Origin of the sequence: Vibrio zhanjiangensis (assembly GCF_030161235.1) — a bacterium.
GTDB lineage: Bacteria > Pseudomonadota > Gammaproteobacteria > Enterobacterales > Vibrionaceae > Vibrio > Vibrio zhanjiangensis.
In genome coordinates this window covers 1-82,292 of sequence record NZ_BSPW01000061.1, presented here as the reverse complement: position 1 = coordinate 82,292, position 82,292 = coordinate 1, and the positions used below count along the sequence as shown (strand labels likewise).

Sequence of the window (82,292 nt, the reverse complement as noted above, 5' to 3'; positions counted from 1 at the left end):
TTCATTGATAAATCTTTTGGATTATCATCAACGAGTGCCCACACAGATTGATAGGTTTATATTGTTAAAGAGCAGTGCTTTGAAATCTTTAACTCTCAAAGCGGAGGTGAATTCTAGCGATATAATTTAAAGAGTCAAACACTTTTTAAAATTAATTTTTGCTGCCAATTTCACCTCGCTGATACAGACTAAAGCTCTATGCTTTATTCCCCATCAGTGGACGCGAATTATAGGTATCGAACGCAGTTATGCAAGCATTTATTATAAATAATCTACCCAATAGAGACTGTTCGATGAATTTGTAGTCAACACAATCAAAAAGAGGGCTACGCCCCCTTAATCATATATTCAGTCGTCAGTCTCAGACACTATATAAATGAATATGCATCTGCAAACATTCGCTCAGTTTTTGCACCTTTGTTTTGAGTAAACTGCTCCCGAGCAGATCCTGCCATCTCAAAACGACCTGCTATATAAATGTCATAGTTATCTAGTGATTCAAAGTCTTCATTAATGGCCGCAAGAACATTACCTACTTTTCCTTGCCAGTTTGAGTCGGCTTGCTCTATAACAGGAACAAACTTAACATTTGCATACTTGGCAGCGATATCGTTCATTTCTGTTATCGCGTATAGTTGGCATTCATCACGCCCCCCCCAATAAAGATAAATATTATTGGCCTTATTTTGCGCAATGCAGTGATCCAAAATTGAACGCACATAGCTAAAGCCAGTTCCTCCTGCAATCAAAAGCAGTGGCCGCTCGCTATCTTCTCTTATCCAAGCATCACCGTGTGGAGCTTCGATACTAATCTCCAAACCGTTTTCAAGAGCTTTTTTCAGCTCATCAACCACTTCTATAGCATAAGCATTGTGCTCAGCCGCACCTATATGAAGCTCCAATTCACCTTGATGACGACAAGGACTGCTTGCTATAGAAAAAGGACGTTTATCTTTTTCTCCCATCACTACAGTTAAATATTGTCCCGCCTTAAACTTTACAGGCGCTTCAGGATGTAAAAGGATTCGATAGGTATTACAAGCTAAAGGCTCAATAGACTTTACTTTGCATTGGATAGTCATAGTACTCCTTTAGCCCACTTGACTAAGTAGGCTCTATATTACTTTGCGCATAACTCTGGCCTTATACGCTATTTGTTATTTTTAGTTATATAATAGCTCGCGCACGCGATTTCTTAACTGATTGTCTATTGTACTCAAAGCCGACGTTGATAAATTCATCACAAACCGAGCTTACTCCACTTCGCATCAACTTGAGCAACCAAACTCGGATCCTTCTTAATCGGCACCCCCCAATCTCGTGTCACTTCACCCGCAAATTTCTTCGTTGCGTCCAAAGCTAATTTGGAACTCTGTCCATTTTTTGCTTCAACCTGAAAAGTATCACGAGATGGGTCCATCCTAGTTGTTATGGCCCATATAATGTCGTTCCAATCGTGTACATTGACATCCTCATCACAAAGGACAACAAACTTGGCATTGGTATGCTGTATTAAAAACGCCCACACACCATCTAGCACTAATCTCGACTGCATTGCCTGAGTCTTCACCATAGAAAGAATCACAAAGCGACTGACTCCCTCAGATTCATGTACTGCTATATCCACTATTTCAGGGCAGGATTGGTACAATTTCTCGAGTTTATCTTTCGAAATAGCTTCTTTATGTACAGGCAATGATTCAAGAGTGTTACTCTTTTCAGCCTCCCACTTAACCGTGGCGTCCAGACCCATTTTGGAGCCAAGACCCACAATAGGAGAAGCAAAATCAAGAGAATCTATCGGGGTATTATCTATCATCAAAGTATCAGCGACAGGATCCATATGCTTGCACATTGCTATCACTATGTCATCCCAACAGCGGGCATTGACGTTTTCATCACAGACTAATACAAACTTTGTGTACATAAATTGACGAAGAAAAGACCAAACCCCCATCATTACGCGCTTCGCATGCCCTGGGTATTGTTTTTTTATCGTCACGACAGCCATGCGATAGGAACATCCTTCTGGCGGCAAATAAAAATCAATGATTTCTGGAAATTGCTTTTGCAGTATCGGCACAAAAACCTCATTGAGTGCCACACCTAATACTGCTGGTTCATCTGGTGGTCGACCTGTGTATGTACTGTGGTATATGGGGTCATTACGCATGGTAATATGAGTAACAGTAAAAACGTGGTGCCTTTCTTTTTCATTATAGTAACCTGTATGATCACCATACGGCCCCTCATCCGCATATTCATCGGGATCAATGTAGCCTTCAAGTACAATCTCAGCACTAGCAGGCACCTCTAGATCATTACTGATAGACTTGACCACTTCTGTTTTACTTCCGCGCAGTAAACCAGCGAATGCGTACTCTGACAAAGTATCAGGGATAGGCGTAACCGCACCAAGTATGGTGGCAGGATCAGCACCAAATGCGACAGAAACCGGAAATGGCTTTCCTGGGTTTAACTCCATCCAATCTTGTAGGTCGAGCGCTCCCCCTCGATGGGCAAGCCAGCGCATAATTACTTTATTCTTACTAAGCTTTTGTTGACGGTAAATGCCTAAGTTTTGGCGTTTTTTAAAGGGCCCTTGAGTAATGGTTAGCCCCCAAGTCAACAAAGGCGCCACGTCATCAGGCCAACAACTCATTACAGGTATCTTATCAAGATCAACGTCATCACCTTGCAAGATAACTTGCTGACATGCAGCTTTTCGTAGCCTTTTTACTGGCATATTAAGCACCTGTCGAAAAACAGGAAGCTTTTGCAATGCATCTTTAAAACCTTTAGGCGGCTCAGGCTCTTTCAGGTAAGACAACAACTTGCCCACCTCACGCAAATCCATAACATCCTTGCGACCCATGCCTATTGCCACCCTTTCAGCTGTGCCAAAAAGATTTGTCAGTACAGGGATGTCGTACCCAATTGGGTTCTCAAACAATAAAGCAGGCCCTCCCGCACGTAACGTGCGATCACTGATCTCTGTCATCTCATAACGCGGGTCAACAGGCTCAGAAATGCGTTTCAGCTTTCCTTCTCGTTCAAGGTAAACAATAAAATCGCGTAAATCCCTAAAAATCATAGATCTGCTATAGATTGATTAAATTGAGGGCAGTATAACAAAAAGAGAGATTTGACGATCCCTCTTTTTAATAAGGTTAATACTATTGTGATAGGGCATTCAAAATTGCGTGACTACGCACTTGCGGATTATCGTTGGCAAGCTCTTTGAGCCAAGGTGTATAACCTTGGCTAGCAAGCTCAGTAGCAACCATAGATGCTTCATCATGCAACGTCATTCTATCAATTAGAAACGCTTTGATTTCTTCTGTCATAGGTTTGATACGAGCCAATTCTTTAATGGCTTGCTCTTTAAGGCTGGGGTTATATGAGGCATTTATTATCTGAGCAATAGCGAATTCATTACCCACTTCTGCTAATCGACGTATTTCAGATTGGCTGTGATAATCTGCTCTCATCAACCAAAGCAATTTATAGATTTCCACGTTTCTACTGGCTTGTGCTAAACCAACCATAATTTGTGAAGAAGGAAGCCAACTGGTAATGGTTTCATCCGTTAACTGAGAGACAAGACCCTCGATAGCCTTTGACGATAAGCCGTTAAGTTCACGTATAAATAAAGCTTCTTTAGCCTGAATTTGATACTCATCACCTGACAACCAATTCTTGAGGTCAAGCTCTCCACGCTCTGCCTGAAGGACAAACTCTAAAGCCAAAGTGTCTTGCTGCCAGCGCTTAATTATTCGGCTCGCAATGGCTGGGTAGTTGAATGCTGGAACGGAAAATTCGTATCCTTCCCCCCTTTCCAACACTTGGTAGACGGGAGCCATATTTTTTTGCCGCTCGATAAATCGTACCACCTGCGGTGTCAAAGGAATATTGTTGGCTTCTATCTTTTTCAGTAACAAATATCTAGCGACCTCTTGCTGAGGAAGTGCCATTCTTTCAAGTGCAAAACTAAGTGAATCAGCATTACCTTGGACCACCGAGCGCTGCAGCTCTGCAACTTTTTGATGAATCTGTGGATTATCAATTAGCCGCTCAACCTCTCTAGGTTGCATTTCCGTGGCATACGCACTAGGGACACCAATGAATAAAGATGCACACAGGAGAACCGACGACAACATTCCTTGTTGCATGTTAACCTCCTTATAACATTCGTTTCATTGTGCGACTTATCAAACGATAATGCAAACAAAAACGCCACCGACAATGTCGATGGCGTTCAGAGTCACAAATTGTTATTGACGCCGCATTGCGTCAAAAAATTCATCATTGGTTTTGGTCATCGCAAGTTTATCAATCAAGAACTCCATTGCGTCGATTTCGCCCATAGGATGAACGATCTTACGCAGAATCCACATTTTTTGAAGTTCATCTGTCTTAGTAAGAAGCTCTTCACGACGAGTACCACTGCGGTTAAAGTCAATCGCTGGGAATACTCGCTTCTCCGCAATCTTACGATTTAGGTGCAGCTCCATATTACCCGTACCTTTAAACTCTTCGTATATTACTTCATCCATCTTAGAACCAGTATCGACAAGAGCAGTGGCGATAATAGTTAAACTACCACCTTCTTCAACATTACGAGCAGCACCAAAGAAACGCTTAGGACGGTGCAGTGCATTGGCATCGACACCACCAGTTAGTACTTTACCTGATGAAGGAACAACCGTGTTGTAGGCTCGTGCCAAACGGGTAATCGAATCCAGCAAGATAACAACGTCTTTCTTATGTTCAACAAGGCGCTTCGCTTTCTCAATTACCATTTCTGCCACTTGAACATGGCGTGATGCTGGCTCATCAAAGGTAGAAGCAATTACTTCACCTTTCACTAGACGCTGCATTTCAGTCACTTCTTCCGGACGCTCATCAATCAGAAGTACCATGAGTTCACATTCAGGGTGATTGTATGCAATGCTTTGTGCAATATTTTGCAGTAACATCGTTTTACCCGCTTTTGGCGGAGCGACGATCAATCCACGTTGACCTTTACCAATCGGGGAAGCCAGATCTAAAACACGCGCTGTAATATCTTCTGTAGAGCCATTACCGCGCTCCATCACCATACGCTCGTTAGCGTGCAATGGTGTTAAGTTTTCAAACAGAATCTTGTTCCGTGCATTATCTGGTTTGTCATCATTAACCGTGTTGACTTTTAATAGAGCAAAGTATCGTTCACCATCCTTTGGTGGACGAATCTTACCAGCAATTGAGTCACCCGTTCGTAGGTTAAAGCGACGGATTTGGCTGGGGGAAACATAAATGTCATCAGGGCCCGCTAAGTAAGAGCTATCTGCGCTACGTAAAAAGCCAAAGCCGTCTTGAAGTATTTCCAGAACCCCGTCGCCAAATATGTCTTCACCGCTTTTGGCGTGTGCTTTTAGGATGGCGAAGATGATGTCTTGTTTTCTCAAACGAGCTAGGTTTTCAAGGCCCAAGCTTTCGCCCAGTTTAACAAGATCAGACACTGGCCTGTTCTTCAGTTCTGTTAGATTCATGGTGGTGGATACTTGTTTAGTCAAAATAGGATCTGTTATTTAGTTAAGATGAATTCGGTCACAGGATCGACCAAGAAGAGAAACTTGTTTATTTAACGTGCGATAATCTAGCACTAAATATTAGCCTAGTCTAGATTTTGTTGATATTCAAAACCGTGCATCGATAAAAATGCACGGTCTCATCGCAGGAACGACTTATAGATTGGCGTCCAAAAACTCTTTAAGTTGCGTTTTGGACAGAGCACCCACTTTTGTCGCTGCTACTCCGCCATCTTTAAACAGTAACAAGGTCGGAATACCGCGGATACCATATTTGGGTGGAGTCCCTGCATTTTGGTCGATATTCAGTTTACCGATAGTGAGTTTGCCTTCGTACTCATCTGCGATTTCGTCCAAAATAGGGGCGATCATTTTACAAGGACCACACCATTCTGCCCAAAAATCAACAAGAACTGGGCCTGCAGCATTGATTACATCGTTTTCAAAACCGTCATCAGTTAGCTGCAAAATCTTATCACTCATCTTACACTCCAATGTGTTTTTTCGGACTGGTTGGATGATAACCAGTATTTAGATGCCCTATTGGAATGTATTTACCTTCGTATTGCAAGCTTAAGCTGATATTCTATAGCTATGAAAAAGACACATATCACAGAGCAAAAGTTCGCCGATTTGGGCTTACACCCCAAAATCATTGAAGGTTTGGATAAAAAAGGGTTCGAATTTTGTACCCCGATTCAAGCTTTGGCGTTGCCGGTACTGCTCACCGGCCAAGACATCGCAGGTCAGGCACAAACTGGGACAGGGAAAACTCTGGCCTTTCTGACGGCTACTTTCAACCATCTCCTCAACACGCCAGAACACGAAGGGAGAAAAGCAACGCAACCTCGTGCCATCATCATGGCGCCGACCCGTGAGCTTGCTATCCAAATATATAATGATGCTGAAACTTTAATTGAAAGCACTGGTATCAAAGCCGCATTAGCCTATGGTGGTGAAAGCTACGATAAACAGCTATCAAAGCTTGAACAAGGTGTCGACGTACTTATTGGTACCACAGGGCGAATTATCGACTTTTACAAGCAGCGTGTATTTAACCTAAAAAGTATTCAGGCCGTCGTGCTAGATGAAGCCGATCGCATGTTTGACCTTGGTTTTATTAAAGACATCCGCTTCCTTTTCCGTGGTATGCCAGAACCGAAAGAACGTCTAAATATGCTGTTTTCAGCCACTTTGTCTTATCGAGTGCAAGAGCTGGCCTTCGAGCATATGCATAATCCGGAGCATCTCGCAGCAGAACCAGAACAAAAAACTGGTCATCGTATCCAAGAAGAACTTTTCTACCCATCAAATGAAGATAAAATGTCTCTTCTGCAAACCTTGATCGAAGAAGAATGGCCTGAACGCGCCATCGTGTTTGCCAACACCAAACACAAATGCGAGTCCATCTGGGGACATCTTGCAGCAGACCAACACAGAGTTGGACTTTTAACTGGGGACGTACCTCAGAAAAAACGTGAAAGAATTCTTGAGCAATTCACTCGTGGTGAGGTTGACTTACTTGTCGCAACCGACGTAGCCGCTAGAGGACTACACATTCCACAAGTAACACACGTATTCAATTATGATTTGCCAGACGACTGTGAAGATTACGTTCACCGAATTGGCCGTACTGGCCGAGCGGGAGCAAGCGGTCATTCAATTAGCTTTGCTTGTGAAGAGTACGCCATCAATCTTCCTGCTATTGAAGAGTATATAGAGCATACCATTCCTGTATCTGAATATGACTCATCCGCCTTGATCCAAGATCTGCCTGAACCATTGCGCATGCGTTCTAGTCGACCACAACAACGTCGCACTAACACTGGAGGTTCACGCTCGAATAACCGTCGTTCAAACAACCGCTCTCGTCAGCGTCAAAATAGAGATTCATAGGACTGTCTATGACACAAGAAGCTTCATCCCCACTTTATGCTGCCATTGACCTTGGATCCAACAGTTTTCATATGCTAATTGTGCGCCATATAAGTGGTAGCGTACAAACCATGGCGAAAATTAAACGGAAAGTTCGTTTAGCCGCGGGATTAGACGAAAACAACTGCTTGAGCCATGAGGCAATGCAACGGGGATGGGACTGCTTGAGCCTGTTTGCAGAGCGTCTTCAGGATATTCAAAAACAGAATATTCGCATTGTGGGAACCGCGACACTCAGAACGGCAACCAATGCTGATACCTTTCTCAGTCAAGCTAAGAAAATACTAGGTTATGAGATAGAGGTCATTGATGGCGAGGAAGAAGCCGCCACTATATACAAGGGCGTTGCGCACACTTCAGGTGGTTGCGGACGTCGCCTAGTCGTCGATATCGGCGGCGCGAGCACAGAGCTGATTATTGGCCAAGGATTTGATGCCAAGGTACTCAACAGTTTAAAAATGGGCTGTGTTACTTGGCTTGAGAATCACTTTAAAGACCGCCAGCTCTCTGCTGATAACTTTGCAAATGCGATAGCCGCAGCTAAAGAAAGATTAAGGCCGATTCTAACCCAGTACACAAGTATTGGCTGGGATGTCTGCGTCGGAGCATCGGGAACCGTGCAGGCGTTACAAGAAATTATGCTGGCACAAGGCATGGATGAAGTCATCACTCACGCCAAACTGAAACGCCTACAAAAACAGGCTATGCTCACTGACCATCTGGAAGAACTTGAAATTGAAGGACTGACGTTAGAACGCGCTCTAGTATTTCCAAGCGGCCTATCTATCCTGATTGCCATCTTTGAGCTTCTCAATATTGACTCAATGACGTTATCTGGCGGGGCTCTGCGCGAGGGTCTTGTGTACGAAATGGTGGACGAGCTAAAACAAGACAATATTCAAGCTCGCACCATAGCCAGCTTGCAGAGTCGCTATCAATTAGACAAGGCTTACGGCGAACAGGTAGCCAATTTGGCGGTCAAGTTGTTAGGTCAATGTGAAGAAAATTGGATATCCGAAACGCAAGGCATCGCGATATTAGAGGCCGCGGCAAAATTACATGAAATTGGTCTCACGATTGACTTCAAAACAGGAGGGGAGCACAGCGCTTACCTATTACAAAACTTGGACTTGCCTGGCTATACTCGCGCACAAAAGCAGCTTCTTAGTGAAGTGCTACGCCGCTACCGCGAGCATCTCACTTCTCTGCCTGTGCAGCACGCTGTCTCTGATGTTAGCGCACAGCGTATCCTACGTTTACTCAGAATCTCTGTGATACTCTCACATAGACGCAGCCCTGATTTAGAGCCAAACATCCTCTTAAAATCAAACGCAGACAAGCTCATTATAAACTTGTCATCTCAATGGCTTAAGGCCAATCCTCTTACCGCTGCGGAACTGGAAATGGAAGTCAATCGGCAAAGCGACCTTAATTGGCCATTAGTCATCACAACACATTAAACTAAAAGGGCCCTGTCAATATTGACTGGGCCCTTTTTAATTATGGATGTCTTAGTTAACACCTAACACGCGAAAATCCGGGTTAACTGCGGTGATTTTTTTGACGAGATAGTTGAGTAACACACCATACATGGGGACAAATAGGCCTAAACTAATGATCAGCTTAAAGCCATAATCAACCAACGCAATTTCTCCCCAGTGCTCTGCCATAAACGGATCGGGACTTTGGTAAAAGGCAATCGAGAAAAAGGCCAGCGTATCCAGTGCATTGCCCACTAAAGTGGAACAAGTTGGCGCTATCCACCAGTGCTTCATCTGGCGTAGACGATTGAATACATGTACATCCAATATTTGACCAAGTAAATAAGCCATAAAACTGGCAATCGCGATGCGCGCGACAAACAGGTTAAATTCACCTAAATGAGCAAAACCTTGAAACTGCCCTTCAAAAAAGACAACCGATAGCCCGTAAGAAACCGCAAGGGCAGGCAACATTACCCAAAAGATGATTCTTCGCGCTAGCTGAGGACCAAAAATACGTACCGTAAGATCGGTGGCCAGAAAGATAAATGGGAAAGTAAATGCTCCCCACGTCGTGTGAAGACCAAAGAGAGTAAATGGCAGCTGTACCAGATAATTGCTCGAAGCAATAATCACCAAATGGAACAAAACCAATAGAAGAAGCGCTTTGCGCTGTTGAGCGGGAGAAAAACGACTCATAAGATACCTTTTTAATTTGGTTTGGGGGTGAGGGAACCCAAATTGAGTCCAATATTGTTGGACTTCTACCAATAATGTTAATCATCAAAACGACAAATATCTCATCGAATACTTTAGTTACTGATATAGCCTTAGCCATGGTTATATCTATAGATATTCAACTTGATAATTATCGCGGCGGGTGATTATACATTAACCACCTCTCTCTGCAATAGACACTCCAAGGTTTATCAGTTCTGATTAAAAGCCACAGCGAAATAAGTTGGCAAGATAGTCAAGCTCCTCTCTGCTGCTTTTTACATTCAACGCTTCCAACCATACGCTCTCACTATAATGTTCAGACTTCAGCAACATCTGGCACCCTTCAAAATCAATTAACCAAGAGTGGATGTCCGCATCCCATTGCTTTTCAACTACAGTTGCAGAAAGTTGCTGTAACAAATGCTCTGCCATTTGAGGAAAACTATCAAAATCAAAATATGGTGTTTGAACAACGAGGATGCCCAGCTGAGGCTGATATTCCCGCAACCCAAATACCTTCTTTACTTTATCCATGGAAAGACACATGCTCCTGAATCAAATCCAAAAATGGATCGGCGTATTTTTCTAGCTTACGCTGGCCAACCCCATTAACTGCTAACATCTCGCCATAAGACGTCGGCAACATTTCTGCCATATCAATTAATGTGGCATCACTAAACACGACATAAGGAGGCAATCCATCTTCATCAGCAATTGACTTACGCAATTTGCGCAACTTGGCAAATAATTTTTTATCGTAATTCTTACTGGTTAGCTTTTCTGATTTCGCCGTTCTTGCCGCTGTATCAAGCCTTGGAACCGCCAAATCCAATGTCATCTCACCCCGCAGCAGCGGACGAGCCTCCTCTGTTAATTGCAAGGTTGAATTACGGGTGATGTTTTGAGACAACAAGCCCTTGTGGATTAGCTGACGAAATATACTAACCCAATAGTCATGGCTGTTTTCACGACCGATACCATAGGTTGAAAGCTTGTCATGCCCATTTTCGCGAATACGACTATTTTGCATACCACGTAATACTTCAACAACATAGCCAATACCAAAACTCTGGTTGACACGATAAACACAAGAAATGGCTTTGCGTGCTTGTTCCGTCGCATCAAAATGCTTAGGTGGGTCAAGGCAAATATCGCAGTTACCGCAGCGCTTATCACTATACTCACCGAAATAGTTGAGCAGTACTTGACGCCGACATGTCTGCGCCTCGGCAAACGCACTCATCGCATTTAATTTATGATTTTCTACTTGTTTTTGCGGCCCATCATCTTTTTCATCCAGCATTCTTCGCAACCAACTCATGTCCGCAGGGTCGTAAAGCATCATGGCTTCAGCTGGTAAGCCATCTCGCCCAGCACGGCCAGTTTCTTGGTAATAAGATTCAATATTGCGCGGAATATCAAAGTGAACAACAAAACGCACATTGGGCTTATTGATACCCATACCAAACGCTACAGTAGCGACCACTATCTGGATATCATCACGCTGAAAAGCTTCTTGGACATAAGCGCGCTCATCGGTATCCAAGCCAGCATGATAGCTGGCCGCACGAATATGGTTATTGCACAATTTCTCCGTCACCATTTCGACTTTCTTGCGACTACCACAATAAATAATGCCACAGTGGTTTTTTTGCTCGGCGACAAAACGAATGATCTGTGAAATTGGCTTGTGTTTCTCCACCAAGGTATAGCGAATGTTAGGCCTATCAAAACTACCTAAATAGACATGAGGTTCTTGAAGCTGCAATCTATGAGTAATGTCATTTCTCGTCGCTTCATCAGCGGTAGCAGTAAGTGCCATAAAAGGCACTGCGGGAAATTGTTTTTTTAGCTGCCCTAGACAAGCGTACTCTGGTCTAAAGTCATGACCCCATTGAGAAATGCAGTGAGCCTCATCAACCGCGATCATGGCTAATGAAAGTGATTCAAGTCGCTCAACAAAATCGCGCATTAGTACTCGTTCTGGCGAGACATAAACTAACGTTAACTGGCCAGATTGCATGCGACTATAAACACGACTCAGATCTTCTCGAGTCATTGCAGAGTGAATGCATTCCGCAGCTACCCCATTGGCTTTCAATTGATCAACCTGATCTTTCATCAGAGAAATCAACGGTGAAATAACGAGCGTTACCCCCCCTCTTACCAACGCTGGTATCTGATAGCAAAGTGACTTACCACCACCTGTGGGCATAATGACAATGCAATCATGACCCGCACCAACAGCATCAATGACTTCCCTTTGGCCGTGACGAAATGATTTATAACCAAACACATTTTCTAGCACAGTTTCAGGTGTGATGGTCAAATCAGGTTGTTGATCGAACAATGTCGCAGTCATGGAGGTCTCAGCCGAAAAACGTGGGGAAATGCAAAGCGCACATTGTAGTAGTGTTCGAATATGAATAAAACTTCAATTTGCAGCGAAATCAACTTATATGCAAAACGGAGCTAGGTGATAAGTGATGCTATTGCGTATACTGCAACCTTACTTCAATTAAATTGTGCAGTTAGACTATCAATGACAACGGAACACCAATCAAAGCAAGGCATGCTGCTCGCGATCAGCGCCTACACAATGTGGGGTATAGCACCCATCTATTTTAAAGCCATTAATCAAGTTTCACCGCTAGAAATAGTTGGTCATCGCATCATTTGGTCGTTCCTGCTTCTTAGTATACTGCTACATATAGGTCGTCGCTGGCGCAATGTAAGAGACGTCACTCGCTCAAAAAATAAGATGTTATGTTTGTTTTCTACCTCTTTTTTAGTGGGAATAAATTGGCTAATTTTCATCTGGGCGATTAACAACAATCATATGCTAGATGCAAGCCTAGGCTATTACATCAATCCATTGTTCAACGTCGTGCTTGGGATGTTATTTTTGGGCGAACGACTGCGTAAACTGCAATGGTTCGCTGTGATATTAGCGTCGATTGGAGTTGTAATACAGCTGCTTGCTTTTGGCTCAATCCCAATAGTGGCAATCGCACTCGCGGCTACATTTGGAGTATACGGGTTACTACGTAAAAAAGTCAGTCTTGATGCTCAAACCGGCTTATTTATTGAAACATTGATCATGCTCCCAGCTGCAGCCATCTATCTTCTATGGATCGCAGACTCACCAACTGCTAATTTATCGCACAACACCCTAAATTTAAATCTGTTACTTATTTCGGCAGGGATAGTCACCACTCTCCCCCTACTGTGTTTTACGGGAGCCGCGACGCGCCTGAAACTCTCCACATTAGGTTTTATCCAATACATTGGTCCAAGTCTGATGTTTTTACTGGCTGTCTTGGTTTATGGTGAAGATTTTAGTCAAGATAAGGCCATTACTTTTGCCTTTATATGGAGTGCTTTGGTCATTTTTAGTTATGACGGGCTTAAAACCCAAAAACGCTCTGGAAAAACAAAATGTTAGTATGGTATGTACTCCATGCATAATATAAATGCTGGAGTACAATCATCTCTCAACCCTGCTGGCATACGCTTACAAATCTCTAATGACTGATCTTTATTTACAAGACAAATGATTAAACTATGTATATTATCGATTAAATTTTAGACAAAGCATTGCTATGGACAAGGTCAATTACCTCACCACACAAGATAAACAAATCGGCCTGATCCATGCGAACTACCAAAAGTTCGCTTTCCGCAGGCACTATCACCTCGACTTTCATATTGGCTTGGTAACTAACGGCCAACAAAAGTTCTTTTACCAAGGTGTAAATCATACCATTGGGCAAGGACAAATCGTGATAATGCCTCCAGATGAGCTACACGATGGAAGTTCCATCCATAGTGAGGGCTATCAAGTACGAGTTTTCTCCATCGATCCCAAATGGTTTAGTGAGCTTGCTGATCTAAAGTGTGAAAGCGATCAGGTTCAATTCAGCCGATTGATTATTTCAAACCCGGCTCTCTTCCAACATATGGTTAGAGTCCATCAAGCCTTGGGAACAAACAACCTTAGTCAGCTAGCAAAAGATTGTCTGCCCTATGAGGGGTTTGAACTCTTGTTTCGTCACTATGGCGCCATACAGCAAAAAAATACCGTACCACTAGGAAATCAATCCATCTCAACACTAAAAGACTATTTAATGGCCAATTTAGACCAACCCGTGAAACTTGAAGAGTTATCCCAACTCTGCCATCTTAGTCCGACTCAATTTCAGCGCCATTTTAAGGCAAAAATAGGCTTAACTCCCTACGCTTGGTTAAGTCGCTTAAGACTAGAGCATGGCTTGAGACTACTCAAAAGCGGAATATGTGGCACTGAAGTCGCCCACCAAATTGGCTTTTATGATCAAGCACATTTTAGTAAAGCCTTTAAAGCGACATACGGTATTTCCCCCTCTAAGCTGCAGTGTTAATAATTTACAATCTTGGTGATGTTCAGTAGGGCAAAATAGGCTCAAACATGATTTATCGATGAGTATCTCAATGAACGAACTACCGATTCTAATCACGCTTGCTAGCGTACACTTTGTTGCCTTAATGAGTCCGGGGCCCGATGTTGCTCTGGTGGTCCAAAATGCAGCACGCTATGGACGACAAACTGGGCTCTATATTGCCTTAGGCCTTTCTGCCGGTATTTTATTGCACTCGATTTTAAGCTTGACTGGTATGAGCTATCTCGTGCATCAGCATCCCAACTTATTCTCGACGTTGCAGTTAGTCGGTGGTAGCTACCTAACATATCTAGGCTACTGCGCGCTCAAAGGATGCTGGCAAGCAAAAAATGGGACTGGATCTGAGCCTAATCAGGAAAACAATGTCTTGCTGAACAACAAGCGCCAAGCTTTCTCTCGAGGATTATCAACCAATATCCTTAATCCTAAAGCTCTGGTTTTCTTTATAAGTCTTATGTCAAGCTTAGTGCCAGCAGATATGTCTCTGATTGGTAAAGGTATCGCTTTGATCATGCTGTGGGGATTGTCTTTGGTATGGTTTTCGCTGCTTGCTTGGGTGCTCTCAACTCAGCGCATGCAAAGCAAGGTGCAAGCAATGGCATTTTATATTGATGGCTTGTGTGGCGTAATATTTTCCATAGTAGGCACTAGTATTCTTTGGCAATCCATAGGTGGTTTATTGTTAAATGTATAAAAAAATTGATTCGACATTACATTTTTATAACAAAGTCTTAGACTATCCGCTCTTCCACTGCCACTCTGTCCTCGCATGTTTAACAAGGAGTACAAGATGCAGTGGAAACACCCTTCTCTAGCAACATTCCTACTATTTACCTCTATTGCAGCGCACGCTAATCAGGCAGCAGACTCTGTTGCTCCAGAGCAAAGTAGCGGTTTGGAAAAAAAACAGTTGGTCAAAGCCAAAGACTGGATGGTAACTGCTGCAAACCCTCTTGCTACGCAAGCGGGTGCTGACATTCTCAAACAAGGTGGTAACGCCATCGATGCAATGATCACCACTCAGCTGATGTTGGGGCTGGTCGAACCGCAATCTTCCGGAATAGGTGGTGGTGCATTTCTCGTTTACTGGGATGCGAAGAATAACAAACTGACCACTTACGATGGCAGAGAAACGGCGCCTCTGGCAGCCACACCACAGCTCTTTCAGGATGAAAATGGCCAGCCTATGCAATTCTACGATGCCGTCGTAGGTGGTCGCTCGGTAGGCACACCTGGTGTTGTCAAGTTAATGTGGGAAACCCACCAAAAATACGGAAAGCTGGAATGGAAGCAATTGTTTAAGCCCGTTATAACGCTCGCCTTGGAGGGATTTGTAATTAGCCCTAGGCTTGCCACTTTAATTGCCAAAGATGGTGAACGATTGTCTCGTTTTCCTGAGACAAGAGCGTATTTTTTTAATCCTGACGGCTCGCCTAAAAAACAAGGAACCGTGCTAAAAAACCCAGCTTATGCAGCAACACTTACCGCCATTGCCGAACACGGAGCAGATGCCTTCTATAAAGGAAAAATCGCTGCCGATATTGTAAATACCGTCAGATCAGCACAAGGTAACCCTGGCGTCCTCGCTCAAGAGGACTTTGATATATACAAGGTAAAACAGCGCCAACCAATTTGTTCTGCGTACCAAAACTATGATATTTGCGGAATGGGTCCTCCAGCCTCTGGAGCACTCACGGTCAACCAAATACTCACCATCACAGAGTCGTTCAATCTGAAGGCTTGGGGTCCAAATAGTGCCAAATCATGGCAAGTTATTGCTGACGCCTCACTGTTAGCTTTTGCCGACCGAGGCATGTATATGGCCGATGAGGACTTTGTTCCCATGCCAACTCAAGGCTTAATCAATGCAGATTATCTAAAGCAGCGAGCCAAGCTCATTACACCGGGAAAAGCATTAGCAAACGCGTCTGCGGGTTCGCCACCATGGGACTATGCTCGCCAGCAAAATCCCGATGAATCAATCGAGTTACCCTCAACAAGCCATTTTAATATTGTTGATAAACAAGGGAATGTTGTCTCTATGACCGCATCTGTTGAGAACGCATTTGGCTCACGTCTTATGACCAACGGCTTTATTCTCAACAACGAACTCACGGATTTTTCGTTCAATACTCACAGCAGTGGCAATCCCATTGCGAATCGACTTGAGCCGGGTAAGCGGCCTCGTTCTTCAATGGCACCGACGATAATCCTGAAGGATGATAAACCCTATATGGCTATCGGCTCTCCCGGCGGAAGTCGCATTATAGGTTATGTAGCACAAGCGATCATTGCCCACACTCAGTGGGGGATGGACATTCAGCAAGCCATTGACCTGCCTCATATAATGAATCGTTTTGGTCCCCTTGATATTGAGCAAGGCACCTCAGCCGAACAGTTCAAACCAGAGCTAGAAAAAATGGGCTTTGAGGTAAATGTTGGAGATTTAAATTCAGGCCTTCATGCCATTTTAATTAATGATCAACAACTAGAAGGAGCGGCAGATCCTAGACGTGAAGGGGTAGCCATCGGCCAGTAGTAACTATTTGCCCGCCATTTTGTGCGATATTTCTTACAAAATGGTGCGCCAATACCTCTTTCTTAATGAGATCATTAAAATTAGAGTAATATAACTAGATGATTTAAATCAATTTGTATTATTCTTGAGCACTTAGTTTTAAATGCGAATAAACCAGAGAACCTTGAGGAATATTCTTGGCATCGTAATATGAACCTTGTCGGAAGGATGCTGACACGGAACAGGAAACACCAAGGAATTGGTAATCTTCAGGATGAAGATTCGGCGGCTTAGATAAGTCGTCGGCAAGGAAAGCAAATAGGACATTGAACGGACTCATAATAGTAACTAGGATGGTTACTACTAGGGAAAGGAAATGGATACCGCTTAAGGACTAGGCGACGTGAGCTAACTAGGATAGTTAGCGGACTAGGATAGGGTCGAGGACACCGCTAGGATGGCGATGAATGGACTGAGCTGAAGGACATCAGCATACTATCAAGGACTTGATGCATGGAGCACCTTTAGTAGCCGGATTGCTGCGAGTAAGACTATAACCCCGACGGGCGCAAGCCCTCGGGGTTTTTCTTTCTATAATTGCTCTAACTTAGCGTACGCTGTTACCAACCACTTGATACCTTCACCATTGAAGGCCACCTGCACCCTTCCTTGATGACCACTCCCTTCAAAATTAATAATGGTTCCTTCGCCAAACTTGGGGTGTTTAACGCGCGAGCCTAAATTAAAGCCCGTTTCGTTGAAGGTGTCTTTGACAACCTTAGGGCTAAATCGACCGGAGCTTGCAGGACGGCTCACTTGTGCCTTCATTCGCACTTCATCTAAACAGCTCTCTGGCAACTCACGGATAAAACGCGATGGTTTATGGTATTTATCTTGACCATACAAACGACGCATTTCAGCATAAGTGATATAGAGTTTTTCCTTAGCACGCGTCATACCCACATAGCAAAGCCGCCTTTCTTCTTCGAGACGACCCGCTTCTTCCGCTGACATCAGGCTTGGAAACATGCCTTCTTCGACGCCAACCATAAACACCAGTGGAAACTCTAGCCCTTTGGCACTGTGTAAAGTCATCAGTTGCACCGCATCTTCAAACTCATCCGCTTGCCCTTCCCCCGCTTCCAAAGCTGCATGGGTCAAAAATGCCATAAGTAGCGTCATTTCATCCGCTTCCTCAGGTTTTTCGAATTGGCGGGTCGCTGTCACTAGTTCTTCTAAGTTTTCAATACGAGCTTTAGACTTCTCCCCTTTCTCCTGCTCATACATAGCATACAAGCCAGAGTATTTAATGACATGATCGGTTTGAGCATGCAAAGGCAATTCATGGGTGTCATCTTCCAATGCATTTATCAGTTCAACAAAGCGCCCTAGTGCAGAGGCCGCCCTTCCAGCCAGCACTTTCTCTTCTAGCAAAGCAACACTCGCATCCCACATGGTGCAACCACGATCTCTTGCCGCTAAACGTAAAGTCTCTAGTGTTTTATCACCTAAGCCTCGTGTTGGCGTGTTAACCACTCTTTCAAATGCAGCATCATCATTTCGATTGGAAATCAGTCGCAAATAACTCAATGCATCTTTGATTTCCTGACGCTCGAAAAATCGCATTCCACCATAAATACGATAAGGTAAACCCGCTTGAATCAATGCCTCTTCCAATACTCGTGATTGGGCATTATTGCGATACAGTAAAGCGGCATCGTCAAGCGCCCCGCCTTTCTCTTGCCAATCTTTGATTTTATTGACCACAAAACGGGCTTCATCCAACTCGTTGTAGGCCGAGTACACCGAAATAGGCTCCCCAGCCAAACCTTCCGTCCACAATTCCTTGCCCATTCGCTCGGTATTATTGGCAATCAAGGCATTTGATGCCTCAAGAATTGTCTTGGTCGAGCGATAGTTTTGCTCTAAGCGTATCGTATTAACGTTTGGAAATTCATGAGTGAATTTTTCAATATTTTCGATTTTTGCACCGCGCCACCCATAGATAGATTGGTCATCGTCACCAACAATCATCACATTAGATTCAGGCCCAGCCATCATTCTTAGCCAAGCATATTGGATATTATTGGTGTCTTGAAATTCATCGACCAAAATATGCTTAAAACGGGCTTGGTAATGTTCTCGGATATGTTTTTTGTTACGCAGCAGCTCATGCGCTCTGAGCAAAATTTCAGCAAAATCGACGAGTCCGGCCCGATCACAGGCTTCTTGATAGGTACTATAAAGCTGAAGATACGTTTGCGTCACAGGATCGCGGTACGCATCGATATGTTTAGGGCGTAGTCCCTCATCTTTTTTACCGTTTATCCACCATGCAACTTGCCTTGCTGGCCACTGTTTCTCATCAAGGTTCTGCGCTTTAATCAGACGGCGCAATAAGCGCTGTTGATCGTCACTGTCCATGATTTGAAAATCTTCTGGTAACTCAGCATCAAGATAATGGGCCCGTAAGATTCGATGACAAATACCATGAAAAGTGCCATTCCACATTCCCGAAGCATTACCCATCGTCAGGTCTTCAATCCGACCACGCATTTCAGCGGCTGCTTTGTTGGTAAAAGTGACCGACATAATTGAAAAAGGCGAAGCTTGTTCAACCGACATTAACCAAGCAATACGATGTACCAAAACACGAGTTTTACCACTTCCTGCTCCGGCAAGAACCAGTAAGTTTTCAAGTGGGGCAGCAACAGCTTCACGCTGCTTATCGTTAAGGCCGTCGAGGAGTAAAGAAGGATCCATTGGAATTTAGTCACTGGTTATCTATACATGAAAAACGATTATAACCTAAACGCTATCCAGAGTTGAAAATATTAACCACAAAAACGCTCCAAACTCCTTTACAGCAGCAATAACCCAATAGCAAAAGACAGCTTCAAGTTAGGAGACACGCTTTGCCAAAGCTCAGCGATAAGTATGAGAAACGATATACAGTGAAGATGGCTTAAAATAATCGCGCCCTCATATGAGGGCGCGATTACTCGGTACCATTAACTTATGCTTGAATACCTGAATGGCGTAGCAAGGCATCAATTTGTGGCTCTCTGCCTCTAAAGCGCTTAAAGAGCTCCATAGGTTCTTCACTCCCTCCCATTTCAAGAATATTATTGAGGAAGCTCTTACCCGTTTCGATATTAAATATCCCTTCTTCCTCAAAGCGAGAAAAAGCATCTGATGAAAGCACTTCTGCCCACAAATAACTGTAATAGCCCGCACTGTAGCCACCAGCAAATACATGACTAAAGCTGTGTGAGAAGCGATTCCACTCCAAACTCGGTAAAACAGCGACCTTGGCTTTTACCTCGGCCAATGTTTCTAGTACTTTGGGGCCTATCTCAGGATCAAATTGGGTATGAAGCGTAAAATCAAACAGGCCAAACTCTAGCTGGCGCAAAATAAACATCGCGGACTGGAAGTTCTTTGCCGCGAGCATCTTATCGAGCATCTCTTTAGGTAGAGGCTCGCCAGTTTTGTAGTGGCCTGAGATAAACGCCAACGCTTCTTGCTCCCAACACCAGTTTTCTAAAAACTGACTAGGGAGCTCTACCGCATCCCAAGGCACACCATTTATCCCAGACACAGCGCCAGTTTCTACTTGGGTGAGCATATGATGGATACCATGACCAAATTCATGGAACAGTGTCACTACTTCATTATGGGTAAAAAGCGCAGGGTTATCACCAATCGGGCGACTGAAATTACACGTCAAATAGGCCACTGGAGATTGTCGCTCTCCCTTAGCATTGATGCGGCACACACGACATTCGTCCATCCATGCGCCACCACGTTTATGCTCACGAGCATACAGATCAAGATAAAAACTGCCGCGCAGATTGTCGCTGGCATCGAAGATATCGAAAAAGCGCACCGACTCATGCCATGTGTCTACCCCTTCGCGCTCTACAACCTTCATCCCAAACACACGATTTAAGACCTCAAACAAGCCGCTAACTGCCCTGTGTTCGGGAAAATATGGCCGAAGTTCTTCATCAGAAATTTGGAATAAGTGCTGCTTTTGCTTTTCGCTATAATACGCAATATCCCACAGTTCAAGCTCTTCTACACCATATTCGCTTTTAGCAAACTGACGTAACGCCTCTACTTCTCGCTCACCCTGAGGCTTTGCCTTGTTGGCAAGATCGTTCAGAAAGCCCAACACTTGAGCTGGATTTTCCGCCATTTTTGTTGCCAACGATTTTTCACTAAAGGTGTTAAAGCCCAGCATACGTGCAATTTCATAGCGAAGTTTTAGCTGCTCATTGATTATCTCAGTGTTATCCCACTCACCTGCATTTGGGCCTCTATCCGAAGCACGCGTCACATACGCTTCGTATATCTCCTTGCGCAGCGCCTGATTGTCACAATAGGTCATCACTGGCAAGTAAGAAGGCATATCGAGAGTTAATAGGTAACCATCCAAATCCTTAGCTTGTGCCGCCGCTTTCGCCGCCGCAAGCGCCGACTCTGGCATACCAACAAGAGCTTGCTCATCCACTATGTGTTTCGTCCAACCCATGGTGGCATCAAGCACATTATTCGAAAACTTAGACCCTAACTCAGACATGCGTTTACTGATCTCACCATAGCGATGTTGCTCATCGGCAGGCAAACCAATACCTGACAACTCAAAGTCACGTAAAGCGTTCGTCACCGTTTTCTTCTGCGCTTGAGTGAGGGCAGAAAATTCATCACTTGCTTTAATCGCTTTGTACGCCTCAAACAAACCTTTATGTTGACCAACCCAAGTCCCGTATTCCGACAAAAGAGGTAAGCAGCTTTCGTAAGCTTCACGCAGCTCATCACTGTTCACCACCGAATTCATATGACTCACTGGTGACCAAATACGACTCAAGCGATCATCAACTTCTTCAATTGGGGCAACAATATTTTCCCAAGTAGGGTGGCTGTTGCCTGCCAGTACTTGCTCGATTTTTGCCCGGCAATCTGCGATTGCCTGTTCGACTGCGGGTTTAACATGCTCTGGCTTGATCTGAGAGAAAGGTGGCAAATCCGTAAAACTGAGAAGAGGATTAGACATAAGTATTCCTTTTATTGGCAAAAGCGAACTGACGGTTCTGTCTTGCTAAGTTCTGATTGAGTCTAAAATAGTAAATATAGGTAGGTTCAGCAATTTTCAATAGTGACGTATACTAGCAAGACTAAAATATCCCAAGCCTTTACCCACTAGAGAGTGTTATTTTGCTAAGTTACCGCCACAGTTTTCACGCGGGCAATCATGCCGATGTCCTAAAACATATCGTTCAAAGCTTGATTCTCAATGCCCTCAAACAAAAAGATAAACCTTTTGTTTATCACGATACTCATTCTGGTGTGGGGCGCTATGACCTAAACCACGAATGGGCGGAAAAAACGGGTGAATACAAACATGGTATCGCTCGAATTTGGCAACAAACAGATATGCCACAAGAGCTACAAAGCTACCTAGATGCCATCAAGGTTCTCAACAAAAACGGAAATTTACGTTATTACCCCGGCTCTCCGCGGGTGGCTCGTGCGCATCTTAGAGCACAAGATCGTATGGTGTTAACCGAACTGCACCCAAGTGATTACCCACTTCTTGAACAAGAATTTCATCGTGACCGTCAGGTAAGCCTGTACAAAGAAGATGGTTTTAAACGACTAAAGGCAAGCCTGCCACCTCAAGAGCGCCGAGGCCTAGTCCTTATCGACCCGCCGTATGAGTTGGCGAAAGAATATCGCGACGTTGTTCAAGCGATTCATCAAAGCTATAAACGCTGGGCAACAGGCATCTATGCCATCTGGTATCCAGTCGTCAATCGCTGCGATATTGACGACATGATAGATGCGCTGCAAGGCCTAGAGATTCGTAAGATATTACAAATTGAACTGGGCGTGGCCGCTGACAATAATCAGCATGGCATGACAGCATCTGGAATGATAGTGATCAACCCACCTTGGAAATTAGAGAGCCAAATGCAGGCCATCCTACCGTTTCTTCAGCAGTCGATTGCTCCTGCCACTGGTCATCACACAATAAATTGGATTGTTCCTGAGTAACATTGGACAAGACATCTGGCTGCCACTAGCATGGCAGAAGAAAATTTAAGCTGGATAGATTGAGTTCGTCCAATCTATCCTCCATATCACAAATAATAAAGAAATGCGGGGCTAAGTGGAATCAAAGGCTTCACTGAGCATATCAACTCGCAATAATTGGAGAAATAAATGGCGACTCATTTTGATTATATCTGTATCGGCGGTGGGAGTGGTGGCATTGCATCAGCAAACCGTGCTGCTATGTATGGCGCTAACGTTGCGTTGATTGAAGCTCAAGATCTCGGCGGTACATGTGTAAATGTTGGTTGTGTACCCAAAAAAGTGATGTGGCATGGTGCTCAAGTCGCGGAAGCCATGAACCTCTATGCTGAAGATTATGGCTTTGACGTCGATGTCAAAGGCTTTAACTGGAGTAAACTCGTTGAAAGCCGCCAAGCCTACATTGGCCGAATTCACGAGTCTTACGATCGCGTGCTAGGTAACAACAAAGTCAATGTTATTAAAGGTTTTGCCAAGTTTGTTGATGCAAAAACCGTAGAAGTCAATGGTGAACACTACACAGCGGATCATATCCTTATTGCTGTCGGCGGCCGCCCAACTATTCCAAACATCCCAGGAGCAGAGCACGGTATCGACTCTAACGGCTTCTTCGAGCTAAACCAACAACCTAAGCGCGTTGCGGTTATTGGCGCTGGCTATATCGCGGTTGAAATCGCGGGCGTATTACATGCTCTTGGCACTGAAACTCACCTTTTCTGCCGCAAAGAGTCACCGCTGCGCAGCTTTGATCCCATGATCGTAGAAACTCTAGTCGAGGTCATGCAAGCTGAAGGACCGACGCTACATACTCATTCTGTGCCTAAAGAAGTGGTTAAGGAAGCGGATGGTAGCCTAACCTTGCACCTAGAAAATGGCAATACACACAATGTTGATACTCTGATTTGGGCAATTGGCCGTCATCCCGCCACCGATGCGATTAACCTTGCAGCCACCGGAGTTGAAACCAATCAAGCAGGTTACATTAAGGTCGATGAATATCAGCAAACCAATGTAGCAGGTATCTATTGTGTCGGCGATATTATGGAAGGCGGCATAGAGCTTACCCCTGTTGCGGTTAAGGCCGGCAGACAGCTTTCTGAGCGCCTATTTAACAACAAGCCTAATGCCAAAATGGATTACGACTTAGTCCCTACCGTGGTATTTAGCCACCCACCGATTGGTACCATAGGCCTTACCACTCAAGAAGCGCAGCAGAAATACGGCAAAGACAATATTAAGGTGTACACATCAGGCTTTACCGCCATGTACACCGCCGTCACTAAACATCGTCAACCATGCAAAATGAAGCTCATTTGTGCTGGCGATGATGAAAAAGTGGTGGGCTTACATGGCATCGGTTATACGGTTGATGAAATGATTCAAGGCTTTGGCGTCGCGATGAAAATGGGTGCGACCAAAGCAGACTTTGATTCCGTTGTCGCCATCCACCCAACCGGCTCAGAAGAATTTGTTACCATGAGGTAGTCAAAGAGAGTAATGGCGTCTCATTGATACAAAACAAGGCCAGATCAATCTGGCCTTTCTATTGCTTTAACCCTAGGCGTGTTTTCCAAGCTTCTCGGCTTAACCCATACACAGCATGGTCAAGGATACGACCATTGACATTTTCTGCTCTGGTTAAGACACCTTCTAGTGTAAACCCGAGTCGTGAGCACACATTCCGACTTGGCTGGTTGTCGGTCGCCGCTGAGATTTGGATTTTTTGCACGTCATAATCGTGAAACGCAAGCTCAATCATTCTAGACACTGACTTGGTGACTAAGCCCCTTCCTTGATAGTCTTGGCTTAACCAATAACCTATCTCTACCTTAGCAAGATCTTTATCTATGGAATTAAAGCTGATATTACCGACCAGCTTGCCTTGATAAAACATGGCACATACTAGAGACTTTCCATCAGCATAATCATGTAAGGAACGCTTGATAAAGTTTAGGAAAAACGCTTCGTTTTCAGCATGGATAGGCCAAGATAACCATTGGCTTAAATACTCTCTCTGCTTCGAAACAATATCTAGGTAGCAAGCAGCAAAATTCGCTTCAACTAATGCCAGCTCTAGACCCTGTTCAACTTGTAATGTAAACATATTTTTCCCTCGTATGTATCGAGACATTATAAACCACGATAATCTGAGCTCTTGATAACAACAAAAAACGGAAGGCATAAACACCTTCCGCTCTAAATAGGATATCGAGTGTCGTTTTACTGACAGCTTGAAGGTCCTACCTTAGCCCAAACACCCGCTTGGCCTGGCAAATCACCTTTTGTCCACCATTTGGCTTCCCAGCGAGAATCACCATGGTTAACTTGGTCACCACCATCATACGCTATATTGGCATCCCAAGGTAATTCTACCTCACTCAGCAGGGCCCATGCTTCATTCGATGGTGAAGGCTCACTACCTTGCACCCACCACTTAGCTTTGTATACCAATCCAAGATGAGAAACAGGATTGCTAGCGTCAGTATATACAGTACCTGAGTTATAGGCAGGGTACTGCGAAGCATTAGGATCGGTCGCTGAGCAGCTACCTTCACCACCACCACTGTTTACATCAACAACAAGCATGGTAGTTGAAGCCGAAACCTCATTTTGTCCACCGTCAATAACCTTCAGCGTTGCGGTTAGACTTTTGTTATGTTCAACCTCAGGGGCAGTAAACTCAATTGAACGTCCGTCTAACGCTGTCGTAAATTCTACATCATTCGACAAGCTCCACTCTAGGTTGAACTCTTGATCATCGCTATCAGTAATGGTTGCATTAACTCTAACATTAGCCTGCCCCTCATTAACCTCTTGCGGAGCGTTTAATGTCACTACTGGCGGCTGGTTACCTGACTGAACTTTAGCAATGATGTTTACGCTATCTTTGGCCGTTGCACCTTCTGCATCAGCCACTGTCAATTCAAGTGTAAAGACAGTGTCTTTTGATATTGCAGGTACCGTTACCAATGTATTGACTGCATTCGGTGAAGCAATATATAGACCAGTACCAGTACTGTCGCTTTGACGCCATTGGTAACTAACAATTTCGTGGTCATCGCTTGAAGCATTGGCAGACAACTGTACTTGTGCAGGTTCTGTCGCATCAACCGTTTGATCAGCGCCAGCATTAGCTGTTGGTGGCAAATTACCTCCTAAGTCATCGTATACCTCAACACCAAACTTATCTTCCACACATTTGGTGTAATCTCCTGCAATAAATGAAGAATATGGACCTTGGTAAGCCACCAGCTGACATTTATATACACGACCATCTGACGTGTTTGCATCCCAGCCCCAATCTTGTTCCCAGTAGATATTAAGCGCACCAGCACCAGAAGCATCAAACTGCTTCATACCTTTACAACCAAGCACTTCATCAGGTGCAATTTCAACATCAAGATAATTTGCAAACTCGTGATAGTAGTTGATACGATTTTGCGACTGAGCATGCTCTGCGGAACCACCGCACTCCACACCACCATTAATAATTTGCGTAGTTACGCCAAAACCAGGTACCAAACCATTCGCTCGGTCTTTGTCATTTGGTTGCCAAGTACCATCGATAACGTGCAACATACTTGGTTTCGGTGGTTGAGGATATAAGTAGAAAAATACTGCGCTAGCAAGGTTTAACCAAGTATCAGCCACTAGCTCAGGTTCATTTAGCAGTTTTTCAACGTTACCATAAATTGATTGAGAGAATGGACCATAGTTGTAGTTGTAACTTAGCTGCTTAGAACCTCGCCCAAAGTAGCTCTTAAAAGTACCGTCAGGATTAGTTCCACAGGGATAAGCTTGCCCTTGCCAGATAGTCGTATCACACACGCCATAAGCACCTGAAGTTTGCTCTGACATCCCCATCTCTCTCACATAAACTAAGCCTTGTCTCCACTCAGGGATCTCGCTGTGGGAGTTATGCCCACCCGTTTCTTGGGTAAAGTGAGCGAACATAGTGGCCAGTGTCTTACGACAAATCGCATCTGAATTACGGCCGTCAGTATATGTGCCACACAATGCTGGATACTTTCCTGCTGCTTTTAGAAAATTCAGATAAGTGTAGGCTGAATCGCGTTCAGCAAATAAATAATTCCAATCTTGTTCCGATAGTATTGCTTCAATACGCTTAACATTTTCAGGGTTACTGGTACGGTTTGGTAAAATGGCTTCCACAACTTCATTATCACGAGTTTGGATCGAATCCATGACCAATTGGTACGACTCTGGTTGTTGAGCAATAATTTCTTGTTCATCTGCAAGCACTTGACTCAAAGGCAATTGCGTCAGAGCTTCTCCATCTGCCGCATGGAGGGGGGAAGACATTAGGTATAATACTGGAACGACGCCAGTCTTTAGAATTGCGCTGAAATTCAACGCTATGTTTGATTTTCTAATCACTTGAGACAAAACGTAATCCTCATATAACTCTTTGTTTTTATACAAATTAAATAAAAATCATTTTTTATATATATCATTCAAAAAGTTAACGCCTACATGAATGCACGATGTTAATTTATGAAGATAAATAAGTTTGGAAAAAATATTTATCTTCCCCCATCAATAAAAAGAGGTGAACGAGATACTATTTATTTAATGTCACATTCAATGAGATGAGAAGTGATAAAATTCTATTTAATAAATTTTTGAAAAAAATAGGTAACTTCAAAAATTCGGTAAGGATAATTCAGATTTTCACAAATTTTCATGTTATATAAAATGAAATATCTCATTAACTTAAATTAGATATTCACAGTGAAAATGATTTGAATAGATAACATTCTCATAAATATAAAAATCCAAGCTCTCATAATACCAACGCCTTTTATGACTTATCTTACGACTCAGTAACGCTTTTAGCAGGTCTATGCGGTGAACTTATCCAACCTTCTTTGCAATAGGCAACTATTACTGTGGACAACTTAATTTGCAGCTATTGACTAAAATTAAGTCTAAACAAAAAAGTTAATTTATCTGTCTAAACTCCTGATAACGCGATACAAAAACCTTTACTTTTCTTCAATGGTCAGCTCTAGAAGAAGTCTGGATTATTTCACCTAAGTTATTACTCCGAAAAAAATTTCTTAAACCATTCAATATCATTAACTTAAATATTAATATTGCCAAGATGGATACATAATTCATATATTTTATTGAGTTCGGCACAGAACCCCAGTCCACACCTTGCACTAAAGCGCTACACATAGTTACAAATTTGTCATATTGATAACTTCAACTACGATCTTGTATGAAACAAGACACAACTATAACTAGACAATGTCAGGAGCCTACATGAATAGCCACATTCACTTTTATGAGCCTAGTGATGCCTACGGGTTTCTCTCCAATTTTTTTTATGCGCCGATTCGCATCCACGGCGAGTTATGGAAAACTAGCGAACATTATTATCAAGCTCAAAAGTTTACTGATAGTGAGATCATCAAAAAAATACAGCATTGCGACTCACCGGACGTTGCTTTCTCTTTGAGTCGCCAATACAGCCAAAACGTTAGAGAAGATTGGCAAAAGGTTCGTCTCGATATTATGCGCTTTGTTGTTGAAGAAAAGTTTAAGCAAAACCCTTCTTTAGCCTTCCAGCTCATTGAAACGGGCGACGTGGAGATTACCGAACACTCACATAAAGATAACTTTTGGGGAGATGGCGGTAACGGCCAAGGAGAAAATCAACTTGGCAAAATTCTCATGGCCATTAGAGAAAAGTTAACACGCTCAGAGCCATACAATCTTATTCAGTTTGTCGATAAAGCGAAGCTACCAACAAGGTGGGGAACCTTTGAAATGTATGGTTTTATCGAACATGAAACAGGAAAAGAGCACCTTGCTCTGGTCTATGGTGATATCAGTTCTGTCGGTGCACCATTAGTTCGTCTTCATTCTGAGTGCTTAACTGGTGACGCACTTTTTAGCACTCGCTGTGATTGTGGTTTCCAACTCAGCAGAGCGTTACAAAATATTGTCCACGAGGGCGCTGGGGTGCTGCTCTATTTACGCCAAGAAGGTCGCGGAATCGGCTTATTGAACAAAATCAGAGCGTACCATCTACAAGACGAAGGGGCTGATACCGTTGAGGCAAATGAACGTCTCGGCTTTGCGGCAGATATGCGGGATTATCGCTTTTGCCGCGGTATACTTGCTTATCTTGGCATCGATAAAGTGCGACTAATGACGAATAACCCTCAAAAAGTCAAAGCACTAGAGCAAGCTCACATCCAGATTCAACAGCGCGTTGCGCTTCAAGAAGGATGCAATACCGACAATCAGTTTTACTTGCAGACTAAGGCTGACAAACTTGGTCACCTATTCGACCAACAGTTTATAAAACAATAATCATCAAAAACGGGAATAACTGGCGTTATTCCCGTTAAATTAATTCTCTACATCCTTAGAACGCCAATGGCATCGACATAGTAACTATATGTATTTTTTGATGATTTCTTCTATCTTGCCTTGCTTTTTCAGTACTTTTAAGCGCTGATTAATATAGTCTTGAATCTCTTTATCCATATTGGGCGACATAGCAAGGTATACCGAATAATCAGGTATCACATCACTAAATGTATGTTGACCATAAAGCTGTTTGTCGAGATTAAGTTGATTTTGGTTGTAAGTGATCCTCGACCCCATCTCAACAAACACCATTTCACCTGGATGACGATCAACCACCCTAAAGGCTGACTGATAATTCTTAACTCTCATCTCTTGCACTTTACCACTGGCAAAATAAGGTTGGAGTTCAGGGTAATCAAAACTCATAAGTAACACGACTACTTTGCCATTCAAATCTGACGCATTGGTATAATCGATGGGCTTTTTACTGCTAAACAATAGATTGTGCCTGACCGTATAAATAGGCTCATCGGATAAGTTTTCCGACTGAACTTTCCCCCAATTCGGGCTACCATATGTGATCCAATTACCCTTATCTTGAGAAGACAGAATGGATATCATCCGGTTGAAAGGATAGGTATGATAATTGAGTTTGTGCTCACTATCTTTGAACACTTCTTTAACGATGTCCGTCACTATGCCAGAATGGTCAGTCCCTTTGGTTTCAATCTGAAATGGTCTGGCTTGGTCTGCAATCACATAATAATCAACCTTGTTTGCGTTAGCCAAAGATGTGTTCAGCATCAAGAATGCAGCTGATAATAGGTGGCGTTTCCAGTTCATTTTCGATCCCCATTTTATTATTGAATAATTGAAACTATATTTACATTAGCGAACATTATATAAGAGTGTAGTTGCACATTTTGAATAAAGAACGTCGATACCTAAGTATTAGTAAACAACTCGTGTACGCCGTCGCTTTTTTTAGCGTATTACTTGCTTTGGCAGGCACGGGTTATAACCTATATCAACAGCTGCAGAGGGATATTGATAACCTGCACCAGACACTCGACAACCTCAAAACCAGCCAACTCGCCAGTATTCGAACTAGCCTATGGGTAGAAGATCGATCTCTACTTAACGCTCAGCTAGAAGGGTTAATCAACTTACCTAAAGTAGATTACGTCCATCTTTATAGTGGTAGTGAGTCGATCATAGAGAAAGGTCAAAAATCGCATGACGCTATCACGGTCACATGGCTCTTAGACTACGAGATCGGCGATAAGAGCTACTCGCTGGGCCGACTCGTTATCCAATCCGACTTAACCCCCATTTATAGTGATCTATGGGTGCAATTTTTCCATATTTTTGCTGCTGAGGTGGTTCGTATTGTCTTGCTCTTGGTCGCACTGCTCAGTTTTATATGGGTGGTTATCGTCAAACCTATCAGTATGATAACAGAAGCGATAGCAAGTGTAAAAAAAGATCATGCGCTTCAGAGTGTTAGGCTTTATCCACGCATGTTCAAAGATGAAATTTCCCGTTTAGCTGACAACTTTAATGAGTCGAGTGCTCGACTGGATGCTTATCATGAAGAACTAAAAAGTGCCAAAGAAGACGCCGAAACCGCGAATCGTCGTAAAAGTGAATTCTTGGCTAATATGAGTCATGAAATACGCACACCAATGAACGGCATTATTGGCATCGCCACGCTAATGGAAGATCTTGACCTGAATGACTCTCAGTTGAAATACCTAAGAATGATTCAGCAATCGTCTGAGGATATGCTAACCATTATTAATGACATTCTCGATATTTCAAAAATCGAAGCAGGAAGACTGGAACTTGAGAGCATACCTTTTGATATCCATCAATTGATCAGTGACCTTCATCGAATCAATGAAGTGAAAGCCAGCAGTAAGAATCTGCAATTGATGATGGAGATAGAGCCCAATGTACCCAATACCCTTATTGGAGATCCCGTCCACGTAAAACAAGTTATTAGTAATCTAGTGACTAACGCGATTAAATTCACTCAGGTGGGATTTGTCAGAATACACGTCAGCTATCAATCCTCCTGTTTAAAAATTGCGGTCAGCGACACTGGTATTGGTATCGATTCTGAGAAGCTGGACATTATTTTTGATAAATTCCATCAAGCCGATGGCAGCACGACCCGCGAATATGGTGGTACCGGTCTTGGACTCGCCATTTCTAAAGAGCTAACCGAACTTATGGGTGGTAAGATTCAAGTTTCTAGTGAGGTTGGATTGGGGAGTCGTTTCTCGGTAGAGCTGCCTCTCGCTTGTCAAACCAATAGTCTTAAAGTTGTCGCCTCACAAAGCGAGTCAGATAAACAATCCAAATTGCGTGTATTAGCAAAATCCAACGATAACGAAAAGCCAAAAACCAACACCTCAAACGCCCAAGCTCTCGTCGTTGAAGACAACTCGGTCAACCAAGTTGTTATGACACAAATTCTTAAACGCCTAAACCTCACCTGTGATGTGGCTGAAAATGGCCAAATCGCACTAGAGCTGTTTAAGAAGCATGATTACCAAATCGTATTTATGGACTGCCATATGCCAGTAATGGACGGACTCACCGCCACCAAACATATTCGGCAACTCTCCAATTGGGGGAGAGAGGTACCAATCATTGCGGTCACGGCCAACGTGCTTGAAGAAGACAAACAACTGTGTTTTGATGCGGGAATGAACGACTTTATCTCAAAGCCTGTCCATATCGAGATTGTAGAAAAGATATTGCGTGAACATATGCCAGCCACTCAAGATAATCAGCTAGATATCACCAGCTAAATACAAAAGTCTGCGAATTCATCCGCAGACTTTGATAGGGTTTGTAAAGTTAGGTTAATCTAGACTTACTGAACCTTAACCAAGCCATATTCATTGGTATCTGTGTCATCGTCCGAACCATAAAACATCCCGCCCGTTGTTCCATAAGCCGTGATCCCCTCAATTTTGTGGTTAGGGAAAGAGTGGACTGCTTCAACATCAATATTACCCGTCAGGTATTGCATAAATGCATCGCTTTCTAAATAGAATGTGTCAGTACTTTTGTACATTGTCGCCCGCGGACTATCTGGGCTCTCATCTGGGTCAAAGGAAGCAACGCCATATAAATAGTGTTCTGTAGTACTATAAAATAGTTCGGATATATTACGGTTTGTGCCCCACTCTACTGGTGCCTGTATATTGCCCACAGGTTTTAAATCTAATACCTGAGTGGTACCTGAAGTAATATCAGCCATTGGCTGTATTTTGTCCCAATATAAGTCACCCGACTCTCTATCCCCTAACAAAATATTATAGCTGCCATCATTACTATCAGATGGTGCACACGCTAAACCCTCAAAATTTATACCATTGTATATTGAAGGGTCATTGCTCAACTGATAGGTTGCAGCCCATAATAACCCTGCATACAGACTACCTTGAGTTGGGTCGCGTGCGATAAGAAATAAGCGACCATATTGGTAGGTATCCGCGTCTTCATCGTGGTAATAACTACTTTCAGCGGCTAGATAATAAGTATCGTCTATCTGACAGATAGCCTCTAAATCGTTACCTCTCGGCTCCGAATCTGGCCAGTCAATGATACTTTGATCAAGCGGTACAACAGTGGCAGAATCACCATGACGCTCAACAACACCAAATCTTGGTTTTGGAGTCTGATCGCCATAGTTTTTCCAGTCAAACACCGCCAAAGTGCTGTAGTCATACTGCTCGCCACTTTCTGCTGCATCTCCCGCAGCAAGACCACTTATTGGCATCTCAACTTGGGACGAAAACTCAAGTGAAGATTTGTCATCATCACTGCACCCAGAGATTCCCGAGACTAAAGCTCCCATCACAGCGAGCAATAATAGATTCTTTTTATACTTATCGTTTCTCATTGGTTATCCGTTCCTTATTACTTAAATGAAATGACTTAATGACATGCCATTTCTCAGGCAGGTAAAATCAAACGAGAAATTAATAAGTTAATGGAAAAAAAAGAAACGAATCACAAAGAAATACGCGGAAAAAATCTAAACTCATAAACACAATAAATTGATATCTACAAATAAAATGCCACACATATCCAACAAGATTAAACATCACATCCTCAGCGGCCAAGGACAAGAGAAATGCGACAACAATGTTTGATGACGTTAACAGAAAAATAAGGAAAAGACAGCGCAGCTAAAAGCCAATTAAGGTAATTTTTCCCTGAGCCATATCTTCAAACTGACAGGAAAAATCCACCCTTTTATCTTGCTCTTTACTGTACAAAGCTTGGAGCTTTTCAAAAGCAGAAGGAATAAAACTGACACTTTTAAGACGTAAGCTTTTACGCGAAGAACTATCGAGAAAAGCAAGTGAAGACTTATCGAGGACTTTATGGCAGGTGTCCAAAATACCTTTGCTAACCAACTTGCTATGAATTGCTTGTTGCAAATCACTTTTGCTGATTTTTGAGTTGGCACGGGACAAAATACAAATCGCGTAGATATCTAAAATGGCGACAGCTCTGGTTCTTTGTGTATCACCATCTTCATACATAGCAAGCAAACATGGGATTTTACTTTCATCAAAGGATTGCATACGAATATTGCTGAGCTTGAGGCGATCGCCTATTTCGCGCTTCATAAGCTTCTCAAGCTGAGCTAACTTAGGTAATGCCAACTCCTTTTGCACATCAATTATACCATCAAGTGTGCGCTCACTTTCCTCTGCCCCTTGGACTAGAGGCAAAAGCTTGCGGTGCAAATCTTTGTCGACAAAGGGCTTTGATAACACAAAACTTGCACCTGCCGACTTGGCTTGATTTATCTGCAGTTGATCATCAACTGTAGTGATCATGCCCATTTTTGTGCCCAGATCGAGTTTTTTAATTTCTTGAATGAGAGTAAGGCCTGTCATATCAGGCATATACCAGTCTGTCAGGACAATCTCTGGCTGCCATTCTTTAACTCTATTGAGCGCTCCGACTGCACTGTCTTCTTTTTTAATGGATAAGCGACGATAGCCAAACTTTTCCAATGCGCGCCGGACTATCTCTAACGTTGCTTTACTGTCATCGACAATCAGAATTTTCACAAACCGTCATCTACTCTCTCTGGGTGATTGTATTAAATTATAGGCACAATTTCTGATGACAACTAAACTTACACCCTATAGAGATTGCAAAACATAGAATGAGTTCATGGATTTAGCCGCACTTCTAACGACACCTTTACTAACAACTGAAAGTTTATTCGCTCTTGCAATCGATGTTGGGTTACTCGTACTACTGGTATGGTTCGTCATTTTATTGCTCATGATTAGAGAGTTTCGGCATTTCGCTCGTGAGGTTGTCCATGGCCCACAATCGGATTCTAATCCTACCATCGACACTCAAACTTACCAGCTATGCCAAGAGTCCGTTGAAAATGCCCTCAGTTATACCACTGAAAACAATGACACGCTCAATGATCTCATCATTATCCAGAAAGCGCTAGAGGCTCAAGTATCACAAATAAGGGCGGCAGGTGGCCATACCCTCACTTCTGATGAACAAGCGTCCATTGATGATTTGAATCAGCAGCTATCAAAGTCCCACCAGCTTATTCGAAAACTCAAAGGGGATCTTGATAGGAGCATGGAAGGACTAAGAAAAGCTAAGAATAAACTAGCCAAACAATCAGATACTGTTGATAGCCTACGACAAGAAAAAGAGCAGCTCGAAAAGCAATTTGAACAACTCGAGAAGGAATATATGCAAATCAGTGAATCTGGCGGCTTTAATAAAATGGAAAAAGAGTATCACCAAGAGCGTCAACAACTGCTCAATATCATTGAGAACTACAAGAAGAAAATCAGTGAACAATCTGACAGTGGTGCTGGCGCATCCAGCGAAGAACTAGAAGCTATCCAGCAGCAATTACACCACGTCACAAAAGAAAAAGAGTTTGTTGAAAATAAATATCTCGACTTACTCAAAGAATCAGAAAAAAAAGCCAAGGCAGAAGGGAAAGAAGGCCAGTAGCTTGTCCCTGAGTTTTCCTACTTTACACACATCACATTGAGTAGTGAGGAGCCCTTAAGCGATTTCACTTTTCCTGTGTAGAAAAGTCCTGTTTTTTCTTCACCCCAATAGGGTAAATGCACCGGCCATTTATCTTTCATCATTACGTTAGCGTTGAGCAAAGACTGCCATTCATTATTACTCGCAAGCCGCATACCCATTTGCTCACAAGTTTGATAAGCCATATCATAACTCATCCGATTCCAAGGCAGCTCGTGCTCCATATAAAACTGATCGTTACTATATAGTGAATAAGGCACTGTATATTCAACACCGTTAATCACTATTTTGTGACGAATCGATACACCAGCTGTCAATTCCTCCGTTGCGGCTAATTTAGTCGTAGATTTAGAACCCGCTTTCGACTCTGATGTTTGCCGTTGATCAGATGGTGCCGCAGCAGCTTGCATAGCGCCTTTTCCTTTTGAGCCATCATTTATAATCTGACGCACAAAAGCTTCTTCATATTTTGGCAGTTGCTTTACGTTCGCAAGATCTTGTTTAACCTTAGAAAAATCTTTGTATGGTCCAATGAGGCATCGATACACATTACCTTCTGGCTTAGCCCAAACATCAGAATCAATCTTTGGATAAATTTCCTTAGCTTCATTTAAGGTCAGTGGTGCACTAAAGACACCGCACTGAATCCAAAATTGCGATACGTTTGAATCAGGTCGCTTTTTACCCCACATTCCCACACCAATCGGACAATCACTTTCCAGCAAAGGGAGAACGTCTTTTGATGCTTGAGTCGCGTCACATAGAAACGTCTCTGCAGACGCCCTTTCTACAGACAAAAACTGACCCAAAATCACTAGGCTCATAAGTGTCACCAAAGAAGGTTTGGATTTTACAGCTATTCTCATATCCACATTCCAACCTCAAATTTGTTATCCCATTACTTGGTTTATTATGGATGACTTATCATTATCTAAACTGTAATGCAAAAAAAGAGCCGTAACTTGCTACGACTCCTAGTTTAGTGAGATTTATATAATCAAATCTTAGGCTTAGATCACCCTTTGTAGATTTTAGGATTGAATACATCTCGAAGCCAGTCACCAAGCAAATTGATAACCAGAACAAGAGTAACCAGTACCACGCCAGGAAACGCAGTAATCCACCAGGCACCTGAAAAGATATAGTGAAAGCCAATGCTGATTAGGGCACCTAACGATGGTTGATCGACAGGCAGACCTAGTCCAAGGAAAGACAAAGCCGCTTCTGACATAATCGCGTTTGCCACCTGTACTGTCGAGATAACCAGAATCGGTGATAAACAGTTAGGCAGAATGTGACGAAACATAATACGTGGCGCCTTAAAACCCATCACTTTCGCCGCTTCGACGTATTCTTTTTTCTTCTCAGCCAATACAGATGCTCGAATAGTCCGAGCATATTGAGGCCATTCCGCTACACCAATAATGACCACCAACATAATCACCGCATATTGACTAAAAAAGTCACTACCAAAACTCGCTTTAAAGATAGCGGATACGATGATGGCAACCATCATAGTCGAAAATGACAATTGAATATCGGCAAAACGCATTAATACGCTATCAACACGACCACCAAAATATCCCGCAGAAAGGCCAATTATAATTCCCAGAATCAGCTGTAAACCCACCGCCAAAAAACCAATGGTTAACGATAGACGTGAACCGTACAAAATTGTCGATAGAATATCACGTCCTTGCTCGTCGGTTCCCAGAACAAAGCGTTCATCACCCTCCTCCATCCAAGAAGGAGGTAACTCTGAATCCATGATGTCAATCGATGCTAAATCATACGGATTGGTCGGTGATAATATCGGTGCAGCTAGCGCCATAACCAACATTAACATAAACACGGTAAAGCTTGTCATTGCCACTTTATCGCGCTTGAAATGATACAAGAAATCCGATTGTTTAAAGCGCTCCCATCGAGAAGGAGCAGTTGTAGTTTGGCTCATGATTATGCCCCCTTTCCAGTTAAGTCCACGGTTGGATTGATAATGCCATACAGCAAATCGACGATGGTATTGGTCACGACAAATATGAGCCCAACAAAAATTACATAAGCCGTAATAAGTGGCGTATCAACACGGTTGATGGCTTCGAGGAAAAGGAAACCCGTACCAGGCCACTGAAAGACGGTTTCAGTCAAAATCGTGTAGGCAACCATGGTACCTATCTGTACACCACCGACAGTCAAAACCGGCAATAGGGTATTTTTTAAGGCGTGCTGGTAATATATCTTGTTAAGCGCTAACCCTTTTGCCTTAGCAAATTTAATGTACTCAGAGCTCAGTACTTCAAGCATTTCAGAGCGCACTAAACGGATAAAAAGTGGCAGCATAATCGAGGCAAGCGATATACATGGCAACACAAGGTGCGCCAGTCCATCAAGGGTAAAATAACCGGATTCCCAGCCAAGAAGATTGACGGTTTCCCCTCGGCCAAAGGAAGGCAACCAACCAAGCTCAATCGAGAAAACATACATCAGCATAATTGCGGTTAAAAACACGGGGATTGAGATACCCACACTACTAAAAGCCATGACTATCTTAGTGAGTAGACTTTTGGGATGAATCGCTGAATAAACCCCCAGAGGGATTGAACACGCAATAATAATCAGCGTGGCACCAAACACCAACTCAAGCGTTGCGACTAACTTATCCAAAATGACTTCAACGGCAGGACGCTTAAAGAAGTAGGATGTGCCTAAATCACCATGAAGCGCAGCGCCAACAAAGCGAGTGTATTTTGTTATGAAAGGATCGTTGAGGCCTAGCTCATCGCGCAGAGCCTGACGCTCTGCTTCAGAAACAGACTGTCCAACAAGCTCACGCAATGGATCGCCAAGATTATCCTGAATGGCAAATGCCACCAAACTGATCACAAACATCACTATCAGTGCCTGAAACAGGCGCTTGACCAGAAACGAAAACATTCCCTGCCCCTTTTACTTTCCGTATATTTCAGTCTGCAATCCAATTGAGTACTGCACATTGAATATTGAAAAAGGTGCTAACCTGACTGAAATAAAGGCAGCACCTTAAACAACCAAGTACTTAATCAGATAAGCACTTGGTAAACCCTTATTTGACGACTAGGTCGCCAAAGTAAGGCTGATCCATACCATTGACAATTGGACCAATTTTAACATTGCTTTTCGCCGCCCAAGATGGGTCTTCCCAATGCAGGGGAACAAAAGCAGCCTCATCATAAAGTGTGGCTTCGACTTGCTTAAGCATTTCACCACGTTTGTTTAGATCAGTTTCAACATTTGATTGGTTGATTAGCTTATCCACTTCGGTATTGCTATAGTGGCCGCAGTTGTATTGTCCTTTACCCGTTTCACTATAGCGGGTCATTGCTAAGAACTCTGTAAAGTTACCTGAATCTTCAGTATCAGGATGCCAACCAATCATCATCATATCCGCAGCGCATTTATCGAATTCAGGCCAATACTGCGCTTTTGGCATGGTTTTTAGATCAACCTTAATGCCAATTTTTGACAACATTGCCGCTGCAGCTTGTGCAATTTTCGCATCGTTTACATAACGGTTATTCGGCGCCATCATCGTCAGAGAGAAGCCTTTTTCATAACCAGCTTCTTTCATCAGGGCTTTCGCCTTCTTCAAATCATAACGAGGCTTTAGGCTGTCATTATAGCCAGCATAACCAACTGGACTTTGCTGAGCAGCTGGAGTCCCCGCCCCTTTCATGATTTTTTTCACTATGCCTTCGTTATTAATGGCGTAAACAATTGCTTGGCGAACTCGCACATCTTTAAGTGCTGGATTGCTGTTTTGGTTCATCTGAAAGGTGATAACACGTGTACCAGGCATGGTGTATAGATCGACACCATCAGCATCTTCAATACGCTTATAGTCATTCGGAGCAACAGGGGCAATCATATCAACGTCACCAGACAGGAGAGCTGCAACTCGCGTCGCATCTTCCTTTATCGGCACTAGGGTGAGCTTATCAACATTACCTTTTGAGTCTTTATCCCAATAATCATCAAAACGCTCAAATTGCACTTTCACACCTTGCTCACGCGAGGTAATGATAAATGGACCAGTACCCGATGCATGAGTGGAAGCATAGGAATTACCATGCTTGACCATCTCAGCTTTGTCCTTGCCATCTTCTGTTTTACCCGTATAAAACTTACTGTCCATTGGGAAAATATAGGTCGCGACATTTTCAATCAGAGGATAAGTACCGTCGGTTTTAATCTCAACGGTATAATCATCAATCTTATTTAAGGCCACGAGAGGGGCGAAAATACCTTTAAAGTCAGCGGACTCTTTCAAACGCTCAAACGTCCAAACCACGTCGTCGGCCGTAAATGCATTGCCAGAATGGAACTTAACTCCTTCTCGTAGATGAAAACGCATGGTTTCATTATCCACTCGCTCCCACGAGGTCGCCAAACGAGGTTCGAACTTCATATCTTGTGTAAAGCGCACCAATGGGTCAAAGACCATATGAGACATTTGCAAGGTACCACCTGATAGCTGTTCATGGGGATCAAGTGAGACAGGATCAGAGGCATAACCAACCGTAATATCGGCTGCTGCTGCACCAAAGCTCAAGCCAGCTGCCATAATAGCCATGGCTAATTTGCTTTTAATGGTTTTCATTGCACAACTCCTTATGCGGGAATCATCCCTATTAATGTATATTGTCTGTTTAACTAAGTTCTGTCTTTATCTGAGGCGTATGCCTTCTATATCGCTTCTCTTAATCCGGTAAATTCCGGCATTAAGGAAATAAGTTGCTTACTGTATTCATGCTGCGGCGAGTTAAATAACTGCTCTGTCGGCGCCACCTCAAGTAAGGTGCCCATTTGCATCACCCCAACCCGATCGCACATCTGACGAATAACTGGCAAATCATGACTAATAAACAACATGGTCAAGTCGAGTTCATCTTGAAGATCTTTAAGTAGATTCAGTATCTGCGCCTGCACAGACACATCGAGCGCTGAGGTTGGCTCATCACAAATCAGCAACCGAGGACGAGTCGCTAAAGCTCGGGCAATGGATATGCGCTGACGTTGTCCACCGGAGAATTCATGGGGATATTTAACCCCTGCCATCTTGCCTAGTCCAACGTGGTCAAGCAAGTCATAGACAATCTGTCTAGTCTGATTTTCATTGTCTGTTAACTGATGAAAACGAATAGGTTCTGCGATAATGTCGAAAATCTTCATTCGCGGGTTCATCGACGTATAAGGATTTTGGAACACCATCTGCATTTGCCGGCGTATAGGACGGCGTTCTTTCTCTGATTTCAGCGCAGTTAAATCAATACCTTCAAAGGTGACCTTGCCAGAATTGGGTTGATACAAACCCGCAATCACTCGGGCAATGGTCGATTTTCCAGAACCAGACTCACCAACTAGGCCAAACGTCTCGCCTTCAAAAACATCAAAACTGACATTATTTGATGCTTGTACGTATTCGCGGCGACTTTCAAAGAGAGAATCTTTGGTCACGAAACGCAAATTAACGCTTTCTACTTTCAGTAATGAGCCAGTATAGGCTCGATGATCTTGGCTCTGACCAAGCCAATGATTCTTAATATCGAGCGGTTCCATTTCTTGTGCTTGTTCAATGTAGCTAACCAGAGGAAAACGCTCGAGTTTGACATCCGAACGAGGAACAGCCGAAATCAGACTGCGGGTATACGAGTGATCAGGGTCGCCTAAAACCTTTTTGGTTTCACCAAATTCAACGAGGTCGCCACGGTACATTACTGCAACCCTATCCGTCACATTTGATACTACGCCCATATCATGGGTGACCAACATGCAACCAACGTTGTTCTTAATGCACAACTCTCGGATAAGGTTGAGGATCTGATCTTGTATCGATACATCCAAGGCTGTTGTCGGCTCGTCAGCAATAATTAAATCCGGCTCACCAGCCAGAGCGATTGCAATCACAACACGCTGACGCATCCCTCCAGAAAATTGGTGTGGGTACTGCTTGAGGCGATTTTCTGGCTGTGGTATCCCCACTTGCTGCATCAAGGACAAAGCTCTTTGATATGCTTCATCCTCGGAAACATTCATATTGGCATGAATGGTCTCTGTTAGCTGCTGCTCAACAGTAAAAAGTGGGTTTAAAGAAGTCATAGGATCTTGAAAAATAAATCCTATTTTAGATCCCCTAACTTGTCGCATCTCTTCTGCTGACAAACCAGATATCAAAGTCCCATCTAAATACACGTCACCACTGGCAATACGCCCTGGAGGGCTCAGCAGATCGATAACAGCATTACCAACCGTTGATTTTCCTGCACCAGATTCACCAACAACACCAACAATCTCCCCTCGTTCAATATTGAACGACAAAGACTTAACAGCTGCGTGTACACCATGGCGCGATGGGTACTCAATACGAAGGTTCTTAACTTCTAAAAGTGACATTACCAGACCTCTAATGCTCCGGCAGCTTCCTGCCCTGTCTGTAAGTGAATCCATTCTCGTCAGTCAGATAATATCGCCCCAGAAACAGGCTGGTATACTGTACTGACAATTTACAAGCTCATCAATTTGGCAAAAAATTCACAGAAAAGCAACAAACAAACCATCAAAACTTCTAATTAACGCCAATATTACTTAAATCATAGAAACATATATGCAACATAGTGATATGTTTGATGTATCAAAAGTGGAAAAAACATTGAATATAAAACCACCAATGATGCACATTAATGGAGTCAAAAAGCATAAGTTAGTTGCGGAGAAATACACGCATCATTGCACTGAATACCCGAGAGTAAAGGATGAAAGCGACTACGGCTAATCGGATAGGACATTGAAATAAATAAGATGAAGCAATATAAACGGCGACAAAATTGCTGAGTAGATAGAAAAGAAAAAGCCTGCTTAAAAGCAGGCTTTCTTATGTGGTCGGTGAAGAGGGATTCGAACCCCCGACCCTCTGGTCCCAAACCAGATGCGCTACCAAGCTGCGCTATTCACCGAAAATCGTTAGTGAGAAAATGTTTTGTTTTTCTCTTATCTCAGCTTGTGATTAATTTGCTGAGAAATTAATGGGGTGGCTAACGAGACTTGAACTCGCGACAACCGGAATCACAATCCGGGGCTCTACCAACTGAGCTATAGCCACCACAGTATTTTTTACATTTACCGCTCATATCGAGCCATAAACAAGATAGTGGTCGGTGAAGAGGGATTCGAACCCCCGACCCTCTGGTCCCAAACCAGATGCGCTACCAAGCTGCGCTATTCACCGAGAATGGGGTGGCTAACGAGACTTGAACTCGCGACAACCGGAATCACAATCCGGGGCTCTACCAACTGAGCTATAGCCACCACAATATATTTTACCGATAATGCCCCTCCGGGAAATGGCGCGCCCGAAAGGATTCGAACCTTCGACCTTTGGCTCCGGAGGCCAACGCTCTATCCAGCTGAGCTACGGGCGCATGCCCTATCGGCGGAGTGGAATAATACGTATATCACACAATGCCGTCTAGTACTTTTTAAAGTTTTTTTATCGTTTGATGTCTTTTTGGGCAATTAAAGTGTGATAAACCCCTATTTCCGATTATATAACCATATAGATGCATGTCTCTTGCTGTTTATTGCAACGGGTTATCAGGATATAATCACCTAATATTTGCATTGATTTCTCAGCAAAATGCTGCAAATCAAACCACACTCTAATAATCTAATAAATAGGTAAGCACGAACTTACCATTAGGAATGTAAAGTGAGTTAAATGGATATGTCTCGAAAAATCTTAACCGCTATGGTTGCTGCTATTACTTTCTCAAGCGCCTCTTTTGCAGCAAAGATCAGCCAAGAAGACTACGACGCGATAGCTGAGCGCATAAAGCCGGTTGGTGATGTCTACCTTGCTGGTGCAGAACCAGTGAAAGCCGAACCAACTGGACCACGCGATGGTGCAAGTGTCTATGGTACCTTTTGTATTGCTTGTCATTCATCTGGTGTCAGTGGTGCGCCAAAAACTGGCAATGCGAGTGACTGGGCGCCTCGTATCGCTCAAGGTAAGGATGTACTTAAAAATCATGCCATCAATGGTTTCAATGCCATGCCCGCGAGAGGCACCTGTATGGATTGCTCGGATGATGAAATTGTTGCTGCTATAGAGCACATGATCAAAGGTCTGTAATAATAAACAAAGCAGGTTAAGAGCTTGGTGTTAGACTAAGCTCTTAAGTCATTGTTAACCAGACGATTTGTTGTTAAACATAGCTCGGATATTGGCAATATGTGCCTGCCCTTTGGCCATCCTCTCTTCCTGGGTTTGGGGCTTTTTATTGACTTCCCATTCCACATCATCAAAAGGAAGTTCATCAAGAAATCGACTCTGGGTAGGCTTAATTATCTCTCCGAACTGCCTGCGTTCTTTGCACATGGTAAATGTCAATTCTCTCTGAGCACGAGTAATTCCAACGTACATCAAGCGACGCTCTTCCTCTATGTTATCTTCATCGATACTGGTTTGGTGAGGCAAGATTCCTTCTTCAGCGCCAACGAGATACACATAGGGAAACTCAAGGCCTTTTGAGGCATGCAATGTCATCAACTGTACTGCATTAGTATCTTCATTCTCTTCACCACGCTCCATCATGTCACGTAATGTCAAACGTTGAACGACTTCTTTGAGATTTTTCTCTTCCTGATCGTAGTTGTCACCTTCAAGATCAGAGACTATCCATGAATACAAATCCGATACATTTTTCATTCTCATCTCCGCCGCTTTTGCACTTGCAGAGGTTTCATATAGCCAGTCTTCATAATTGATATCACGCACCAACGAACGAACAGCGTCGACCTTATCCCCTCGCTCAGCTTGGTCAGCAATTTTAACTAGCCAGTGAGTAAATCTACGCAAATGTTCCAGCCCGCGCCCCGACAAATGCTGTTCAAGCCCGATTTCAAAACTTGCCTCGAATAAACTTTTTCCTCGCATATTGGCATAGCTACCCAGCTTTTCTAATGTCACTGGACCTATCTCTCGTCTCGGCGTGTTCACTATGCGTAAAAAGGCGTTATCATCATCTGGATTTACCAATACCCGCAGATACGCCATGATATCTTTTATTTCAGCGCGAGCAAAAAAGGAAGTCCCTCCAGAGAGGGTATAAGGGACTCGATTTTGCATTAGGGACTTTTCAATCAATCTTGATTGGTGATTACCTCGATACAGAATCGCATAATCTCGATATTCTGTTCGGTTCAAAAACTTATGTGCAATAAGTTCTCCGGTAACTCGCTCAGCTTCATGATCTTCGTCTTTGGCCAGCAGCACTTTAAGCTTTTCACCATCTGGGATTTCTGAGAACAAGGATTTCTCATACACGTGTGGATTATTGGCAATCAATATATTCGCTGCGCGTAAAATACGGCTGGTAGAGCGATAGTTTTGTTCGAGTTTTATCAATCGAAGCTTAGGGTAATCTTGGCCAAGCAAAACCAGATTTTGTGGTTTTGCGCCACGCCATGAATAAATTGACTGGTCGTCATCACCAACGACAGTCAATCGACCTCGCTCACCAACGATCAACTTAACCAACTCATACTGACTGGTATTGGTGTCCTGATATTCATCAACGAGCAGGTAACGAATGCGGTTTTGCCATCGCTGGCGAACTTCTGGGTAACGTCTAAACAGTAAAACAGGCAGTAAAATAAGATCATCAAAGTCTAGAGCGTTATAAGCCTTCATCTGCTTTTGATACAGAGAAAAGCAGTGGGCAAACACTTGTAGTTGCTCACCTTGAGCACTTGCTATTGCTTGCTCAGGAGTCAATATGTCATTTTTCCAATTTGAAATCGTACTGAGCAGCTGACGTAGCAGGTCTTTATCACCATCTAACTGTTTTTCTGTCAATTCTTTTAGCAGCGCCAGCTGATCTTGGTCATCAAACAAGGAAAAACCCGATTTAAGCCCCAGCGCTTTATATTCACGCTTGATGATATTTAGGCCCAAAGTGTGAAACGTTGAAACCATTAACCCTTTAGATTCATTCTTACCAAGTGTTTGTCCAACTCGCTCTTTCATTTCTCGAGCAGCCTTGTTGGTAAAGGTGACCGCCGCAATATTACGTGCTTTGTACCCGCACTGTTTGACGAGATAAGCAATCTTATTGGTAATGACTCGCGTTTTACCCGAGCCTGCCCCAGCAAGGACTAAGCATGGGCCGGAAACATATTTCACAGCTTCATCTTGATTGGTGTTTAGTTTCATGACCTTCTCAGGGATACAAATCAAAGGCCATATCATAATAGTGCAATAACAAGATTGCCATGGTTAGACCATACTAGTGAGTAGCTAAATCTTTATCAAAAATGTTCACTGGATGTTTTTTCATAATTTATAACAAAGTTTGTTGCATATCTGGTGGTATCTTAAGCTATAATGAATGAACGTTCATTCACCAACGATATGTAAATGTCTGGATCTAGTTCTATGGTAGATAAAAGACAACAAATCATAGACGCCGCCGAGGACCTGATCGCAGAGTCTGGTTTTCAAGGCTTCTCGATGCATAAATTGGCCAAGGAAGCTGGCGTTGCAGCAGGAACGATTTACCGCTATTTCTCAGACAAGGAAGATCTACTACTGCAAGTGAGATTAGCGGTTATACAACGTAATGCCGAAGCTGTTCAGCGTAATGTAGATGATTCTATGCCGCTTAAAGAACGGTTTCGAACTATGTGGTTAAACATTTTTGATCTCTCACGGTCAAACATTGACAACTTAAAAAATCGAGCACAATACGACTCCTTACCTTGCATGCGCAACCATGAAACTAAGGATGAAGAACGTAAAATGTTTAACAAAGTAGATCAGCTTTTTACGCAAGGCCGAGAGCAAGGGATATTCAAGTCCTTAGACAATCCCGTTCTGGCAGCACTGAGTTTAGAAGTCAGTGTCACTTTGGCACGTAAGCAAGCTCTTGGATATTACCAATTGGATCAAGCAGCCATTGACGCGGCGATTGAGGCTAGTTGGGATGCGATTATCAAACACTAATTCGGAGTTCTAGTCAGAATGAAAAAGTGGACTTTTTACATGCTGCTTATCGCAATACTACTCTTTGGTAGCGTGATAGGCGTTAATCTATTCAAACAATACAAAATAGAAGAATATCTCGCCAACCGCCCTGAGCAAGAATTTCCGGTAACCGCCATTGAAGTTCAATCGGTTGATTGGGTGCCAGTGATTGAGGCTATTGGCTTTATCGAACCCAATCAAGGTGTTACTGTAGCCAATGAGTCCGCTGGTGTCATTGATAAGATTGCATTCAATTCTGGTACCAATGTCGAAGCAGGCCAGCCCCTAGTCATGCTCGATTCATCGGTTGAAAAAGCCGACCTTAAAAGTGCTGAAGCAAAACTGCCTGCTGCACAGGCAAAATACAAGCGCTACCAAGGTCTTTATAAAAAAGGTTCTGTCTCAAAAGAGACACTGGATGATGCTGAAGCCAACTATTTCTCGCTCAAGTCGGATATTGATAGCCTCAAAGCCACCATTGATAGACGCGAAATCAAAGCGCCTTTTGCTGGTGTGGTCGGCATACGTAATGTTTACTTAGGGCAATATCTGCAAACTGGCACTGACATCGTGCGCCTTGAAGATACTAGCGTCATGCGCCTGCGCTTTACTGTTCCGCAGACTGATATTTCACGAATTAGCCTAGATCAGCAAGTCGATATTTTTGTCGATGCTTATCCAGACACTCCGTTTCAGGGTTCGATCACCGCGATTGAGCCAGCCGTCAGTGTGCAAAGCGGTTTGATTCAAGTGCAAGCTGATATTCCAAACAGCGATGGTAAGCTGCGCAGTGGTATGTTTGCTCGTGCCAATATCATTTTGCCGACTCTGGAAAACCAAGTCACCCTTCCGCAAACGGCCATCACCTTTACTCTTTACGGTGACAATGTATACATCATCTCAGAACAAGATGGTGACAAACGCGTCAAGCAGCAAGTGGTTAAAGTGGGTGAGCGAGTAAAAGATATCGCTCATATCTTAGAAGGCGTTAAACCCGGTGACATGGTGGTCACATCCGGTCAAGTTCGTCTTAGTAACGACGCGAAAGTTCGTGTAGTAGAAAGCGATGCCACTACTCCACCAGCCGAAACACCTATGCTTTAATCTGGAGGCTTCATGCGCTTTACTGATGTTTTTATAAAACGTCCGGTTTTAGCGGTATCGATCAGCTTTTTGATCGCCCTGCTTGGTTTGCAGGCCGTATTCAAAATGCAAGTGCGCGAATACCCTGAAATGACAAATACCGTAGTGACGGTTACCACGAGCTACTACGGAGCAAGTGCGGATTTGATTCAAGGCTTTATTACTCAGCCTTTGGAGCAAGCCGTAGCACAAGCAGATAATATCGATTACATGACTTCATCATCTGAGCTTGGTACCTCAACCATTACCGTCAATATGAAGTTGAATACCGATCCGAATTCAGCCTTATCTGACATTCTGGCTAAGACCAATTCGGTGCGTTCTCAACTGCCTAAAGAGGCAGAAGATCCAACCGTGACCATGTCGACAGGTTCAACCACAGCGGTACTGTATATTGGCTTTACCAGTGACGATTTATCGTCCAGTCAAATTACCGACTATCTTGAGCGAGTCGTCAACCCGCAGTTATTTACCGTTAATGGTGTTTCAAAAATCGACCTATACGGTGGCCTAAAATACGCGCTTCGTGTCTGGCTTGATCCGGCTAAAATGGCCGCATTTGGTTTAACTGCCAGTGATGTCATGAATGTCCTCGACACCAATAACTACCAATCTGCAGCGGGTCAGGCTATTGGTGAATTTGTGCTCTACAACGGTAGCGCCGATACCCAAGTTTCGAACGTAGAGGAGCTTAAAAACTTAGTCGTCAGTTCTGATATGGGCAAAGTGACACGCCTTAGCGATATTGCCAAAGTCACGTTAGAAAAAAGTCATGATACCTATCGAGCTAGCGCAAATGGCCAAGAAGCCGTTGTCGCAGCGATCAACGCCGCACCAACAGCGAACCCAATTAACATCGCCGCCGATGTTCATAAGATGCTGCCTCAGTTAGAGAAAGATCTGCCGAGCAACATTAAAATGAACGTGATGTATGACTCAACCATCGCCATCAATGAGTCAATAAATGAGGTTATTCATACCATTGCCGAAGCGGCATTAATTGTACTTGTGGTGATTACTCTGTTCTTAGGTTCATTTAGAGCGGTTATAATCCCTATTGTAACCATTCCATTGTCATTGATTGGTGTGGCCATGGTCATGCAGGCCATGGGCTTTTCTTGGAATCTAATGACACTGCTCGCCATGGTGCTAGCAATAGGTTTGGTGGTCGATGATGCTATAGTAGTTCTAGAAAATGTCGACCGTCATATCAAACTCGGCGAATCGCCATTTAGAGCAGCCATCATAGGCACAAGGGAAATCGCTATCCCAGTAATTGCTATGACCTTAACTCTAGGCGCCGTTTACGCTCCGATCGCCTTAATGGGAGGTATTACAGGCTCTTTATTTAAAGAATTTGCCTTAACACTAGCAGGCTCTGTGTTTGTATCAGGGATTATAGCTCTGACACTATCGCCCATGATGTGTTCTAAAATGCTGAAAGCAAATGCAATACCAAGCAAGTTTGAGCAAAAAGTTCACCATGTGCTCGACAATATGACGCTACGCTATGAGAAAATGCTTAGCGCTGTAATGCTCCATCGTCCTGTGGTGATTGGCTTTGGCGTGATAGTATTTGCCAGCTTACCTTTGCTGTTTAAGTTTATTCCAAGTGAGCTCGCCCCTTCAGAGGATAAAGGAGTGCTGATGCTAATGGGCACAGCACCATCGAATGCCAACTTAGATTTCATGCAAAATACCATGAATGAGGTAAATACTATCCTCTCGGATCAAAAGGAAGTGGCTTACGCGCAAGTCTTTACTGGTGTGCCAAACTCCAATCAAGCACTGGGCATTGCGTCTTTAGTTCCTTGGAGTCAACGTGAAGCTGGACAGGCAGAAGTCGTAAAGCGAGTCAGCGGACTGGTTAAAGATGTACCCGGTATGTCTGTTGTCGCCTTCCCAATACCAGAGCTTCCTGGGGCAGGCTCCGGCTTACCTGTGCAGTTTGTTATCACGACACCTAATGCATTTGAAAGCTTATTTACCGTAGCCACCGATGTACTTACGGAAGTCAATTCAACACCTATATTTGTCTATTCCGATCTTGATCTTAACTACGATTCAGCCACAGTGAAAATCAAGATTGATAAAGATAAAGCAGGGGCCTATGGGGTGACCATGCAAGATATTGGTGCGACTCTTAGCACCATGATGTCTGATGGCTATGTCAATCGTATCGATCTGAATGGCCGTTCTTATGAAGTCATTCCTCAGGTCGAGCGTAAATGGCGCTTAAATCCTGAGTCAATGAACAATTACTATGTTAGGGGCGCAGATGGCAAAGCGTTACCATTAGGCAGCTTAATCACTATTGATGTCGTCGCCGAGCCTCGCTCTTTGCCTCACTTTAACCAGCTTAACTCAGCAACCATTAGTGCCGCTATTGCACCGGGTACCACCATGGGAGATGCTGTCAATTGGTTTGAGCAAACCGCAAGCAGTAAATTGCCCAGCGGTTATAACTACGATTATATGGGTGAGTCTCGCCAGTTTGTCACCGAAGGTAGCGCCCTTTATGCCACCTTTGGTCTAGCACTGGCGATCATCTTCTTAGTCTTAGCCATTCAATTTGAATCGTTAAAGGACCCTATCGTCATCATGGTGTCCGTCCCTCTTGCTATCTGTGGCGCACTTGTTGCTCTGGCTTGGGGAGCACCTTTTGACTTAACTTCGATGAATATTTACTCTCAGGTCGGGCTTATAACCCTAGTCGGCTTGATTACCAAGCATGGTATCTTGATCTGTGAGGTGGCTAAAGAAGAGCAATTGCATAACAAGCTCGATAAAATGGAGGCTGTGATGGCGGCGGCTAAAGTACGCCTGCGCCCTATTCTCATGACCACAGCGGCGATGATTGCGGGCTTGATACCTTTAATGTACGCATCAGGAGCAGGTGCCGCCCAGCGCTTTAGTATCGGTATTGTTATCGTTGCGGGTCTTGCCATAGGAACATTGTTTACTCTGTTTGTTCTGCCGGTGATATACAGCTATCTTGCCGAGAAACATAAGCCACTTCCGGTATTTGTTGAAGACAAAGACTTGGAAAAGTTAGCTCGTATTGACGAAGCAAAAGCAGCTCATCGTCAAATTGCTGATAAAAACTAGAGCGTTACTCTCATAGCAAAGGCCACTGCTCGCAGTGGCCTTTTTTAATTCCACCCACTAATAAATGCACCTCTAATAGCGACTTTCTCTCACCAATTACATAGAATAAGAGCAAACTTAAAGGAGCTTTTCACATGTTTGACCCCAAGAAATTAGAGCAGATAGCGAAACAAATTCATGACTCAATGCCCACTCCTGTTAAAGAGTTAGGTGCCGATGTCGAGCAGAAAGTTCGTCAAGTCATTCAAGGCCAGCTAAACAAGTTAGATGTCGTGAGTCGTGAAGAGTTTGATGTTCAGACTCAGGTTCTAATGCGCACCCGCGAAAAACTCACTGCAATGGAACAAAAGCTGGCCGATCTTGAACAAAAACTGGCGCAAAAATAGACACGGTTTAATATCAAAAAATAAAAAGGCTTGGTCAATCCAGACCAAGCCTTTTAGATTAAATGTTGTGTGTTCTTCTTGTATTTATTGCTCCAGTCTGTCTGGAGTCTATTGTGCTTTAAGATTCTAGCAATTAGCACCTTAAAGCAAATAAATTAACCACCTACCGCGATACGTTTCATGTCGGTCATATAACCACGCAGCTCTTCACCAATGTACTCCACTGGATGATTACGGATAGTTTCATTGACTGCAATCAGTGTAGCATTGTCTACCTGATTTGATGTCTCTTCTAGACCTTTACCTATCACATCGGTACCGATCGAAGGCATGAACTTCTCACGAAGTAGCGGTGTTGCAACATTGGCAAACAAGTAGTTACCGTATTCTGCTGTATCCGAGATAACCACATTCATTTCATACAGACGCTTACGCGCAACGGTATTGGCAATCAGCGGAAGCTCATGGAGCGATTCATAGTATGCAGATTCATCGATAATACCTGAAGCTGTCATGGCTTCGAATGCTAGCTCAACACCGGCACGCACCATAGCAACCAGCAAGATACCTTTATCAAAATACTCTTGTTCGGTGATCTCTACATCACCTTCAGGGTAGTTTTCAAATGCAGTTTCGCCAGTTTCAGCACGCCAGCCAAGCAAGTTAACATCATCGTTTGCCCAGTCGGCCATCATGGTGCTAGAGAAATGACCAGAAATCACGTCGTCCATGTGTTTATTGTAAAGAGGACGCATGAGCTCTTTCAACTGTTCTGAAAGCTCAAATGCTTTGACTTTGGCAGGGTTTGATAGGCGATCCATCATGTGTGTAACACCACCAAACTTAAGTGCCTCCGTGATCGTCTCCCAACCGTATTGAATCAATTTACCGGCGTAGCTTGGATCAATACCTTCAGCAACCATTTTTTCATAGCTGACGATAGAACCTGCTTGCAACATACCACACAAGATGGTCTGCTCACCGACAAGATCAGATTTAACTTCAGCAACAAATGACGATTCTAAACAACCAGCGCGATGACCGCCTGTGCCCGCAGCCCATGCCTTGGCGATATCCCAGCCTTCACCTTTAGGATCATTTTCAGGGTGCACAGCAATCAAGGTTGGAACACCGAAACCACGCTTGTATTCTTCACGTACTTCAGTACCTGGACACTTAGGTGCCACCATGACAACCGTTAGGTCTTTACGGATCTGCATCCCTTCCTCAACAATGTTGAAGCCATGCGAATAACCCAGCGCGGCACCTTCTTTCATCAATGGCATAACCGTTTCAACAACGTTGGTATGCTGTTTATCTGGCGTCAAGTTAATCACCAAGTCGGCTTGCGGAATGAGTGCTTCATAGCTTCCTACTTCAAAACCATTTTCTTGCGCATTCTTAAAGGATTGACGCTGTTCATCAATCGCGGCTTGACGAAGTGCGTAAGCGACATCCAAACCAGAATCACGCATATTTAGACCTTGATTTAGGCCCTGAGCGCCACAACCAACAATAACCACCTTCTTACCTTTCAGATAATCAGCTTCTGTAGCAAACTCGCTGCGGTCCATAAAACGGCAACGACCCAGTTGGTCTAGCTGTTCACGCAAGTTTAATGTGTTGAAATAGTTGGCCATGTAGGGCTCTCCTTAAAAATATCTATCTGCTTGAGTCGGTACTTGGTCACCGAATATCTCGATACTAAAGCAGACATCAGCTTGCTTAAAGTGATATATTCACAATTAGTTATTGCAAAAAATGCAACATGGGACGACCTATTTATGAACATCAAGCGCTTACAACTCTTTATTCATTTGTGTGATAGTAAAAGCTTTGCCAAAACCGCTTCCGCCATGCATGTCAGCCCTTCTGCCCTAAGCAGACAAATACAAAAATTGGAGTCAGAAACAGGGCAAGAATTGTTTGTGCGTGACAACCGAAGTGTTGAACTCACTCCAGCAGCAAAAAAACTTATGCCCGTTGCACTGAGGATAATTACCGAGTGGCAAAGCTTTTACTCTCAATTGCAAGACGGTCAGCAAGAACTCAAAGGTGAGATTCGCTTATTTTGTTCCGTAACCGCCAGCTACAGCCACCTCCCTGAGCTACTGTCTGAATTTCGCCTGAGACACCCCTTTATTGAGTTTAAATTGTCGACCGGAGACCCTGCTCAAGCGATCGATAAAGTACTGAGTGATGACGTAGACGTCGCTATTTCAGCTCAACCTGACGCAATACCTGCCAAATTGAAGTTTGAAACCATCAGTGAAATACCACTGTCTGTCATTGCACCTGCAGGTGTCAGCAGTTTCACTCAAGCTTTACAAGAAGCTAAGCCAGATTGGGCCCAAATACCCTTTATTGTTCCAGAGTCAGGCACAGCAAGAGAGCGAGCCAATACTTGGTTTAAGTCAATGAAAATTAAACCCAATATATACGCTCATGTTTCAGGGCATGAAGCCATTGTCAGTATGGTTGCACTAGGTTGTGGCGTCGGAATTGCTCCTGATGTGGTCATCAACAACAGCCCGGTCAAAGAAAAAATTCACCGGCTAAAAGTCGCGTCTATCAAGCCGTTCAAGTTAGGAGTATGCTGCAAGCGTTCGCAGTGGGATAACCCGCTAGTAAAAGCGTTGTGGGAGGTGGCACAAAATACCTACATTGCCTCCTAGCGTTAAGCCACGAGGCGCAGATACTGCGAAAATCATATTACTCTGGAGAATTGCTGCTGACGGGCCTTGACGCGCAAGTACTTATCGAAACACATACAAATATTGCGAATAAGAAGCCGGCCACGGAGCGTCACTCGCAATTCCTTTTCTGTTGTTTCAATTAACCCATCGTCAATGAATGTCTGTAGCAAAGCAATATCATCTTTAAAATAGTCATCAAACTGAATATCAAACTCTGATTCAATTTGGCTGATATCAAGTCTGAAGTTACATATTAGCTGCTTTATCACCTCACGACGCAGTAAGTCATCACTATCAAGTGACAATCCTTTCCATAGTGCATGCCTTTGTGAACTCACCTGCTCATAATACTGCTTCAAATCTTTATGATTCTGGGCGTACGCGTTACCAATCATAGAAATCGCTGAGACCCCAAAACCCACTAAATCACATTCTCCCTGAGTCGTATAGCCCTGGAAGTTGCGATGTAAAACGCCTTCACGCTGAGCAACGGCCAGTTCATCATCAGGCTTGGCAAAATGGTCCATACCGATATATTGATAGCCTGCGTTGGTCAATGTCGAAATAGTATCTTGAAGAATCAGCATTTTTTCTTGAGCTTGAGGTAAATCGTGCTCCTTAATCTTGCGCTGAGCTGCGAACAGTTGCGGCATATGAGCATAATTAAATACCGATAGACGCCCTGGTTTCATTTCCAGCACTTTAGCCAGCGTATTGGCAAACCTTTCCCGAGTCTGTTTGGGCAGGCCGTATATAAGATCCAGATTTGTCGAGCGAAAACCTAGTTTTTTAGCCCGTTCAACCAAAGCAAAAATAAAGTCTTCGTCTTGCTCTCGGTTAACCAGCTTTTGGACCTCTTTATTAAAATCTTGCACACCAATGCTTAAGCGATTGAATCCTTCATGAAAAAGGTGATCAAGCACGTCCAGTTCTATTTCTCTGGGATCGACTTCAATACTGATTTCAGCATCCGCTTCAAAGCAAAATTCCGCTCGCAAAGTCGCCATCAACCGACTAATTTGTTGCTTGCTTAGAAATGTTGGTGTGCCGCCACCCAAGTGCAGTTGGCTAACACTACGGCCTTGCAACAGCGATGCTCTGGTCAAAATCTCTTGCTCAAGCACATCCAAATATTGATCCGCCTTGTGAGCATGACGGGTAATCACTTTATTGCAGCCACAGTAGTAGCAAAGCTTATGGCAAAAAGGAATATGGATGTAAAGCGACAGAGGACGTTCTGGATACTCTGTACACGCCATATCGTAATCTGCAATAGTGAAGGCTTCGTGAAGCTCTAGTGCGGTTGGATAAGACGTATAGCGAGGACCAGCATAATTGTACTTATCAAGTACAGTTTGATCCCAAACGATTTGCTGAGTTGCGAAAACTGACTGCGACATAGTGTCCTTCCGTTAGTGATATCAAGGTCTGCTGCTCGGTTAACCGTGCTCATGTCCCTGCTATTTTGCCACATGCTGAAGCAGAACAAAGACAGGCATCATATTTAAAATGCAATAATGATAAGAATTGATAACTCGATCACTTACAAAACACTGACTCACTATACCATCTGGATATTGATTTGATTGTTGAGTGGTTGGACTTTCTCTTGTAGCTGCTTAAGCTCTTCAATCACAGCTTGCGCCAAACGCGACTCAGCTTTATGACGCTCAAGGTTTTGCTTCATACGCTCTTTCTTTGCCAATTGCTGTCTTTCATCGCCACGGGCCATCTCTTTGACTAGGTGATAGAGCTCTGATGTTGCTGGGAATTCTTTATCGAAGTCAACGCGGTCTTCACCTTGGACATAGTCCATTATATTATATACACGTATACTGATCTCAGATAAGTCACACTGCCCCTGAATACCAGCCAAACAGAGAATACGTACGTTTTCAAAGATATTGGCATTGCGTTTATCAATCGCAAGTTTCGTATGTTGCTGCTGCAATTCCTTTTGCTTCTTCAACTGGAGCAGAAGGTAACCTGCATAAGATGCTAAGGCGATAATAATAATTCCACCAGCAAAGGCTAATAAGGTTACATTCATCAAGCGTTCTACCCTTTAAACTGATTCAAGTCGATATCTTCAAATTGCGAAAGCAGTTCATCGTCAGACGACTTTTTCTTAGACTTATTTTTGTTAGATGGTACATCGTCTGCGATGGCTGGCTCGTCTTCAACCATCTCATCTTCAACATAGATGCCTAGCTGTTTCATCAGTATTTCGATGCGTGCAAGCTTTTCGTCCACATACTTCTGTAGTCCCGCACCTAAGTTTTCACCGCTATCAAGGCGGTCAAGCAGCACATTGAGCTGGGCATCATTTTCCAACATTTCTAACTCTTGCTCAGCATTTAGGCGACGCTGAGCCTTGGTCGTTTTCTTTGTCGTTTCCACAACCAATGGGATCTTCTTCTTGCTGCCTAAGCGAGGATCGCGTACCTGACCAGACGCTTGGTGCTTTTGATCTTTCGCTTCAGAGTTACGGTTACCCGTTTTCAACCCTTTACGTTTTTTATCTCTCTTGCGCAAACGTCCTTCGACATCAGCTTGGGTACGGTTGCGAACAACAATCAGGTCTCCGTTACCACCTGATCGGACTTTTTTACTACGGCTCATTACTGGGGCTTCCTCAGTAGAATTACATCATTACCAATAAATTCAAGTTCGAGCTTATCCCGCTCTGCCAAATACTTAAACGTGTTGCGGCTAAAAAAGACCACATGAGTTGGATCATTTTTATAATGCCATTTCGCAAACGCTTCCACGTCTATCACTAGTTTGGTCATCAAACCAATCCAGCCTCTTGGCTTAACCAAATTTAACCATTGCTGCCATACTTTATCTGGATTATAGAGATGTTCTATTACCTCAGTGGCAGTCATAAAATCATAGCTACGCTCTAATACCTCTGCATCAGGGTAATAATAGAGGTCATATAAAGACATTTTGTGCCCCTGCTCTTCCAATATCAAAGACAGTGTTGGACCAGGACCACAACCAAAATCCAATCCCTCGGAGCTAGGCGAAATACGTTTTAACATCGGATCCGCAACTCGAGATAAGAAGCGACGATAGCCATTATCATTGGGATCGTTCTCATGCAGATCGTAGTGGGCTTTCTCAGCCTTTGCATCTAATCGTTGAGAAGAATTTACAAACACCAATTCACATTCTTGGCACTGAAGGTAGGCTCGGTGCCGATCTTCATAATAGTGTTGCAGTTTAGAACTGCTGCAAAGTGGGCAGTAATTCATGATGACATCCTCAAACAGGGATGCGAAACATACCAGAAAGTAACGTCGGAGTGGAGTGCTATTGGGCAAAAAATCATCAAATAGAGAAAATATTCGCTCACCGCTTGGAATTAACCAATTCACTGAACCACACATTATATTTAGAGCTTTATGTAAACCTCAAAATAAAAAAAGCGATAGGGAGTGCCTATCGCCTTCTAACTTGCCTCGTAGCAAGAACATTTGCAACGAAAAACGTGCAGTAAATATCCATTTGTTGTTCATGCTTTCCATGCTAGAAATATTGTTTTTCACCGTCCTAGCGAATTTTAATCATCCTTTGCACTTCCTGTCTCTGGGCTCGTCCTTAGCCTGATCCTTTTCATTGTCTATACCCTCAGACAAAGTGACCATCCTTATCGTGTAAGCTTCCTACTTACTTTATTTCCTAAAAATACAGTGAGCACTTACTAATGAACCTGGCCATTTATCTTTCATACTCTGTAGATGCTTTCACTTTAACAACTCAAAACTTTTACGCAATCCAGATAAAGAAAAAAAGCCCACCTCGATCATGAGATAAAATAATTGTCTTATTTTTCAGTGTAATACGGGAATGCACAGGAAAATCTCAGTCAAACAATGCGTCAATATCGCACAAAACGGAGAGAAAGATGCGTAAATGGCAAACAATGGATTATGAGATAAAACCCAAAGAAAAAGCCCAGACACAAGTCTGGGCTTTCTCAACTCTAAATTGCTCGAGCAAATAATACGTTTTAGTGTAGGCCACCAACATATTTTGACAAAGTATCAATATCTTCATCGGTAAGTTTCTTTGCGATATCACGCATCATACCGTTCATATCGTTGCCACGAGTACCATCTCGGAATTTTTCTAACTGAGCTTTGATGTAGTCAGCATGCTGACCAGAAATTTTGGGGAAACCTGAAAGCTCAGTACCATTACCGCGAGGACCATGACAAGCGACACATGCAGTGAGACCACGCTCAGCATCACCTGCCGTATAAAGGGCTTTACCCTTTTTAACCACATTTTCAGGAGTGGTGTTATTTGAAATGGGGAGTGAAGAGTAGTAGGCAGCAAGATCTTGCATATCTTGCTCTGACAGAGGCATGGCCATCGCACTCATTACAGGATCATAACGACCCTGTTTTCCGTTGCTGGTCATACCTAATTTCAAGTCTTTAAGCTGCTTCTCGATATACTTAGCATGTTGACCTGCGATCTTAGGGTACATTGCGAGTTGACTGTTGCCGTCAGCACCATGACAAGCAACACACGTTTGAGATTTTCCTTTTCCAGCTTCGATACTGCCTTGGGCCCATACAGAGCAGCTGGCTAAAAGACTCAAGATTAGCGCTAATTTATTCATGACATTCCATTATAATTATCAAGCTTCCAGTACCACTCTGCGTTGCCACTCATGGTACAATAGGCGACCTTATGCCGAGCACGGTTATTTTACACACTTTCATATAAAAGTAATCAATCGACGACACAAAGTCGAGATGGAGTTAACAGTGAACGTAAAAATTCATTATCAAAACACCCATTTCATCACCAGCGCACCTGATATTCGTCATTTGCCTGAAGATGAAGGTATCGAAGTTGCGTTCGCAGGACGCTCCAATGCGGGCAAATCGAGCTCACTAAATCGATTAACCAACCAGAAAAGTTTAGCAAAAACGAGTAAAACACCAGGTCGAACGCAGCTTATCAATCTTTTTAAAGTCGCAGACGGTTGTCATATTGTCGATCTGCCCGGATACGGTTTCGCGCAAGTTCCGTTGGAAATGAAGAAAAAATGGCAAAAATCGTTAGGTGAGTATCTCCAAAAACGCCAATGCCTGAAGGGGCTCGTCGTGCTCATGGATATACGTCATCCAATGAAAGACTTAGACCAGCAATTAATCTATTGGGCTGTAGACAGTGGTATTCCAGTTCAAGTCCTGTTAACCAAAGCAGACAAACTCAAAAGTGGTGCACGCAAGGCTCAAGTGTTGAAAATCAAAAATGACGCGGTAGGTTTTGGAGGAGACGTAAGTGTCGCTGCTTTCTCTTCACTCAAAGGAATTGGCGTCGATACACTGCGCAACCAATTGGATCAATGGTTTGCTCCAGCTTTGGCTGAACAACTAGAGACGGACGAAGACGAACAAGAAGACGTTGAACCCCATCAAGATAACTAACCAGGAAGATAGATCTGAATTTTTAGGTCTCTAACCTCAGCGACCTCACTCTACTTTATGGTGGGGTCGCGAAATAAATCCTCCATGCTTCCCTACCTTTTAGTGGTCTTAGCAAAACCTAAACATTCGTCACTAGTAGTTAGCTGGGCACTGACGGCAAACAGTGTCTATGAACAGGAATTTATGCCTCTTATGAGGATATAAACTGAAGCTTTATTACAAATTTAGTTTGAGTTACTAAGTCTATTACGCTTAGAGGGTGTAAAGTTCACTGTCAATTTAGAGCGCAGAGAGTTTAGTATGACACAAGAAAAAACGCCCCAGCCAAATACTGGCTGGGGCGGCTGAATTAGCCTAATCCAATAACGTGAAACAAAAGGTCTAAAAGATAGAACATCTTACCTCTGTACCCTACAAGCAGTAATGTACAACAATTGGTCATAAATTAAAACCATTTTTGTAATTTATTTTCAGTCTTATTTTATTTAGATACAGAATTACGGAAGATAGGAATAGTCGTCCAAAATCCAAAAAAATCCAGCAATTGTGTGCTGGATTTTTCTATTTAAATGAAATCAAATGATTTTTTAATTAATGTGCTTGATCCCAGTTGTCTCCATGACCAGCTTCTGCAACCAAAGGAACATCCAAGTTTGCGGCAGATTCCATCAGCTCTTGTACTTTATTTTCAATTTGTGCTAAAGCGGATTCTTTGACTTCAAACACCAGTTCATCGTGAACTTGCATCAATAGCTTCACCCGCCCATGACCTTCTTCCTCAATCCACTTATCGACAAGTAACATGGCCTTTTTGATAATGTCGGCTGCTGTCCCTTGCATAGGTGCATTAATCGCTGCCCGCTCAGCAGCTTTGCGGCGCATTCCATTACGAGATTTTATCTCTGGCAAATGTAACCGACGACCAAAAAGCGTCTCCACATAACCTTGCTCAGAAGCCATGCTGCGCGTATCTTCCATGTACTGCATAACACCAGGGTATCGCTCAAAATAGGTATCCATATATTGTTGAGCCTCATGACGCCCAATTCCAAGCTGCTTCGCTAGACCAAAAGCACTCATACCATAGATAAGGCCAAAGTTTACGGCTTTAGCTCGTCGGCGTTGCTCAGCGGAAACCTTGTCAATCCCAACACCAATAATTTCCGCAGCTGTTGCCGAGTGAATATCTTTACCCTGCTGAAAAGCCTCTAATAGTGCCTTGTCCCCAGATAAGTGTGCCATTATGCGTAACTCGATTTGAGAATAATCCACTGCCATAATTTTATAGCCTTGCGGAGCAATAAATGCCTGACGAATCCGTCGTCCTTGTTCATTACGAATTGGAATATTCTGCAAATTTGGGTCTGTAGAGGATAGCCGGCCTGTCGCTGTCACCGCCTGATGATAGGATGTATGAACACGACCAGTTTGTGGATTGATCATCTTAGGCAATTTGTCTGTGTATGTCGATTTAAGCTTAGCTAAGCCACGGTACTCTAGGATGAGCTTGGGTAGTGGGTAGTCGAGCGCCAGTTCCTGCAAAACTTCTTCATTGGTCGAAGGCGTTCCTGAAGGTGTTTTCTTGATAACGGGCAAGCCCATTTTATCAAATAGAATAGCTTGCAACTGCTTTGGAGAGTTCATGTTAAACTCTTGCTCGGCGACTTCAAACGCCTTACGCTCGAGCTCATCTAGACGCAGAGCAATTTCTTTAGATTGCGTGGCAAGTTTCATGGCGTCGATTAAAACACCCGTTCTTTCTATTCGCGATAATACAGGCACAAGAGGTACTTCAACCTGCTCATAAATGACTTTTAACTTGTCATCTTGATTAATATTTTTACTAAGACGATTGTGCAAACGCAGAGTGACATCCGCATCCTCAGCTGCGTACGGCGATGCTTGGTCCAATTCAATCTGGTTGAAAGTAAGTTGCTTCTTTCCTTTCCCTGCTATTTGTTCAAATGAAATGCAGCTATGTTGAAGAAAGCGCAGCGCCAAGCTATCCATATCATGTTTACCACCGACGCTGTTGTATACGTATGAAGCCAGCATAGTGTCGTGCTTAATCCCCTTCATTTCAATACCATAGCGTGCTAACACACTCGCATCGTATTTAAGGTTTTGCCCCACTTTTGACTGACTATCATCTTCCAAAATCGGCTTAAGCTTCTCTAAAACCCAGCTACGATCCAATTGCTCCGGAGCATCTAGGTAATCGTGCGCAACTGGCACATAGGCTGCCACTCCCTCCTCGACGGCAAAGGATACACCCACCAAATTAGCGACCATGTAGTCAAGGCTATCCGTCTCAGTGTCAAAGGCAAAGACATCAGAAGATGTTAACTTCTCCAACCACGTATTGAATGTCTCTTGATCAAGAATGGTCTCATAACGGCTGCGATCAATGGTAACAGCGGAAGTCTCTATTTCACTTGCAGCAGAAGATTGCTCAGTTCGAGAGTTAGCACCGGATGTCTCACTAGCAACAATAGCCCCACTACCTCCTTCCAAAATCTCGTTTAACCAAGACTTAAACACCAATTTACCGTAGAGCTCTATTAACTCATCCGTATTGGGATCAGATTTCAATAGCGAATCGTAGCCGCTTTCTAACTCGACATCCAATTTGATCGTCGCCAACTCGTAAGATAGAAAAGCGTTTTCTTTATTCTCAACAAGCTTGTTGGCCATGGTTTTAGAGCCACGAAAACCAAGATCCGCAATTTGGTCTAGATTATCATATAGCTTTTTTAGGCCACCGATGCCTTGCAACAAGGCAGTCGCGGTCTTGTCACCAACCCCCGGAACCCCCGGAATGTTGTCCACTTTGTCACCCATTAGCGCCAAATAATCGATGATCAATTCAGGAGGTATGCCAAACTTTTCGATGACGCCTTCACGATCCATCACGACATTCGTCATGGTGTTGATCAAGGTAACATTGTCATCGACCAACTGAGCCATATCCTTATCACCAGTACTTATCAAAACCGCCTGCCCAGCTTTGGATGCCTTTGACGCAAGGGTGCCAATAACATCATCCGCTTCGACACCGGGTACACATATCAACGGCAGGCCCATCGCACGAATAATGTTATACAAAGGCTCGATTTGACACCTCAAGTCATCTGGCATAGGTGGACGGTTAGCTTTGTATTGAGGATACATCTCGTCACGAAAGGTTTTTCCTTTGGCATCAAAAACCACGGCAATACGCTCAGAAGAAAACTGACGCATCATACTACGCAACATATTCACCACGCCATAAACAGCATTCGTGGGTATATCACCATTAGTCATAGTTTCTGGATAGGCATGAAATGCGCGGTAAAGATATGAAGAACCGTCAATAAGAATGAGTGGGTTTTCAGGAATACGAGCCATAGTTTAAAGCATCCAACAAGAAAAGATCTGCTAAGAATGCCATGTCTCCATCCGGTGATCCATGTTAACCGATCACATATCCTCTGGATCAGCTAACAAACCCGACTGTTCTGATCTCAGTCATGTGGATAAGTCTGTTTATAGTATTTACTAGAGACAAACTAAAATAGTAATAAAACTGACATTTAACAACTTAACTTATTGAAATGAATGAATAAAATGCAAGATCCGTAAAAAAGGTAGCGATCAATAAAAGATCCATGCTTGTGGAAAAGACTATTGGTATCCTTTTACTCACCCTTTGGGTAAATATCTCTGATTTCATTATTTAACAAAGTCGGAGAAAGAATAGGAAGTAAAGGGCATAAAAAAAGCGACATCGATTTGATGTCGCCTAGCAAAAATTAGTTAAAGCATACTCAATTAAACAATATGCTTTAGCATAAAGCTATAAATTACACTGGAAGCAATGTGAGCAATGTCGTGTCAAATTGAATGAGTGCCAGTTCAACAGCTTGTGCCAAATTACCCTATTGATTCGAATGGAGTAGTTGAGCACCTTAGTGAACGTCTCTTATTCCCTAAGACAATGAAATAATAATTATTCTCATTTGCGTCGTCAAGTGCTAAATAAGAAAAAATCTCATTTATTTTTGTTTGACTAAGATAGTTGCTTAACAAAATGAATTCTAGACTCAAGAACATTTGGCATTTTTTCATAATTTTCAATTATATAGCCATTCTTTATTAGGAGGCAGAGCATATTGGGAAATTGATTGCGAGATTTAACTTTCAATTGCAAATAGTGATTTTTTTTCACCCAAGCCTCTTGGTGCTCTAAAAGCTTTTGTGCAATACCTTTGTTGCGAGCCATTGCTAACACACCACCCAACCAACTGTAGAATGTCCCTTTGTCCAATTCATAGCCAATTTTAAAACCAAGCAACTGCCCATTTTCTACTGCAATTTGAATCAGATGTTGCTTGTTCTTTAAACGATAGCTCAGGCTCTCAATAGATTCCTTTTGCTCGAACTCATCGATACACTGCACAATTTGGGCACATTCCTCAAGCGTTCCCAAACGATATTCAATAGCCATACTTCCACCTCCCAAAAAATCAAGGCTGGCAAATGCCAGCCTTGGTTAAAAATAAGTAAGTTTACTCCGTCAACGGTAAAAATTTAGCGGATTCAGCATTTTCTTGCGCCAGCCACTCAGCAACGTCTTTGGCAAAATAAGTCAAAATACCATCAGCACCTGCCCGCTTAAAGCAAAGTAATGATTCCATCACTGTCTCACGTTCTTTCAACCAGCCATTGAGGAAGGCCGCCTTGTGCATCGCATATTCACCTGAGACCTGATAAGCAAAAGTTGGAACCCCAAGTTCAGATTTAACGCGACGGACAACATCAAGATAAGGCATACCAGGCTTAACCATCACCATATCGGCACCTTCATTGATATCCATAGCGACTTCATGAACCGCTTCATCGCTGTTAGCAGGATCCATTTGATAGTTACTTTTATTGCCACCCTTAAGATTGTTGGCAGAACCAACGGCATCGCGAAATGGTCCGTAATAATCGGAGGCATACTTAGCTGAGTAAGCCATGATTTGAGTATGGATATATCCGGCGTCTTCTAATGCTTGGCGAATCACTCCTATCCGTCCATCCATCATATCTGATGGTGCGACAACATCCGCCCCAGCTTGAGCATGAGACAAGGCTTGTTTAACCAAAACCTCTATTGTCTCATCGTTTTGAACATAGCCATCCTCATCAATAATGCCATCTTGGCCATGCGTTGTGAAAGGGTCCAAAGCAACGTCTGTAATAACACCGATTTCTGGCACATGCTCTTTTAAAGAACGAACCGCCCTTTGTATTAGCCCTTCAGGGTTATATGCCTCAGCAGCGCATAGACTCTTAGCATCTTGATTCACCACTGGAAATAGAGCAATCGCAGGAACACCTAACCTAGCAAGATATTGCGCCTCTTCTAACATCAAGTCGATGGATAAACGCTCAACCCCAGGCATTGACTCCACCGCCTCACGACGATCTTTTCCCATCAGAATGAACATGGGATAAATCAGATCACTAACCGTAACTTGGCTCTCAGCCATCAGGCGGCGACTAAAGTCATGTTTGCGCATACGACGCATACGTCGGCCAGGAAACTGACCTTGAATAGAAACGGACACTCTATTCTCCTTTTGTGGTGAAAGTGACTGATTTGCATCATATCACTCCTGAGAAGCTGCGCTAGCAGCAAGTGATAAAAATGCAAAAAATGACCCAAAGCTCACACTGCCGTATACTCATGCCAATAACGCTTTATTGAGATGCACCATGATAGATACTCACGCACATATTTATGCTAGCGAATTTGACAACGACCGGGATAAGGTTGTTGAAAGAGCGCTTGCCCAAGGAATAGAGAAAATCTTACTGCCAAACATAGATCTTGAATCGATTGAACCGATGCTAAAAACAGAGTCCGCTTATCCAGAAGTATGCCACTCCATAATGGGACTTCATCCCTGTTATGTGGACGAAAATGTCGACCAGACACTAGAAATTATCTATGGCTGGTTTGCAAAGCACTCATTTATCGCAGTTGGAGAAATAGGCATTGATCTCTATTGGGATAAGACCTACCAAACTGAGCAAGAAAAAGCCTTTGTTACCCAGTTAAATTGGGCCAAAGAGCTGAAGCTGCCAGTTGTTATCCACACTCGAGACTCCATTGAAGAAACACTTAACTTATTAACTCAAACCCAAGATGGTTCGCTGCGCGGTGTATTCCACTGTTTTGGCGGTGATACAGAACAAGCAAAAGCCATTAATGATTTAGGCTTTCATCTTGGCCTTGGCGGAGTAACCACATTCAAAAATGGTGGCATGGATCACGTTGTTCCTTCCCTGAATATGGATTATGTGCTACTTGAAACAGACTGCCCATATTTAGCTCCGGTTCCTCATAGAGGTAAACGTAATGAACCTGCGTATACTTCGTTGGTAGCCGAGAGAATAGCAAACTTAAAGGGATGCTCATATCAAGAAGTGATCAGCATTACAACTGAAAACGCCAAACGCCTATTTTCAATATGAGGAAAAAATTGTCTTTTATTTAAGAAATAGGACTTTTTCAGCCTTAAAACACTGATTAGCCTTTAAAACAGAACGCTCGCCAATTAATATAACAACCTTATCAATACAAGGTGGCTCATATGTGCAATCATGACAATAAATTACATAGAAAGCACCGTACATTTTGGCACAAATTTCTGGGTATCAAGGAAGTTTACATATGCTCCAAATGTGGGTATTGCATGAAAGTAAGGTAGACCAGCAAACCATAACTCGCGTGCCTCTCAGTAAAAGCTTGCCATGGCGAGCTTTTTACTTAATCCATTTCAAGATTCATTCGTCTGCTTAGCCACGTAAAATCTGGCAAAAAATAAACCAACCTCAAAAAGCAGACACATTGGTACCGCCAGTAGTGTTTGTGAAATGATATCAGGGGGAGTCAACATCATGCCAACCACAAAAGCGCCCACTATAATGTACGGTCGTTTTTCACTTAAGCTTTTAGGATCTGTCGCACCAGTCCAGCACAGTAATATGATCGCAACAGGCACCTCAAAAGCGATACCAAATGCAAGAAAGAGCGCGAGAACAAAATCCAAATAACTCGAAATATCGGTCGCAAACTCAACGCCCCCCAATGAAATCGCAGTAAAAAAGCTAAAGACTAGAGGAAAAACCACAAAGTAAGCAAAAGCAACACCGCAGTAAAACAGCAGAGAACTAGAGAGCAAAAGAGGCATGATCAGTCGGCGTTCATGCTTGTACAAGCCAGGAGCAACAAAGGCCCAAACTTGATACAAGATAAAAGGTACCGCAATAAAAATTGATGCAATTAGAGTGAGCTTTAATGGTGTAAAAAAAGGCGATGCTACATCTGTCGCTATCATAGTCGCCCCCTCAGGTAAACGATCTACAAGTGGCGCAGATACAAACTCATAGATATCATTGGCAAAATAAATCAGACCAAGAAATACCACGAATACAGCAATAAGTGCACGAAGCAAACGGCTACGCAGTTCCAAAAGATGACTAATCAAAGGCTGCGTTTGCTCAACAGATGGCATGAAAACCCCTACTGGAAAATGTCACAAGGCGTCGCGTTCAGCTTACCCCAATATCTAACTAGAATGAGTCAGTCTTCTTATCTGCCAATGATGAAGATTCATTCGCTGCGGAATCGTTGGCAGATGAGCTATTAACATCAGGAGTTTCGATGGTTTCAACTTGCGTTTCACCATTATTGACAACCGCTTGCTTTTCCTTGGTATAAGGTCGCTGAACATCGCGAGCAGCCTGTTTAAGCTTCTCAACTGAAGACTTAAGCTCGGGAGATAAATCCTCCATTCCCATCTGCTCAGCCTTACGTAGGTTGTCTTGTAACTCTTGAACTTTGAGTTCATGGGAAATCTCATCTTTCACATTGTTGGCCATCGTCTTGGCAGCGCCGACAAAACGAGACACACTGCGAATCGCATGTGGCAAACGTTCTGGGCCAAGGACGACAAGTCCAACAACGGAAATTAATACCAGTTCCCAAAAACCAATATCAAACACGGATTATACCTGCTCTTTGTCTTTCTTGTTTTCAGCAGCAGCGTCTACTTTCTGCTGATCAAGATGCTTGGGCTCAAAGTCTGCGTCTTTTTTTGCCGCGTCGTCTTCACTCATCGCCTTCTTAAAACCTTTTACTGCACCACCTATATCACTTCCCATACCTCGAAGCTTCTTGGTGCCAAACAATAAAACGACAATGACCGCAATAATCAGGAGTTGCCAAATACTAATACCACCCATTTTTTATACCTCGGGCTAAATCAAACCAATTAAAGTTTACCACCTATTGGCGATAAGCTTTCCAACTAAATAACCAAAACAGCGCACCACCACTGGCAGTCAGTAATGATAGCTGGCTATAAGGACTGCTCACCAATATTGCTGAACAGACAACCAATGTTGCTCCAATCCCAAACAAAAACTTAGCTGTCAATTGCTGACGTTTACTCACACGATAGCCATGAAACAATTGATCCATGCGCTGACTCATCATTTTACCTTGACGCAAGCTGTCGTACAGCAATTCAGGTAACTCAGGTAATTTTTCAGCCCAAAATGGCGCTCGATCTCTCACCGCATTTAATAGCGCCTTAGGCCCAACCTGGTTCATCATCCAGTCTTCTAAAAAAGGCTTTGCCGTTTGCCACAAGTCCAGTTGGGGATACAATTGACGCCCCAATCCTTCAACATACAGCAAGGTCTTTTGTAGCAGCACCAACTGTGGCTGCACTTCCATATTGAAGCGCCGAGCAGTATTGAACAAATTCAATAATACATGACCAAAAGATATGTCACATAAGGGCTTAGCAAAAATTGGCTCACAAACTACGCGTATTGCGCACTCAAATTCATCAAGATTGGTATCTTGTGGAACCCAACCTGATTCAACGTGCAGCTCTGCAACGCGGCGATAATCACGGTTAAAAAACGCCAGAAAATTTTCGGCCAAATATCGTTTGTCTTCACTATTTAACGTACCCACTATGCCACAGTCCAAACCAATCCACTGCGGATTTTCTGGATGCTTGGGGCTAACAAATACATTCCCTGGATGCATGTCCGCATGAAAAAAGCTGTCTCGGAACACTTGAGTAAAAAACACACTCACACCGCGTTCGGCTAGCAGCTTCATGTTGGTACCATTCGCTTTTAAACCATCGATGTCCGACACTTGGATGCCATATATTCGCTCAGAAACCATGACATTTTTATTACTAACGTCAGTAAAAATTTCAGGAATATACAATTCTTCACTGTGTTCGAAGTTTCGTCTAAGCTGAATGGCATTGGCCGCTTCGCGTTGTAGGTCTAATTCATCAAGCAAGGTTTTTTCATATTCACGCACGACTTCTACAGGCTTCAGGCGTCTTGCTTCGGGTAGAGCCCTTGCCACTATGCGCGCCATTCGATACATAAGCTTTAAATCAGCGTCAATAACAGGGCGAATATCTGGACGGATGACTTTCAATACCACCTGCTGCTGATTCGATTTAAGTGTCGCGGTATGCACTTGAGCAATGGACGCCGACGCTAGCGGCTCAATATCAAACTCGTCAAACCAATTTTCGATCGCTCCACCCAAGGCCGATTCAATCTGCGCTTTGGCAAGATTGCCATCAAATGGAGACACCTGATCTTGAAGAAGCGCCAAAGGGTCTGCGATATGGGCAGCAAACAAATCACGTCGAGTCGACATCATCTGACCAAATTTGATCCACACAGGTCCAAGCTCTTGAAGAGCAAGTCGCAATCGCTCCCCCAACTCTTTATCGGCATGTCGATTTTTAATCCAAAATAGGGCTTTACGAGCAAACTGTGGGGCTTTCGCTAATTGATGATCAGGTAGAAGCTCATCTAGACCATATTCAAGCTGGACCTTGATAATGCGGTAAAGACGTCTTAATTCAGAAGGTGTCATACACTGTCCATCAATTTATTCAATTTTACTTCGACACGAGCAGCCCTACTTGCTACATCATCCACTTGATCGCAAAAATGTACTATTTCTAATGGAGCAGGTGCTAACTTCCACTCTTCTGTTATCACCTGTGCAAGATGATCATTGTGTTTTTGAGTCTGAGCTTTGGCAAGACGGCCCAACCCAACAGCACTTTGAACCAGCTGATGAGCCAAAATATCGCCCATCACTCTTGATAACCACTCTTCAATATCTGGCTTACAGTCCGCCATTAATTGAGAAAATTTTTGCGCTAGCTGAATATCACCTTCGAGTGTCAATTTGTCTTCTTTAATCAACTTAGTAATATTCGACTGTTCACCAAGCTGTGGCAAAATTGCAAGATTGAGAGAAAGAAAGCAGTCAGGCTCACCCTCGTAACCGGCCAACACATCAATGCTCTGGCTAAACATAAAGGTCAGGGTTTTATTCAGCTCTCTAAGATGCACTTGGATCGTCCGTCCCTTGAGCCGAGCCAAACGACGTACAAGCTCAGGGTCATCATTTACAAGCAGGTTAAGAGTAGATTCAATAGTGGCCGTCACAAGTGATTCAAATGGCATGGCTGTTTTTCACCTCAGAACTTATAACCACGATGAAGAGCCACAATACCACCGGTCAGATTATGGTAACTGGTGTTCTCAAACCCTACCGTTTCCATCATCTGTTTTAATGTCTCTTGGTCAGGGTGCATGCGAATAGATTCAGCAAGATACCGATAGCTTTCTGCATCATTAGCCACCAGCTCACCCATTTTCGGCAGTAAATGAAATGAGTAAGCGTCATATAACTTAGACAATGGCTCGAATATAGGTTTAGAAAATTCAAGTACGAGTAAACGACCACCCGGCTTTAATACACGAAACATTGATGCGAGCGCTTTGTCTTTATCTGTCACGTTCCGTAGACAAAAGCTAATGGTAATAGCATCAAAGTAATCATCTGGGAAAGGTAGCTCTTCAGCATTGGCCTGCACATAGTGAACATTACCCACAATACCACTATCTCGCAGCTTATCTCTGCCCACATTCAGCATTGAATTATTGATATCCGCTAAGATGACATGTCCTTTATCACCGACAATACGTGAAAACTTCGCCGTCAAGTCTCCCGTCCCCCCACCGAGGTCTAGCACACGATGTCCTGGACGAACCCCACTGCAGTCGATGGTAAATCGTTTCCATAGGCGATGAATACCTACTGACATCAAATCATTCATGATGTCATACTTTGCAGCAACAGAATGGAATACTTGCGCAACCTTGGCGACTTTTTCCTCTTTGGCTACTGTGGTGAAACCAAAATGCGTGGTTTCAGTTGATTCTAAAGCTGTGTCAGACTTCACGCTCGTATCTGTCATGATGATTCCTCTCCAAGCAGCGCTATAAATGAATACGACCTCAGCGCTGTGAGCGATTAGTTTACTTTATCCTCAGCCTGTTGTCTTTGGGCGAGAGAATCATTTTCGTTCATCAAACTGTTTTCCATCAAGCTATCGTAGTGAGCCAGACTTGTTACGTCGGAGGATATTGGCTTTTTCACCTCAACTCCGAGTTGCTTAAAACTCTCAGCTTGCCGAATCACATTGCCTCGCCCTGTTACCAGTTTGTTCATCGCACCTTGATAGTTCTGATTCGCTTTGTCCAATGCTGCCCCTAAATTTTGCATATCATCAACAAACAAACGTAACTTATCGTAGAGCTTACTCGCTTTGTCTGCGATAACCTGAGCATTTTGATTCTGGCGCTCGTTTCGCCATAAGTTATCTATGGTACGCAGCGCCACCAACAAGGTAGTTGGACTTACCACGATAATGTTTTGCTCTAGCGCATCTTTAATCAAGCTAGGATCAGCCTGAATTGCTATCTGAAAAGCCGGCTCTACTGGAACAAACATCAACACATAATCCAAGCTTTGTATGCCTTTCAATTTATGATAGTCTTTTTGCGATAAAGATTTAATATGGTTTCTTAGTGCTAGCAAGTGCTCACTTAATGCCTTATCTCTTAGCGGGTCTGAATCTGCGTTAAAGTATCTCTCATAAGCCACCAATGCCATTTTTGAGTCTATAACCACTTGCTTATTATTCGGTAAATGAACAATTACATCTGGTTGAAAACGTTTCCCTGCCTCATTTTGCAAACTCACTTGCGTCTGATATTCATGCCCTTCTCTTAGACCGGACTCAGCCAACACCCGCGCGAGTACGACTTCGCCCCAATTGCCTTGTTGCTTATTATCCCCTTTTAGCGCGTGAGTTAAATTAACCGCTTCCTGAGTCATCTTCTCATTGAGTCGCTGTAGATTTTTTAGCTCATGCACTAAAGTATGACGCTCTTTGGCTTCCAGATTGAAACTGTCATTCACCTGTTTCTTAAAGCTTTCAAGCTGCTCTTTGAGCGGTGACAATATCCCCTCGAGGCTCTGCCGATTTTGTTGGTCTACCTTGGCCGTTTTGGCATCAAACAACTGATGAGCCAAATGCTCAAATTGCTGCTTTAAGCGAGACTCCGCCTGCTCAAGTAATTGCAGCTTTTCTTGGTTGGCTTTATTTTCTTCTTGATGCCGAGCATCTTGCTCTCGTAGCTGCGCATCGAGTTGAGCTTTTTGCTCTCGAATCGTCTCAAGCTCATCTGCATACTGCTGACGTTCTTGCTTAATTGTTTCCATATAGCGAAGTTTTTCTAGCGAAGCCATATACTGACCATGCAATTGTTTGAGTTCATAGGCTGCCTTGTCTCGTGCGCCATCAAGCTCATCCAACTCTTGTTGTGCCTGAGCCAGCTCTTTTTGCAACTGACTAATTTGCTCATTCGATCGCTGCTGACTAGATTCAAGTTGTTGTTTTAAAAGCCTATGCTCAAAGTTCATCTGTTGTTTGACCAACCAACCAACCACAATACAGCTCAACACACAGCAAGCTAACATAGCCACAACTAAAACCGCATTATCTAGAATCCATTGCATAATAGGGAGTTAACTCATATTTTCGATATTAGTTAAATGGTATTTTACCACTGGATAAATGTCCAGTTTGTCGATTTAATATCAAACCGATAGACTAACGTAACTGGTTGTATTTTTAACAAGGGAATGTCATGAGCGAACGTCGCGCGATAGGGTTAGGACTGTCTGCTGTACTTTTATGGTCCACTGTAGCGACGGCCTTTAAGCTCACACTGGCAGAATTCACCCCGATTCAGATGCTAACGGCTGCCAGTATAGTATCGACTATCGCCTTAACGCTTATCTGTGCTTGGCAAGGAAAACTTTCCTCCATTAGTACAACCTTTTGCGCAAATCCTTTTTACTATGTCTTGCTTGGGGTGATCAATCCTCTCTCATACTATCTGATTTTATTCAAAGCCTATGACTTACTTCCCGCCTCTCAGGCTCAAGCGATAAATTACAGTTGGGCTATCACACTGACTTTGATGGCCGCTGTTTTTCTCAACCAAAAAATACGTAAACAAGACTGGATTGCGTGTGTTTTAAGCTACTTTGGTGTGATAGTGATTGCTACCAAGGGGGATATTGTCAGCATGGACTTTGATAGCCCATTGGGCGTGAGTTTAGCCTTATTATCTACTCTGCTATGGGCTGGTTATTGGATACTGAATACCAAAAATAAAGCCGACCCTGTGGTCGGTATTTTACTTGGCTTTCTCGTCGCAACACCGTGTACACTTGTTTTAAGTTGGTTGGAAGACAGTCACTGGAGCCAAATATCATATCAAGGTTGGATAGCAGCGACCTACGTTGGTCTTTTTGAAATGGGGATAACTTTTGTACTCTGGCTAAGCGCACTGAAAATGACCCAAAATACCGCTCGAATCAGTAACCTTATTTTTGCATCACCGTTTATTTCACTCATGCTACTCGCAACGATCATAGAGGAGCAAATACACCCAACAACATTAGTTGGCTTAGTATTAATTGTTGCGGGTTTGGCCATTCAACAAATCAAGTTCAGGAAAAAGGCACTTTGTCAGTCATCACTTTAAAGTCTAAAACAACTGATACGCCATCTCACTACCCTGACCGCGAACCGCATTAATCTTTTCCGTTAAATCTGAGGTGATTCTTAGCGCCACGGCCGCTTTATGTTTATTTAAGTAACTGTGCTTTTCTTTGTCACTGGCTATTGTGTCCCACTGATGATGAATATCTCGCGCCAGATAAACCAAGCATGCAAGCCTTTTTGACTCAACCGCTTTACCAGGATGATTCACATTTGCAATGGCATCAATCAACTCTTCGGGGAACTTCCAATTCTCAGCCAAAGCGGCTCCAAGCTGCTGAGCATCTGTGCCGAGAACCTCTCTTTGTACCTCAATAGGGTTACCACCCTGCTCTACACGGCGATTGATTTCCACCGCTTTTTCTGGCTCAAGAGAGTGAATCATTAACTCACCTATATTGTGTAAGATACCCGCGATAAAGGCTTCGTTAGGATCAACCTTGACTTCTTTTGCTATGGTGCTGGCGATAGTGGCCACCTCAAAGGTGCTAGCCCAATAATCTTTGATATTGAGCGTTTCTAGCTTAGGGAAAGTCGAGGCAAGAATAGAAGAAGAAATCAAATTGCGAATGGCACCAATACCAATCCTAACGATAGCATCATTGATGTTAGAGACTCCTTTCACGCCACCAAACTGGGCTGAATTTGCCATTCTCAATACTCGAGCTAACAGCACCTGATCCATTGCCATTTTCTTCGCCAGCTCACTAAAATCAATCTGATCACTATTTACCATCTCCAGAAGCTCCTGAAGTACACTTTCGATTCTTGGCAGTTCATTGATTCTAGAGATCAGCGCTTGATAGCTCATATATTACCCCGCAAATAACATCTTACTCATTTAATATAGGACAGAAATAATCCGACAGATCCATAATCTGAGTGAGAGATACTGAAATATCACCGCAAAAAATACACACTCACGTACGTATTATTAGCTAAGGTCACACAAATGGGTTTTGCCGCCTCAAAGACTGGTATTCTCAAATTGATCTTAGTGCATTCATGTACTTACCTTGTCTTAGCCATTCATTGGTGATGACCAATGAAAGTTAGAATCACTGTGTAAACCTAATGATATGATTTTATTTAACTCAGTTAGCAACAAGCTCTCAAACCATCATTTAACCACTAAGATTGGCTACCGAGAGGCTCAAGTCCTAGAAGTTTTACTCAACCATTCTCCTGATGTCGTACAGAAAAGTGACATCATTCAACACGCTTGGGGTAATCAATATATTGGTGACACGTCTCTGGCTAAAAGCATCAGTGCGTTGAGACTAGCACTCATTAAACTCGGTACAAAAGATTCACCAATAGTCACAGTACCAAAAGTAGGCTATCGATTGGTCACCAACGCCATTCGCTATGACACACCCCCATCACAAGATCATCATGCAGATTTACCTCCTAGAGCTAAATCCGTAAGAACAAACAAATCTAGGATAAATGTTTGTCGCTACCGGGCTAACAAGTGTTATATCACGACCTTGTGCTTCTTATTTGCCGCAGGCCTATTGGCGTTAAGTAAGTACTATGGCTGGAATTGGAACGAATTAAATAGTAACCACTTACTTACATCACAAAAAGTCGGTAACATTGAGATAATTTACGCTCAACATACCCAGCTAGACCCACAGCTTCTTCAGCTATTGTCCCAGTACCAATGCCACTGCGTGGCATACCTCGAACAAGGCGACCAATATACAGAGCTCTCATTGATGGATAAGGATAAGCGCCGCTCAATCAATATTTCTTATTCTCACGGTCAGCTAAATCTACTGTCAAAGCATGTCGCTGCTTTTATAAAGGAAAATCAGTCATGACCCCCTATATTTCAGTTACTTGCTCCATCGCTCTATTTATTTTTGTACTCGCTCTACCATGGTCAAATCAGATTGAGGGCAATCATTACCAATATAGTGAGTTACGTATCCAAGATGACCAGCACATCTTTCGTTCAGATGGTCTAACCCGAATTGACAATAATCACGTCATCCATCTCGCTTCAATACAAGACAGTTCTATGAAAGAACCGGTGGTAATCCGCTTCGCAGGTAAAGCTCTATCGTTTAACCAATATGGTTTCTCTGTCTCAGGAAGTCTAAGCTTAGTATCAGTACAGAATCTCACTCCAGTTATGGATGATGCCGTAATTTCGCCTTACCTTCTGCTCAATAACGACCCCTACTCTATAGATATTGATATTCTTTATACTGGACAAGATTACATTATTATCCGAGAAAGACCGGATGGGCGAGCCAAGCTATTAGCCAAACGCTGAATTCTGTACGATATCCAGTATTCACGACGAAAAATTCAACACCCTCACCATGAGAATAAAAAAGTCAGCATAACTAGATGATTAATATAAGGAATAAAATTCAATTCTTTTCAATACCCCATTATTGCTAACTGTGGAAAGGTAGCCGGCCTGAGTTAACAAAAAATTAACACAGCACACAGCCTCACATACCACCAGACATGAAGGGGAACATCTATGTCTATCGTGAAAACGCCTGTGTTATCTCTTGCTATCTTCACTATCTCAGTAGCAAGCGTACAGGCAAAAATATATCCAGATCAGCTAGTCATCGATACTCTCGGTGAAGACACTTGCCGATCAGGGTATCGTCCCATAAATCGCTTCGAAGCAGCACAACACAAGGACTATCTTGTTGCTCGAATGGGTCAGTGGCAAATCACTGGGCTAGAGAATAATTGGGTCATTATGGGACCAGGCTACTATGGCCAAATAAAGCAGGACCTGCAAAATAGTCAAACTTGGTGCTATCCCAAACAGGCCATATCAGGCATCCCACATTACGATTCCAAATCCATCAACGAAGGTAGCGAACTCGAGATTCAGTATCAACTCGTCACTAATCAAGAACACTTTGTCAGACCACTGAGTTATCTGGCACATTATCTCGGTTATGCATGGGTCGGGGGCAACCACAGTCAGTATGTTGGTGAAGACATGGACATAAGGCGTGAAGGTGAAGGTTGGGTAATTCAAGGAAATAACAAGGGTACCTGCAATGGCTATCGCTGCAATGAAAAAACTAAAATCACCGTAGACAACTTCGCTTATACTCTCAATAAAGACGACTTTTGGCACGGAACTGTCACTGAATCAGAACGAGAACTATTGAAAACTATCACTGCAGTTGCCAGAAACCACACTGATATTCCCCAGCAAGTGGTGGTCGATCTAAAAGTCGATGAGTCAACCAACTGGTCAAAATCGCACAGCTTCGGTTTTGCTCAAAGAGTCACCACGGAAAACACCTTTAAGTGGCCTCTGGTCGGCGACACTAAACTCACCATTAGCCTTGAAGCTCATCAAAGCTTTGCCAGTACCAATGGGGGAGCAAATAGTGAACATGTCATGCTTCAAGCCAGACCCACAGTGCCAGCAAATTCTGAAATTCCAATTCGAGTCGAACTGTATCGCTCAAGCATTTCTTACCCCTATCGTTTTGGGGCAAACATTAGCTACGACGTCGAATTGAATGGCTTTTTACGCTGGAGTGGAAATGCATGGTCTAGTCACCCAGAAAACCGACCCAATCACCCTCATACCTTTACTATGGGCCGAGCCAGTGAGCATGGTGAAGATCTTCATTATCAATGGGATCACCGCTACATTCCTGGCGAAGTAAAATGGTGGGACTGGAGCTGGGCAATCGACGAATATGGTCTTGACAATATACAGTATGCTGCTGGAGCCAGTTTAAGACCCTTCTATTCGTATGTGTCTGGAGACTTTTATGCGGAATCTCAGTTCGCTGGGAGTATAGAAATAGGCCAAGCGAGATCGATCACAAGAGCGAGTTTGATCAATCCTAGCATACCGACACAGAGAGTGGGTAATCTTGAAGTATCAAGTAACTTCAACAAGCAAGAGCTTGAATTACTTGGCTTTACTAATGCCGAGATGACTATAACCCCAATCAACTAAATCAAACTAGGACACACGGAAAATATTGATTTCCGTGTGTTCTAACTGAGCGTTAATATTGTACTATATTGTCAGTTAGCCGTTTTTTAAAAATTAACAACCAACAAAACCAATATGAATTTAAATATAAAACACACACCAATATAAATATGTAAATTTGATATTTTAAATATTATATAAGATTAACTTTAGTTTATTTCATTAATAGAAACGAGTTCTGGTATGCCATTTATCGGATGGTACACCTCAACTACAGCAGCATAAATTGGCGCATTTGGGTATGTTGCCTGTGCATTACAAATAAATTTATAGCTCATTCCTGCAGTAACACTTGATGAGACCGCAAACGGTGAGTATGAAACGCCGACCAAGCCCCCCAATGCTTGATAAAAGATACTGTAGTCATCACGAGTTAATGTTGTGCGAAACTCACTCCACCCACCAGGAATTAAAGTCTCAGAAGAGCTCACACTGTCCGTATTTGAGCTTTCCAAAGCCCCCTCGTTTGCAAAAGCCAAACATGGAAGTAAAAAAGATATGAATAATAATTTTTTGAGCATAATATAACCTCCAGAAAATTGCATTAATATAACCAACCGATGGCAATCCTAACCAAGTAAATAAGGTGAGTAAATAATAATTAGTTTGACGATTTATTTACGACTAAAAATTATAAAATAATGCTAAACCGACTTCCCTGATCCAGTTGTGAAAATAGCTCTATTTTTCCTCCTAGGTTTTCTACCATAGCAGCAGCTAGTGATAACCCTAACCCATACCCTTGCGTGTTGCTACGGCTAGCATCAACTCGATATAGCCTTTCAAAAACTAATGTTTGGTATTTTGGCTCTATACCAATTCCAGAATCAATCACATGAATAGTCACACCTTTATCACACGATTTTTCAATACCAACAGAGACTTGGCCACCTTGAGGTGTATATTTGATCGCATTGTCCATTAAATTAACTAAAACTTGAGTCAGCTTATCTGGATCTGATTCAATCACGACCTCTTCAACTGAGTTTGTCACTAAGGTAATCTTTTTTTGTTCCGCGACGTCTTCAAACCAGCTTGATACCTTTTCTACCACCTGATTGACATTGGTCGAAACCTTTTTTATCTCACGCTTTCCCACTCTCTCATCATTTAATTTCATCAATGCGGTCAGCATATTGCTGGCCTGCATCGCATGTTCAGCGCAATCAGCTAAGGCCTCTTTTATCTGGCTCTCATCCCTATCTTCTTCACTCATGAGAGCCGTTTGAGAGGACAATATAATTCGAGATAATGGAGTGCGAATATCATGGGCAATAGCATCAACTGTGGTGTTAAGCACTGTCGTAGTATGGTGCAAACTGGTCACGGCTTCTTGAACGCTTGCACTCACAAGACTTAGCCCTTGCGGTGCCTTGATAGGGTCTATATTGTCTAACTTACCCTGACGAAGCTTTTCCAATAAGGTACCTAATGTCACCAATGGGGTCATGGCATTGCGAATAATCCGCTGGGTAAAAATTGAAGTAATCACTAACATAACAAGCATTGCATACACAGTCGTCATCCAGTTTTCAAACGCAATCACGTAACGCTTTTGGTTATCAAGCACTAACCAAAAATCTTGTGTCTCGCCTTTTACTGGCACAACAAGATAAGGGTTGAAAATGAAATGTTCGATCCAATTTCTATTCTCCTGTTGCTGCTTCCTTGAACCAAGGCCTGGTGAAAGCATTTCATCTCCGACGATAAGCTTTACTTGATCTGGTTTGTTAGCTTCAGTCACAAACACGCTAATGTTGTTATCAATCAAACGTTCTGGGTTTGCTTCCAGCACATGAGTTAAACGCTGCGCAGAATCATATTTCAATATTCGCTGATATTCTGAGGCCATAGACGCAAGTATCTTGGTTTCAGCGCGATAAAGATCATAGAAAAAAAGCATGCCGACAGCGAGCTCTACCAGTAGCAGACAAAATAAAAGCAAACCAATAAAGCGCAGTAATAACTTTTTTTCAGCGCTAATCAGTGCCTGCTTAATGTTGCGACTTGAGGACATAGCCAACTCCCCTCAGTGTGTGAATCAGCGGTTTGTCAAAACCCTTATCAACTTTACTTCTTAAGCGACACACCAACACATCAACCACATTGGTTTGAGGATCAAACTGATGACCCCAAACTTGCTCTAAAATCGCGGTTTTTGACAACACGACCTCTGGGTTCTCCAGTAAAAGCTTCATCAATACAAACTCTCGCTGGTTTAGCACGATAGCCTTGCCCGCCCTCACCAATGAATGTTTCATCAAATCCAAAACCAGATCATAATATTTCAGCTCATAAGATTGGGGTGAGCTTTGCTTCCCTCGGCGAAAGAGCGATTGACACCGTGCTAAAAGCTCAGGGAAAGCGAAAGGCTTGACTAAATAATCATCCGCACCAGCTCTTAGCCCAACAACCCTTTCCTCCACCGAATGTTTTGCGCTAAGAATAATAATTGGTGTGGTATACCCTTGGCCTCGGTACTGCTCGAGTACTTCAAAACCTGTTTTCAGCGGTAACATCAGATCTAGGATAATCACGTCGTAAGATTCCGTGCTAGCTTCGTGCAGTCCGTCCACACCATTTATCGTATGGGTTACTGTACACCCCTCTTGCTGGAACCCGCTAAGCAGAAAACGGGCGATGTGAGCATCATCTTCTATCAATAATATTTTCATTAGCCTTTCACTTTGATGGCGCTTGCATCAATCTACTTTATCAACAATAGTTGGTGATTTTCATCTAGATTACATTTTTGTAATCTTTGGGCAAGCTTCTGGTAATAGTGCTCTTGGTAGTCTGACTGTGTTGATAACAACAATGTGTTAGATGGAGTCATTATGAAAAACTTAAAACAAAACGCGCTAGTTACTGCTCTTGGTCTGTTCTCTGCTGCCCTATCTTTTAGCTCAGCAGCAGCAGACAAAAACCAAACGGTTTCCATTAATCAAATTTCGTCCACAGCGGCACTCTCGCTGGTTAAGGAAGCCGTGCATAAGTGTGAGCTTGATGGCTATAAAGTCACAGCAACTGTGGTTGACCTGTCAGGTAACATCCTAGCTCAACTACGAGCTGATGGTGCAGGTGTTCACACTCTGGAAAGCTCACGTAAAAAAGCCTTTACCGTGGCCAGTATGAAGCAATCTTCTGCAAATCTAATGAATCTGATTGCCGACAAACCTATTCTTCAGCCATTGCAAAACATGGATGACAACTTACTATTTTTGGCAGGCGGTGTACCGGTTCAAATGAACAACGTCATCATAGGAGCGATTGGCGTGGGCGGCGCACCGGGTGGACACTTAGATACAGCCTGTGCAGAAAGCGCAATTAAAAATATATTTAATATCTAGGAAGGACGATGCCATATTGAGTGTTCTTCTATGGTATCAAATAACTCATAAGCACTCCTTGCATAATATTACGGTTATGAAAGGAGTGCCACTACTACTAATACTTAGTGTTTATCGGATAAATACATCACAGTTGATGCTACCTTGAGCAGGTAAATGTGGATAGACAATATTGACAAAGTCTCTAGAGAAAACCTCCAAGCTTTCTTTATCTTTAAAGGTGACTTCCCCATAATTTGGGTCAAAGAAAGCATACTTTTCCTTTCCTTGCTCGGAACAAGAGTAAGTTGCTACAGCATGTCCACTCGCTGAACCACTCTCTGCAAAGTTTTTCCTTAAAGCATGTATTTTTAGTTCACCTTGATCGAAGTTTAATCCTCTGCTTTCGATGTTATCGGTATTAATTCCAATAAGACCTAGGCGAACGATCACTTCCTCTTTACCAAAACGTTGACCTTCATACACACAGACCGCTTCGTCCAAACCATTTCTGTGACCATTCTTCAACTCCATACTTTGAAAGAAAGAATCATTAATAGCAGTATCCTTGCCCCACTTAGCAGCCAAGCCAAAGCAAACACCACCTTTATTGGTGAACATCTTCTCTAAAATACCATTTTGAGTCCAAGGTGTTAGCCCTGTTGCACCATAACTCTTCTTAAGCATTGATTCACCGGAAGAAGAATGTAACCCACTAGTAAACAGCTTTCTCATTTCATCTAAATGGGCGGGCTGGTCACCTCGCTGCTCCTCAGCTGCTGCATTTGCTAATTTTTCTAGTGCCCTACTAAAGTTGGTTCTTTTCGGTATAGTAGGATCGTCAGTATGGGTTTTCTGTACTTCTTTTTTAGCGGGCTTTTGAGGGTTATTTGCGTTGCGCTCCGCATTCCTTGCCTTTCTTTTTTGATTGGCTTCATGCAAAGAGTTTAATGTAATCTCTTCACCCACTTTAGCCAGCCCAACCCTAACAAAGAAGTTAGTCAGCGTGTTTTTTTGTCTTAAACTTGCTTGGTCTAGTGATGACTTTCGTGCAAAAGCTAACCCATCAATTTCTGCCTTAATCGTCTCTTTTCTGGCGCTGTAGAGCTTATCCATATTTACAAAGCGACTAATTGCTTGCTCAATTCGACCTTTGTCTTCAGTTCCCCATAGTGCTTTCTCCCCGATAGATTCTTTAACTAAAGTATCAAAATCAGTTTGTGTTAGTGGATACTTAGCTAACATAGATTTTGTAAAAGTACCTTTATCTAACTCGTTTTTTGCAGCCGTGACTGTACCCTGAGATACCAAATCATTTTTCTCTTTCTGTATTTGCTCTTTTTGCTGTTCGAACAAGCCAGATAGACTAGAGGTCATAACGTATTCGTTTAGCGCCTTGACATCGCCCACTCGAACTGTTTTTTGATCAGCTAAAACACCATTCAATACTATTTCGGCATCCTGCTCTGTCATCTTATGGTGTTTAGCTAGTGTACTGATAAGCAATTTTTTACAATCGTTTCTATGCCGATTTCTTGCTCGTGAAACGACGAAAGGAAAGGACGCTTTTTTATCTTTAAGGTATGCTTTTCCATTCTTAACTCTAACCTCTTGACTCATATCTTTGGCATGTCCAAGAGAATTGTGAATATCGCCAATGGAGTTGTAATTTATTGTCATCTTTACCTCATTACAAAGTCAGCATGTGAGAATCATCGGTCCCTTAGCGGTTGCTCTCGACCGAAACATTTCTGTGTCTAGTAACAGGAAATTCCTTGAAACAGGTTCTCTCTTTCTGGCTAGACGACAACGCCAAATCATAAATGTCAGTTATATAAATTACCTTGATAAAAAAGGAATGTCATTACTGAGGGATCTTGACGGGATAAATACCATTCGACTCTGTCGTATCCTTACATTC

General features: G+C 43.1%; 69 protein-coding genes and 5 tRNA genes. 26 read left to right on the top strand and 48 right to left on the bottom strand.

Features of this window, described 5'->3' with window-relative positions:
• Window positions 1–368: 368 nt before the first annotated feature.
• From fre to trxA, 5 genes are all read right to left on the bottom strand, one after another.
• A complete protein-coding gene (fre, locus tag QQK21_RS14285; RefSeq protein WP_284192860.1) occupies window positions 369–1,082 on the bottom strand; it encodes an NAD(P)H-flavin reductase in 714 nt (237 codons plus the stop codon).
• 158 nt (window positions 1,083–1,240) lie between these two features.
• Window positions 1,241–3,094, bottom strand: coding sequence for a 4-hydroxy-3-polyprenylbenzoate decarboxylase (gene ubiD, locus QQK21_RS14280; RefSeq protein WP_284192859.1), 1,854 nt, complete (start codon window positions 3,092–3,094; stop codon window positions 1,241–1,243).
• Window positions 3,095–3,176: 82 nt separating this feature from the next.
• Complete coding sequence (locus QQK21_RS14275) at window positions 3,177–4,172, bottom strand: hypothetical protein (RefSeq protein WP_284192858.1); 996 nt, start codon at window positions 4,170–4,172, stop codon at window positions 3,177–3,179.
• 102 nt (window positions 4,173–4,274) lie between these two features.
• Window positions 4,275–5,534: a transcription termination factor Rho gene (gene rho / locus QQK21_RS14270; RefSeq protein WP_284192857.1), complete on the bottom strand. Its 1,260-nt coding sequence runs from the start codon at window positions 5,532–5,534 to the stop codon at window positions 4,275–4,277.
• 195 nt (window positions 5,535–5,729) lie between these two features.
• A complete protein-coding gene (gene trxA / locus QQK21_RS14265; protein ID WP_284192856.1) occupies window positions 5,730–6,056 on the bottom strand; it encodes a thioredoxin TrxA in 327 nt (108 codons plus the stop codon).
• 111 nt (window positions 6,057–6,167) lie between these two features.
• On the opposite strand from trxA, the gene rhlB reads away from it, so the two are divergent.
• A complete protein-coding gene (gene rhlB, locus QQK21_RS14260) occupies window positions 6,168–7,469 on the top strand; it encodes an ATP-dependent RNA helicase RhlB (protein ID WP_284192855.1) in 1,302 nt (433 codons plus the stop codon).
• 8 nt (window positions 7,470–7,477) lie between these two features.
• On the top strand, window positions 7,478–8,968 hold the full coding sequence (gene gppA, locus QQK21_RS14255; protein ID WP_284192854.1) for a guanosine-5'-triphosphate,3'-diphosphate diphosphatase: 1,491 nt from the start codon (window positions 7,478–7,480) through the stop codon (window positions 8,966–8,968).
• 51 nt (window positions 8,969–9,019) lie between these two features.
• Here gppA and QQK21_RS14250 read toward each other — a convergent pair whose 3' ends face one another.
• The 3 genes from QQK21_RS14250 to recQ all read right to left on the bottom strand — a co-directional run bounded on the left by QQK21_RS14250 (window position 9,020) and on the right by recQ (window position 12,071).
• Window positions 9,020–9,688 carry a 7-cyano-7-deazaguanine/7-aminomethyl-7-deazaguanine transporter gene (locus QQK21_RS14250; RefSeq protein WP_284192853.1) on the bottom strand — a complete coding sequence of 223 codons (669 nt, stop codon included), beginning with the start codon at window positions 9,686–9,688 and terminating at the stop codon, window positions 9,020–9,022.
• Window positions 9,689–9,928: 240 nt separating this feature from the next.
• Window positions 9,929–10,243, bottom strand: a complete 315-nt coding sequence (locus QQK21_RS14245) for a DUF3630 family protein (protein WP_284192852.1) — start codon at window positions 10,241–10,243, stop codon at window positions 9,929–9,931.
• The gene (recQ, locus tag QQK21_RS14240; protein ID WP_284192851.1) at window positions 10,236–12,071 is read right to left on the bottom strand and encodes an ATP-dependent DNA helicase RecQ; all 1,836 of its coding nucleotides are present in this window, start codon (window positions 12,069–12,071) and stop codon (window positions 10,236–10,238) included. Before recQ ends, QQK21_RS14245 begins: the two co-directional genes overlap by 8 nt.
• Window positions 12,072–12,251: 180 nt before the next feature.
• On the opposite strand from recQ, the gene rarD reads away from it, so the two are divergent.
• The 4 genes from rarD (at window position 12,252) to ggt (ending at window position 16,687) form a co-directional block, all read left to right on the top strand.
• On the top strand, window positions 12,252–13,154 hold the full coding sequence (gene rarD, locus QQK21_RS14235) for an EamA family transporter RarD (RefSeq protein ID WP_284192850.1): 903 nt from the start codon (window positions 12,252–12,254) through the stop codon (window positions 13,152–13,154).
• A 157-nt stretch (window positions 13,155–13,311) separates the two neighbouring features.
• Window positions 13,312–14,109, top strand: coding sequence for an AraC family transcriptional regulator (locus tag QQK21_RS14230; protein WP_284192849.1), 798 nt, complete (start codon window positions 13,312–13,314; stop codon window positions 14,107–14,109).
• 70 nt (window positions 14,110–14,179) lie between these two features.
• Window positions 14,180–14,842 (top strand): LysE family translocator, encoded by a 663-nt coding sequence (locus QQK21_RS14225; RefSeq protein ID WP_284192848.1) that lies wholly within the window; start codon window positions 14,180–14,182, stop codon window positions 14,840–14,842.
• Between the two features lie 96 nt (window positions 14,843–14,938).
• On the top strand, window positions 14,939–16,687 hold the full coding sequence (gene ggt, locus QQK21_RS14220; protein ID WP_284192847.1) for a gamma-glutamyltransferase: 1,749 nt from the start codon (window positions 14,939–14,941) through the stop codon (window positions 16,685–16,687).
• A gap of 570 nt (window positions 16,688–17,257) precedes the next feature.
• Here ggt and uvrD read toward each other — a convergent pair.
• Window positions 17,258–19,429: a DNA helicase II gene (gene uvrD, locus QQK21_RS14215; protein ID WP_284192846.1), complete on the bottom strand. Its 2,172-nt coding sequence runs from the start codon at window positions 19,427–19,429 to the stop codon at window positions 17,258–17,260.
• 253 nt (window positions 19,430–19,682) lie between these two features.
• Window positions 19,683–21,725: an oligopeptidase A gene (prlC, locus tag QQK21_RS14210; protein ID WP_284192845.1), complete on the bottom strand. Its 2,043-nt coding sequence runs from the start codon at window positions 21,723–21,725 to the stop codon at window positions 19,683–19,685.
• A gap of 161 nt (window positions 21,726–21,886) precedes the next feature.
• Here prlC and QQK21_RS14205 point away from each other — a divergent pair, with 161 nt between their 5' ends.
• Window positions 21,887–22,726 carry a 23S rRNA (adenine(2030)-N(6))-methyltransferase RlmJ gene (locus QQK21_RS14205; protein WP_284192844.1) on the top strand — a complete coding sequence of 280 codons (840 nt, stop codon included), beginning with the start codon at window positions 21,887–21,889 and terminating at the stop codon, window positions 22,724–22,726.
• Between the two features lie 168 nt (window positions 22,727–22,894).
• Complete coding sequence (gene gorA, locus QQK21_RS14200; RefSeq protein WP_284192843.1) at window positions 22,895–24,250, top strand: glutathione-disulfide reductase; 1,356 nt, start codon at window positions 22,895–22,897, stop codon at window positions 24,248–24,250.
• Window positions 24,251–24,308: 58 nt separating this feature from the next.
• On the opposite strand, the gene QQK21_RS14195 is transcribed toward gorA, so the two are convergent.
• Entirely contained in the window at window positions 24,309–24,869 is a 561-nt protein-coding gene (locus QQK21_RS14195; RefSeq protein WP_284192842.1) for a GNAT family N-acetyltransferase, read from the bottom strand.
• Between the two features lie 116 nt (window positions 24,870–24,985).
• Window positions 24,986–27,163: a glycoside hydrolase family 19 protein gene (locus QQK21_RS14190; RefSeq protein WP_284192861.1), complete on the bottom strand. Its 2,178-nt coding sequence runs from the start codon at window positions 27,161–27,163 to the stop codon at window positions 24,986–24,988.
• Between the two features lie 891 nt (window positions 27,164–28,054).
• On the opposite strand from QQK21_RS14190, the gene ribA reads away from it, so the two are divergent.
• Window positions 28,055–29,110 (top strand): GTP cyclohydrolase II, encoded by a 1,056-nt coding sequence (ribA, locus tag QQK21_RS14185; protein WP_284192841.1) that lies wholly within the window; start codon window positions 28,055–28,057, stop codon window positions 29,108–29,110.
• Window positions 29,111–29,194: 84 nt separating this feature from the next.
• Here ribA and QQK21_RS14180 read toward each other — a convergent pair whose 3' ends face one another.
• Entirely contained in the window at window positions 29,195–29,953 is a 759-nt protein-coding gene (locus tag QQK21_RS14180; RefSeq protein ID WP_284192840.1) for a substrate-binding periplasmic protein, read from the bottom strand.
• Between the two features lie 71 nt (window positions 29,954–30,024).
• Here QQK21_RS14180 and QQK21_RS14175 point away from each other — a divergent pair, with 71 nt between their 5' ends.
• Window positions 30,025–31,929: an ATP-binding protein gene (locus tag QQK21_RS14175; RefSeq protein WP_284192839.1), complete on the top strand. Its 1,905-nt coding sequence runs from the start codon at window positions 30,025–30,027 to the stop codon at window positions 31,927–31,929.
• A 65-nt stretch (window positions 31,930–31,994) separates the two neighbouring features.
• On the opposite strand, the gene QQK21_RS14170 is transcribed toward QQK21_RS14175, so the two are convergent.
• Window positions 31,995–33,029: a hypothetical protein gene (locus QQK21_RS14170; RefSeq protein WP_284192838.1), complete on the bottom strand. Its 1,035-nt coding sequence runs from the start codon at window positions 33,027–33,029 to the stop codon at window positions 31,995–31,997.
• 289 nt (window positions 33,030–33,318) lie between these two features.
• Window positions 33,319–34,215, bottom strand: a complete 897-nt coding sequence (locus QQK21_RS14165) for a response regulator (protein WP_284192837.1) — start codon at window positions 34,213–34,215, stop codon at window positions 33,319–33,321.
• Between the two features lie 106 nt (window positions 34,216–34,321).
• Here QQK21_RS14165 and QQK21_RS14160 point away from each other — a divergent pair, with 106 nt between their 5' ends.
• Window positions 34,322–35,143: a chromosome partitioning protein ParA gene (locus tag QQK21_RS14160; RefSeq protein ID WP_284192836.1), complete on the top strand. Its 822-nt coding sequence runs from the start codon at window positions 34,322–34,324 to the stop codon at window positions 35,141–35,143.
• 17 nt (window positions 35,144–35,160) lie between these two features.
• Here QQK21_RS14160 and QQK21_RS14155 read toward each other — a convergent pair whose 3' ends face one another.
• The 5 genes from QQK21_RS14155 to QQK21_RS14135 form a co-directional block, all read right to left on the bottom strand.
• The gene (locus QQK21_RS14155; RefSeq protein WP_284192835.1) at window positions 35,161–36,048 is read right to left on the bottom strand and encodes an SPOR domain-containing protein; all 888 of its coding nucleotides are present in this window, start codon (window positions 36,046–36,048) and stop codon (window positions 35,161–35,163) included.
• 149 nt (window positions 36,049–36,197) lie between these two features.
• A complete protein-coding gene (locus tag QQK21_RS14150) occupies window positions 36,198–37,136 on the bottom strand; it encodes an ABC transporter permease (protein ID WP_284192834.1) in 939 nt (312 codons plus the stop codon).
• Between the two features lie 2 nt (window positions 37,137–37,138).
• Window positions 37,139–38,116: an ABC transporter permease gene (locus QQK21_RS14145; RefSeq protein ID WP_284192833.1), complete on the bottom strand. Its 978-nt coding sequence runs from the start codon at window positions 38,114–38,116 to the stop codon at window positions 37,139–37,141.
• A gap of 148 nt (window positions 38,117–38,264) precedes the next feature.
• Entirely contained in the window at window positions 38,265–39,818 is a 1,554-nt protein-coding gene (locus QQK21_RS14140) for an ABC transporter substrate-binding protein (RefSeq protein WP_284192832.1), read from the bottom strand.
• An 86-nt stretch (window positions 39,819–39,904) separates the two neighbouring features.
• The gene (locus QQK21_RS14135; RefSeq protein WP_284192831.1) at window positions 39,905–41,611 is read right to left on the bottom strand and encodes a dipeptide ABC transporter ATP-binding protein; all 1,707 of its coding nucleotides are present in this window, start codon (window positions 41,609–41,611) and stop codon (window positions 39,905–39,907) included.
• Window positions 41,612–41,822: 211 nt separating this feature from the next.
• Here QQK21_RS14135 and QQK21_RS14130 point away from each other — a divergent pair, with 211 nt between their 5' ends.
• Complete coding sequence (locus QQK21_RS14130) at window positions 41,823–41,990, top strand: hypothetical protein (RefSeq protein WP_284192830.1); 168 nt, start codon at window positions 41,823–41,825, stop codon at window positions 41,988–41,990.
• A 104-nt stretch (window positions 41,991–42,094) separates the two neighbouring features.
• Here the strand turns inward: QQK21_RS14130 and QQK21_RS14125 are convergent.
• The 5 genes from QQK21_RS14125 to QQK21_RS14105 all read right to left on the bottom strand — a co-directional run bounded on the left by QQK21_RS14125 (window position 42,095) and on the right by QQK21_RS14105 (window position 42,636).
• Window positions 42,095–42,171 (bottom strand) — tRNA-Pro (locus QQK21_RS14125).
• 70 nt (window positions 42,172–42,241) lie between these two features.
• A tRNA-His gene (locus QQK21_RS14120) sits at window positions 42,242–42,317 on the bottom strand.
• A gap of 49 nt (window positions 42,318–42,366) precedes the next feature.
• Window positions 42,367–42,443: transfer RNA gene (locus QQK21_RS14115), tRNA-Pro, on the bottom strand.
• A gap of 4 nt (window positions 42,444–42,447) precedes the next feature.
• A tRNA-His gene (locus QQK21_RS14110) sits at window positions 42,448–42,523 on the bottom strand.
• A gap of 36 nt (window positions 42,524–42,559) precedes the next feature.
• Window positions 42,560–42,636, bottom strand: a tRNA-Arg gene (locus QQK21_RS14105).
• A 296-nt stretch (window positions 42,637–42,932) separates the two neighbouring features.
• Here QQK21_RS14105 and QQK21_RS14100 point away from each other — a divergent pair.
• Window positions 42,933–43,346, top strand: a complete 414-nt coding sequence (locus QQK21_RS14100) for a c-type cytochrome (protein ID WP_284192829.1) — start codon at window positions 42,933–42,935, stop codon at window positions 43,344–43,346.
• A 54-nt stretch (window positions 43,347–43,400) separates the two neighbouring features.
• Here QQK21_RS14100 and rep read toward each other — a convergent pair whose 3' ends face one another.
• Window positions 43,401–45,428, bottom strand: coding sequence for a DNA helicase Rep (gene rep / locus QQK21_RS14095; protein WP_284192828.1), 2,028 nt, complete (start codon window positions 45,426–45,428; stop codon window positions 43,401–43,403).
• Window positions 45,429–45,650: 222 nt separating this feature from the next.
• On the opposite strand from rep, the gene QQK21_RS14090 reads away from it, so the two are divergent.
• The 4 genes from QQK21_RS14090 to ubiK all read left to right on the top strand — a co-directional run bounded on the left by QQK21_RS14090 (window position 45,651) and on the right by ubiK (window position 50,875).
• A complete protein-coding gene (locus QQK21_RS14090; RefSeq protein WP_284192827.1) occupies window positions 45,651–46,217 on the top strand; it encodes a TetR/AcrR family transcriptional regulator in 567 nt (188 codons plus the stop codon).
• A gap of 18 nt (window positions 46,218–46,235) precedes the next feature.
• Entirely contained in the window at window positions 46,236–47,342 is a 1,107-nt protein-coding gene (locus QQK21_RS14085) for an efflux RND transporter periplasmic adaptor subunit (RefSeq protein ID WP_284192826.1), read from the top strand.
• Window positions 47,343–47,354: 12 nt separating this feature from the next.
• The gene (locus tag QQK21_RS14080; RefSeq protein ID WP_284192825.1) at window positions 47,355–50,489 is read left to right on the top strand and encodes a multidrug efflux RND transporter permease subunit; all 3,135 of its coding nucleotides are present in this window, start codon (window positions 47,355–47,357) and stop codon (window positions 50,487–50,489) included.
• A gap of 134 nt (window positions 50,490–50,623) precedes the next feature.
• Window positions 50,624–50,875 carry a ubiquinone biosynthesis accessory factor UbiK gene (gene ubiK / locus QQK21_RS14075; protein ID WP_284192824.1) on the top strand — a complete coding sequence of 84 codons (252 nt, stop codon included), beginning with the start codon at window positions 50,624–50,626 and terminating at the stop codon, window positions 50,873–50,875.
• Window positions 50,876–51,030: 155 nt separating this feature from the next.
• Here the strand turns inward: ubiK and ilvC are convergent, their stop codons facing one another.
• Entirely contained in the window at window positions 51,031–52,515 is a 1,485-nt protein-coding gene (gene ilvC / locus QQK21_RS14070) for a ketol-acid reductoisomerase (protein WP_284192823.1), read from the bottom strand.
• A 144-nt stretch (window positions 52,516–52,659) separates the two neighbouring features.
• On the opposite strand from ilvC, the gene ilvY reads away from it, so the two are divergent.
• Window positions 52,660–53,550, top strand: coding sequence for an HTH-type transcriptional activator IlvY (ilvY, locus tag QQK21_RS14065; protein ID WP_284192822.1), 891 nt, complete (start codon window positions 52,660–52,662; stop codon window positions 53,548–53,550).
• Between the two features lie 32 nt (window positions 53,551–53,582).
• Here the strand turns inward: ilvY and hemN are convergent, their stop codons facing one another.
• The 5 genes from hemN to QQK21_RS14040 all read right to left on the bottom strand — a co-directional run bounded on the left by hemN (window position 53,583) and on the right by QQK21_RS14040 (window position 58,207).
• Window positions 53,583–54,971, bottom strand: a complete 1,389-nt coding sequence (hemN, locus tag QQK21_RS14060) for an oxygen-independent coproporphyrinogen III oxidase (RefSeq protein WP_284192821.1) — start codon at window positions 54,969–54,971, stop codon at window positions 53,583–53,585.
• Between the two features lie 161 nt (window positions 54,972–55,132).
• Window positions 55,133–55,621, bottom strand: a complete 489-nt coding sequence (locus QQK21_RS14055) for a DUF2489 domain-containing protein (protein ID WP_284192820.1) — start codon at window positions 55,619–55,621, stop codon at window positions 55,133–55,135.
• Between the two features lie 8 nt (window positions 55,622–55,629).
• The gene (yihI, locus tag QQK21_RS14050) at window positions 55,630–56,193 is read right to left on the bottom strand and encodes a Der GTPase-activating protein YihI (RefSeq protein ID WP_284192819.1); all 564 of its coding nucleotides are present in this window, start codon (window positions 56,191–56,193) and stop codon (window positions 55,630–55,632) included.
• Window positions 56,193–56,831, bottom strand: a complete 639-nt coding sequence (locus QQK21_RS14045; protein ID WP_284192818.1) for a class I SAM-dependent methyltransferase — start codon at window positions 56,829–56,831, stop codon at window positions 56,193–56,195. Before QQK21_RS14045 ends, yihI begins: the two co-directional genes overlap by 1 nt.
• A gap of 758 nt (window positions 56,832–57,589) precedes the next feature.
• Entirely contained in the window at window positions 57,590–58,207 is a 618-nt protein-coding gene (locus tag QQK21_RS14040; RefSeq protein WP_284192817.1) for a c-type cytochrome, read from the bottom strand.
• Between the two features lie 148 nt (window positions 58,208–58,355).
• Between QQK21_RS14040 and yihA the strand changes: the two genes are divergently transcribed.
• A complete protein-coding gene (yihA, locus tag QQK21_RS14035) occupies window positions 58,356–59,024 on the top strand; it encodes a ribosome biogenesis GTP-binding protein YihA/YsxC (protein WP_284192816.1) in 669 nt (222 codons plus the stop codon).
• 349 nt (window positions 59,025–59,373) lie between these two features.
• Here yihA and spfP read toward each other — a convergent pair whose 3' ends face one another.
• The 4 genes from spfP to hemB all read right to left on the bottom strand — a co-directional run bounded on the left by spfP (window position 59,374) and on the right by hemB (window position 64,618).
• Entirely contained in the window at window positions 59,374–59,421 is a 48-nt protein-coding gene (gene spfP / locus QQK21_RS22415; RefSeq protein WP_439144645.1) for a small protein SpfP, read from the bottom strand.
• A gap of 194 nt (window positions 59,422–59,615) precedes the next feature.
• Window positions 59,616–62,411, bottom strand: coding sequence for a DNA polymerase I (gene polA / locus QQK21_RS14030; RefSeq protein WP_284192815.1), 2,796 nt, complete (start codon window positions 62,409–62,411; stop codon window positions 59,616–59,618).
• Between the two features lie 661 nt (window positions 62,412–63,072).
• Window positions 63,073–63,510: a GNAT family N-acetyltransferase gene (locus tag QQK21_RS14025; RefSeq protein WP_284192814.1), complete on the bottom strand. Its 438-nt coding sequence runs from the start codon at window positions 63,508–63,510 to the stop codon at window positions 63,073–63,075.
• Between the two features lie 61 nt (window positions 63,511–63,571).
• Entirely contained in the window at window positions 63,572–64,618 is a 1,047-nt protein-coding gene (hemB, locus tag QQK21_RS14020; protein WP_284192813.1) for a porphobilinogen synthase, read from the bottom strand.
• A gap of 148 nt (window positions 64,619–64,766) precedes the next feature.
• On the opposite strand from hemB, the gene QQK21_RS14015 reads away from it, so the two are divergent.
• Entirely contained in the window at window positions 64,767–65,528 is a 762-nt protein-coding gene (locus tag QQK21_RS14015; RefSeq protein ID WP_284192812.1) for a TatD family hydrolase, read from the top strand.
• A 305-nt stretch (window positions 65,529–65,833) separates the two neighbouring features.
• Here QQK21_RS14015 and tatC read toward each other — a convergent pair whose 3' ends face one another.
• The 7 genes from tatC to rmuC are packed head-to-tail and all read right to left on the bottom strand — an operon-like array spanning window position 65,834 to window position 71,985.
• Entirely contained in the window at window positions 65,834–66,571 is a 738-nt protein-coding gene (gene tatC, locus QQK21_RS14010) for a twin-arginine translocase subunit TatC (protein WP_284192811.1), read from the bottom strand.
• Between the two features lie 58 nt (window positions 66,572–66,629).
• Window positions 66,630–67,061, bottom strand: coding sequence for a Sec-independent protein translocase protein TatB (gene tatB, locus QQK21_RS14005; RefSeq protein ID WP_284192810.1), 432 nt, complete (start codon window positions 67,059–67,061; stop codon window positions 66,630–66,632).
• Window positions 67,062–67,064: 3 nt separating this feature from the next.
• Window positions 67,065–67,301 (bottom strand): Sec-independent protein translocase subunit TatA, encoded by a 237-nt coding sequence (gene tatA, locus QQK21_RS14000; RefSeq protein ID WP_284192809.1) that lies wholly within the window; start codon window positions 67,299–67,301, stop codon window positions 67,065–67,067.
• A 43-nt stretch (window positions 67,302–67,344) separates the two neighbouring features.
• Window positions 67,345–68,979, bottom strand: coding sequence for a ubiquinone biosynthesis regulatory protein kinase UbiB (ubiB, locus tag QQK21_RS13995; RefSeq protein ID WP_284192808.1), 1,635 nt, complete (start codon window positions 68,977–68,979; stop codon window positions 67,345–67,347).
• Window positions 68,976–69,581, bottom strand: coding sequence for a ubiquinone biosynthesis accessory factor UbiJ (locus QQK21_RS13990; RefSeq protein WP_284192807.1), 606 nt, complete (start codon window positions 69,579–69,581; stop codon window positions 68,976–68,978). Before QQK21_RS13990 ends, ubiB begins: the two co-directional genes overlap by 4 nt.
• 14 nt (window positions 69,582–69,595) lie before the next feature.
• The gene (gene ubiE / locus QQK21_RS13985; protein WP_284192806.1) at window positions 69,596–70,378 is read right to left on the bottom strand and encodes a bifunctional demethylmenaquinone methyltransferase/2-methoxy-6-polyprenyl-1,4-benzoquinol methylase UbiE; all 783 of its coding nucleotides are present in this window, start codon (window positions 70,376–70,378) and stop codon (window positions 69,596–69,598) included.
• Window positions 70,379–70,434: 56 nt separating this feature from the next.
• On the bottom strand, window positions 70,435–71,985 hold the full coding sequence (gene rmuC / locus QQK21_RS13980) for a DNA recombination protein RmuC (RefSeq protein ID WP_284192805.1): 1,551 nt from the start codon (window positions 71,983–71,985) through the stop codon (window positions 70,435–70,437).
• A gap of 131 nt (window positions 71,986–72,116) precedes the next feature.
• Between rmuC and QQK21_RS13975 the strand changes: the two genes are divergently transcribed.
• Window positions 72,117–73,022 carry a DMT family transporter gene (locus tag QQK21_RS13975; protein WP_284192804.1) on the top strand — a complete coding sequence of 302 codons (906 nt, stop codon included), beginning with the start codon at window positions 72,117–72,119 and terminating at the stop codon, window positions 73,020–73,022.
• 3 nt (window positions 73,023–73,025) lie between these two features.
• Here QQK21_RS13975 and QQK21_RS13970 read toward each other — a convergent pair whose 3' ends face one another.
• A complete protein-coding gene (locus QQK21_RS13970) occupies window positions 73,026–73,850 on the bottom strand; it encodes an HDOD domain-containing protein (RefSeq protein ID WP_284192803.1) in 825 nt (274 codons plus the stop codon).
• A gap of 268 nt (window positions 73,851–74,118) precedes the next feature.
• Here QQK21_RS13970 and QQK21_RS13965 point away from each other — a divergent pair, with 268 nt between their 5' ends.
• From QQK21_RS13965 to QQK21_RS13955, 3 genes are all read left to right on the top strand, one after another.
• Complete coding sequence (locus QQK21_RS13965; RefSeq protein WP_284192802.1) at window positions 74,119–74,865, top strand: winged helix-turn-helix domain-containing protein; 747 nt, start codon at window positions 74,119–74,121, stop codon at window positions 74,863–74,865.
• Window positions 74,862–75,323 carry a hypothetical protein gene (locus tag QQK21_RS13960; RefSeq protein WP_284192801.1) on the top strand — a complete coding sequence of 154 codons (462 nt, stop codon included), beginning with the start codon at window positions 74,862–74,864 and terminating at the stop codon, window positions 75,321–75,323. Before QQK21_RS13965 ends, QQK21_RS13960 begins: the two co-directional genes overlap by 4 nt.
• A gap of 216 nt (window positions 75,324–75,539) precedes the next feature.
• A complete protein-coding gene (locus tag QQK21_RS13955; protein ID WP_284192800.1) occupies window positions 75,540–77,003 on the top strand; it encodes an aerolysin family beta-barrel pore-forming toxin in 1,464 nt (487 codons plus the stop codon).
• 188 nt (window positions 77,004–77,191) lie between these two features.
• Here QQK21_RS13955 and QQK21_RS13950 read toward each other — a convergent pair whose 3' ends face one another.
• From QQK21_RS13950 to QQK21_RS13940, 3 genes are all read right to left on the bottom strand, one after another.
• Window positions 77,192–77,563: a hypothetical protein gene (locus tag QQK21_RS13950; protein ID WP_284192799.1), complete on the bottom strand. Its 372-nt coding sequence runs from the start codon at window positions 77,561–77,563 to the stop codon at window positions 77,192–77,194.
• A 110-nt stretch (window positions 77,564–77,673) separates the two neighbouring features.
• Window positions 77,674–79,059 carry a sensor histidine kinase gene (locus QQK21_RS13945; protein WP_284192798.1) on the bottom strand — a complete coding sequence of 462 codons (1,386 nt, stop codon included), beginning with the start codon at window positions 79,057–79,059 and terminating at the stop codon, window positions 77,674–77,676.
• Window positions 79,037–79,717, bottom strand: coding sequence for a response regulator (locus QQK21_RS13940; protein ID WP_284192797.1), 681 nt, complete (start codon window positions 79,715–79,717; stop codon window positions 79,037–79,039). Before QQK21_RS13940 ends, QQK21_RS13945 begins: the two co-directional genes overlap by 23 nt.
• A gap of 162 nt (window positions 79,718–79,879) precedes the next feature.
• Between QQK21_RS13940 and QQK21_RS13935 the strand changes: the two genes are divergently transcribed.
• Complete coding sequence (locus QQK21_RS13935; RefSeq protein WP_284192796.1) at window positions 79,880–80,392, top strand: GlcG/HbpS family heme-binding protein; 513 nt, start codon at window positions 79,880–79,882, stop codon at window positions 80,390–80,392.
• Between the two features lie 111 nt (window positions 80,393–80,503).
• Here the strand turns inward: QQK21_RS13935 and QQK21_RS13930 are convergent, their stop codons facing one another.
• Complete coding sequence (locus QQK21_RS13930) at window positions 80,504–82,051, bottom strand: YopT-type cysteine protease domain-containing protein (protein ID WP_284192795.1); 1,548 nt, start codon at window positions 82,049–82,051, stop codon at window positions 80,504–80,506.
• A 25-nt stretch (window positions 82,052–82,076) separates the two neighbouring features.
• Here QQK21_RS13930 and QQK21_RS13925 point away from each other — a divergent pair.
• Window positions 82,077–82,292: hypothetical protein (locus QQK21_RS13925; protein WP_284192794.1), on the top strand; the 216-nt coding region annotated here is incomplete at its 3' end.

What these genes read in the sequence shown, in the direction of transcription:
- rep (WP_284192828.1), bottom strand. Translation starts at nt 45,428, where the DNA reads ATGAAACTAAACACCAATCAAGATGAAGCTGTGAAATATGTTTCCGGC.
- QQK21_RS14145 (WP_284192833.1), bottom strand. Translation starts at nt 38,116, where the DNA reads ATGTTTTCGTTTCTGGTCAAGCGCCTGTTTCAGGCACTGATAGTGATG.
- QQK21_RS14275 (WP_284192858.1), bottom strand. Translation starts at nt 4,172, where the DNA reads ATGCAACAAGGAATGTTGTCGTCGGTTCTCCTGTGTGCATCTTTATTC.
- QQK21_RS13960 (WP_284192801.1), top strand. Translation starts at nt 74,862, where the DNA reads ATGACCCCCTATATTTCAGTTACTTGCTCCATCGCTCTATTTATTTTT.
- QQK21_RS14040 (WP_284192817.1), bottom strand. Translation starts at nt 58,207, where the DNA reads ATGAATAAATTAGCGCTAATCTTGAGTCTTTTAGCCAGCTGCTCTGTA.
- QQK21_RS13945 (WP_284192798.1), bottom strand. Translation starts at nt 79,059, where the DNA reads ATGTCCTCAAGTCGCAACATTAAGCAGGCACTGATTAGCGCTGAAAAA.
- ggt (WP_284192847.1), top strand. Translation starts at nt 14,939, where the DNA reads ATGCAGTGGAAACACCCTTCTCTAGCAACATTCCTACTATTTACCTCT.
- QQK21_RS14225 (WP_284192848.1), top strand. Translation starts at nt 14,180, where the DNA reads ATGAACGAACTACCGATTCTAATCACGCTTGCTAGCGTACACTTTGTT.
- QQK21_RS13940 (WP_284192797.1), bottom strand. Translation starts at nt 79,717, where the DNA reads ATGAAAATATTATTGATAGAAGATGATGCTCACATCGCCCGTTTTCTG.
- yihI (WP_284192819.1), bottom strand. Translation starts at nt 56,193, where the DNA reads ATGAGCCGTAGTAAAAAAGTCCGATCAGGTGGTAACGGAGACCTGATT.
- fre (WP_284192860.1), bottom strand. Translation starts at nt 1,082, where the DNA reads ATGACTATCCAATGCAAAGTAAAGTCTATTGAGCCTTTAGCTTGTAAT.
- rhlB (WP_284192855.1), top strand. Translation starts at nt 6,168, where the DNA reads ATGAAAAAGACACATATCACAGAGCAAAAGTTCGCCGATTTGGGCTTA.
- QQK21_RS14055 (WP_284192820.1), bottom strand. Translation starts at nt 55,621, where the DNA reads ATGAATGTAACCTTATTAGCCTTTGCTGGTGGAATTATTATTATCGCC.
- recQ (WP_284192851.1), bottom strand. Translation starts at nt 12,071, where the DNA reads ATGACTGCGACATTGTTCGATCAACAACCTGATTTGACCATCACACCT.
- gorA (WP_284192843.1), top strand. Translation starts at nt 22,895, where the DNA reads ATGGCGACTCATTTTGATTATATCTGTATCGGCGGTGGGAGTGGTGGC.
- rho (WP_284192857.1), bottom strand. Translation starts at nt 5,534, where the DNA reads ATGAATCTAACAGAACTGAAGAACAGGCCAGTGTCTGATCTTGTTAAA.
- QQK21_RS14140 (WP_284192832.1), bottom strand. Translation starts at nt 39,818, where the DNA reads ATGAAAACCATTAAAAGCAAATTAGCCATGGCTATTATGGCAGCTGGC.
- QQK21_RS14170 (WP_284192838.1), bottom strand. Translation starts at nt 33,029, where the DNA reads ATGAGAAACGATAAGTATAAAAAGAATCTATTATTGCTCGCTGTGATG.
- ubiB (WP_284192808.1), bottom strand. Translation starts at nt 68,979, where the DNA reads ATGACACCTTCTGAATTAAGACGTCTTTACCGCATTATCAAGGTCCAG.
- ubiK (WP_284192824.1), top strand. Translation starts at nt 50,624, where the DNA reads ATGTTTGACCCCAAGAAATTAGAGCAGATAGCGAAACAAATTCATGAC.
- QQK21_RS13975 (WP_284192804.1), top strand. Translation starts at nt 72,117, where the DNA reads ATGAGCGAACGTCGCGCGATAGGGTTAGGACTGTCTGCTGTACTTTTA.
- tatC (WP_284192811.1), bottom strand. Translation starts at nt 66,571, where the DNA reads ATGCCATCTGTTGAGCAAACGCAGCCTTTGATTAGTCATCTTTTGGAA.
- QQK21_RS14080 (WP_284192825.1), top strand. Translation starts at nt 47,355, where the DNA reads ATGCGCTTTACTGATGTTTTTATAAAACGTCCGGTTTTAGCGGTATCG.
- QQK21_RS14195 (WP_284192842.1), bottom strand. Translation starts at nt 24,869, where the DNA reads ATGTTTACATTACAAGTTGAACAGGGTCTAGAGCTGGCATTAGTTGAA.
- QQK21_RS13970 (WP_284192803.1), bottom strand. Translation starts at nt 73,850, where the DNA reads ATGAGCTATCAAGCGCTGATCTCTAGAATCAATGAACTGCCAAGAATC.
- QQK21_RS14130 (WP_284192830.1), top strand. Translation starts at nt 41,823, where the DNA reads ATGCAACATAGTGATATGTTTGATGTATCAAAAGTGGAAAAAACATTG.
- QQK21_RS14090 (WP_284192827.1), top strand. Translation starts at nt 45,651, where the DNA reads ATGGTAGATAAAAGACAACAAATCATAGACGCCGCCGAGGACCTGATC.
- QQK21_RS14160 (WP_284192836.1), top strand. Translation starts at nt 34,322, where the DNA reads ATGGATTTAGCCGCACTTCTAACGACACCTTTACTAACAACTGAAAGT.
- QQK21_RS14180 (WP_284192840.1), bottom strand. Translation starts at nt 29,953, where the DNA reads ATGAACTGGAAACGCCACCTATTATCAGCTGCATTCTTGATGCTGAAC.
- prlC (WP_284192845.1), bottom strand. Translation starts at nt 21,725, where the DNA reads ATGTCTAATCCTCTTCTCAGTTTTACGGATTTGCCACCTTTCTCTCAG.
- rarD (WP_284192850.1), top strand. Translation starts at nt 12,252, where the DNA reads ATGACAACGGAACACCAATCAAAGCAAGGCATGCTGCTCGCGATCAGC.
- hemN (WP_284192821.1), bottom strand. Translation starts at nt 54,971, where the DNA reads ATGTCGCAGTCAGTTTTCGCAACTCAGCAAATCGTTTGGGATCAAACT.
- uvrD (WP_284192846.1), bottom strand. Translation starts at nt 19,429, where the DNA reads ATGGATCCTTCTTTACTCCTCGACGGCCTTAACGATAAGCAGCGTGAA.
- QQK21_RS14150 (WP_284192834.1), bottom strand. Translation starts at nt 37,136, where the DNA reads ATGAGCCAAACTACAACTGCTCCTTCTCGATGGGAGCGCTTTAAACAA.
- QQK21_RS13950 (WP_284192799.1), bottom strand. Translation starts at nt 77,563, where the DNA reads ATGCTCAAAAAATTATTATTCATATCTTTTTTACTTCCATGTTTGGCT.
- QQK21_RS14135 (WP_284192831.1), bottom strand. Translation starts at nt 41,611, where the DNA reads ATGTCACTTTTAGAAGTTAAGAACCTTCGTATTGAGTACCCATCGCGC.
- QQK21_RS14155 (WP_284192835.1), bottom strand. Translation starts at nt 36,048, where the DNA reads ATGAGAATAGCTGTAAAATCCAAACCTTCTTTGGTGACACTTATGAGC.
- ilvY (WP_284192822.1), top strand. Translation starts at nt 52,660, where the DNA reads ATGAACATCAAGCGCTTACAACTCTTTATTCATTTGTGTGATAGTAAA.
- gppA (WP_284192854.1), top strand. Translation starts at nt 7,478, where the DNA reads ATGACACAAGAAGCTTCATCCCCACTTTATGCTGCCATTGACCTTGGA.
- ilvC (WP_284192823.1), bottom strand. Translation starts at nt 52,515, where the DNA reads ATGGCCAACTATTTCAACACATTAAACTTGCGTGAACAGCTAGACCAA.
- ubiD (WP_284192859.1), bottom strand. Translation starts at nt 3,094, where the DNA reads ATGATTTTTAGGGATTTACGCGATTTTATTGTTTACCTTGAACGAGAA.
- trxA (WP_284192856.1), bottom strand. Translation starts at nt 6,056, where the DNA reads ATGAGTGATAAGATTTTGCAGCTAACTGATGACGGTTTTGAAAACGAT.
- QQK21_RS13930 (WP_284192795.1), bottom strand. Translation starts at nt 82,051, where the DNA reads ATGACAATAAATTACAACTCCATTGGCGATATTCACAATTCTCTTGGA.
- ribA (WP_284192841.1), top strand. Translation starts at nt 28,055, where the DNA reads ATGAATAGCCACATTCACTTTTATGAGCCTAGTGATGCCTACGGGTTT.
- QQK21_RS14085 (WP_284192826.1), top strand. Translation starts at nt 46,236, where the DNA reads ATGAAAAAGTGGACTTTTTACATGCTGCTTATCGCAATACTACTCTTT.
- polA (WP_284192815.1), bottom strand. Translation starts at nt 62,411, where the DNA reads ATGGCTCGTATTCCTGAAAACCCACTCATTCTTATTGACGGTTCTTCA.
- rmuC (WP_284192805.1), bottom strand. Translation starts at nt 71,985, where the DNA reads ATGCAATGGATTCTAGATAATGCGGTTTTAGTTGTGGCTATGTTAGCT.
- QQK21_RS14250 (WP_284192853.1), bottom strand. Translation starts at nt 9,688, where the DNA reads ATGAGTCGTTTTTCTCCCGCTCAACAGCGCAAAGCGCTTCTTCTATTG.
- tatA (WP_284192809.1), bottom strand. Translation starts at nt 67,301, where the DNA reads ATGGGTGGTATTAGTATTTGGCAACTCCTGATTATTGCGGTCATTGTC.
- QQK21_RS14100 (WP_284192829.1), top strand. Translation starts at nt 42,933, where the DNA reads ATGGATATGTCTCGAAAAATCTTAACCGCTATGGTTGCTGCTATTACT.
- QQK21_RS13990 (WP_284192807.1), bottom strand. Translation starts at nt 69,581, where the DNA reads ATGCCATTTGAATCACTTGTGACGGCCACTATTGAATCTACTCTTAAC.
- QQK21_RS14025 (WP_284192814.1), bottom strand. Translation starts at nt 63,510, where the DNA reads ATGGCTATTGAATATCGTTTGGGAACGCTTGAGGAATGTGCCCAAATT.
- QQK21_RS14230 (WP_284192849.1), top strand. Translation starts at nt 13,312, where the DNA reads ATGGACAAGGTCAATTACCTCACCACACAAGATAAACAAATCGGCCTG.
- QQK21_RS13965 (WP_284192802.1), top strand. Translation starts at nt 74,119, where the DNA reads ATGATTTTATTTAACTCAGTTAGCAACAAGCTCTCAAACCATCATTTA.
- QQK21_RS13955 (WP_284192800.1), top strand. Translation starts at nt 75,540, where the DNA reads ATGTCTATCGTGAAAACGCCTGTGTTATCTCTTGCTATCTTCACTATC.
- ubiE (WP_284192806.1), bottom strand. Translation starts at nt 70,378, where the DNA reads ATGACAGATACGAGCGTGAAGTCTGACACAGCTTTAGAATCAACTGAA.
- QQK21_RS14045 (WP_284192818.1), bottom strand. Translation starts at nt 56,831, where the DNA reads ATGAATTACTGCCCACTTTGCAGCAGTTCTAAACTGCAACACTATTAT.
- QQK21_RS13935 (WP_284192796.1), top strand. Translation starts at nt 79,880, where the DNA reads ATGAAAAACTTAAAACAAAACGCGCTAGTTACTGCTCTTGGTCTGTTC.
- QQK21_RS14015 (WP_284192812.1), top strand. Translation starts at nt 64,767, where the DNA reads ATGATAGATACTCACGCACATATTTATGCTAGCGAATTTGACAACGAC.
- QQK21_RS14245 (WP_284192852.1), bottom strand. Translation starts at nt 10,243, where the DNA reads ATGGATAAAGTAAAGAAGGTATTTGGGTTGCGGGAATATCAGCCTCAG.